This is a genomic window from Aggregatibacter valvarum (genome assembly GCF_980468985.1).
In genome coordinates, this window is sequence record NZ_OZ413141.1 from 1,787,816 (window position 1) to 1,902,040 (window position 114,225).

The following is a 114,225-nucleotide window of genomic DNA, read 5'->3' on the forward strand; positions in this document are numbered from 1 at the left end:
TTACTGGAGTCGTGGTTAATTAAATTTATGATTAATTAGCGTTTGGCCTTACTTAACGGAGAACCATTAAGCTTTAGGACGTTTAACGCCGTATTTAGAGCGACTTTGTTTACGATCTTTCACGCCTGCGCAGTCTAATGCGCCACGTACGGTGTGATAACGCACACCCGGTAAATCTTTAACACGACCGCCACGGATAAGCACAACACTGTGCTCTTGAAGGTTATGACCTTCACCGCCGATGTATGAGGTTACTTCAAAACCATTGGTTAAACGAATACGGCATACTTTACGTAATGCTGAGTTCGGTTTTTTAGGTGTAGTTGTGTATACACGTGTGCATACACCACGTTTCTGCGGGCAAGCCTCTAATGCAGGAACGTTACTTTTTACAACCTTTTTCACACGCGGTTTGCGTACTAGCTGGTTGATTGTTGCCATTAAAAAACTCCAGTTTAATAAAAATTCATTAAAGAATGTTGTTTTACGAATCTGTTCATACAAGAACAGACAGGGAATTCTAGTCTTCAAATCGGAAACTGTCAACAGATTCTACCATTTCAATCCGTCACTACCGTTCTTAATAAAGGAAAGAAATGACCGCACGTTGAGTGGCGCTACGAACCCCAAGTGCGGTCATATTTGAAAATGTTTTTAAGCAGCTGGAATAAATTAAGCTACGCTGGCCAAGTATTCCTGTTCCGTATGATCGTTGAAGATCTCTTGTTTATCCGTTAACACGAAACCGCCAAGTTCATCAGCTAAATTGCGTGCAGCACGAATCATGGTTTTTAGGTTCACGATATCATTGCCCGGAGAAGGCAGTTCCATAAACAACACAATGCCAACAGTAGAAAAGTTTTCCATATCATAAGGATTAAAGGTATTCGGTTGGCGTAAGTTTGCCAAACTGAAGAGTACTGGGCTAGACGGCGTTAAATCTAAATGGCGATGATAAATATGACGATCACCAAAAATAAACCCGAGGCCCTCTAAGGCTTGCGCTAAGCGCGCACCATGAAATTCTCGATTTTCCGGTGCAACCACATACAACATAACAAATGGCGGTTTACTACCCTTCGGTGCGTTATTTTCCACCGTTTCTGCAACATGGTTTTGTGATATTTCCTCATGAGGCCGTTCTGTTTCAACCGACGTGAGCGATACCGTCGGTGTTTGATACTCTTCTTCCATTTGCGTCACAGAGACACGGTTTGTATCTGCATAAGATTGGAATTGCACACTGCTTTGCGCCATTGCATTTAATGTATCAGGCTGTTGCTCTGGCGAGTTAAAAACGGCAGATTGCATTGGCTGGGAAACTTGATATTGAGGCTCAACACTATTATTAGACATACCGCTTGGCAACGTAATTTTGATTTCATCGACCGCCCGTTCAATAGATTGCGTTCCTGTGCTACTTGGTGCGGTTACATCAAAATCTAAGTTTTGCTGTTGTGGTGGATTTTCTTCTACAAAACTGTGCACAGGCTTATTGGCAATTGGCGGTTCTGCAGACGGTCTAGCGGCTTGATTCGGTGCCGTAAACCGATTCGGTTGGTGATTTTGCGAGAACGTATTGGCATTTTGGAAGTATTGCGATTTCTCTCGGCGATTTGACCAAATGCCATGGGCAACTAAGGCCAGTAGGGCAATTACCCCTAAAATAATCAAAATTGTATTTAAATCCATTGCCGATTCTCCAATCATACAAAATTAACGCAATTTACATAAGTCTATCATGTTTTTACGAAATTGATGATAGGGTCTGCTTATTTATTGATTTTTTCTACCGCACTTTGTATTCTGAGCCTCTTTTCTGTGAGGGGAATCTATGTTAAATCAACAGGAAATCAAACTCGGTTTTGAATATTTTGTGACCGGTTGGCATTTGATTCAACAAAAAGGTTTACGTCGTTTTGCCGTTATGCCGGTGTTATTAAATATCCTATTACTGGGCGGCTTGTTTATTGCCTTTGTGTTTCAAATCAAAGATGTTGTCAGCCATCTGATGAATTATATGCCTTCTTGGTTAAGTTGGTTGGGCGGTATTTTGCCGATACTCATTATCGGCATGATTTTAGTACTGTATTATTTCATTTTTGCTACGTTATCAGGTTTTATTGCCGCGCCATTTAACGGTTTATTAGCCGAAAAAGTGGAAAAAATGATGACAGGCGAAGAGATTTCTAATGATTCTTTATGGGCGTTTATCAAAGATACACCGCGTATGTTGGCGCGGGAATGGCAAAAGTTAATTTATAGCCTCCCTAAAATTATCGCCTTGTTTTTATTAAGTTTTGTTCCTTTAATCGGACAAACCGTGATTCCGCTGATCACGTTTTTATTTTCTGCTTGGATGATGGCTATTCAATATTGTGACTATCCTTTCGATAACCATAAAGTTCCTTTTAAATTAATGAAAAATGAGTTAGCAACGAAACGCAACATGACAGTAACATTTGGTGGATTGGTATCTTTATGTATGCTCGTGCCGATTGTGAACCTGGTGGTTATTCCGGTGGCGGCGTGCGGCGCAACCGCCATGTGGGTAAAAGAATATCGTCATCGCTTTAAATCCACGCCAGAATCGTCAAACGGTGCAAGTGCCAATATGTCCTTGGGCAAACCACCGACAAGTGATAGACAACTGGTGCCTAAATAGCTTTTAGTTATCAAATAGAAGAATTGGCTATTTTTGGAGAAGAACATCTTGTGATAAAAATAGCACCACTTCCAGCGTGACACGCTATTCAGTCAGTTCATTAGGAGAACTCAACATGACTATTTATAACGATAATTCTTATTCCATCGGCAATACCCCATTAGTGCGTTTAAACCATTTCGGTAACGGCAACATCGTCGTTAAAATCGAAGGCCGCAACCCAAGTTACAGCGTAAAATGCCGTATTGGCGCCAACATGGTTTGGCAAGCAGAAAAAGATGGCATTTTAACCAAAGATAAAGAAATCGTGGATGCTACCAGTGGCAACACCGGAATCGCCTTGGCGTATGTGGCGGCTGCACGTGGATATAAAATCACCTTAACCATGCCGGAAACCATGAGTACCGAACGTAAACGTTTATTACGCGGTTTAGGTGTCAATTTAGTGCTAACTGAAGGCGCGAAAGGCATGAAAGGTGCCATCGCCAAAGCAGAAGAAATTGTGGCATCCAACCCAAATCATTATGTGATGTTAAAACAATTTGAAAATCCGGCAAACCCTGAAATTCACCGTAAAACCACCGGTGAAGAAATTTGGAAAGATACCGAAGGCAAGGTTGATGTTGTGGTTGCCGGTGTTGGCACAGGCGGGACGATTACTGGTATTTCTCGCGCCATTAAATTAGATCACGGTAAACCAATTATCTCCGTTGCGGTTGAACCAACCGAATCTCCGGTGATCACCCAAACCCTTGCCGGACAAGAACTAAAACCGGGCCCGCATAAAATTCAAGGGATCGGCGCCGGCTTTATTCCAAAAAACCTTGATCTTTCATTAATTGATCGCGTGGAAACGGTGGATAGCGACACCGCCATTGCAACAGCCCGTCGTTTAATGGCAGAAGAAGGTATTTTAGCAGGAATTTCCTCTGGTGCCGCCGTTGCCGCCGCGGATCGTCTAGCCAAATTGCCTGAGTTCAAGGACAAGTTAATTGTCGTCATTCTACCGTCTGCATCAGAACGGTATTTGAGTACTGCGCTCTTTGACGGTATTGAGATTTAATGACGATCCAATAACATAAAAAAAGATCAACGCGTCTGGTAAGCTTATTAAAAAGCAGCTTTGCCAGACGCTTTTATTCTTATGCATTTCCTTGTCACTATTTTCCTCCAAAAGGCAACCACAAAATGACTCTTCTCCTAAAGCCAAGCCCTCTCTATTGACTTTGGGAATAATCTTTAAACAGAGGCATCATTAGCAAGATTAACATTGAAAAACGTGGCTTTTTTTGACCGCACTTTACAACGAATCGCTCAACACGCCATTAAAAAAGCTGCTTTGCCATGGGGCAAAACAGCTTTCTTTTTTATCTTTAGCGCTTCGATTTATTTCGCCGCAATAAACCCAATGGCGTCATACACTTTCGCTAACGTTTCTTGTGCACGTGCTTTGGCTTTTTCCGCACCATCTTTGGCGATTTGAAGAAGCAATGCTTCGTTGTTACGGAAATGGTGGTAACGTTCTTGCAAGGTGGTCAACATGGCAGAAACCTCGTCGGCGACAGCACCTTTTAAGTGACCATACATTTTGCCTTCAAATTCCTGCTCAAGTTCTGCAATAGTTTTGCCGCTCACGCCGGAGAGAATATCGAGAAGATTGGACACGCCCGCTTTATTTTTCACGTCATAACGAATCACCGGCGGCTCATCGGAGTCGGTTACCGCGCGTTTGATTTTCTTCGCAACCGCTTTCGGGTCTTCTAATAAGCCGATAACGTTGTTGCGGTTTTCGTCCGATTTAGACATTTTCTTTTCCGGCTCTAGCAAGGACATCACGCGCGCACCCGCTTTCGGGATGAACACTTCCGGCACAGCAAAGTGCGGTCCGTATAACGCATTAAAACGTTGCGCGATGTCGCGAGTAATTTCCAAATGTTGTTTTTGGTCTTCGCCTACAGGCACTTGGTTGGCTTGGTAAAGCAAAATGTCTGCCGCCATTAAGACCGGATAAGTGAACAAACCGACGTTGATGTTTTCTGCATAACGGGCGGATTTGTCTTTAAATTGGGTCATGCGACCCATTTCGCCGAAATACGTGTAGCAGTTTAACACCCAAGCCAGTTGCGCGTGTTCCGGCACATGAGATTGGATGAAAATGGTAGATTTTGCCGGGTCGATGCCACAGGCCAAATATAACGCTAACACGTCCAAGGTAGCCTTACGTAATGCCGCCGGATCTTGACGCACAGTGATGGCGTGTTGATCCACAATACAGAACAGGCATTCGTAGTCATCCTGCATTTTCACCCACTGACGCAACGCACCGAGGTAGTTACCGATAGTCAATTCACCTGATGGCTGTACGCCACTGAACACGATAGGTTTGGTCATTTTTACATCCTTAATTTTTAAATCTTATTATTGATAGCGCAAGCAGCCACGCTTGTGCTGTAGCCAAAATTAAATAAAGGCACAAACGTGGACGTTTGCGCCATCCATTCAGAAGAATCAATCAAACAAGCGTCAATAATTCCGCGAAATCCTCAAACACCCAATCGGGATGGGATTCAGCAATCGGAATATTGTAGTTATAACCGTAAGTCAACCCCACCACCGGGCAGCCGGCATTATGCGCGGCAATAATATCATTGCGAGAATCGCCGACAAACAGCACTTGTTTCGGGTATAAGCCGAATTTACCGCATAAATAGAATAACGGACCCGGGTGCGGTTTGATGGCCGGTAACGATTGTCCGCCCAACACTTCATCGAATAACTCTTCAATGCCGAAAGCCTTTAACACCGGGCGGCTGTGTTGGGTTGGTTTGTTGGTAACCACAGCCAAACGGTAGCCTTTGGCTTTAAGTTTCTGCAAGGTGTCTTTCACATGAGGGAATAAACGGCTGCGATTGCAGATATTTTCGCCGTAAAAGACATTAAAACGCTCTTTTAATGTGGTAGTTTGGCCTTCTGTCAAGGTTTTGCCCGATTGTGCCGTTGCCCATTCCAATGCGCGTGCAATTAAAATCTGCGCACCGTTACCAATCCAAGTGAGCACCAACGTTTCAGGCGCTTGTGGCAAATCAAATTCTGCTAACGCCGAATTCACGGATAATGCCAAATCCGGCAAGCTGTCCACCAACGTGCCATCTAAATCAAAACCGATTAATTTAAACTGTCCTGTCATGCTTATTTTCCTACTGCGGCTAACTGTTGACGCATTTCATCAATAACTTTTTTGTAATCCGGTTGATCGAAAATCGCCGAACCGGCAACGAACATATCTGCACCGGCGCGGGCAATTTCTGCAATATTGCTCGCTTTCACGCCGCCATCCACTTCCAAACGAATATCCAATCCGCTCTCATCAATGCGTTTTCTTGCCTGTTTCAGTTTTTCTAAGGTTGCCGGAATGAAAGATTGTCCGCCAAAGCCCGGATTCACCGACATCAGTAAAATAATATCCACTTTGTCCATAACATAATCTAAATAACTTAACGGCGTTGCCGGGTTAAATACTAAACCGGATTTACAACCGTTATCTCGGATAAGTTGCAAAGTGCGGTCGATATGTTCAGAGGCTTCCGGGTGGAAGGTGATGTAGCTGGCGCCCGCCTTGGCAAAATCCGGAATAATGCGATCCACCGGTTTCACCATCAAATGCACATCAATCGGCGCAGTAATACCATAATCGCGTAAGGCTTTGCACACGGCAGGCCCGAAAGTTAAATTCGGGACATAATGGTTATCCATCACATCAAAATGAACGACATCACCACCGCACTTTAAGACATTTTCCACATCGTCACCCAAACGCGCTAAGTCAGCAGAAAGAATGGAAGGAGCAATTAAATAGGGTTTCATGGGCACCTCACAGGCTATTAAAAATTGCCTTATCTTACTACGATACACCTCAATTTTTAAGAAATTATTCAGCACAGGGCGGGCAATATCGCATTTTGGTGCAATTCAAGGTAAACTACGCGCAATTTTTTCGATTCGATTTATTATTTTTTTATGCGCTTATTTATTTCTTTACTCATCGCAGTGTTATTGCTGTTCCAATACGATTTTTGGTTCGGCAAAAACGGCTATTGGGATTATCAAGCTACCACCAAAGAAATTGCCGTCCATCAACAGGAAAATGAAACACTTTCCCAACGAAATCAGATCATTGCTGCGGAAATTAAAGACTTAAAAGAAGGGGTAGATGCCATTGAGGAACGCGCGCGTTTGCAACATGAAATGGTGAAACCAAACGAAACTTTCTATCATATCGTCAAAGAACACAAATAATGACCTCAAATCGCAAGATTATCGCCGTTGTACCGGCGGCCGGCATTGGCAGTCGGATGCGGGCGGACAAACCGAAACAATACCTTCCTATTCATGGACAACCTATTTTGCAGCACACCTTAAACGTGCTCCTGTCTTATCCGCACATCAGCCAAATCGTATTGGCAGTGGCTGCCGATGATCCTTACATTGCTCAACTTAACCTGACACAAAACCCGAAAATTACGTTGGTCGAAGGCGGAGAAACCCGTGCGGATTCGGTGTTAAACGGATTAAAAGCAATACAAGATGCCGGCACGAATGTTTGGGTGATGGTACATGATGCAGCACGTCCTTGTTTAACCCACGGCGATTTGGATAAATTGCTTGAAATTCATGATGACAACGGCGCAATTTTGGCCATTCCGGCAACGGATACCATCAAGCGTGCGCTGCCTTCACAACAAATTGCCCACACCGAAGATCGCAGTCAACTTTGGTTGGCGCAAACGCCACAATTTTTCCGCGCAGAGTTATTACGAAATGCGTTAATCCACGCCCAACAGCAACAGCTTGCGGTGACTGATGAAGCCTCTGCCATGGAACTCGCGGGATTTCAACCGCACTTGGTGGCGGGACGTAGCGATAATATTAAAGTCACCCGCCCGGAAGATTTGGCGTTGGCGGAATTTTATTTAATGAGGAAGACAAAATGATACGAATTGGCCATGGTTTTGACGTTCACGCTTTCGGCACCGACAACCCGCTCATTATCGGTGGTGTCACCATTCCCTTTGACAAAGGCTTTATCGCCCATTCCGACGGCGATGTGGCGCTCCATGCGCTAACCGATGCCTTACTTGGCGCAGTGGCCTTGGGTGACATCGGCAAGTTGTTCCCCGACACGGATATGCAATACAAAGACGCAGACAGCCGCGAGTTATTACGGGAAGCGTACCGCCAAGTACAGGAAAAAGGCTATGTCGTCGGTAACGTGGATGTGACCATCATTGCGCAAGCACCGAAAATGCGCCCGCATATTGACGCCATGCGCGCCCTGATCGCACAGGATTTGTCTGTTGACATCGAACAAGTGAATGTCAAAGCTACCACCTCGGAAAAACTGGGTTTTACCGGTCGCGGTGAAGGCATTGCCTGCGAAGCCGTGGCCTTATTGGTACGCAAACCATGATGGACTTAGCCTATCTGCAAAAAACACCGCCAAAACAGACCGCACTTTTAAAAGCGGAATGTGCAGATTTTGTGGTGAAAGAACAGCTCGGCTACGACATGAGCAGTGATGGTGAATTTGTTACCGTGAAAGTGCGCAAAACCGATTGCAACACCTTATTTGTGGGCGAGCAACTGGCGAAATTCGCCGGTATTTCTGCCCGCAATATGAGCTACGCCGGTTTGAAAGATCGTAAAGCCGTTACCGAGCAATGGTTCAGTCTGCAAATGCCCGGACAGCCGACACCGGATTTCAGTCAATTTTCCCTCGAAGGGGTAGAAATTCTCGAAATCACCCGCCACCAACGCAAAATTCGTATCGGCAGCCTACAAGGCAATCATTTTGAGATTTTGCTACGCAACGCTGAAGAAACCGACGAACTCAAAGTGCGGTTAGATTTTCTGGCAAAAAACGGCTTTCCGAATTATTTCACCGAACAACGTTTTGGCCGTGATGGCAATAACTTAACGCAGGCGTTACGCTGGGCAAACGGCGAGATTAACGTCAAAGATCGCAATAAACGCAGCTTCTATCTTTCTGCTGCACGCAGCGAAATATTTAATTTAATCGTATCCAAACGGATGGAATTAAACTTGGCACAGCAGATTTTGGTCGGCGATGTGTTGCAACTGAACGGTTCACACAGCTGGTTTGTGGTGGACGAATCGGAAGATTTGGCGCAGCTGCAACAGCGTTTGGCACAACAAGATGTTTTACTCACTGCGCCACTTATCGGCGAAGAAGAGAAAAGTGCGGTCGATTTTGAAAATGAAATTTTCGCCCAACATCAGGCGTTATTCGCGTTAATGCGCCAAGAACGGATGAAAGCGGCACGCCGCCCAATATTAATGCAACCCAAGCAATTCCAATGGCAATTTGAACCAAACGGCTTGCGCCTTCAATTTGCTTTACCGTCGGGCAGTTATGCCACTGCGCTCATTCGCGAACTGGTCAATATCGAAAATTAAAACACAGGAATTTTCTATGAATATTTTATTGAGTAATGACGACGGCATTCACGCGCCGGGTATTCGCGCCATGGCAGAGGCCCTGCGCAAGATCGCCAATGTCACCATCGTCGCCCCTGACAGCAACCGCAGTGCCGCCTCAAGTTCGTTAACCTTAGTGAAACCATTACAACCATTACATTTGGAAAGTGGCGATTACTGCGTTAACGGCACGCCCGCCGATTGCGTGCACATTGCGCTCAATGGTTTTCTTTCCGGGCGCATCGATTTAGTGGTCTCCGGCATTAACGCCGGCGCAAACTTGGGGGACGATGTATTGTATTCCGGCACGGTCGCCGCCGCCTTTGAAGGGCGTCATTTGGGCTTGCCGTCTATTGCGGTGTCTCTTGACGGCCGTCAACATTTTGAAACGGCAGCCCGTGTGGTATGCGAACTCGTCCCTAAATTACATTCGCAATTATTGGGCAAACACGAAATTCTCAATATTAATGTGCCGGACGTGCCTTATGAAGAGCTCAAAGGCATTAAAGTCTGCCATTTGGGTTACCGTTCTTCTTCCGCCGAAGTCATTAAACAACAAAGCCCGCGAGGCGAAGATATTTATTGGATCGGGCTAAGTGGCTTACCGGAATATGACGGCGAAGGCACAGATTTTCATGCAGTAAAAAACGGTTATGTGTCCATCACGCCGATTCAAGTCGATATGACGGCACACCACTCAATCAATGCTTTACAACGTTGGCTAGAAAGTGAATAATTCGCCCTTTCGAAATAAGGAATGCAAATGAATTTATTTGGTGCAATGTATGATAAAACCATGGCGTGGTCGAAACACCGTTTCGCCCCATTTTGGCTAACTTTTGTCAGTTTTATCGAAGCCATTTTTTTCCCCATTCCACCGGATGTCATGTTAATTCCAATGTCCATGTCAAAGCCACAAAGTGCGGTGAAATTGGCTTTGTTTACGGCGATTGCTTCCGTGTTGGGCGGTATCATCGGCTATGCATTGGGTTATTATGCGTTTGATTTTGTAGAACATTACATTAATCAATGGGGCTATCAGTCGCATTGGCAAACCGCTATTCAATGGTTTGAAAAATGGGGCATTTTAGTGGTGTTTGTGGCCGGGTTCTCACCGATTCCTTACAAAGTTTTCACCATCTGTGCCGGAGTGATGCAAATGGCATTTTTACCTTTTGTCATCACCGCGTTTATTTCCCGGGCGGCACGATTTTTATTAGTCGCCAAATTAGCGGCTTGGGGTGGCGAAAAATTTGCAGCGAAACTGCGCCAATCCATTGAGCTCATTGGTTGGTCGGTGGTGGTTTTAGCCGTTGTCGCTTATTTTATTTTACGTTAAGCAAGGTTATATAATGAATAAACTGATTTTCGTGTTGTCTATGGCACTCACAGCCTGTACGTGGGATGTTGATGAGCCAATTCAAGAAGAAAAAGATAAGGATGCACTTCCGCCGGGCATCATGCAACCGGTAGAAGGCACCGGCGCTATCGCAGGCGGTAGTTGGCTGCCGGAAATTCAACAACAACGTATGCCAATCAATATGCAATAAGGAATATTTTTATGAAAAAGTCTTTTTTACTTTTACCTATTACGGTGGCTATTCTTACAGCCTGTAGTTCAGACGCACCGGCACCGGTAGAAAACGCAGATGGCACCTTATCCCCTGGCATCATGCAACCGGTGGACAATCCCTCTATGGGTGGCAATACCAGCTGGGAGCCTCAAATTCAACAAAGTAGCGTTCCGAATAGCATGAACGGTCCAATACCACAAACGCCGGCTCAACCGGCTCAATCTGCTCCACAGCCGAATTTCCAGCCGACGTATCAACCGCAGCCGGCACCAAAACCACAACCGGCGCCGGCAGTGCAAAATAAACCGCAGCAAACCTCGCAAGATTTTACGATTCCGCGTAATCCGGAAACCAATGCCCCGGATTACAGCCAAATCAATAAAGGTTTCTACAAAGGTGACACTTACACGGTCCGTAAAGGCGATACCATGTTCCTTATCGCCTATATTTCCGGTTTGGATGTGAAAGAATTAGCCGCATTAAACAATTTGTCGGAGCCCTATCAGCTCAACGTGGGTCAAGTGATGAAAATCTCATCCAATCGTCCGCAACAAAATGTGGCACACACCGCGACAGCCACCACATCGTCTGCCGCACCACAGGCTACTATACCGACTGCACCTGAAAGCAAACCGGCGGAACCTGTGGTCACCTATACGCCGGGTGCCAACGGCACACAATATGGTTCAGACGGCACCATTACCGGACCGGTAAAAGCCACCGTGGGCACTGTGCCGCCAAAAAATGTGCCGCTCATTACACAAAACACACCGGTACAGCCATCTCCTTCATCTCAACCGTCTGCAGACACTGCACCGGCCAATTCCGGTGTCGTATGGAATTGGCCGACAAACGGCAGCATTATTCAAGGTTTCTCCAATGCTGACGGAGGCAACAAAGGGATTGATATTAGCGGTTCTAAAGGTCAAGCGGTTAATGCTGCCGCCAGTGGTCAAGTGGTTTACGCCGGTAATGCGTTGCGTGGTTATGGTAATTTGATCATTATTAAACACAGCGATGACTTTCTCAGTGCCTACGCACACAATGACCGTATTTTGGTCAAAGATCAACAAATGGTCAGCGCCGGACAACAAATCGCCAAAATGGGGAACACCGGCACAGATGGCGTGAAACTTCACTTTGAGATCCGTTACAAAGGCAAATCCGTCGATCCAACCCGTTATTTACCACGACGTTAATCGTCCTAATTACAGGTTTATCTAAAACACAAGTGCGGTCAAAAAAATACTTCGTTTTTTGACCGCACTTTTTTTTGCGAACATAAAAAAGGCGGATTCCAACAAACCCGCCCTTGTGTTTATGTGATGATTTGCTTGTGCGTTTATCCTTAGCCAATGACTTGTGGCAAGAAACCGGCTTGGATCAAGAAAGGAATGGCAATGATAAGAAGTCCGATAATTAGCGCAAACACCAACATTCCATTTCCGCCAGCGACACGGTATGGCAAATTTTTATGTTGTTGTCTTACACGCCATGCCAAACCAATAGGCAAAATAAGGCAATAAAAGGCACATAGCAAACCGGCATAACCTAAAGCCGCAATAAATCCGTTCGGGTAGAACAAGGCAAAAGCCAACGGCGGAATGAAGGTTGCCACGGTTAAGCTCAGACGATTTGCCGGAATTTTTGCTCGTTTGAATAAATCATTTAGACCTTCAAATAAACCAAGTGCGACACCTAAAAAAGACGTAATTAATGCAAGCGAATAAAACACAGGCAAAATGCGACTTAACACATCGCTACCAGTAAGCGTCTTAGTGGCATTAATCAAACCGGTCAATGTTGGATTTTCTTTTAAGATGGTCACAAATTCATTTTGATTGAAAATGCCGTGCGTGGCTAATTGCCATAATAAATAAGCACTTAATGGAATGGCCGTGCCAAGAATAATGGCAGTTCTAAAACGCTTCACATCACCGTCTAAGTAACTGTTGATACTGCCCATCACCACATGGAAGCCGTAAGAGGTAAAAAATACCGGGCCGGCAGACAAAATTAAGGCGTAATCTAACGGCATTTCCATTAAATTCATCGGCACGACTTCCGGTAACATCATGGCAAGCACGATAATAAACACGAAAATTTTGCCGGAAAATAACAGACGCGTAATGCCATCAACACCATTCGTACCGATGACAACAAATGTCCCAAGAATAATGGTAAAGAGCAAAATTGAAGTTTTAAGATGAGTCTCCTCTTCGCCAAAAAGATTCGCCGGCAAGGCACTGGCTAACAGTTCTCCACCACCTGTCATATACGCCGCCGACAAGGCATAAAGCAAGACAAATAAAGACACCGTGGAAATAATACGTCCCGGCATACCGAAATAATTTTCTGCTAAGGTGGCGACACCGTCATCTTTGCGTTTCGCGGTTTGATAAACCTCCACAAAGAGCAGTCCGCTGTAGGCAAGAAGCAACCAAAGCCCGATCAATAAGACCGCAGTAAATCCGAAACCGATGCCAGCTGAAGTGAGCGGCATTGCCAACATCCCGGCGCCAATGGCGGTGCCGGCAATAATTAAGGCACTGCCCAGTGTTTTATTTTTTAATAACATAAGATCATCCTAAAAAAATGGAGTCGTATTATCGCATAAAATTCCCCAAGATTAAGGGGATGTATGAAAGTGCGGTGGTATTTTCAGGTGTTTTTGACCGATCACACGCCTCGGTCATCCACCCCAACATAAAGATAGCGACCAGCTTCGTCACACAAACTGCAAAAACCGACATTGATAATTTGATAAGGCTTTTTTGCGTCGGCGTAGTTAAAATTCTCATGGTGGTGGCCATGGTAAATTTGTTGTACGCCCATTTTTTCTGCCAGTTGATTAATCACAGCAAAGCCTGATGGATGCGGTTTCGGTGCTTCATGGCAAATTAAAATATCCGCTTGTTGCGTTTCCAACGCTTCAATATCCGATGGAAAAATTGACGTACGGTGACGTAGCGGCACACCGCCTCGCCAGATTCTTTCCTGAGAACAATATTGGCAATAATGGATAGGATCAAAAAACATGGGTTTATTTGGTGGCATCCAAATTTGTCCGCGAAAAACGCCGCCTAAACCGGCAATCCGTTTCCCTTGAATGTTCTGCACCCGTCCATGCAAGTTACGCTGTTTCCATTCTGTTCCCCACAACGCTTCAAACGCCTCAACGGTCTTGCTGTCATGATTGCCGTGAATAAACCACAAATCCGCCAGTTGCGCCAGCTTTTCTAACGGTTCCGGCGTAGTGAGTTGTAAATCGCCAAGAATGACCAGCGCCACATCCTGTTGGGTTTTTAGGAACGGATAAAGGTGATCAAAACTACCATGGGGATCGCCTGCAAATAAAATCATACGTACTCGAATTTAAAAAAGGGAATGCCCATGCTCACTGTTGAGCTCCGGCAGTTCTTCTTCGTTGAGAATTTTTTCAACAATCACTTTGACTTGATTATAACGCTCCAAATAACTCGGTGATTCAATTTCAATGTAAGGCACATTGTATTTATCAAGCAATTTTTTTAAGAGTTGTTGGAACCGCTGCCGTTGTTTTTGGCTTCCCAAGCTGCGTAAACCGTCGTCCACCCATTGCGTATTGTTGTTGAGCAAAATGGTGACATCGAAAGGATATTCCTTGATCATGGAATCTAAAAACGGATGGGCTTTACCTTCATATTGAATGCAAAAGGCTTGCGTGGTGATGAAATCTGTATCAATAATGGCGACCTTATGAGCGTGACGCACAGCGTAGTCAATGTAACGTTGATGCCCCAGCGCCATTTGCGGGTAATCGGAATATTGCATTGCCTGCTCATTGCCACCCAGTTGCTCAAACACGAATTCACGACCATATTCCCATGCGGATGTGGTATTAAATACGGTGGCTAATTTGTTGACCAGAACGCTTTTCCCGCTGCTTTCGCCACCTAAAATCGCAATGGTTTTGGCAAAAAATGGACGCACTTCTTTCGGGATAAATTTCCAATAATGGAAAGGGTGATTACGAATTTTAGTCGCGGAGACATTAAAGAATTCCCGTTTAGGATCCACTAAAGAGACATCCAGATTTAAATATTTTTCGTAAGGTGCTTTATCTTGCACTTCACTGCTGAAGACCACGCTTGGTGTAAAGCCTTTTTCTTTGAATAATTCTTTTACCCGACTTGCCCATTCCGGCCAACCGTTAGGGTAGCTGGTGATGCCATCTTCTACCAAATGATGAATAAAAATATGATTTTTCTGATATTTAAAAATTTGTTGCATCCAGCGCAAACGATCTTGCACCGTTGGCATCCGTTTCATTTTGCTATCATAAAATAGCTTTAAATCCCGTTCCGTATCGCTACACACAATCACGTGCACTTCATCCACTTTACTGAAGGCTTCGTAAATCATATTAATGTGGCCGGTGTGGACAGGATAAAATTTTCCGAAAATTACTCCGACTTTTTTATTATTCGGCTCATTAATTTGTAGCACACGATGCAACGCAGTTAATTTTGCGGCGCTAGGATTCTTAATTTTTCCACTCACTAATTGATTGAAATAAGCACGAGTGATATTCGCCTGTTGGCATATATCGCTTACTTTCAGGTTAAGCTGTTTACGTTTTTCTTGTAAGTATTGGAAAGTTGACATACTTATTTCCTTATTTAACCTCGTTATTGAGGCAAAAGTGCGGTGATTTTTGGTAACGTTTTATAAAAAGCACAACACACCTTGATGCGCTTTAGTGCTGTCGCATAGCCTGCACTATTTTTGAAAAATATCGCATAAATGCCCTATTTTTATCTATTATCCGCACTATTTTGTGTAATTCAAGCATAAATAAAAACGTTTTTTATTCACAACCTTTGCGCTATACTACATCCGTATTCTCAGGGCAGGGCGAAATTCCCTACCGGTGGTAAATATGTTTACACATAAAGCCCACGAGCGTTTGCTTTTTTTGGCAAAGTCAGCAGATTTGGTGAAACTCCAAAGCCGACAGTAAAAGTCTGGATGAAAGAGAATTTAGGCAACGTCATGCGTTGTTATCTTTACGGCAATGTATGATTTACACCGGCGATATTCCCTCATCAGCCCTGATTCTGGTATCTCAAGTTTTAACGAAGGAATTTACTATGAATCAGTCATTACTCTCCCAATTCGGCACGCCGGAACAACGTGTTATGTCAGCCATTCAGGCTTTTCAACAAGGCAATGGCGTCTTAGTGCTCGACGATGAAGATCGTGAAAATGAAGGCGATCTGATTTTTCCGGCAGAAACCATCACGCCTGAACAAATGGCAAAATTAATTCGCTACGGAAGTGGTATCGTGTGTTTATGTATCACTGATGAATTATGCCAACAATTGGATCTCCCACCGATGGTGGCCAATAATACCAGCGTGAATAAAACCGCCTTTACGATTTCAATCGAAGCAGCAAAAGGCGTTTCTACCGGTGTTTCTGCCGCCGATCGTGTAACAACCATTAAAACGGCGATTGCCGATGGCGCGAAACCATCCGATTTACATCGCCCAGGTCATATTTTCCCCTTGCGTGCAGCCAAAGGCGGTGTATTAGAACGTCGTGGTCATACGGAAGCCGCCATTGAATTAGCCCGTTTTGCCGGTTTTAAACCTGCCGGTGTCATTTGTGAAATCACCAATGACGACGGCACCATGGCTCGCGCACCGGAAATCGTCGCTTTTGCCAAACAACATCACTTCCCTGTTGTGACGATTGAAGATTTAGTCGCTTATAAATTACAAGCTGAATAACAATCCGCATGTAAAACGTGCGGTTTTTAGGCTCCCCTTTAGGGCCCATACTTCACAAGCCCTAAAGGGGCTTGTGAAAACCGGTCACCGTGTTTATTTTCATATCACTATTTTAGTGAATCGTAGCGTGCAACTTGTTGCACGAAATCATGAATGTCCGAAAGCGTTAAATAACGTTCCGTGCGTAATTTGGTCGTGCATCAAGATGCACGCTACGAACTTGCGCAACGAAATTTATTTTCGACGATACATATTCGCACACATCACCTGTCCTAACGTATAAAGAGAAGATTGCGGTTGTTACTTAATCGTATGTTGAGATTAACGCTTTGGTGCCGTGCGAATACCATCCCCCAAAAATCAGAATCGTAGCGTGCAACTTGTTGCACGAAATCATGAATGCCCGAAAGAGTTAAATAACGTTCCGTGCGTAATTTGGTCGTGCATCAAGATGCACGCTACGAACTTGCGCAACGAAATTTATTTTCGACGATACATATTGGCGCAGATGACTTCGCCTAAAATGTACAACGAAGATTGCGGTTGTAACGTCATCGTGTGCTGAGATTGACGTTTTGGCGCAGTACGAATGCCTTCTCCCCAGAAATCAGCATAAAAATCGCTACGCACATGCGTAAAATGATGATTCTCACAATTTAAGATCTTATATTGACGCATAGATTTGGCATATAACTTAGGATGCTCTTCAAAGACATATAATCCTTTATCTAAATTGATCACCGCATCAAAATGAATAAGACGTTTATCTTTGTTATCTACCCAAATGGAATCAGTATCAACATAATAAAAAATGCCCGGCATGAGTTGCAAGAAACCGACCTTTGTTTTCTTTGGTGGCGTGATGGAAACCTCTTCCTGCGCTTTTGCCTCATCTTGCTGCGTGGATACCGATTTGTTCGAATGGGAGAAGGAAGTACAAGCTGCCAATAAAAGTGCGGTTAAAATGACGATCGTTTTTTTCATAGCAAACTCCTTTTTATTTCGAACGGTTCCTATGTGGTTCATTTTGTCATAATTTCCACCTAATAGCTAATTGAAACCTCGCCTTGAGAGAAAAATCCGTTTCACACCTCGCAAACGATTGCGTAAGCGTGTACAATGGCGCCCTCATTCATTTTATTTTCATAAATCAACGGGAAGCCATCGTGAGTACACCATCCTTAAGTTACAAAGATGCCGGCGTGGATATCAATGCCGGTAACGAATTAGTTGAGCGTATTAAACCTGACGTCAAACGCACTACTCGCCCTGAAGTCATCGGCGGCTTGGGTGGATTTGGTGCGTTATGTGCGATTCCGGCGAAATACAAAGAACCGATTTTGGTGTCCGGCACCGATGGCGTTGGCACAAAATTACGTTTAGCCATTGATTTAAATCGTCACGACAGCATTGGTATTGATCTTGTCGCCATGTGCGTAAACGACTTGGTGGTGCAAGGTGCTGAACCGCTATTCTTCTTGGATTATTACGCCACCGGCAAATTAGACGTGGATGTTGCCGCCAGCGTGATTAAAGGCATTGCCAACGGCTGTGAACAATCCGGTTGCGCCTTGGTTGGCGGTGAAACGGCTGAAATGCCGGGGATGTATCACCAAGGTGATTACGACCTCGCCGGTTTCTGCGTGGGCGTGGTGGAAAAATCCGAAATCATTGACGGCAGCCAAGTCAAAGTCGGCGATGCGTTAATCGCCCTAGGGTCCAGCGGTCCACATTCCAACGGTTATTCACTCATTCGTAAAGTCATTGATGTTGCCGGCGTAAATCCTACCGAAGCACAACTTGACGGTCGTTCTTTAGCGGATCACTTGCTGGCGCCAACGAAGATTTATGTAAAATCGATTTTACAACTGATCAAACACGTTGATGTTCACGCTATCGCCCACTTAACCGGTGGCGGTTTCTGGGAAAATATCCCGCGCGTCTTGCCTAACAGCGTAAAAGCAGTGATTGATGAAAACAGCTGGCAATGGCCGGTAGCCTTCGATTGGTTGCAACAGCATGGCAACATCACCGACCACGAAATGTACCGCACCTTTAACTGTGGCGTCGGCATGATTGTAGCATTGCCGAAAGAAGATGTGGAAACAGCCCTAGGACTGCTCCAACAAGCAGGCGAGAAAGCTTGGGTCATCGGTGAAATTCAACACCTTGCTCAAGATGATAAAGAACAAGTTGTTATTCGTTAATGAAGAAGATCGTTGTTCTCATTTCCGGTTATGGCGCGAATTTACAAGCGATCATTGATGCTTGCCAATCGCGCTATATCAATGCCGAAATCGTCGGCGTATTCAGCAATCAATCTGATGCCTTTGGATTGCAACGCGCCCAAAGTGCGGGTATTTTTCACCGCACTTTTTTGCGTCGTGATTACGCCGATAACCTCGACATGGATCGCCATATTGGTGATGAAATCGACAATCTCGGTGCGGATTTAATTGTGCTTGCCGGCTACATGAAAATTCTGAGCGCGGAATTCACCCGACGCTTTGCAGGAAAAATTCTCAACATTCACCCTTCCTTATTGCCGAAATACGCAGGATTGCATACTTACCAACGTGCCATAGACGCCGGTGAAACGGAACACGGCATGACCATTCATTTTGTGAATGAAGAAGTGGACGGTGGCGCCATTGTATTACAAGCCAAAGTGCCGATTTTCCCTGATGATGACATCACGGACATTGAAGAACGGGTAAAAACACAAGAAATTCGGTTTTATCCCTTAGTGATAAAATGGTTTGTGGACGGGCGTTTAACGCAAAAAGGCGATGGTGCTTATTTAGATGGGAGCTTGTTGCCACCGCAAGGTTACGCAGTGGACGAATCCTAAACGTCATCTACACAATTTCTGTGTAGATGACGACATGAGGCTGACTTAAAATTAATGGTGCGCGTCGGCTAATGCTTTTTCAAAGCGTTCGTTCGCAAAATCCCAGTTGATTACATTCCAGAATTCTTTGATGTAGTCCGGACGGCGGTTTTGGAATTTCAAATAGTAAGCGTGTTCCCAAACGTCTAAACCAAAGATTGGTGTGCCTGAGCAGCCGGCAAATTCTTTACCCATAATTGGGTTGTCTTGGTTTGCCGTAGAAACCACCGCAAGTTTGCCGTTTTCTAACACTAACCATGCCCAACCGGAACCGAAACGGGTCGCTGCCGCTTTTTCAAATTCCGCTTTGAAGTTTTCAACAGAACCAAAATCACGTTCGATGGCATCTTTTAATGCGCCTTTTAGCGTAGTACCTTTTTTCAAACTTTTCCAGAATAAGCTGTGGTTTAAATGGCCGCCTGCGTTGTTGCGTAATGCTGGGCGTTTTTCCGGTGCAACGTCATGTAAGTGCGCCAATAATTTACCCGGGCAACCGCCGGCAAGTTCTTGTAATTCCGGGGAGTTTTCTAACACAGCGTTAGCGTTGTTGACATACGCTTGGTGGTGTTTAGTGTGATGGATTTCCATGGTTTGCGCATCGAAATGGGGTTCTAATGCGTCATAGGCATAACCTAATTCAGGTAAAGTATAAGCCATAATTTTTTCCTTTTGTTTGAGTAAATTCATGTTTAAAAAACGGGAAAATCATAGCATAAAAATTGATTAAGATCATTAAATGCTGCAATCAGAAAATAACTTGTTCTTGAGCTAAAAGGGGCATTTTTAGTAGAATTTGCCGACAAATTAAACGTGATATTTTTAGCGCTGAGAGTCATAAAATACACGTGTCTCTTGATTAATCACGAAAAGGAACGAAGATGAAAAACACGCCAAAAACACACCGCACTTTTCAGTTAAGTTTGGTGGCAGCAGCATTAAGTTTAGCCCACTCGGCATGGGCGGTGGACCTCACTTGCAATACGCCAACCGGTTGTATATATACCCACGGACCTAACAACGAATGGAACATCAACAAAGCACCGACGGCATACAAAAATGCGCTAAATATCACCGTTGAAGCAGGAAATTACCAAAATAAAGCAAAAACAGAAAATGGCGCTGATCGCTCCCTAAATCAACCTAGTCAATTAACGGATTTTTTGTTTAGTGTTTATGATTCAACAGCACAAGGGAATGTCATCACCTTAAAATCAGGCGTTAAAGCAATACTCAAAGAGGATTATACGTCTAGCCAATTACTTGGTGCAGATGGCACAACAGCAAATTTAGAAAAAGGTGTCAAACTCATTGTTGACCAAAACTTCTCTCAAATTCACAAGATCCCTGATGCTTACGGTGAATTTGACGGCAATGCTGCAATTCGCTCCTATCATTCAACCATCAATACACAAGCAGACATTGAGCTCAATAATGACGGTTCAAATGCAATTGAATCGAGACAAGCATCGATCATTAATTCTTCAAATCATCAAATCACGATGAATGGAAAAAATAACACCGCATATGCACTTAACGAAAAAGACATTGTGAACATTGAGAACGTGACCGTTAACGGCAATCAGGATTTGCAATCTGTTTTTGATATTGCCACTGATCTCCCTGACACGCAACGTGTTAACGCTAAAAAGTTAAACGCCTCGTTAAACGATAAAAGTACCTTCATGGAAACCTATGAAGGTGGCTCACCAACGGTTAACTTAACTGATTCTCACATTAAAGCCGGTTATGGATTGATTTTGGGGACATTAGGTCAAGAACGCACAATCACTCTGAACTTACATAACACCGAATTAAATACCACTAAAGCACTCGTTTCCGTCAATGATCCGAATTTCCCATTTGAAGAAGACGAGGAAGACCTTGCCAATAAAGCCACGTTCCAGGTACAACTTCTTGCTGATAACAACTCTAAACTGAGTGGCGCAATTATTGAAAACCCACAAAAACCGGCAAACACTGAAGTAAACGTCACATTATCAAACAGCCAGTGGCGTTTTAATCAATCAAGTATTCTTCATCATTTGAATACGCAAAATTCAACGGTCAAATTTGAACCGACATCGGAATATAAAACGTTAACGATTAAAGGTGATCTCACTGGCTCCACCACCTTTGATCTCAATACCAATATCGCTGAAAACAAAACCGATAAAATCGTTGTGAAAGGAAACGCGGAAGGTGATCATCACCTTAATGTGACGGATCACGGTGCGCATGTAGCAAACGGTAAAGTAACCTTAGTTGAAACCAACAGCGGAAATGCAAAATTTCACTTAGCGAATGCCAATGGTTATGTGGCGCTCGGTGCTTATAAATACTTCTTAACCCCTGAAGGGAAAAATTGGGTGCTAGCGCACTCACAAAGCACAGTCACACCACAGCCACAGCCACAGCCACAGCCACAGCCACAGCCACAGCCACAGCCACAAGCTCAACAGCCACAAGCTCAGCAGCCACAGGCTCAGGCTCAGGCTCAGGCTCAGGCTCAGGCTCAGGCTCAGGCTCAGGCTCAGGCTCAGGCTCAGGCTCAGGCTCAGGCTCAGGCTCAGGCAAATATTACACCATCCTTACCGAAGACGGCACAACTACTTGAGAGCGCAAACGCACAAGTATCTCTTCGCCAAGCGGAATTACTGATGGTCGAAAATGAGTTGAACGGCATTCACCGACGTTTAGGTGAAATCAGAACCGGTGAGAAAAGCAATGTGTGGGTGAGAAACGTCAATTCACATCAAAAACTCACCGCACTTTCCACAGGTGAAAGTCAAACTTCCGGCTTTAAGCAAAACGTACATAGCTTACAAGTTGGTGCAGATGCTGCAGCGACGAATAAGGTGCGTTTAGGCGGATTTGTCGGACACAGCCAAGCCAATATTGACTTCAACAATCATTACGGCAACGGAAAAGTGAAAGGACAAGCCATTGGAGTTTACGGGACTTACATGGCTGACAATGGTGTCTATTTAGATAACATCGCGCAATATAGTCGCTTAACCGCTGACTCGAATCATACAGAAAAACAGCGTTACAACGCTTACACGTTAAGCAGTGAAATCGGCAAACAATTCCAATTAGCCGGCGCATGGACCGTGACCCCACAAGCGCAATTGGCTTGGATGCATATTAACGGTAAAGAAAAAGAAGATAGCCTCTCAGCCGTGTCTTCTCGTGTCGGATTACGTCTTGCGAAAACCTTCGAATTAAGCCGCGGATGGAAACTTCAGCCTTATGCCGAAGCGAATGCAATCACAACGCGAAATCATCATAGCGATATCAACTACCATGGTACTCAGCTCAATGTCGAAAGTTATCGCGGTCGTTTCACCGGTGCGGTCGGTTTAAATGCCGGTTTTGGCAATCATCGAATGGGATTAGAAGTAAATCGCGCCGACGGCAAACACATCAAGCAACCCTTTGGCGTACAAGTTGTCTATCGTTTTCAATGGTAGTTTAAACCATTCCTTTTCAGATTCCATCTGAACATTTATAAGAAACCGTAAGCGTTTTTCTTGCCAACAGAAAAACGCTTATTTTTTTCACCGCACTTTGTCGTTCTAAAAGCAAACACATTGCATCAATAAACTGGCTTGCCGTGTAGGCCTATTCATTGTTTTTATGGCTAGAGTTTTGCGCCTCAATCCGCTATATTAGCGCACAACTGTTAGCTGACTTTGGATTTAACCATGGATCTCAATTTTCACTTTATTCATCGCGTGCGTAGCCAAGCAAAAACACTGGCAAATCGTACCGCACTTCGTTACTTCAAAGACAACAATTGGTTGTCTATTTCTTGGTCAGAGTTTCAACAACAAATTGACCAAATTTCATTAGCGTTATTAGCAAATCATATTGATATTCAAAATAAAATTGGTATTTTTTCACACAATATGCCGCGTTGGACGATAACTGACATCGGTACATTGCAAGTGCGTGCCGTCACCGTGCCAATTTATGCCACGAACACCGCCAAACAAGCGCAATTTATTATCAATAATGCGGAGATGAAGATCATTTTCGTGGGTGACCAAGAACAATATGATCAAGTGTTAGAGATCGTCGATGAATGCCCGAAACTGGAAAAAATCGTGGCGATGAAAAGCACGATCCATTTGCATGAACACGCCAAAGCCTGCCATTGGCAAGACTTTATTGAGATGGCAGATGAGCAATATCAGGCAGAATTACAACAGCGATTGGATGGCAAGTGCTTGGCGGATTTGTTTACGCTAATTTACACCTCGGGCACCACCGGTGAGCCGAAAGGCGTGATGTTGGATTACGCGAATTTAGCGCATCAACTCAACGCGCACGATCAGGCGCTGAAAGTAGATGATACCGATGTATCCCTTTCCTTCTTACCCTTATCGCATATTTTTGAACGCGCTTGGGTGGCTTATGTGCTCCATCGCGGTGCGACCAACTGTTACATTGAAGATACCAATCAGGTGCGGTCGGCTTTAGCAGAGATTCGACCAACCTTAATGTGTGCTGTGCCGCGTTTTTACGAAAAAATTTATACGGCTATTTTAGATAAAGTGCACAACGCTCCCAAGCTACGCCAATGGATTTTCCATTGGGCGATGGCCATCGGACGTCAACATTTTGATGCCCTTGCCAAAGGACAAAAAATCGGCTTTTTGTTAAAACAACAATATGCCCTCGCCAACAAGCTGGTACTTGGCAAATTACGTGCGCTACTTGGCGGACGCATTCGCATGATGCCTTGTGGCGGTGCCAAATTAGAACCGACTATCGGTTTATTTTTCCATAGTATCGGTTTAAATATTAAACTGGGTTATGGCATGACAGAAACCACCGCAACCGTCTCCTGTTGGGATGATTTTCACTTTAACGCCAATTCCATCGGTCGCTTAATGCCGGGCGCAGAAGTCAGAATTGGTGAAAATAACGAGATTCTCGTACGCGGTGGCATGGTGATGAAAGGGTATTACAAAAAACCACAAGAAACCGCCGATGCTTTCACTGCAGACGGTTTTTTAAAAACCGGTGATGCCGGCGAATTCGACGCCGAGGGCAATTTATACATCACCGACCGCATTAAAGAATTAATGAAAACCTCCAATGGCAAATACATTGCACCGCAAGTGTTGGAAAGCAAAATCGGCAAAGACAAATTCATTGAACAAATCGCGGTCATTGCTGATGCGAAAAAATACGTATCCGCCCTTATCGTACCTTGCTATGCCGCCCTTGAGGAATACGCCAAACAGGTCAACATCAAATATCAAGATCGTTTGGAATTGCTCAAAAATTCCGAGATTTTGCAAATGTTAGAACAGCGAATCAACGAGTTACAAAAAGAGCTTGCCGGATGGGAACAAATCAAACGTTTCACCCTGTTGCCTCAGGCATTCAGTACGCAGCTGGAAGAAATTACCCCTACCTTAAAACTACGCCGAAAAGTCATTCTGCAACGCTATCAAACACAGATTGAGGCGATGTATAGTTAATAACGCGTGGCGTGAGTAAGAAGATTATTCACTCACGCCAGCCGCAATAAAGAAAAGAAAAAACCTGTTTTGAAAAACATCAAAACAGGTCTTAAAAAGAAGTTACATCATGAAAAATGGTTGCGGGGGCCGGATTTGAACCGACGACCTTCGGGTTATGAGCCCGACGAGCTACCAAGCTGCTCCACCCCGCGATTGAGGTGGGCTATTCTACTCATTTCAAAATAAATTGCAAGTTTAAATTTAAAAATAATCGCGTCTGACTTGAAATTGTACAGAATTCACACATTGTCTCTGTGAATTTATCGTTTTTAATCTCGGTCTAATCTCAGTCTGTTGAGACAGTCTGTTAAGACATAGGCTGCCTCCAGCAAAAGAAAAGGAAATTCAGAAAAAACAATAAGATGAAACATAACAAAACATTTACAAACACGAAGTAACATTTTATAGTAGTGCACGTTAGTCGGGGTGCTTCGTTCGTTTAAATAACGAAGCTGAGAAATACCCGTGAACCTGATACAGTTAGCACTGACGTAGGAAACTAATGCACTTCACTCTGCTTCTATGGCGTCTTTCAGCCGATTTCCCCCGTTGAGTTGTTAGCTGGTTTTATTTTTCAATCTCATCAAGGATTAGATCAATGACCATGCTTGCTAAAAATGATTCCCTTTTAAAAACGACCTTAAAAACCACCGCACTTTGCTTGCTTCCAATGCTGTTTTATACGCAAAACGCCCAAGCGGAAGGCAAACTCACCGTGTATTGCAGCGTGCAAAATGTCACCTGTGAAAAAGTCACAAAACGCTTTGCCGAAAAATATCATGTTGACACCCAATTTGTACGCAACAGCACCGGCACCGTACTGGGTAAAATCAAGGCAGAAAAAGACAATCCACAGGCCGATGTATGGTTTGGCGGCACCTTTGAACCGCACCTACAAGCCGCTGATCAAGGTTTGCTGGCAGTTTATCGCTCCCCATTACAAAAAGATATCATGCCACAGTTCAAAAAATTAATGGATGAACGAGGCGATTACACGTCAATTATCTATTTAATGGAAGTCGCTATCGGTGTGAATACGGAAAAATTAAAACAGCTCAATATTCCGGAACCGAAATGCTTCGCCGATTTACTTAAGCCCGAATTCAAAAATCAAATTCAATATGCCGATCCCCGCGTGTCCGGCACAGGCTATTCTTTTCTAACAACATTAGTACAACTTTGGGGTGAAGAAAAAGCCTTTGATTATTTGAAAAAACTCAATGCAAACGTGGCGCAATATTCCAAGAGCGGTTTAGCCACCGGTAATTTATCCACCGGAGAAGTGAGTGTGGACGTTTCCTTTATGCATAGCTATGTGCGTGAAAAAGACAAAGGCGCACCGGTAAAAGGCATTTTACCTTGTGAAGGCGTGGGTTACACACTGGGTGCGGTCAGCATTATCAAGGGTGCACGTAATCTCGAAAATGCCAAACACTTCGTGGATTTCGTCCTCGATGCGGAAGCACAAGAAATTCCATGGCGCGAATCCGATTCTTATCAAATTCCAACGAACATTCATGCTAAGGCGTCCCCGAAAGCCAGCGATCCAACAAAACTGAAGTTATTGGATATTGACTTCATCCGCTTTGGTGCCGATGCAGAAAGCAAACGCCTCATTGAACGTTGGGTTAAAATCACGCAAGAAGGAAAATAATTTCACCCATTCTTACGTTGGGAGAGCAACGTGCTCATTACGCCATACCATGGTTTTTTCGTTGCTCTCCGCCTCCCCAGTTTTGTGACCAACTTCAAAGATCCGAAAATTTTAGCCAAAATTCCATTTTTTTTTAGGAAGAATGAAAGTATCCTAACCGCCGGCGAACATTTAGGGAGAGAAAGATGTATCCGTTTCAACAATTTACTCAACAAGATATTGAGATTTTAGAGGATGAAACAGTTTATCGCGGTTTTTTTAAACTAAATAAAGTGAAATTTAAACATAAACTTTTTGCCGGTGGCTGGAGTGGTGTGGTTACGCGCGAATTGTTAATCAAAGGCGCGGCTTCTGCCGTTATTGCCTACGATCCGGTATTGGATAATGTCGTTTTGGTAGAACAAGTGCGTATCGGTGCCTACGATCCGACACTAAAACCATCGCCATGGTTACTTGAATTGATTGCCGGCATGGTAGAAGAAGGCGAAACGCCGGAATCCGTCGCATTAAGAGAAAGCGAAGAAGAAGCCGGTGCAAAAATCACTCATCTACAACACTGCTTAAGCGTTTGGGATAGTCCGGGTGGCGTATTAGAACGTATTCATTTATTTGTCGGCAAAGTAGATAGCACCCAAGTTGGCGGTTTGCATGGTTTAGCGGAAGAAAATGAAGATATTCGGGTTCATGTCGTTAGTCGAGAAACCGCCTATCAATGGGTTTGTGAAGGCAAAATTGATAATGGCATTGCCGTTATGGGGCTTCAATGGTTAGCGTTAAATTATCCTCAACTGAAAACGCAATGGCGATAACCCCATGCGTTTAGACAGCTCAGGCCATTTAGGCGCAGTTAATATGAGGAGTTTACTTTGTTAAATACCTATCAATATCACGCCCAACAAGAGGTCTTTCGTATTATACAAATTACGGATCCTCATTTATTCAAGGACATCAACGGGGAATTGTTGGGAATTAATACACAAGCCAGTTTTTCGCAGGTACTCACTGAGATCCAACAAGCCCACTATGCCTATGATCTCGTGCTAGCGACAGGGGATTTGGTACAAGACGGCAGTGATGAAGGTTATTTACGCTTTTGCGACAATGTAAAATCGCTAGAAAAAATGGTGTTTTGGATTCCGGGAAATCATGACTTTCAGCCTAAAATGGTTGAGCATCTCACCCAAGGCAACGTCAATGCCGGAAAGCACCTCTTATTAGGAGAACATTGGCAAATCCTATTATTAGATAGCCAAGTACAAGGCGTGCCGCACGGTCAACTTGAACCGGAAACACTGGCATGGTTAAAAACAAAGTTAGAGGCGCACCCTCAACGCTATGCCCTTGTTGTGTTGCATCACCATTTGCTGTCAACCGGATCGGCTTGGTTGGATCAGCATAATTTGCGCAATCCTCATGAATTAGCCAGCGTGTTAGCGCCATTTCCACGCGTTAAAGCCCTATTATATGGTCATATTCATCAACAGGCAGATAGCACATGGCATGGCTACCGTGTCATGGCCACCCCTTCCACCTGTGTGCAATTTAAACCGGACTGCAACAGCTTTACGCTTGATACCCTTCAGCCGGGCTGGCGTGAAATCGAGCTCTATGCAGACGGGCGTATTGAGACCCGCGTCAAGCGGATTCAGCAGGCTTCATTCTTGCCGAATTTTCAAGAAAGTGGTTACTAGCCTCTCAAAAACCAAGTGCGGTGAAAAAACGTGATATTTTTTCACCGCACTTTTTTATCACCGACTGACATCTATTGCGCGCTATGCCTTTAACTTACCGGTAATTCGACACCACTCTTCGCGCTCTGCCACCGGCTCGAGCACAAAACGCTCGGCGTAGGCATCGCACACGGATTGCGCTTGTGTAGCTAAAATGCCCGACAAGCCTAAATCTCCGTTGGGTTTCACTAACTGGCTAATCACCGGGTAAAGCTCCTTTAACGGCCCCGCCAGAATATTCGCCACCACCACATCGGCTTTCAAGTCTGACGGTTTTGCATCGGATAAAAACAGTTGCAAACGATCCGCCACACCGTTTTGTTCCGCATTGTTGCGGCTGGCTAAAATCGCTTGCGGATCGATATCAATACCGACCGCACTTTTTGCGCCTAGCTTCAATGCCGCAATGGCTAAAATGCCGGAGCCACAACCAAAGTCGATCACCGTTTTATCTTTCAAATCTAAACTATCAAGCCATTCCAAACAAAGTGCGGTAGTCGGGTGTGTCCCCGTGCCAAACGCCAAGCCCGGATCAAGCATCACGTTCACGGCATTCGGATCCGGCACATCACGCCAGCTTGGGCAAATCCACAAACGTTTGCCGAATTGCATTGGGTGGAAATTATCCATCCACTCACGTTCCCAATCTTTGTCTTCAATTTGTTCGATTTTATAGGCGGAATTTTCGTCTAAATGCTTTGCTTGTTTTAGTGCATTCACGACGACATTCATATCGGTTTCCGCATCAAACAAAGCAATTACGTCCGTGTTGCCCCACAAACGAGTTTCCCCCGGCAACGGCTCAAAAATCGGCGTATCTTGGCTGTCCATAAAGGTAACGGACACCGATCCAATTTCTTCTAAAAAATCACTGATTTGCTCTGCCTTTTCATTAGTACTGTTCAGGCGAATTTGAATCCAAGCCATGTGTTTATCCTTTATTCTTTTTCATAACCTTCATAATAGTAGGATTGTTCGATACCTTTAAAAATAATTTCACGGTTATCCACATCATCCGTTAAATTATTTTGCAATAAAAAACGGATTTCTAAATCATTAATCGGACTACGCTCCATTGCCTGCAAATACAAGGTTTTATCGACATTTTGCCAGTTCACTACTTTGCCTAAATTTTTCTTTAAGATTAAATCCAACCAAATTCTTGTTGAACGTCCATTACCTTCCAAAAACGGATGGGCAATATTCATTTCAACATATTTATTAATAATCCCCTCAAATGTCGTTTCGGGCATTTGCTCAATTTTGCCCAAGGCTTCTTTTAAATACAACGAATTGGCAAAACGAAAATTGCCTTTGGAAATATTTTGTTCTCGAATCACGCCGGCAAAATCATACAAATCTTGAAATAAATAGCGGTGAATTTGCTGCAATCCCCGTGTTGTTCCCACTTCAATTTGCTGAATATCATTCGTTTCAAACAAGCGGTAAGCATTTTCTAAGCTTTTTTGATCGATTTTTTTCATGTATTTTACCTGTCATTTTCACCGCACTTTGAATGGCGCTTCTCTCCAATTTTATTCCCCATCAAAAATGCCGCTAAGCCGAAGACTAACGCTGGCACAATCGGGTTGAAGCCAAAAAGTTTAATACCAAATTGGGTAAATAAAATAAACGAAACTAAGCCGACCAACATGGAGCTAACCGCACCGTAAGCATTAGCTTTGTCCCAATACAGTCCTAATACGATAACCCATAAAAATGCGGCTTCCAAACCACCAAAGGCAAAAAGATTCAACCAAATGATCATATCCGGCGGATTGAGAGAAGCGAAAATTAAAAGTGCGGTCAAAATTAATGTAATTACTGAAGAGATTCGACCGATACGTTTTTGGTTTTGCACCGCCTGCGGTTTTGCTGCCAAATACAAGTCCTTCACAAAAATAGAAGACGACTGAATGAGCTGGGCATCCACCGTGGACATAATCGCCGACATTGGTGCTGCAAGGAAAATCCCCGCCACAATCGGTGGCAACACTTGCAACATCAGGCTTGGAATCACTTTATCCGATACTGTTAAATCCGGCACGATGGCGCGCCCCAATGCGCCCGCCAAGTGCATACCAAACATGATAATCGTCAACACAATCGTGCCGATCAACATACCATTGTGCAGGGCTTTGCTGTCTTTAAACGCCATGCAACGCACTGCCGTGTGCGGCAAGCCCACCACACCGAAGCAAACTAAAATCCAGAAAGACGCCATAAATTGGAAATCTAACATCTCATTTGGTCCGTACGGGCTGACGAGGCTTGGGTCAATTTCAGTTAATTTTTTGACCGCACTTTCCACGCCACCTACCTGATAAATCACGCCGACCAATAACACAATCGTGCCTAGAATCATCACGGTACCTTGGATCGTGTCCGTTAACACCACAGCACGGAAACCACCGATGAAGGTATAAATCCCCACGGTTAAAGCGAAAATTAACAAGGCTTGAGTGTAAGGAATGCCAATAGTCGTTTCCAACAAACGGGCACCACCGATAAATTGCACGGTCATCGCCGCAAAGAACGCGATCAACAACGCGACGCAGGCAATCCACACTAAATATTTGTTTTTATAGCGATAAAGCAATAAATCATTGATCGTCAAGGCATTAGTTTCTCGGGAAAGCAAAGCAAATTTTTTCCCCAACGCACCGAGAGCCAACCACACTGCCGGCACTTGGATCATAGCAAGCAGAACCCAGCCCAAACCATACTTATAAGCCGCACCGGGGCCACCGATAAAGGAACTGGCACTGGCATAGGTAGAGGCGGTCGTCATGGCGAGCACGAAGCCAGTCATGGAACGGTTGCCGACATAATATTCGGAAAGAAAATCACCACCTTTTTGACGTTTGACATAAGCATAAATCGCCGCGCCGAACACGAACGCCAAATAGATGATGAGCGGAAAAATAATCCCTAGGTTCATTGATGACGCTCCGTTGTCGAATGTTGTTTTTCCTGTTCCACATCTAGCGGAATATCCTGAAATACAATTTTAATCAGCCAATACGCTACCACAATAAAGAGAATAGGTAGGTAAATACAGGCAAGTTCAAACCACAGCGGAAAGCCGATCGGTCCTTGTGTACCTTTTGGCAAGTAAGCACATAAGCACCAACCAATCACATAAAACAGTGTTAAACCTAATGCCCAGCGGGCTTCTTTCGTTGCTTGTCGATAGCGTTGTTGTAACGTCATGATACAGTTGCCTCAATCCATGATTAAAACGTTTTACTCATTTCTAAATAAATCCGATTTTTATCATAGCGATAAAACGGATGATTGCTGTCATTTTTTTGGTATGACCAGGTGATTTTCGGCGTAATACCCCAGAAATACACGTTACGATGCCATAAAGTGACATTGGTTTGATATTCCTTGTTTTTTTGACGAATACCAAGTAAATCTTCCCCTTTATACGCTCGTCTTGCATAGGCAACAGAAAGACGACTGGAAATACCCAAAGGCCATTCTTGCACCCAACCTAAACGCACGTTTTTACGCTGATAGGCGTTATCACGATCACGTGTATTTTCTCGATTATAATCCGCACCGATATACCAATATTGTCCGCTGTAAGGTAAAAATAAGAGCGTATTCGACCACAAATAATTATTGCCATTTAAATGTTTACGCGTGGCATAACGCTGCTCGCCATATTCAAGTGCGGTCGAAATTTGCCATGATTTATTGAGCCAGTGGGTCACATCAACACGTACACCGGAATTTTTAGAATATTGTTTCATGGCATCACTGCCGGATGATCCACCGGAATACCAACGTCGTTCTGTGAAAGGCACTAAGGCAAGTTCAGTATTTGCCGTTTGATAACCCAAACCGGCACCGATTCGAGCATTAAATTCGTTATATTTTTTGTTATCCCAATAATATTTGCCTTGCCCATCTAACACCAGTTTTGCAAAAAACTGATGAGGCAACGACCATTTCTTTTCAGCTCCCACATAATAAGACAGCCCATGCGCCTGTTCTCGCTCCCAAGCTTTCCACGCACCAATACGGGTGCCGGCTTTTGGCGCATTATTAATATTGGATTCATTTAAAAAACTGATGCCACCGTTGATTTTCCACTGATCTCGTTGGTTAATTGCGGTTAAATACTGATCGATCATTTGCTGCGATGAGGCATCATTCACTTCCGCACGAAGTTTTTGGAATTGATCTTTCGCCGCTTCATTATCGTTATTCAAAAATAACGCATGGGCTAATTGATAACGCAATGGTAAAACTTCAGGATGTTTTGCAAATAATTCACGATATTGCTGCACCGCTGAGGCATAATTCCCTTGATGCGTTGCCATCATAGCCTCGCCCCAAGCCACCAAAAAAGGATCTTGTTGTGGCAAATTTTTGTATAAGGGCAACAACAATGCCACTGCCTCCGCATGGCTTTGCAGCAATGCCGGAATCAGGCCGCGGATAATCAAATCCGGTCGTTTAGCAAGTTCTTCTTTTGTAATAGACAGAGTATGTTCTTTTGAAGTGGAGGTCTCCACAACGTCATGTTGAGGCAATTGAGGGCTCGCGAGCTTTAAATGCTCTTCAGGCGATGCATTCTTTGGTGCAGCAATTTCTGCCGCTGCTGAAGCAGACACGAATACGCCAATCGCAATTCCAAAAGATAAGGGTAATTTCATCATATCGTTTTAACCATATATTCAAATAAATAAAGCAAGCACATGGCTTGCTTTATTGTTCACTCGGGGAGATTACTGTTTCTTACCGACAAAACCGGCGCCCCATGAATTATCATTTGCTTTTGCCAAGCCGCCTAATTCTAGCGCATTATTGCCATAAAACTTACCTTCAACTGCGCCATCAGTCAATTTTGTCGATTTAGCCGTACCCTCAAAGCTATTACCGGAAATATTCGCACTAATATTAATGGTTGGCGCATTGTTGGCTGTAATAGAACCGCTTAGCGTCTTCGCACCAAAATTAACATCAAAAGAAGATTGACCGACTACCTCATCAGAATCATCGCCAATATCATCTGACAAAATAATGCTATCGCCTTTATACGACGCCAAACCGGTTACAGGCATATTTTGGGTTGGAATGCCATTATAGAACAGAATATCTTTTTCAGTCGGACCATTGCTTAAAGATACGCCCATACGGACATTGGCATACTTACCACAACATACGGCTGTATTATTTATACGTTGCCAGCTACCTGCGTAAATGCCAGGGTAAGTAAGTGTAATCTTTTAGCCATCAACCTCTAATTGATTTATATTTGCGTCGTTGAATTTAACATTTTTGACTTGAACCTTGTCATCTTGTCCAGAGATAACAACAGCTGAACCTGTAACAGTTTGATTTGCCTTAGTTGAATTTTGTGTTGGCAAATTGGTTTTAGATGGTGTTGCCTGTGTTTTTTGTTCATTGCTTGGTGCAGCGGTATTATCACTGCTACCACCACTGCTCCCACAAGCAGCTAATGTGAATGCGGCTAATGCCGTTAAACTAAACTTAACAATTGAATTTTTCATTGTGGAATCCTTAATACATGAGAAAAAATACGATGATACACTTACTGCAGGCCTATGCAGGCCTATGCAGGCCTATGCAGGCCTATGCAGGCCTATGCAGGCCAGAAATATAGCATATCAATTTCAAAAATGAAGTCTCTTTATGTAAATAAAATGTAAAGAAAACATCCTTAAAGAAGACTACTGCACCAACATCAATCCCATACAGCCTTTGTCTGTCAACATTAAATCGGAAGCGCCGAAGGTGAACGGATGATTACTAGAAGACGTGTTTTCAAATTTCACTAAAAGAGACAGGTTTCCGTTGATGAGTACGCTATCTTTCCAGCCGATTTCATTTTGCGCTAACGGTTTGTCATTCACAGATTCGACAATAAATTTTGCGCCGACCACATTAAAACCTACCGGAGAGGAGGCGCTGAGGTGCCAGCGTTCTACGCTACCAAGGGTTGCAGAAACATCCAAGCGACGCGGATCAAAGCGTTTTTGGTTTATCGTGGCATTGTTGGTATCCAGATAAAACGTGCGTTCTTGTTGCACGTTAGCCGACAGCAAACTCGGTGCATCCGTGTTAAATTGCCAAGTCTGTTCTTTTTTCTCAAAGGCACCGGCAAGACCTTCCGGACGCAGTTCTAAAATTCGATTATCAATTAACTCACCGTCAGAATCAAAGAAATGACTGATGTTATCCAAAATACCGCGTTTTTTACCGGTAATGAGACTCACGTTTTCACCGTCATTTAAGTCCACCAAAATTTCCACACGCTCACTTGGCGCGAGTGTAATGACATTGCGTTTTTGACCTTGCGGCAAGAAACCGAGATCTTGTGCAATGAGCGTAAATTCGCGCTCGTCATCAAAACGTAATTCATAGGTGCGGGAAAGCGAGGCGTTAAGGAGACGTAGGCGCACTAAGCCGCGTGGTACCGTGAGATAAGGTGCTTCTTGACCGTTGACAAACAAACGCTCACCGACAAAACTGCCTTGATTTTGTTGGAAGAGTTGCGCACCTTCACTGTTCAGTTGCATATCTTGGAGAATCAACGGAATGTCGTCCACGCCATATTTTTGTGGCAAACCCAATTTCAAACTTTCTTTATCTTCGATAATCCATAATCCAACTAACCCACGATACGTTTGATACGCTGAGCTGGCAAGGGTGCAGGCATGATACCAGCAGGTGGACGGTGCTTGCGTAATAGGAATGATCGGTGACCAGGTTTCGCCTTTTTGTAAGTTTTTCGCAATGCCGCCGAGCAACTCGCTCGAGGCTTGCAAACCTTGAATATTCATTGCGACAAATTGCGGCAAATTATTTTTCCAATTCAGTTTGGCAAAATCGTCTTTCTTAATTTTAATGGTTGGCCCTAAATAACTGCCGTTAAAGCCCCACACTTCGGTACGTTTTCCGGGCAATAACGGTGCTTGGGTATTTTGCATATTCAGAAAAATTGGCTTGCCTCGCCGTGCCTCAAACAGCGGCGGAATTGTCAATGTAGGCCGTGTTGCCGCCAACAAAGGTATCGGCACACTGAAAAGTGCGGTGGAAAATAAGGTTGTTTTTAACAGCTGACGACGGGAGCAATGTTTCATTTAGGCCTGCTTATTCTCGTTTTTCTGTTCAACTTCTTTTTGCGCCACTTCGCGGTCCAATTCCGCAATGCGATTTTGCATCACATCATGGCAATATTCCGCTAATTCGCGCACATTTTCACGGCTGTAGCCGGATACATCAATAGGTTCCAGCATTTCACAAATCACTGTGCCATTATCCCAACGGTTTAAATCGATTTTATTGTGGGTTGTCGAGCAAACGACCGGCACAATGGGTACACCGGCGACAATGGCGGCGTGAAATGCCCCGGTTTTGAACGGCAATAACCCGCGTCCGCGACTACGCGTTCCCTCTGGGAACATCCAAATGGACAGATTATCTTCATTAATACGACGAGCCAATTCCGACATGGTGTTATGCGCTTTAGAGCGGTTATCACGATCGAGAAAAATATTGCCTGTTGCCCAATATAAAATACCGAAAAACGGTACCCAAATCAGACTCTTCTTGCCGACGCTCACTGTACGAGGCATGACCATGTAAGAAATAGTCACCATATCGTAGTTATTTTGATGGTTGCCAATATAAATACAGCGACCCACTTTATCGGCATTCGCCGGGAAACGATGTTCCACTTTCAAACCAAAGAGCGGATGTAACCGTCCAAACCAACGGGCAAAAATACCCACATTACTCGGATTACGGAAACGAATGAAAGAATAAAGCGTACCGAGGATACAAATAAGAATACAACAAATAACAATGATGAAAATTCTGGCGATTTTTAGCATGATAAAGCCCCTTAAAATTTGCGTAAGTATAACGAAATTAGCCCGTTAAGTGTATTCATAACGATGAAATGTGCTAATCTAATCAAAAATTTTTTAATTGAATTGCTATGCAAAAAACCTATTTTATTGCGGATTTACATCTCTCCGAAAATCGACCGCACTTATTAGCCCTGTTTCGTCAATTTATGCAAGAACAAGCGCCAGAAGCAGAAAAACTCTATATTTTGGGCGATTTATTTGATTTTTGGATTGGCGATGATGAACAATCCGATCTCATCAGCGAAGTGCAACAGCTCATCAGACATCTGACAAAACAAGGCGTGCCATGCTATTTCCAGCACGGTAACCGGGATTTTTTGATTGGCAAAAAATTTGCTAATGCGTGCGGGCTGACGTTACTGCCAACTTATCAAGTCATTGATTTATACGGCACGCCCACCCTTTTATGTCACGGCGACACCCTTTGCGTGGACGATGTGAAATATCAACACTATCGCCAAAAAGTTCATCAAAAATGGCGCCAGTGGCTGTTCTTACATTTACCGTTAAAAGTGCGGTTAAACATCGCAGAGAAAATTCGCGCGAAAAGCCGTCAGGATAAACAAGTAAAATCGACGGAAATCATGGATGTGAATGCCGATTTTGTGCAGCAAATGTTTGCGAAATTTCATGTGACACAAATGATTCACGGACATACACACCGTCAAAAACACCATGAAATTCCACCGCACTTTCATCGTATCGTGCTGGGTGATTGGGGAGAAACCGCTTCCCTTTTAGAAGTCACGCCCCATTCAATCGAATTTATTAATGATACATTAAGGAGAAAACATGGCTGATCCGCATATTAAATCGCCTATGGATCGTTGGGATTACACAACAGTCATCATTTATCGCTTGGGCTTTGTCTTTGCCGTTCCAATGTTGTTTATGCTGCCTTGGTATCCTGCAACAGCACACGTTGGTTTGCTTATCGCAGCGACCTTATGTGCCGCTTGCGTGCATTTATATATGAAAAACTTCCGCTATATTTTTCAATTTGCCATGTGGGTGGGCTTGCTCTGCCAAGTGTTAGGTTTTCCGCAACTGGCGCTGGGAGCGGCATTTTTGGTCCTCGGCGGATTAAGTTATAAAGAATATTTTTGCTTCCGTGTCTTTGCCTTAAATCTACAACCGATATTTTTTGCGGTGTTATGGTTCGCCTTATTATTCAATATCACTTGGTTAAGCACTTTATTATGCTTTGTGACCGGTATTCTCATTTTGCTATTAAGCATTCAAAAATGGCGCATGCCGTTGCATTTTGACATTGGCGATAAAAGCAAATATCAGGTGTAATTTCTATTATCAATGCACAAATAACAATCCGCATGTAAAACGTGTGGTTTTTAGGCTCCCCTATAAGGGCCTATACTTCACAAGCCCCTCAAGGGGATTGTGAAAACCGGTCACCGTGTTTATTTTCATATCACTATTTTAGTGAATCGTAGCGTGCAATTTGTTGCACGAAATCATGAATGCCCGAAAGCGTTAAATAACGTTCCGTGCGTAATTTGGTCGTGCATCAAGATGCACGCTACACATGAAATCGTGAATTACGCATCGAGGTTAATTATTCGTGCAACAAGTTGCACGCTACACATGAAATCGTGAATTACGCATCGAGGTTAATTATTCGTGCAACAAGTTGCACGCTACGAGGAAGGACTCCATACGCATAGCGTATGTTTTTTATAACCAGACTTTGGTTGGCTATAATAAAAAAACAGGCTAATCAAGTTGATTAGCCTGCTTGCCATCCTAGGCGTTACTTCTTCCAATTCTTCAGCGCATCCGCAAAGGCATTGCCCATTGCATTATTTGCTCGCGAATTGCTACGGTCTTGGCGGGCATTATCAGAACGCGGTTTTGCGGATAAAGTGCGGTCAGATTTTCCGTCATTTTTCACCGCACTTTCATCTAAACGCATGGTTAATGCAATACGACGACGCGCCACATCCACTTCCAATACTTTCACTTTCACGACATCACCGGTTTTCACCACTTGATGCGGATCTTCCACGAATTTATCGCTGAGAGAAGAAATATGAACCAAACCGTCTTGGTGTACGCCAATATCCACAAAGGCACCGAAATTAGTCACGTTGGTTACCGTACCTTCTAAAATCATGCCGGCTTTTAAATCCGTAATTTCTTCCACGCCCTCAGCGAAGGTGGCAGTTTTAAATTCACCGCGCGGGTCGCGTCCCGGTTTTTCCAATTCTTTGAAAATATCCTGTACTGTCGGCAAACCGAATTGCTCATCGGTAAACTGTTTTGCATCAAGCTGGCGCACTAAGCCTGCATTGCCCATTAAATCCTGAATCGATTGTTCCGTTGCTTGCAGAATTTTTTCTACCACCGGATAGGCTTCCGGGTGTACACCGGAGGCATCCAACGGATTATCGCCTGCAGCGATACGCATAAACCCGGCGCATTGCTCGAAGGCTTTAGGGCCTAAACGCGGAACTTTTTTCAGTTGCTCACGGCTGTCAAAACGCCCGTTTTCATCACGATATGCCACGATATTTTGAGCAATCGTTTTAGTCATACCCGCCACTCTCGCCAATAACGGCACAGAGGCAGTGTTTAAGTCTACACCAACAGCGTTTACACAGTCTTCCACCACCGCATCCAATTTACGCGCTAATTGGCTTTGATTTACATCATGTTGATATTGCCCCACGCCAATGGCTTTCGGTTCGATTTTCACCAATTCTGCCAATGGATCCTGCAAGCGACGAGCGATTGACACGGCTCCACGCAAGGACACATCCAAATCCGGAAATTCCTGCGCAGCCAATTCGGAAGCGGAATAGACGGAAGCACCCGCTTCGCTCACCACCACTGTTTGTGGTTTATTTTCTTTAATTTCCTTGATCACATCTTTGGCGAAACGTTCAGTCTCACGAGAGGCTGTCCCATTTCCGATAGCAATCAATTCCACGTTGTGTTGTTTAATTAATTGGAAAATAGACAACATCGCACGCTCCATCTGCCCAGTGTGGGGATAAATGGTATCGGTTGCCAATAACTTACCGGTGTTATCTACCACGGCCACTTTCACACCGGTACGCAGACCCGGGTCTAACCCCATCGTGTTCTTGGCGCCTGCCGGAGCAGCCATTAAAAGTGCGGTCAGATTTCGTGCAAACACATCAATAGCTTCATCTTCCGCTTTCTCACGCAAGGTTGCCATAAGTTCCGTTTCTAAGTGCAAGGCCACTTTAATTTTCCATGTCCAAGCAATCACTTGCTCACGCCATTTATCGGCAGGTTGACCATTAAAACGAACACCTAAATAATCACGAATAATCTCTTCACAATAGCTTTGGCGACTGTCCTCTTCCGCTTCCGGGTCCGCATTCAAACTTAATTGTAAAATGCCTTCATTGCGACCACGGAACATCGCCAAAGCGCGGTGAGACGGCACATTTTTAAGCAGCTCTTGGTGATCAAAATAATCTTGGAATTTCGCACCTTCCGCCTCTTTGCCCTCAATCACCTTAGAAACGATAAGTGCATTTTTGCTTAAATAATCACGTACTTTTGCCAACAATCCTGCGTCTTCGGCAAAACGCTCCATCAAAATATAACGGGCACCGTCTAATGCAGCCTTAACATCTGCCACGCCTTTCTCCGCATTCACATAATCAAGTGCGGTGGTTTCCGGCGCTGTTTTTGGCTCGTTCCAAAGTAAATCCGCCAATGGTTCAAGACCTGCTTCAATGGCAATTTGGCCTTTGGTACGACGTTTTGGTTTAAACGGCAAATACAAATCTTCCAACTCGGTTTTGCTTTGTGTAGCTTGGATTTTGTCATGTAATTCATCCGTTAATTTGCCTTGTTCTTCAATGGATTTCAGAATGGTTTGGCGGCGGTCTTCCAATTCGCGTAAATAAATTAATCGGGTTTCAAAATGACGTAGTTGTGTATCATCTAAGCCGCCGGTGGCTTCTTTACGATAACGGGCAATAAAAGGAATCGTGTTGCCATCGTCTAATAATTGAATGGCGGCAAGAATTTGACTATCGCGTACATTTAACTCTTGCGCGATAAGTTGGCTAATCTGCTGGTTTAACATGATATGTACTTCTTAATAATGAAAAAACGGGCATAGCATACTGTTTTTGCGCAAGAGGCTCAAATGTTTGTTCCTTTTTCGGTATAATTTTACGGCAATTGAGGACAGAATGATGGCAAAGTCAAATTACATTACCCGACAAGGCTGGAATGTGTTGGATCGGGAATTAAAATTTTTATGGAAAGAAGAACGCCCAAAAGTCACACAGGCGGTATCTGATGCTGCCGCATTGGGCGATCGCAGTGAAAACGCGGAATATATTTACGGTAAACGCCGCTTGCGGGAAATTGATCGCCGTGTACGCTTTCTTACTAAACGGCTGGAAGTGCTACAAATCGTGGATTATTCCCCGAAGCAAGAAGGAAAAGTGTTTTTCGGTGCATGGGTGGAGCTAGAAAACGAAGATGGCGAAGTGAAACAATATCGTATTGTGGGCTGTGATGAATTTGATCCGGCGAAAAACTGGATTTCCATTGATTCACCGGTGGCGCGTGCCTTAATTGGTAAAGAAGAAGACGACGAAATTACCGTAGAAACCCCTTCCGGTAAGATTCAGCTCTATGTGAATCGTATTTGGTATGAAAAGGCTTAGTCAAATAAAGTGCGGTCAATTTTCTTCGCATTTTACGCATTGAGATAAAATTGAGATAAAAACATTGAGATAAAAAATCGGCACCTTTAAAAGGAGAGTTATGAAAGAAACAATCGTCGCTCAAGCCACTGCGCCAGGGCGTGGCGGTATTGGCATTTTACGTGTATCAGGCCCGAAGGCCACTGATGTGGCACAAGCGGTATTAGGAAAATGCCCCAAACCACGTATGGCAGATTATTTGCCCTTTAAAGATGCGGATGGCACGGTATTAGATCAAGGGATTGCACTGTATTTTAAAGGGCCAAATTCTTTTACCGGCGAAGACGTGCTTGAACTTCAGGGCCACGGCGGACAGGTCGTATTAGATTTATTACTAAAGCGTATTTTACTTATTGATGGCATTCGACTCGCGCGTCCGGGCGAGTTTTCTGAGCAGGCATTTTTGAACGATAAATTGGATTTAGCCCAAGCGGAAGCGATTGCCGATTTAATTGATGCAAGCTCCGAACAGGCAGCACGTTCAGCACTGAAATCGTTGCAAGGCGAGTTTTCCAATAAAGTGAATCAGCTTGTGGATTCCGTCATTTATTTGCGTACTTATGTGGAGGCGGCGATTGATTTTCCGGATGAAGAAATTGATTTTCTTGCCGATGGCAAAATTGAAGGACATTTGAATGGCATTATTGCGCAGTTGGATCAGGTGCGTGCCGAAGCAAAACAAGGTTCTATTTTGCGTGAAGGCATGAAAGTGGTCATTGCCGGCCGCCCTAACGCTGGGAAATCCAGTTTATTGAATGCCCTTGCCGGGCGTGAAGCGGCGATTGTCACAGACATTGCCGGTACTACGCGGGATGTGTTGCGCGAGCATATCCACTTAGATGGCATGCCATTACATATTATTGATACCGCAGGCTTACGTGATGCGACAGATGAGGTGGAGCGCATTGGTATTTCACGTGCATGGAATGAAATTGAACAGGCGGATCGTATTTTATTGATGCTGGATAGCAGCGATGCCGAGCAAGATTTAGCCAAAGTGCGGTCGGAATTTTTAGCAAAATTACCGAATACTATTCCGGTTACCCTTATTCGAAACAAAGCGGATTTAACCGGTGAAACGGAACGCTTATATGAGCAAGACGGTTATACGGTCGTCAATTTGTCCGCAAAAACTCAGCAAGGCGTGGATTTATTGCGTGAGCATTTAAAACAAGCGATGGGGTATCAAACGGGGATCGAAGGGGGATTCTTAGCTCGCCGTCGCCACTTGGAAGCCTTAGAACAGGCGGCACAACACTTACAGACAGGACACATTCAATTAACCCAATTCCATGCCGGTGAATTGTTGGCGGAAGAGTTGCGTATGGTGCAAGATGCCTTAAGTGAAATTACCGGCCAGTTTACCTCTGATGATTTGCTCACGAATATTTTTAGTTCGTTTTGTATCGGGAAATAGAGGCAAAGTGCGGTCGTTTTGGGTGGCGTTTTAGGTATTAAAACGGCTCATTGGGAACGATAAAAGAAGTGGATTACAACAAACTTCACATACTGAAGAAAGTGATTTTCCTAGTTAGAAAATCTAAAGCCCCTACTCCTACTAGAAATTTGTTGATAATATTATAAACCAATATATAATAAGTGCACTTATAAAAATAGGAGAGTCATCATGGAATTCAGCTTTAGTTTAAAAATTAAAACCACAAAAGAAGATGTGTGGAATTACTATGCAAATATTGAAAAATGGTATCACTGGGAAACCGATTTAAAAAATATAACACTGAACGGAAAATTCGAGACGGGTTCATATGGAACGATGGAACTTGAAGGGATGCCTCCCATGGAATATCAACTTACTCTTGTAAAACCTTTTGAAGAATTTTGGGATAAGACAGAGACACCTTTTGGAGATATCCTTTTCGGTCATCAAATAATTGATAATCATGACGGAAGTGTAAATATAAAACATACTGTAATTTTAGAAAATGAAGATGAGCAACATTTAGACTTTTTAAAACACGTTTTTTCAGACGTTCCACAGTCCATATTTATCCTAAAAAATCTCTTAGAAAAATAAGGTAATTGCTATTTGTTTATCTCGAAATATAAAGACGACTCAGAAAAATCAACCGGCTTGTTATTTATGAGGGTGTACAATAAATGGCACCTCATGATAAAAAAGGAGCTAAAGAAAATAAATCTGACACATCCTCAATTTGTTGTTCTGGCTTCTCTTGCTTATCTATCACAAAACGAGAACGAAGTTACACAAGTTATGATTTCAAAACTCTCTGAGATAGATGTCATGACGGTATCTCAGATATTGAGTTTATTAGAAAAACATCATTTTGTAGAAAGAAAAGAACACTCAAGAGATACCAGAGCAAAAGTTGTTATGTTGAAAAAAAAGGGAGAAGAAATATTAAAAACAGCTGTTCCGTTAATTGAGAAAATTGATGAGTTATTTTTTGGAAAACTAAATAGTCATGAAGAACAATTTAAACATTTTCTCGTTAAATTAAACAAAGAATAAGAAATATTTTTTGTAACCTATGGGAATATAAATTCTGATATTGCCATATTATATATTTAGTCATTTAAGTCAATTAAGATCAAACGCTGTTTCAAATGTTCTTGAATTTGCCACAGGAGCAGAAAAAAGTGGTGCGTGAAGTGATTATGGCGATGGATAAGGCGTATCGTTCAAATAAATAAATGTAGAAGATCCTCACAGATCTTCTACATAAGTAAGCCGATAAAATTACACTAACAAGCCTGCCGCTTTCACTACCACATGAATGGCGGTTTCTTCCGTGGATTGAATCGTCGCCTCATTCGGGATTTCTTGTTGGGTGCGGTTGACGATAGCGCCTGCGATCATGCCGGCACGTAAACCAAGGGCAGAGCACATGGTGAACAAGGTAGCCGATTCCATTTCGTAGTTCATCACGTTTAATTCTTGCCATTGTTTTAATGAACCTTGGAAATGACGGTAAATTTTGCCGGTGTAGGTGTCGTAACGTTCTTGTCCCGGATAGAAGGTGTCGGAAGAAGCTGTGATACCCACATGGACGGCATCGCCGACTTCTTCTTTGGCGACTTTGTAAAGGGCTTCGGTACACTCAAAGTTTGCTACCGCCGGATATTCCAATGGCGCGAAATGGCGGCTGGCACCATCGAGACGTACAGCACCGGTTGTCACTAATAAATCACCGACGTTAATGTGCGGTTGGATGGCGCCGGTTGTGCCAATACGTAAGAAAGTACGCACACCGAGTTGGGCTAATTCTTCTACCGCGATGGAAACCGATGGTCCGCCAATACCGGTGGAACATACGACTACGGCATGTTCCTCAATATAGCCGAGCCAAGAGGTAAATTCGCGGGTGGAGGCGAGGAATTTGGGGCGATCTAATAAGCGTGCAATGCGTTCCACACGCTCCGGTGCGCCCGGGACGATGGCTAATTTAGCCCCATCTAACATGGCTTTCGTTAAGCCAAGGTGAAAGACTTCTGACATAACATCCTCCTTTCTTGTTCTTTGTTTTTTACGGTTTAATATCACGCAAAATCGGGTTCTGCATGGAAATTAAGGTTTCTGTGGATTGAATCTCATCAATTAATTGAATTTTTGCCGACAAGACTAAATGCAGTTCGGCAATCGTGTGTGTCATGACTTTAATGAAGATGGAGTAATTGCCAGTGGTGTAATAGGCTTCTACTACTTCATCAATGGCTTCCAGTTTTTTGATCACTTTGTCATAATCTTTTGCCGATTTCAAAATAATGCCAATGAAACCGCAAACATCATAACCCAGTTTGCGTTCATTGATTTTCACTTTTGTCCCTTCAATAATGCCTGATTGGCGCATTTTTTCCACCCGAACATGAATTGTGCCGGGGCTAACACCAAAATTTTTCGCCATTTCTGCATAAGGGGTTCGGGCATCTTTGGTTAATACACGCAATATTTGTTGATCTAAATTGTCGATATTGTGCATAACACACTCCTTTGTTTTAAAAACTCTAAATAATTATATTATTTTTTAGATGTTATTTAAATAATAATGAAGTTTCTTTAATTCTGGCTAAATTTTGTTGCATTAATCCTAAAGAATGGGGAGAATCTACCGCATTCATGTAGAAACGTTAAATAATATAGGGTAAAAACAATGAAAAAGACATTTATTTTGCAACAACAAGAGATTAGTTTTGTAAAAAATACATTTACTCAAAACCTCATCGAGCAATTAGGCATCATCGAAGTTCAAGGCCCGATTCTTAGCCAAGTCGGTAATGGTATGCAAGATAACCTTTCCGGTATTGAAAAAGCGGTTCAAGTGCATGTAAAACAAATTCCAAATGCGGTGTTTGAAGTGGTTCACTCTTTGGCAAAATGGAAACGTCATACATTGGCTCGTTTTCATTTTAGAGAAGGCGAAGGCTTGTTTGTACACATGAAAGCGTTGCGTCCGGACGAAGATTCGTTAGATGCGACCCACTCCGTTTATGTTGACCAATGGGACTGGGAGAAAGTGATTCCGGAAGGTCGTCGTAATTTCGCCTATTTAAAAGAAACCGTGAATTCGATTTATCGTGCGATTCGCTTAACAGAATTGGCGGTGGAAGCCCGTTTTGATATTCCGTCCGTACTACCAAAACACATTACTTTCGTACACAGTGAAGACCTCGTGAAACGTTATCCAAACATGAGCGGCAAAGAACGTGAAAATGCGATTTGTAAAGAATACGGCGCCGTTTTCTTAGTCGGTATCGGCGGCAAATTGTCTGACGGCAAGCCACACGATGGACGTGCACCGGATTATGATGACTGGACAACAGAGTCAGAAAATGGCTACAAAGGCTTGAACGGAGATATCTTGGTTTGGAACGACCAGCTTGGTAAAGCCTTTGAGTTGTCTTCAATGGGCATTCGTGTAGATGAAGCAGCGTTACGTTTACAAGTGAGCTTAACCGGTGATGAAGACCGTCTCAACATGGATTGGCACCAAGAATTATTGCAAGGCAAATTGCCGTTAAGTATTGGTGGCGGTATCGGTCAATCTCGTTTGGCGATGTTGTTATTACGTAAAAAACATATCGGCGAAGTGCAATCCAGCGTTTGGCCGAAAGAAATGTTAGAAGAATATCAACATATTCTGTAATAGATGAAAAAGTGCGGTAGGTTTGAAAAACGTTTTTTAAATCCACCGCACTTTTGTTTTTCCTGCCTCTACTTTCGCCTCTAAATCTTAAATCGCTGAATAAGCCCAGCCGCTAAATAGCCGTCAGAAATGTTCGATGCGGTCTGTTTTTTTGACGCTAATCGATGAATGATTTGGTTCGCCGAGCCACGCCAAACTAAACTTGGGTCCGCCTGTTCTTGAATAAACTTGCCATCAATGAGCACATCAATGTAGGGCAACATTTGCCGTTGATATGCGTCCAACTCCTCTAATTTGTAACCTGTCCAAACCCAAATATCTTTGTCGGGACATTCCCGTTTTACCCGTTGAACCAAAGGCAACAGAGCTTCTATGTTTCTCGGATGCAAAGGGTCTCCCCCGGAAAGGGTTAGTCCTTGTCGCTTAATTCGCGTGTCTTTGAGATCCTTGAGAATTTGTTCTTCCATTTCACTACCAAAGGGCACCCCGGCGCTAAACGACCAGCTTTTTTGGTTATAGCACCCTTTGCAGCCATGGGTACAACCGCTGACAAACAGCGTACAACGCGTGCCTTCGCCGTTGACGATGTCAACAGGATAGTATTGGAGGTAGTTCATTTTTGTTTTATTTAAATCAAATGTTATTTTGTAGAAATATCGGATTTCGCCGATGGCGACTCACTTTCTTTTGCTTGCACAAAAGAAAGTAAGCAAAGAAAAGTGCACCCGGATAAGCCGCTGTTCTTCGCTTGATTGCCATTTTCTTCACGGAAATTTTCGAACTCGCTACGCTCAAACAGACGAAAATTGCCTAAAAATGGCAAGCCGCTCAGGCGTCTTATACGAGAATCCCATTTTATTTGAGCGTTGCAAAAGTGCGGTCAGGTTTTTCGTGTTTTTAACGGTATTATGTACCAAATGCACAACACGCTTGCTGAGTTTGTCGAAGCATTCGTTTTGTGTATCGGAGAAGCTGAAATGACTTACACTTCGACAAGCTCAGTGAGCGTTATTTCAGCTTTGTGTAACTACGACATAACTTCGGTTTTTAATCGAAAATCTCTCCCCAAAATGACCGCACTTTATCGTGATAATGCGCCTAAAATCCCCCTCTTTAGCAAAGAGGGGTTAGGGGAGATTTGGCAACGCCTTAAGATTACATGTGCTTAACCCGACGTTTCACCTCTTCCTGTTTCCCCGCATTAAACGGACGGGCATCCGGGCTGCCGAGGTAGCCGCAGACGCGGCGAGTAACAGAAACTTTTTCACTGTCATGGTTGCCACATTTCGGGCAGGTGAAACCTTTGCTGGTGCATTCAAATTCACCGGTGAAACCACATTCATAACATTCGTCTATTGGTGTGTTGGTGCCGTAGTAAGGCACTCGGTCGTAGCTGTAATTCCACACGTCTTCCAAGGCTTTCAAGTTATGTTGAATGTTCGGGTATTCGCCGTAGCAAATAAAACCACCGTTAGCCAATGGCGGATACACCATTTCAAAATCTAACTTATCATACGGGTTCACTTTTTTCTCAACATCCAAGTGATAGCTGTTGGTATAGTAGCCTTTGTCGGTCACGCCGTCGATAACGCCGAATTGTTTAGTGTCAAGGCGGCAGAAACGGTCGCACAGGTTTTCACTCGGCGTGGAGTATAAGCTGAAGGCATAGCCTGTTTCGGCACGCCATTGTTTAACCGCGTTGCTTAAGTGTTCTACGATAGTACGGCCTTTTTCTCGCAGCATTTCGTCATCGTAAATATGTCCTTGGTGATACAACGCATTGATGGTTTCATGAATGCCGATGTAGCCAAGGGAAATGGAGGCACGCCCATTTTTGAAGATTTGCGCCACATTATCATCTGCTTTCAAACGCACGCCACAGGCGCCTTCCATGTAGAGAATCGGCGCTACGCGGGCTTTGGTCTGTTCTAAGCGGGCAATACGAGTCATTAAGGCTTTTTTCGCCAAAGCCAAGCGTTGATCCAAAATTTCATAGAAACGTTTTTCATCGCCTTTGGCTTCAATGGCAATACGTGGCAAATTGAGGCTCACTACGCCGAGGTTGTTACGTCCGTCATGGATTTGTTCGCCATTTTCTTCGTATGCGCCCAAGAAACTGCGGCAGCCCATTGGTGCTTTAAAGGAGCCGGTGACTTTGACGACTTGATCGTAATTCAGAATATCCGGATACATCCGTTTACTGGCACATTCCAACGCAAGCTGTTTGATGTCGTAATTCGGATCGTTTGACTCTAAATTCACCCCTTTACGTTGAGTAAAGACCAGTTTCGGGAATACCGGTGTTTTGTGGTTTTTGCCTAAACCGCGAATCCGATTTTGTAAAATGGATTTTTGAATTAAACGAGCTTGCCACGTTGTGCCTAAGCCAAAACCAAAGGTAACAAACGGTGTTTGTCCATTGGCAGTATGCAGCGTGTTTACTTCATATTCCAAAGACTGGAAGGCATCGAAACATTCTTTTTCAATCAAGGCTTGCGCATATCCTTGCGCATCTGGAATATGCCATTGTTCCGCGTTTTTCAGGTGTTTTTCATAGCTTAACTGCACATAAGGCGAAAGGACTTCATCAATACGGTTAATGGTGGTGCCGCCGTAAATATGGCTGGCCACTTGAGCAATGATTTGGGCAGTGACAGCGGTTGCGGTACAGATCGATTTTGGCGGTTCGATTTCTGCATTTCCCATTTTAAAACCATGGGTCAACATGCCTTTTAAATCGACTAACATACAGTTAAACATCGGGAAGAAAGGTGAATAATCCAAATCATGATAGTGAATTTCACCTTTTTCATGCGCTTCGACGACATCGCGCGGCAAAATGTAACGTTTAGCATAATGTTTCGCCACGATACCGGCCAATAAATCCCGTTGTGTTGGGATCACTTTGGCGTCTTTATTGGCATTTTCATTGAGTAACTCCACATTACTTTGTTCAATCAGGCCCTCAATTTCTTTGGTTAATTGACTGCGTTTTTCACGTGCCATATCACGTTCGTGGCGGTATTCAATATAAGCGCGCGCAATTTGCGGGTATTGGCTGGCCATCAGGTGATTTTCGACAATCTTTTGAATGTGGCTAATGTCAATTTCTTGTTGATGATGCGCAAAAATGTCATTGCTGACTTTTTGTGCAATATCATGACAAAAACGTTCATCTTGAATACCCACCGCTTGGGCTGCCTTTTTAATGGCATTAATAATGCGTTGAATTTCAAACCCGATGCGTGAACCATCACGCTTAATGACGAAAAATGTACCCATGTATGCCACCTATAGTGTGTGATTAAAGTTGGCAATACTATATATAGCTATTTCTAACTATTCAACACACAATATGTAGTGTTTTTATAAGAGAATGAGGAAGGTTTGTATAACAGAATAAGGTTAGTCTTTGGATTTATTGAGAAATTTTGTGATGGCGGTGTGATGTTGTGATTTTCTTTTGATAAAAAAAAATTTAGGCGGTTATTAAACCGCCTAAATTGAGAATCAGAAATTATTGATTGTTTTGAACGTAATCAATTGCTGATTGAACAGTTGTGATTTTTTCAGCTTCTTCATCTGGAATTTCGATATCGAATTCTTCTTCTAAAGCCATCACCAATTCAACAGTATCTAAAGAATCCGCACCTAAATCTTCAACGAAAGACGCTTCAGGTTTTACATCTTCTTCTTTCACGCCTAATTGTTCAACGATGATTTTTTTTACGCGTTCTTCAATGCTCATTTGTTTCTTCCTATGTTTAAGTTTACGCTCATTGCGATAAGTTAAGTAGTGTATGTATTTACAAAACATTTCGCAAGATTTCTTGTTAGAGGTCAAACCTCAAAAAAGAGTTCCGAATTTTTGCAACCACATACAGTTTAAAATAGTTATGTCTTTCACAGACATTGAATGACGTAACCAAGTGACAGTTGCGGGGTGGATTCTAACATTAAGCAAATTAATTTGCACGCATTTATCCAATTTATCCGCAACCTCCACTTGCTACCCATTAGCTCATGTACATGCCACCGTTAACGTGCAACGTTGTACCGTTAATATAAGACGCATCCTCAGAAGCCAAAAATGCCACGGCTTTAGCGATATCTTTCGGCTCACCTAAACGGCCTGCCGGGATTTGAGTTAATAAGTTATTTTTTAACTCTTCACTTAATACGTCTGTCATATCGGTAGCAATAAAGCCTGGTGCCACAACGTTTACCGTAATACCACGAGATGCCACTTCTTTTGCCAAGGCTTTACTGAAACCAATGAGACCGGCTTTTGCCGCACAATAATTTGTCTGACCGGCATTCCCCATGGAGCCCACGACAGAACCAATGTTGATAATACGCCCGAAACGTTTTTTCATCATGGTGCGAAGCATCGCTTTAGAAAGATGATAAACAGAACTTAAGTTGGTTTGCAAAATATCGAACCATTCTTCATCTTTCATGCGCATTAACAAATTATCACGGGTAATACCGGCGTTATTCACCAAAATATCAATGTCGCCAAATTCTTGTTTGATCTGTTCCAATACCGCATCAATGGAAGCTTGATCCGCAACATTTAATACCAATCCTTTGCCTTTCTCACCTAAATAGGCAGAAATACTTTCAGCGCCTTTCTCTGACGTCGCCGTACCAATAACAAAAGCGCCTTTTGATACTAATTCTTCGGCTACCGCACGCCCAATACCACGGGTTGCACCTGTGACTAATGCAATTTTACCTTGCATAACTTTCTCTCCTTTTCACTACTATGCTAATACTTCTTCGACGGAATCGAGGGATTTCACATTATTTACAGAAACCGCTTGTAAGGAATCCACGATTCGTTTCGCTAACCCGTTTAACACTTTACCCGGACCCACTTCCACTAACACTTCGACGCCGTTTTGTGCCATTTTCTCTACGGTTTCTGTCCAACGTACCGGGCTATAAAGTTGGCGAACCAAAGCATTACGAATCGCAACGGCATCGGTTTCAGCTTTGACATCCACATTATTTAACACCGCAACTACCGGCGCTTTCAACGTAATACTTTCTAATGAAACAGATAATTGATCCGCAGCCGGTTTCATTAAAGCACAGTGTGAAGGCACACTCACTGCTAACGGTAATGCACGTTTAGCACCGGCTTCTTTACATAATGCAGCCGCGCGCTCTACTGCGGCTTTCGCACCAGCAATCACCACTTGTCCTGGTGAATTGAAGTTCACGGCCGAAACCACTTCGCCTTGCTCTGCTTGTTTGCAGGCATTAATAATGGCGTCATTGTCTAAACCAATGATCGCGTACATCGCCCCAGTACCTTCCGGTACAGCTTGTTGCATAAGCTTACCGCGCAATTCCACTAATTTAACCGCATCTTGGAAATCTAACACACCGGCACACACCAACGCGGAATATTCGCCCAAGCTATGACCAGCCATCACTTCCGGTTTTAATGCCGGATATTTTTGTTGCCATACACGATAAACGGCCACAGACGCCGTTAACAACGCTGGCTGCGTTTGCCATGTTTTGTTTAATTCTTCCGACGGGCCTTCCTGCACTAATTGCCACAAATCATATCCCAATACTTCTGAAGCTTGTTTAAAAGTTTCTTGTACAATTGGGTAGTCGCCGGCTAATTCCGCTAACATTCCCACCGTTTGCGAACCTTGTCCTGGGAAAACCATTGCAAATTTTTTCATGTGTCTTACCTATACTAAAAAATAAATCAATTTATTCCAATATGCGTTACAGTCGAAAAGTGCGGTCAAAAATAACCGCACTTTTTTTCACGAATGATAACAGATTATCTAAAATCTCACTAAAGCCGAACCCCAAGTCCAACCACCACCAAACGCTTCCAAAAGAAGCAATTGACCGCGTTGAATACGTCCGTCACGCACTGCTTCATCCAATGCAACCGGCACGGTTGCCGCGCTATTATTGGCATAACGATCCAACGTTACCACCACTTGCGACATATCCATGTCTAATTTTTTAGCCGTAGCGGCAATAATACGTAAATTCGCTTGGTGAGGCACCAACCAATCAATGTCTTTTTTATCTAAATTATTGGCGACAAGGGTTTCTTCCACCACATTCGACAGTTCACGCACAGCCAATTTAAAGGTTTCATTGCCTTGCATTTCGATATAGCCGGATTTTGCCACGCCACGCTCAGGCTGAGGAAGTAACAATGCGGCATTTTTATCTGCTGAGGCGTGTAAATGGGTAGAAATGATCCCTTCTTGTTCCGATGCTTCCAAAATAACCGCACCTGCACCATCACCAAATAACACGACAGTGCTGCGGTCTGTTTCATCTAACTTACGGGAATTTAAATCAGAACCGATCACGAGCGCCTTTTTCACTTTACCGGTACGAATAAATTGGTCGGCGACACCTAACGCATACACAAAGCCGGTACAAGCTGCCGCTAAATCAAACGCAATAGCATCGTCAATCTCTAACATCCCTTGAATTTGGCAAGCTGCACTTGGATAAGCGTGAGAGTTGCTGGTTGTCGCCACTAAAATAAGATCAATTTCCTGTGGATTGATGTTTGCCGCTTCAATGGCTTTTTGGGCCGCTTCAAATCCCATGGTAGAGACGGTTTCATCCGGTGCTGCAATGCGACGTTCACGAATACCGGAACGGGTAACAATCCACTCATCTGAAGTATCTACCATTTTTTCTAAATCGGCATTGGTGCGAATATGCTGCGGTAAATAGCTACCTGTCGATAAAATTTTGCTAAACATAGTCATCTCGTTAAAAATAATAGCGAGGGAACTCACTACTTCATTGATATTTCATTTTTATTTAGGCCCGCCAAAATTTTTTGCGGAATTTGACGTTGGGCTTGTAATGCCGCATCGGCAATCGCATAAGCAAATGCCTCTATATTTGCACTTCCGTGACTTTTCACCACAACAGAGGTCAAACCGATAAGCGATGCGCCATTATATTGATCAGGGTTGATTTGCTTTAATCGTTGGTATTTATCTTTGAAAAGATATTTAATTAAATACTCAAAAACGTGACTTAATATACTCTTTTTCTTATCACTTTTCAGTAGAGAAATCACGTTCTTTGCCGCGCCTTCCAAGGTTTTCAGCGCAACATTGCCGGCAAAGCCATCTGTCACAATCACATCCGCCTTGCCATTGAGTAAAAAATTGCCTTCAAGGAATCCAATGTAATTAAGTGCGGTGTCTTTTTTCAGTAAATCTGCCGCATCCCGGATAGATTTGTATCCTTTCACCGCTTCAATACCAATATTCAATAACGCAATGCGTGGATAAACTAAATTCAAGGTATTTTCTGCAAAAATGGCACCCATCAAGGCAAATTGATGCAAGTTTTCGGCATCGCACTCAACATTCGCCCCAAGATCCAACATGATCGAACGCTCACCTGTCACCGTTGGAATCGTAGAAATCAGTGCCGGACGGTGGATACCTTCTAGAGGTTGCAACAAGATTTTCGATAAGCCCATTAAAGCTGCTGTATCACCCGCACTCACACAGCCCTGCGCATCCCCTTTTTGTACTGCTTCAATTGCCAACCGCATAGAGGTCTCTTTGCTATGACGCAAGGCGTAGGAAATACCCTGACGACTATCAATCACTCGAGTACAATGAACAATGTCACAACGTTGACGAATACTGTTGGGAGCAGAAGATAAAAGCGGAAGAATTTGTTGGCGATCGCCAAACAATAAGAGAAAAAGCGTTGGATCTCGCTCCAAGGCTAAAATGGATGCAGGGATAGTAATACGGGGACCAATGTCCCCGCCCATCGCATCTAACGCAAGGGTTAGACGACTCAAGTGATTACCTTAATGTAATTGAGATAATTACTTGTTAATCACTTTACGACCACGATAGTAACCGTCAGCGGTCACATGGTGACGCAAATGAGTTTCACCACTTGCTTTATCAACGGATACTGCAGCAGTTGTTAACGCATCGTGAGAACGACGCATATCACGACGTGAACGGGATTTTTTATTTTGTTGAACAGCCATTGGCTATACTCCTAAATTATTTTTGCTTTAAATTAGCTAATACAGCGAACGGGTTCGGTTTTTTTGCCAATTCTTCCGGCAATTCGCCAAAAACCTGTTCAGCCACGGACACTTCACAGTGTTCAGATGAATGCATTGGCACAATCGGCAGACTTAAAATTAATTCATCTTCAATTGTTCCAAGTAAATCTATTTCACCGAATTCATTGAATTCAATTGGCTCATAGATTTCCGGCAATACATCAATTTGATCCAAATTAGCCACCGGACTGTAACAAAACTCACAATCAACGGTTTGAACAAAAGGTTCACCACAACGCTGACAATGTAACTCAACATCAACGTTAGCATGACCTTTCATGACAACCAATTTTTGCGGATCAACAAAGAACGATAATGTAACCTGTGCATCGCTGAGCACTTTACTGACCGATTCGGCAAGGCGACTTAATTGATTGGCAGAGTAATAACCCTGATAATCCAATCTTCGTTGCGCATCCTTTACCGGATCGACAGTGAGGGGTAGTTTTACCTTTTGCATAGGGCGTGAATATTACCCTCAGAAAATGAAATAGTCAAAGGAAATCTTGCATTCCACGTACACCACTCGCCTTACGTTATCCATGATTTTACGCAATCACGTTCTTCGTAATTTTATCGTAGAAGTGCGGTGGATTTTTTAATTGTTTTTGATTCTCCAAAACATCGTCAAAAACGACCGCACTTCAAGCAAACAAAAAGGCGAATCCTCCGATTCGCCTTTGCGTTCTTGGAATATTATTTCAACTCCGGAAAGAGCATTTTCAGTACGTTTTGCGTCACCCGACGGGATTGTCCTGCGTACGGGAAGATGTGCATCATCATCATTGGATTAAAGTTAGCTTCAATGACACCCCAAGATTGCAGGCTTGGCTCGGCCGGTTTGGTTAAATCGGGAATGATTAAATCCACGCCACACACGGCGGCGCCCATGGCTTTGGTGATACCGACCGCCAAAGCTTTGTAGCTTGGGTGCATTTGTTCGGTCATGTCAATGGAATCGCCACCGGTACTGATGTTGGAATTGGCGCGCAACTGCACCAGCTGATCTTTCGCCGGCACGCTGTCCACGGTTAAGCCTTGCTCTTTTAACTGTAACTGTTCAATATCGCCCAAGGCAATTTTCTTCAATGGCGTGCGGCTACCATCACCACGCAACGGATGATCGTTTTTCTGCGCCACCAATTCAGCCACCGTATGCACACCGTCGCCAATCACATTCGCTGGCACGCGCAACAACACGGCAAGGGTTTCATCACCTAGCACGAAGAAACGGTATTCCGTGCCGGTGAGGTAATCTTCTACCATCACTTCTTTGTCTTCGCGGAAAGCAATTTCAATAGCTTTGGCAAAATCCTCGCGATCATGCACGCCCTGTTGAAAAATGCTGATACCCAAACCGTAATTGGTGGATTTCGGTTTAATCACCACAGCACGCCCTACGAATAAAGCATAATTGGCCACGGCTTGTTCTACGCTGGTAAATTCTACGCTTTGCGGTACATTAAAACCGGCTTTCGCCAACACTTTTTTGGTCACCACTTTATTTTCCATGATGAGCGGTGAAATATAACTGTCATGGGAAGTCATGTTGCCGTTTTTGACATATTCCAAGTGGTCGCCAAATTGCAGACTTAAAAACTGATCCCGCTCATCCAAAATCTCGAGTTTCAGCCCTTTTTGGATGGCATCAAACATCAGGGCTTGGGTGGAAAGCTCCATGTTGTCGAAAGCTGACAACGCATAAAAACGTTCAAAGGCTTGTTTTTTGTAACGAATCGCCAGTTCCGCGCCCAGTTTTTGATAACCGTCATGGGCTTCGATGGCATTGACTAAGCGCGCACCAAGCGTTTGGTTTGGATCAGCAAACTGCACCAGTTTCTCTTTGACGATCTCGGTCATCTCTGCGTCGGCGTGAATTTCCGCCAACATCGCCAATAATTGCTGTAAAACACGTTCGCCTTCTGCTTGGAAAGCCGTTGCCGACAGCGGATTTTCCCACGCCACTTGGGCTAATTTTTCTTTGCCTAATTCTACCGCACTTGCTAAGGATTCTTCATCCAGCCACGCCATTAGCAAAATAAAATAATGCACGAATTTAGCATCATTTAAGGCGATACCATAAGCCACAAACGGGTTTAGGTCGAACAGACGGAATTCCAAATATTGAATGCCGTTTTGTAGCAATTCGCGCGCCTGTTTCGCACCACGTAAACGTACGTTGGAATAAAATTCTTTTTCGGCAATAAGCTGTCCACTACTCACCGCGTGTTCTAAGGTTTTCACATAATCGTTCAGGCTGTCATAAGACACTTTGACACTGGGGTCATTCACATAACCATATTGGCCAGAACGTAAACTACGGACATATTGCCCCGCTTTTAACGGCGTACCGTGGCGAAAATAATTGGCGTCAACTGTCGGGGTCGCCGCTAATAAATAGACTAGGATCCATTGATAACGCAAGAAATTACGGGCAATTTTCAAATATAAATCGTTCTGAAAATCCACCGCACTTTGGTAGTCATTTTGTCGCGCAAATAGCTGTTGAATAAACGCCGGCTCAAGCTGGAAGTTGTAGTGAATACCACTCACCATTTGCTTGCTTTTACCGTAGGATTTCACTAAATGCTCGCGGTACGCCACATCGACCGGATTGTCCAGTTGTGCCACTTTAATTTGATCTTCCGGTGGCAACCCGGCGGGCATACTCAACGGAAAGACATATTCGTCTTCCGGCAAAGAACGTAACACCACTTCGTGAATGGCAGATAACCAACGCAACGTATCTTCAATTTTTTTATTTGGCGGGGTAATTAATTCCAGTTGGCTTTCGGCAAAATCGGTTTGAATGTAAGGATGATAAGAACGATTACCGAAGCATTTTGGATGCTCCGTCACCACAATCGCTCCGTCTGCGTGTACACGTTGGCTTTCTTTTTCAATGCCAAATGACCCTTGTTGGAACAACAGCTCCAAGCGATTTTCTTTTATAACCTGTTGAATATTCATAAAATTTCCTTTTAGCTAAACGAGGAATCATACTGTTTAGGCATGCCTACTTGCATAAACTTCTTAAAAAATCACCACATTATTAAAATTAATAGGCGTAAATGCAAATAAAAAAACTATCTTCCTCATAAGCGATAGTTATAACCCAATGTATTACAATGAAAACTTCATTTTTAAGCACAAAGGGACTAAAATTTAGCCCTAATAAACACATAATCGGTAAACCAGATGTCTCAAACACAAAAATCCCACATTTTCTATCAGCCTTTTACTTTTGCTTTATTGTTATGCATTTTTGCCTTTCTTTCTCATGTTGCATTGGGCATTTTAGATCATTATCTCACGCATACATTCAGCATTTTGGCATTAGGATTATTGCTTTTCACTTTAAAAAAACACAGCAATACATTATTTCTTATTACGCTGACATTCATTTTTATTATTGCTTTAGGTTACACCCCATCCGGCCTATTATATGGCCCGGCATCCATTGGGATTATTGCCTCCGTCTATGAAACCAACTTTAGCGAAACATTAGGCTTCTTTCGCGCAATGCCATTATCCATTTATTTTTTTACTTTCTTTTATCTTCTTTTATTTATTGTTTTATTATTTATCAACCGCCATATCACACCAAGTAAAAATCATAAATCGGCATATTATCTTATTTATTTTATTCTTCTTGCATTTGCTTTATATCAACCTATTTCAAAAGAAATCACCAATACGGACAAAGAAAAAGAATTTAGCATAGCGGACTTTTTTAAAGCCTCGGATTTTTACCCTGTTAGTTTTCTTGCAAATACACTTAAAGTAAATAATACCTATTTAACCCAACGGAATCTTTTAAATGAGGCATTAACCAAAACACCGGAATGGCACATTCTTTCCGTTGAGCCAAAATATCAAAACTATGTCTTAGTGATTGGCGAAAGCATGCGTCGGGATTACACCTCTTTATATGGCTACCCACAAAAAACCACGCCGTTTTTGGAACAAGTGAACGGTTTGATTTTCAATTTATATGTGGCTGCCGGCCCAAATACGCAACCGTCTTTGCAACGCACGCTGTATCGTTCCATTAACAACAATGAAGAGACGGTTTACACCGATAACATTATCTCGCTCGCCAAACTTGCCCATTACAAAACTTATTGGCTGTCTAACCAAGGCAAAGTCGGCGAATGGGACACCATGGCATCGCGTATCGGTATTCAAGCAGATGAATATTTCTTTACCAAAAAAGGCGGGTATGATTCGGACAATATTGCCGATACGGCGTTATTAGCGCCGTTGAAACAACTTTTGGCGAAAGATAAAGATCAAACCAAATTAATCGTTTTACATTTAATTGGTTCGCACCCGACCTTTTGCGCCCATTTAAATGGTGAAGAACCCAAATTCCATTTAATTAGCCGAGAAATGTCGTGTTATTTAGATACCTTAAAACAAACGGACAGCTTATTGTCTGAGGTGAATCAAATTCTCAAAGATCAAGGCCAAAGCTATTCGGTCATTTATTTCTCGGATCACGGGTTGGCGCATTTAGGCGCAGGCAAAAATCTGTCTATGCTAAATAACAAAGAATACAAACAAAGTTATGCGGTGCCTTTTGTTCGTTTTTCCAGTGACGACACCAAAAGAACCCTCGTTAAAAACCCGCAAAGCGCTTTTAATTTTATTCACGGCTTTGCCCAATGGTTAGGCATTAAAGAAAGTCATTTAAGCCAGGAAGATTTTTTCAATCCGAAACCGCAGCCGATCAAAGTCTTTAACTGGCGAGCCTTGGTGGACTATCAGTCGTTAAAAGAGGATCCGGCAAAACAAGAACCGTAATAACAGGTTCCAACGCCTAAAAGTGCGGTCATTTTTTCAAACGAATGACCGCATTTTTATTTTTGCCGGAATAGTCATTCAGCAAACCCAATTTTTCAGGTAAAATAGCCCCCGTTTTTTATGAAATAAATTTGTTTTTGCGGCGCCATTGGCTCGTCCAATATCAAAAAACTCCGTTTTTTCTGACCGCACTTTTCACCCTATCCTGACTAAATTGAGGAACATATGAGTGTAATTCCTATGGTCGTTGACCAAACTTCCCGCGGCGAACGTGCCTATGACATTTATTCCCGCTTACTGAAAGATCGCGTGATTTTCCTAAGCGGTGAAGTGGAAGACAACATGGCCAATCTGATTGTGGCACAATTGCTTTTCTTAGAATCAGAAGATCCCGATAAAGACATCAATTTATACATCAACTCACCGGGAGGTTCCGTCACTGCCGGTATGGCAATTTACGACACCATGCAATTCATCAAACCGGATGTACGCACCTTGTGCGTTGGACAAGCCTGTTCCATGGGTGCCTTTTTACTCGCTGGCGGCGCAGCGGGCAAACGTGGTGCCTTGCCACATGCTCGTGTGATGATTCACCAACCGTTAGGCGGTTTCCGCGGACAAGCATCGGATATTCAAATTCATGCCCAAGAGATTTTAAAAATTAAAGGCACGTTAAACGAACGCCTGGCATTCCACACCGGACAACCCATTGAAACCATCGAGAAAGACACTGATCGCGACAACTTTATGTCTGCAGAAGAAGCCAAAAACTACGGCTTAATCGATGAAGTGTTTACCAAACGTTAAGAGATAAACATGGCAAAAGATAAAGAATTACATTGTTCTTTCTGTGGCAAAGAACAAGACGAAGTCAATAAACTCATCGCCGGCACCTCCGGTTACATTTGTAATGAATGTATCGAATTGTGTCACGATATGTTGCTCAACGAAGAGCATGGCGAAGAAGCCGAAAGCGAAGACGCAGAAGCGCAAAAAGAGCAGGAATTACCCACACCGCACAAAATCCGCGCCCATTTAGACGATTATGTTATCGGCCAAGATTACGCGAAAAAAGTGTTGGCGGTGGCGGTGTATAACCACTACAAACGTCTGCGCACTAAACATCAAACCAATGATGTGGAATTGGGTAAAAGTAATATTTTACTTATCGGCCCGACCGGTAGCGGTAAAACCCTGTTGGCAGAGACCATGGCGCGTATGTTAAACGTACCTTTCGCCATGGCAGATGCCACCACCTTGACAGAAGCTGGTTATGTGGGCGAAGACGTGGAAAACGTGTTACAAAAATTACTGCAAAATTGTGATTACGACATCGAACGTGCGGAACAAGGCATTATTTATATCGATGAAATCGACAAAATCACCCGCAAATCGGAGAATCCATCCATCACCCGTGATGTTTCCGGTGAAGGCGTACAACAAGCCTTGTTAAAACTCATTGAGGGCACGGTTGCGTCTATTCCACCGCAAGGCGGACGCAAACACCCACAACAGGAAATGTTGCGCATCGACACCTCCAAAATTCTGTTTATTTGTGGTGGTGCCTTTGCCGGCTTGGATAAAGTCATTGAAAAACGTACCAGCGTCGCCACAGCGATTGGTTTCGGCGCCGAAATTAAGAGCGAAAAAGATAAAGCCACGTTGACGGATTTATTCAAACAGGTAGAACCGGATGATTTAATGAAATACGGCTTGATCCCTGAATTTATCGGACGTTTACCGGTGGTTGCGCCGTTAAGCGAATTAGATGAAGAAGCCCTTGTGCGTATTCTGACCGAACCGAAAAATGCCTTGTGTAAACAATATCAAGCGTTATTTGGGTTGGAAGATGTGAAACTGGAATTCACCCAAGAGGCCTTAGTCGCCATGGCGAAAAAAGCCCTCGCCCGCAAAACCGGCGCTCGCGGCTTACGCTCTATTATTGAAAGCGTTTTACTCGACACCATGTACGACTTACCTTCGTTAGACGGCTTGAAAAAAGTGGTGGTTAACGAGCAAACCATTAATGACGGCAAGGCGCCTGAACTTATCTACGCCTAATTTCCTTTCTCAAAACATTACGGACACTTTTGTTTCAGCATCAGTGTCCGTTTTATATGACAGATTCGTGCATACCGTGACTCTTTTTTCTCATAGAGAACGGTTATCAAGCCAAACATTTTGTTCTAAGAACAGCCTGTGGTTTAAGTTGAATTTTGCCGGATTATCGTGTTAAATCGCCATAAGTTTTATGGTTATTAAGAAATTAGGTCAAGTATGTGTCAACTATTAGGAATGAATTGCAACACACCGACAGATATTGTGTTTTCCTTTGAAGGTTTCCGCCATCGTGCCGGTTTAACCGATTCTCACTCAGACGGTTTCGGGATTGCTTTTTTTGAAGGCAAAGGCGTGCGCGTATTTCGTGACAATAAACCGGGGCACAGCTCCCCCATTGCCGACTGTGTAAAACAATATAACATTAAGTCACTTAACGTGATTGCCCACATTCGAAAAGCGACGCAAGGTGATGTCAACATCGAAAATACCCACCCTTTTATGCGTGAAATTTGGGGTGAAAATTGGGTATTCGCGCACAATGGCAATTTGGTGAATTTGCCCGTAACCGAAACAATTTTTTACCAACCGATTGGCACCACCGATTCTGAAACAGCGTTCTGTTATATGTTAGAACAGCTCAAAACACGCTTTAAACACAAACCCAGTGAAGAAGAAATTTTTGAGGCAATTCAACGGATCAGCAATGATCTTGCACGCTACGGCACATTAAATTTTATGCTGTCGAACGGCGAATGGATGATTGTGCGTTGCTCAACAAACTTACATTACATCACCCGTCAAGCCCCTTTCGGTAAGGCACAACGGGTCGATGATGGCGGTGTCATCGACTTCAACGACTACACCAAAGAAGGAGATAAAGTCACGATTATCACGACCGTTCCACTGACAAAAGATGAAGTTTGGACAAAAATGGACAACGGTGGATTTGTGTTTTTCAAAAATGGCGATAAAGTCTGGGAAGTTCTCGGCACGCCAAACGCCGCTCCGATTGATGACGGCACCTTAGGCAAAGCCGGTATCGCTTAATCCCTCGCCATCCCCAAAGTGCGGTCAATATTCACCGCACTTTATTCCGCCATGCGTTCTTTGTAATGTAATCGACACACCGACAAATAGCTGTCGTTACCGCCAATTTGGATTTGATCCCCTTGTTTGACAACGTCGCCTTGTTCATTGAGACGCAAGACAAAATTGGCTTTACGTCCGCAATAGCAAATAGTCTTAAGTTCTTCCAACTGATCCGCCCATGCCAGCAAATAGCGACTGCCTTCAAAAAGCTCCGCTTGGAAGTCCGTGCGCAAGCCATAGCACAACACCGGAATGTTCAATTTATCCACCACATCGCTTAGTTGATACACCTGCGCTTTCGTTAAAAACTGCGCTTCATCCACTAAAATACAATGCAACGGTGCTTTCGCTAAATGTTGTTGAATTTCTGCGAATAAATCCGTGTCCGGTGCGAAGGTGTTCGCTTGCTCGCTGATCCCGATGCGGGAAGTCACGCGACCTATGCCGAAACGATCATCAATCGCCGCCGTATAAACCAGCGTGTTCATGTTGCGTTCACGGTAGTTATAGGAAGATTGCAGCAAAGTTGTCGATTTTCCTGCATTCATAGTGGAATAATAAAAATACAGCTTAGCCATGATTATTTAAGCACCCATTTCCAAAAATAATAGCAAATAAAACCGGTGAACGGCGGTAACGAGGCAAGCATGAAAACGCCGATCGTGGTTCGTCCGCCAGCCATCTGCCCAACCTCCGTTAAGAAATCAATAAGCGCATTTGTCGGTGTGGTGAATACGAAAAAGCCGATAATCGCTAACATAACAACACAACCGATACCGGCGGCACGCATTGCTCTAAATTTAATCTCGTCCATAGTCTTCCCTTATAGATAAAAGAAATAAACACTCATTTTTAATGCTTCACGCAAATTTACTGAGGCTATTTTGCCAAATTGTCTCGGCAATCATCTCCGGCGCTTCGCGTCTTAATTCACACAACACCTTAAAAACCTGTTGCACTCTTTCCGGGCGATTCGGTTGACCTTGAAAACCGAATACCGGCATATCAGGCGAATCCGTTTCCAACAGCAAGGCATCAAGTGGCAATTTCGCAATGGTTTGACGGGTTTTATTAGCACGCTCATAGGTAATCGTGCCGCCGACACCAATAGAATAGCCCAAATCCACAAAACGTTTTGCCTGATCGTAGCTGCCTGCAAAACCATGTACAACACCACGTTTCGGCACCTCAATGCGTTTGAGAAAAGAGAACAGCTGATCGTGCGACTTGCGGGAATGCATGTTTACCGGCAAATCGTGCTTTTTCGCCAAATGCAGTTGCGCTTCAAAAAAATCGCATTGCTTGCGCCATAGTTCATCGGTTAATAATTCCGGTACGGCACGTTCCAAACCGATTTCCGCCACGGCAGTGCAATTTGGCGAACGCGTTGCTAACGCCTGTTCCAATAAATCCAAATCCTGCGCTTGGTGTTCTTTGATATACAAGGGATGTAGCCCCAAGCCGTAATACAAGCGTTCAGGATAAAGTGCGGTCATTTTTTCAATCGTTTTAAAATCCCGCTGTAACACGGCGACGATCAAGATCTTTTGCACGCCAGCTGCACGCGCATTTTGCATAAGCTGAACCAACGGCTCACCGGTGAACTGCTGTAAATAATCGAGATGAGTATGGGTGTCGAAAAAGGAATACATATTAATCTAAAAAAAATCAGGCAACTCAATGAGTTGCCCATAGTCTTATTCGTCAACGGTGACAGAGGTAATCACCACATCTTCGTTTGGGACGTCTTGGTGGAAACCTTTGTTGCCGGTTTTCACACCTTTGATTTTGTCCACCACATCCATGCCTTCAACGACTTCACCGAATACCGCATAGCCCCACTCTTGTACCACTTCTTTGCCAAACATTTCTTTTGAACGGTAATCCAAGAAGGTGTTATCCGCCACGTTAATGAAGAATTGCGCCGTTGCCGAATGCGGATCAGAAGTACGCGCCATGGCGATGGTGCCGCGCTTGTTGCTTAAACGGTTGTTGGCTTCGTTTTTAATCGGTGCGTTAGTCGCTTTCTCGCGCATACCGCTTTCCATGCCGCCGCCTTGAATCATAAAACCGTCAATCACGCGGTGGAAAATTGTGTTATCATAAAACCCGTTTTTACAATAAGTTAAGAAGTTTTCTGCCGTTACCGGTGCTTTCTCATGATTTAAGGCAATTTTAATGTCGCCGAAATTAGTGTGTAGTGTAATCATTGTGCTTTTCCTATACGAATTAAAGAGCGTCATTATTCCATAATCCGCCCCAAATCGCCATAAAGTGCGGTGCGTTTTCAAAAAGATTTGGATCCCAATATGTTAAAACTTTTCAATACTCTTACTCGCGAAAAAGAAATTTTTAAACCGATTCATGCAGGCAAAATCGGCATGTATGTTTGCGGCGTGACCGTTTACGATCTCTGCCATATCGGACATGGACGTACGTTTGTGTGTTTTGATGTTGTCGCACGTTACTTACGCTATTTAGGCTACGAGTTGACCTATGTGCGCAACATCACTGACGTGGACGATAAAATCATTAAACGCGCCTTAGAAAACAAAGAAACCTGCGATCAACTCGTCGATCGCATGGTCGTGGAAATGTATAAAGATTTTGACGCTTTGAACATTTTGCGTCCGGATTTTGAGCCCCGCGCGACACACCACATTCCTGAAATTATTGCCCTTGTTGAAAAACTGATTCAACGCGGACATGCTTATGTGGCAGATAACGGCGATGTGATGTTTGATGTGGAAAGCTTCAAAGAATACGGTAAATTATCCCGCCAAGATTTAGAACAATTACAAGCAGGCGCGCGTATTGAAATCAATGAAATCAAGAAAAATCCAATGGATTTCGTGTTGTGGAAAATGTCCAAACCAAACGAACCAAGTTGGGATTCCCCTTGGGGCAAAGGCCGTCCGGGCTGGCACATTGAATGTTCCGCCATGAACAGCAAACAACTTGGCGAACATTTTGACATTCACGGTGGCGGTTCTGATCTGATGTTCCCACACCACGAAAACGAAATCGCTCAATCTTGTTGCGCCCACGGTAACCAGTATGTGAACTACTGGCTACATTCCGGCATGATCATGGTAGATAAAGAAAAAATGTCGAAATCCCTCGGCAACTTCTTCACGATTCGCGATGTATTAAGCCACTACGATGCGGAAAGCGTACGTTACTTCCTACTCAGTGCCCACTACCGCAGCCAATTAAATTACAGCGAAGAAAACCTCAATCTCGCCCATGGCGCATTAGAACGCCTCTACACCGCATTGCGCGGCACCGATAAAAGTGCGGTGGCTTTTGGCGGTGAAAATTTTGTGGACGCCTTCCGTGAGGCAATGGACGATGATTTCAATACGCCAAATGCCCTTTCTGTACTATTTGAAATGGCACGCGAATTGAACAAACTGAAAACCGAAGACATGGCCAAAGCCAACGGACTTGCAGCTCGTTTACGCGAACTTGCCGGCATTCTCGGTTTGCTTCAGCTTGATCCGGAACAATTTCTACAAGCCGGTTCCGATGACGACGAAGTCGCCAAAATCGAAGGACTTATCAAACAACGCAACGAAGCCCGCGCTGCCAAAGACTGGCCGGCTGCTGATGCGGCACGCAACGCCTTAACCCAAATGGGCATTGTGTTAGAAGACGGCCCGAACGGCACCACTTGGCGAAAACAATAAGTCGATAAGTAAAAAACAAAAAGGAAAGTGAATCACTCACTTTCCTTTTTTTGTTTATCCATTTCAAATATACTCCACTTGCACAATTTCCAGATTCAACTCATCTTTTGACGCAATCAAAAACCGAATGCACATAGCCAACCTCAAAAGCAGATAAAGTGCGGTCAAAAAACGTTGTGTTTTCTTATGTTGTCTATTTTATATATGAGAATATTAATAAGAATTATTTGCATATAATAAGTGAATACGTTAAATTTCTTCGCAATAAATTTTATCTTTTATTAACCTACAAGGAGCATTTATGCGCAAACATTTTTCATTGCTTCCTCTTGCAATGTTAGTTACCACCACGGTTTATGCGGATAACTTAGACGTGATTAACGTGGTATCTGAAAACACCGGTGCCAAAAGTAAAACCAATGTGATTACAACAGAATCCATTAATCGCAGCACGGAAACCGAATTAAAAGGTTTGTTAAAAGACGAACCGGCGATTAACTTCGGTGGCGGTCGCGGCACATCACAATGGTTTACCATTCGTGGGATGGGGCAAGATCAAGTGGATGTAAAAGTGGATGATGCTTATACTGATGCTCAACTTTTCCACCATCAAGGTCGTTTCATCTTTGATCCGGCACTATTGAAGAAAGTCAGCGTACAAAAAGGGACTGGGTCAGCCAGTGCCGGCATTGGTGCAACCAGCGGAGCTATCGTGGCAGAAACCGTGAGCGCAAAAGATCTTCTGAAAGACGGTCAAGACATTGGTTTTAAGGTAAATGCAGGTGTGAGCTCAAACAAAGGTTGGAGCAAAGGTGCAACCGTTTATTCACGCGCCCAAGCGATGGATGCGTTAATTTCCGGCAATTGGGTAAATGAAAGCGACTATAAAGGCGGTCATCATTTCCGTAATTTAGAGGGCGGTACAAAAGTTCAAAACAGTGCATTACATCAACGCGGGTTGCTTGCCAAAGTTGGAGTTGATATTACTGAAGATCAACGCGTTGAATTAAGCCACCGTCAAGAGCGTCATTACGGCGTTCGCGCACTTCGTGAAGAATTTGACTTTTCACAGGATTGGCTAACGGCAAATGGGCGAAATGGCACTCCACCGGCACTCACAAAAGAACAGCGTGCAAACGGCTATACGTTAAACCAAGAAGGGAATATTTGGTATGTTTTAGATCGCAATGGCAACAAAATTCCGAATACGGAAAATAACGCCCCTCGCTATCGCATCACCACGAACGATACCAGCAAAATTGAATGGACCGGCAAAAACATGGGCTTGATTAGCAATGCTAAGGCTAATGTATGGCGCAGTGTAATTAGCCGTGAAGAGCCGAGTGAACGTTCCAGAATCCGTTTAATTGCCAATGGCGCTAACGTAAACTTGGATTCACCTATCGGTGAATCTCACTTAATCAAATACGGTGTCAATTACCGCGACCAAGAAGGTAAACCGAATTCTCTTACCGTACAAAACGGCATCCAAATGAAGACTCAAAAGAAACGTGAAGTCGGTGTTTACACAGAGGGCATTTGGGGCTTAGGCGCATTCACCTTAACCACCGGTTTGCGTTACGATCACTTCAATTTCCGTGCCATGGACGGTTCAAAATCCAAGAAAGGCAGTGTGAATCCAAGCGTTGGTTTGATTTATGAAGTCACCAATGATCTTAGTTTAAATACCAGCTTAAACTATGCTACCCGTAGCCCGCGTTTCCACGAAATCATGCTTTCTTCAGGCGCTAGCCGGGGAGGCACGGCCGTGTATTCCATCGCCAACAACATCAAACCGGAAAAATCTCGCAATGCGGAAGTGGGTTTCAACTATAAATTCTCAGATAGCCTTTCCTTAAATGGTAGCTATTTCTGGCAAACCGTTCAGGACACGCACGCCTTTACGCAAATCAGACAGGGTTATTATGAAATCCAAAATGCCGGCAAATTAAGAAATCACGGTTACGAGTTAGGCACCGCCTATAAATATGAAGGCTTAACCTTGCGTGCCGGCGTGGCTTACAGCAAACCGGAATTGGACGGCAGAACCGTGGACAACACTGTCACGGCGATTCCAATCGGTCGCACTTGGACCACTGGCGCCTCTTACCGTTTCGAACAACCTGACGTAGAAATCGGCTGGAAAGGTCGCTTTGTACAACATACCAGCTACGATTCCACCACCAACAACCGTGGCGGCGGAGCAACCACCACCAAACGTCCGGGCTATGGCGTGAACGATTTCTATGTGACTTGGAAACCGGTTAAAAACGTAAACATTAACTTGGCGTTAAACAATGCGTTCAACAAATACTATAGCAGCCACAGCCAACGCGCGGGCGTATCCACCTTGCCTGAGCCGGGTCGCGATGTTCGTTTAAGTGTAAACTACACGTTCTAGACCTGAAAAGTGCGGTGAGATTTTACCGTGTTTTTTCCATTCATCATGAAGGATTAAGTTCAGTAGGGCTTAATCCTTTTCATTATAGCCAACCAACATCTGGCTATAAAAACCTATGCGATGCGTAATTCACGATTTCGTGCGTAGCGTGCCACGAATGATTTTCCTCACGAGCGTTTTTATTCGTGCAACAAGTTGCACGCTACGAGGAGCGTGATTTCATATTGTAGCGTGCATCTTGATGCACGAACCGAACCATACATAGAACGTTATTTAACCCTTTCGAGCATTCACGATTTCGTGCGTAGCGTGCTACGAATGATTTTCCTCACGAGCGTTTTTATTCGTGCAACAAGTTGCACGCTACGGGGAGCGTGATTTCATATTGTAGCGTGCATCTTGATGCACGAACCGAACCATACATAGAACGTTATTTAACCCTTTCGAGCATTCATGATTTCGTGCGTAGCGTGCCACGAATGATTTTCCTCACGAGCATTTTTATTCGTGCAACAAGTTGCACGCTACGGGGGCGTGATTTCATATTGTAGCGTGCATCTTGATGCACGAATGATTTTCCTCACGAGTGTTTTTATTCGTGTAACACGTTGTCGCTACGATTCTAAAAAGTGCGGTGAGATTTTACCGTGTTTTTTCAATTAAATAGGTTACATATGCGTTTTATTGCATATTGGCGAAAATCCTAAAATACACTGAGGAAAATTCCCGTATGTTTTCTTCAAAACGTAAAAAACCTCAAGAATATCGACCGCACTTCACATTTTTTTGAAAAAACACTTGCAGTAAAATTTTTTTTGAAGTAGCTTAAAAAGCAATTCACATAGGAGATTCCCAAATGCGCTTTATTCGTCGTCACCATCATCACCACGTAACTGAATGATCTTTCAGGTATTTGGTGTGCTTGGAAGATAACTTCCGAGCAGGCACGAATAAAACGTTATCCTTTAAAACCCCTCGGAAGTTGACTTTTGAGGGGTTTGTTTTTTTACAGCAAAAATAAATACCTAAGAAATTAGCCAATGATTTTATTAGACAAATTTTATTTCTCTAGTAAATTATCAATCACTTAACTCATAAGGACAAAAAAATGCTAACCAATCCAGTTGTTATTTCCATCGCGGTCTTGCTGATTCTCAGCTTGTTGCGAATTAACGTGGTCGTTGCCTTGGTTATTTCTGCCCTCACTGCAGGTTTAATCGGCGATTTAGGCCTAACAAAAACCATTGAAGCCTTTACCGGCGGACTCGGCGGCGGTGCTGAAGTGGCAATGAACTATGCCATGCTCGGTGCCTTTGCCATTGCCATTTCCAAATCAGGCATCACCGATTTGCTCGCCTATAAAGTCATTACCCGCATGAACAAAACCCCATCCGCCAATGGGATTGCCATGTTCAAATATGCCTTATTGGGAATTTTGGTCTTGTTCTCGATTTCCTCACAAAACTTGTTACCGGTGCACATTGCGTTTATTCCAATTGTTGTTCCACCGCTACTTGCTGTGTTCAACAAACTAAAAATTGACCGTCGCGCCGTTGCTTGCGTCCTCACTTTCGGTTTAACCGCCACCTATATGTTATTGCCGGTGGGTTTCGGTAAAATCTTTATCGAAAGCGTTTTGGTGAAAAATATTAATCATGTCGGTGCCTCATTAGGGTTACAAACAACGGTAGGTGAAGTCTCTCTCGCTATGATGATTCCGGTAACCGGGATGATTTTAGGCTTATTGACTGCCGTGTTTATCACTTATCGCAAACCGCGTGAATATGCCGTCACCACAGCAGAACCAACAACACAAGACATTGAGCAACACATTGCTAACATTACACCAAAACAAATCACCGCAAGCCTTGTTGCGATTGTGGCTACCTTCACCACACAATTAGTCACAAGCTCTACTATCATCGGTGGTTTAGTCGGTTTAGTCATTTTTGCCGTGTTCGGTATCTTTAAGCTCAAAGAAAGCAACGACATTTTCCAACAAGGCTTACGCTTAATGGCAATGATCGGCTTTGTGATGATCGCTGCCTCCGGTTTCGCCAATGTGATTAACACAACTACCGGTGTAACTGACTTAGTGCAAACCTTAGGGCAAGGCTTACAAAGTAAAGGACTTGCAGCGTTCTTAATGTTATTCGTCGGCTTGTTGATCACCATGGGGATCGGCTCTTCCTTCTCTACGGTGCCAATCATCACCTCGATTTATGTACCGCTTTGTTTGTCTTTCGGCTTCTCCCCACTTGCCACAGTGTCTATCGTGGGCGTTGCGGCGGCATTAGGTGATGCGGGCTCACCGGCGTCTGACTCAACCTTAGGGCCGACATCCGGTTTGAATATGGACGGTAAACACGACCACATTTGGGATTCTGTTGTACCTACCTTCATTCACTATAACATTCCGTTGTTAGCCTTTGGCTGGCTTGCAGCAATGACTCTCTAACCCTAAAAGTGCGGCCGGAAAAATACATCAATTTTCCACCGCACTTTTTCTTTTTTATGTCTATGAACAACATTTCCACTCAACGCCTAAAACAAAGCCTTCAGCATTTCTTTTCACGTTATGCCTCGCAAAAAGAAGAGATTGTTTATGCCAAATTTTCACCCAATCTGTTTACGGAAAATTGGCAAAAAACGGCATTTTATTTTGAGCAGATCGAACACTCTCTTATGCAGCTTGAACAGGTTGAAAGCGATAACATTGAAGTCTGGCAGTTTTACACGCAAAAACTATCCGCACAATGCACCGCACTTTCGGATGCCTTAACGCGTCAACAGCAAAATGCGCAGCTCTTTCCGGTTAAAGATAAAGAAGAAAATAAACCGCAAAATAAACGTCAACATCCTGTACACAGCCTGCCACCGCGCGAACGTCTGGCAAAATATTATGAATATTTAGCGTCTTTTAATGAAAAAATTCAGCATGAGCAAGATAGTTTAAGTGAAGCGCAGAGAGAGGGACTTCCATTTAACCGATTAAAACTCGAACAACTAGAACAACGTCGCGCCCGTTGTTTGGAAGCCATTGAAATGTTGGAGGAATATTTAATTTTCCTCGAAAAGCAGAAATAGTCGTAATAAAAAACCTCGCAAACATCGCGAGGTTTTTTCATTCAGCTCAGATAAATTAGCCGGTGTAACGGCCTACACCCAGTTCATCTTCTTTACGGGTGCGGTTAATTACCATTTGTGGCGATTGCAACACACGCAAGCCCATTTGATCTTCAGTGCGTACCACTTCACCACGTAAGGAGTTTGTGAATACATCGGTGATTTTAATATCGACAAATTTCCCAATCATTTCCGGCGTACCTTGGAAATTCACAATACGGTTGGTTTCCGTACGACCGGTTAATTCCATAATATCTTTCTTGGACGGACCTTCCACTAATACACGTTGCTCCGTGCCTAACATCGCACGGCTGAATTGTGCCGCTTGGTTATTGATACGTTGTTGCAACAAATATAAACGTTGTTTTTTCTCGTCTTCGGTGACATCGTCAGGATAATCTGCCGCCGGTGTACCTGGTCGGGCAGAATAAATGAAGCTAAAACTCATGTCGAAGTTCACTTGGGCGATCAAATTCATGGTCTGCTCGAAATCTTCATTGGTTTCCCCCGGGAAGCCCACAATGAAGTCAGAACTGATTTGAATATTCGGACGTACTGCTTTTAGTTTGCGAATAATGGATTTGTATTCAAGCGCGGTATGCCCGCGTTTCATCATGGTTAACACACGGTCTGAACCGGATTGCACCGGCAAATGAAGGAAACTCACCAGTTCCGGTGTATCACGATAAACCTCGATAATATCATCGGTAAATTCGATTGGATGGCTTGTGGTAAAACGTAAGCGGTCAATACCATCAATGGCGGCGACCAAACGTAATAATTCTGCAAAAGTACAAATTTCACCGTCAAATGTCGGCCCACGATAAGCATTCACGTTTTGACCTAGCAAGTTCACTTCACGCACGCCCTGTGCGGCTAACTGCGCAATTTCAAATAAAATATCATCCACCGGGCGGCTGACTTCCTCGCCACGGGTATAAGGCACTACACAATAAGTACAATATTTATTACAGCCTTCCATAATAGAAACAAACGCTGTTGGGCCTTCAGCGCGAGGCTCCGGCAAACAGTCAAATTTCTCGATTTCCGGGAAACTTATATCCACAACGGAGCTTTTCCCGCCACGAATTTGGTTAATCATTTCCGGCAAACGATGCAACGTTTGCGGCCCAAAAACAATATCCACATAAGGCGCACGAGTGCGAATATGTTCGCCTTCCTGCGATGCCACACAACCGCCTACGCCAATCAATAAATTCGGGTTATTTTTCTTTAATTCTTTCCAACGACCTAATTGATGGAAGACTTTTTCCTGTGCTTTTTCACGAATGGAACAGGTATTTAACAATAAAACATCCGCTTCTTCCGGCACCTCGGTAAGTTCCAAACCGTGTGTGCTGTGTAATAAATCCGCCATTTTCGATGAATCGTATTCATTCATCTGGCAGCCCCAAGTTTTAATATGTAGTTTTTGCGTCATACTGGCTAAAATTTACTCTAATGGTTCATAAAAATTGACTGGCTATTCTACCGAGTTGCGCTTTTTCCCGCCAGTAAAAAAGCAGATTTTCCGAAGATTTTTACCTGTTGGAGGTAGAAGAAATAGCAATTGAAGAGAAGAAAGAAAAGGCAGATAAACACCCTAGAAAAGCAAACTTCGCCTGAAATTTATCTGTCATGAATCAATACATGGAATGACTTACTGATTCGGTGAGTAATAAAGTTTACCGATTTCAATTTTTTGACGGCCCGTTTGTTCGCGCCATTTATTGCTGTCACGCAACGAATAAACACAACCGCAATATTCTTGCTGATAAAAACGCTCACGTTTACTGATTTCAATCATCCGTTGTGAGCCGCCTTCTTTGCGCCAGTTATAATCCCAATAAATCACATCGTCATATTTTTCTGCCGCGCGATGACCGCAACCGTTAATTTGCTCCATGTCTTTCCAGCGGGAAATACCAAGGCAACTGGTGAATACAGGGAAACCGTGTTCATGAGCATATTCAGCGGCTTTTTCAAAACGCATATCAAAACACATAGTACAACGAATACCGCGCTCCGGCTCCCATTCCATGCCTTTAGCACGATCAAACCATTCTTGACGATCATAGTCGGCATCAATAAATGGAATGCCAAATTTTTGCGCAAAACGAATATTTTCTTCTTTGCGAATCAAATATTCTTTTAACGGGTGAATATTCGGGTTGTAGAAATAAATCGTAAATTCAATACCGGACGCCAAAATGGCTTCCATCACCTCACCCGAGCAAGGAGCACAGCAGGAATGCAAAAGCAGTTTATTGTGCCCTTCTGGCAATTCCAATTTTTCACGAATAAAAGGTGCATTCGAATCTTTACGTATTTTTTGTTTGCGTGTTTTATGTTGAAAACCGACCGCACTTTGAGATTGTTGTTCTGTCATTTTAATAACTTCTATCTACAGATAAATAAGCCAAAGAAATCAACGCTTGTTTATATTCGCTCTCTGGCAAAATTTGAATGGCATCAACGGCTTTCTGCGCTTCTTGTTTGGCGCGATTCATGGCGTAATCCAAAGAATTGTGTTCCGCCATAATGGCTAGCACGTCATCAATGGCATCACGTTTTCCGCCTTGCTCAATGGCCTCACGAATTAACGCAGCTTGTTGTGCATTGCCATGATGCATTGCGTGTAATAAAGGAAGGGTCGGTTTGCCTTCGGCTAAATCATCGCCCACATTTTTCCCTAAGGCCTTGGCATTCGCGCTGTAATCTAGCACATCATCCACCAATTGGAATGCCGTGCCGAGATAACGACCGTAATTCTGTAATGCTTTTTCCTGCTCGTCATCCGCATCGGCAATGATTGCGGCAGCTTGCGCCGCCACCTCAAATAAACGGGCGGTTTTACTGTAAATTACCCGCATATAATTTTCTTCGCTGGTTTGCGGATCGTTCACGTTCATTAATTGTTGTACTTCGCCTTCTGCCAACACATTGGTGGCGTCCGCCATAATGCGCAAAATTTTTAACGATTCCAGCTGAGCAACCAATTGGAAAGCGCGGGTATAAATGAAATCGCCCACCAACACGCTTGCAGCATTACCAAACTCCGCATTTGCCGTAGCACGCCCACGACGCATATCCGATTCATCGACGACATCATCATGCAACAAAGACGCCGTGTGAATAAATTCGACAAAGGTGGCACAGGTAATGGCTTTTTGCCCTTCAAAACCTAAGGCTCTTGCCGCCAACACAGCGATTAACGGACGAATACGCTTACCACCGCCTTGTACGATATAGAATCCCAATTGATTAATCAGCACCACATCTGAGTTCAGCTGGGCTAAAATCGATTCGTTCACTTTTTGCATATCCGCTTGGCTTAACGCCTGGATTGCCATCATATCCATTAAGTTTGTTGTCTTCATTTTGGTCAATTTGGGCTACATAAGGCCGGTTACGTTAAAACTGAGGCATAAAGTGCGGTCGATTTTACCTGATTTTTTAGGCTTTCTGAAATCGTTCCGGGGAATTTGTGGGATTTTTTATTTTCTTTTAAAGAAGTCCTTGCCATAAGGTAAATTTTTACGTAGAATTTGCGCCCTATTTATATGAATTTTATGTGCGAAATGAAATAACATTAGAGCACAATGATAGCGGAGTATTTATGTACGCAGTTTTCCAAAGTGGCGGTAAACAACACCGAGTAAGCGAAGGTCAAGTGGTTCGTTTAGAAAAACTTGAACTTGCAACTGGCGCAACAGTTGAATTCGATTCAGTGTTGATGGTCGTTAATGGTGAAGATGTTAAAATCGGTGCCCCAGTCGTTGCTGGTGCAAAAGTAGTGGCTGAAGTAGTTGCGCAAGGTCGTGGCGATAAAGTAAAAATCGTTAAGTTCCGTCGTCGTAAACACAGCCGTAAACAACAAGGTCATCGTCAGTGGTTCACAGAAGTGAAAATCACTGGGATTCAAGCATAATTTCAGAGGAGAGCAAGTAGATGGCAACTAAAAAAGCTGGTGGTTCAACTCGTAACGGTCGTGATTCTGAAGCTAAACGCCTTGGTGTTAAACGTTTCGGCGGCGAATCTGTATTAGCAGGTAGCATCATCGTTCGTCAACGTGGTACTAAATTCCACGCAGGCAACAACGTTGGAATGGGACGTGACCACACCTTATTTGCGACAGCCGATGGTAAAGTAAAATTTGAAGTAAAAGGCGAGAAAAGCCGTAAATACGTAAGTATCGTTACCGAATAATTTTACACAGAGAACAAAATAAATACCCTGCAAAAGCAGGGTATTTTTTTAGGTTATTTCAATCATCAAATCCTCATCCAATTTACGTTTCAATCAGTTTTTACGCTGCAAGCAGTTAATTCATCATGCCCTTCAAAGTGCGGTCGAAAATAATTGCATTTTTTCTAATCTAAAATAGCCAATACACTTTCCGGCGGGCGCCCTATTTTGGCTTTATTGCCGTTAATAAGAATGGGACGTTCTAAAAGTGAGGAATGCTGACTAATCGCTTGCAAAAGCGCCTCCTGACTCAAATTCGGGTTATCCAGACCCAGTTCACCATATAACGCGTCTTTTGTTCGCATCATTTGTCGGATATCGATAATACCTAATTTATCTGCAAGATGCTGTAATTCAGCCGGGGTATAGGTGTTTTGCAAATAAAGCTCAATTTTAGGATGAATATGGCGCTGTTCTAATAAAGCTAATGTTTCACGGCTTTTTGAACAACGAGGATTATGAAAAAGAATAAGTGACATGGAAATTCCTTCTGTATATGTGATTCGCTCAAATTTTAACTTATAATCGTACCCGTTTTACAGAGGTATTTATTATGATTGAAATGTTAAAAACGTGGTACGTTCGTCGTTTCAGCGATCCGCAAGCGATGGGATTATTTGCCATTTTGTTGTTTGGCTTTATCTTAATCTATTTTTTGAGTGATTTGATTGCACCCTTGCTCGTTGCCATTGTGCTTGCTTATCTTTTAGAATGGCCCGTTCGTTGGTTAAATACGCGCTTAAAATGTCCAAGACTACTCGCTAGCACCATTATTTTAGGTGGATTTATCGGCTTGGTTTTCTTAATTGTTGTCGTTTTAATCCCTAATCTATGGGGGCAAATGGCGGGATTATTAGGCGATTTACCACATATGTTCAATAAATTTAATGAATGGCTGCTCTCCTTGCCGGAACACTACCCGGAATTAATTGACTATCAAATGGTTGATTCTATTTTCAGTTCCGTGCGTACTAAAATTCTCGGTTTAGGCGAATCTGCCTTAAAACTCTCTCTTTCCTCGATCATGAACTTGGTGACATTGGGGATTTATTCTTTTCTTGTGCCACTCATGATTTTTTTCTTGCTGAAAGATAAAGAACAATTAATTGCCGGCGTCAGCTGTTTTCTACCGCGTAACCGAACATTAGCCTCTGTGGTTTGGTTAGAAATGCAACAACAAATCGCCAATTATATTCGTGGAAAATTAATGGAAATTTTGGTGGTCACCATCATCACCTACGCCACCTTTCTCATTTTCGGCTTAAATTACCCATTATTATTAGCCGTAGCGGTCGGACTTTCCGTATTAGTGCCTTATATCGGTGCGGTGTTAGTGACCATTCCTGTCGTGCTGGTTGCGATTTTTCAGTTCGGTGATACCCATACGTTTTGGTACATCGTGATCACATTTATCATCACACAGCTCTTAGACGGTAACCTACTTGTGCCTTTTCTTTTTTCGGAAGCCGTGAATTTACATCCGCTGATTATCATTATTGCGGTGCTTATTTTTGGCGGCTTGTGGGGATTCTGGGGGGTATTTTTCGCCATTCCATTGGCGACGTTAGTGAAAGCCGTCGTCAATGCTTGGCCTTCCAATGAAACATAAGGAAGGCTCAAAACCATCCTCTAGAGACGAAATAATGCGAGAAAATAGAGCGTCATCTACGTTAAAGTACGCGTAATAACACCGGTTGGTAAGCCGATTTACGGTTCAGTTTTTGGGCATACCAGCGCACGCCAAGGAAGGAAAGTGCGGTGGAAATAAAAATAAAAAATACGCTGACAAGCTCGTGACTCAACAACGAATCAAACAACAGTGTGCTGAATAATAAGGTGAACAACGGAACGCAATACATCAGTAACGCCGATTTGATCAAGGAATGTTCAGACAAACCAATCTCCACCCTCTGCCCAACTTTTAGCGGGGTAATGGTTTCAATGGTGAAAATATACTCACCACGCGCACCGCTACCGGTTAATTCCGATAATGCGGAATTTCCACAAGCGGATTTCGCCGCACAACTGCCACAGGCACTTTGTGATTGGCATTTGACTTTCGCCTTGCCGGATTCGTATTCAATCACAACCGCACTTTCTGTCAACATAATAAGCCTATTTAGTTTTTGTTAAATTGAATGTCTTGCACAATACGTTTTGCCGTAGAAATCGGTAATTGCCCAATAATTGTTACCTCTTTATTGCCCACGGTTTCGTTATAAATCGTGTATGCGCCTTGTCGCCAAGTATTATCCGGCTGTGTATTTTCAGTCATTTTGTCAGATACATATAGCGTAAAAGAAAAAAGTCCATCGCTATAAAGTTGTGATTCAATTTTATCATTGCTATCACGTTCAATACTACGATTTACTGCTTTAAAACCTTGTGGCAACCAACCCGGCGCCCAAGTAAAGTTTGGCGTTTGATTGGCATTTTTATCCATGAGTAATGGAGGGAAAGCCACTTGATTGAAATAATCCACTAAGCCTGAAATTCCATTTCCCACATACACATTAACGACACGGAATTGATCCAATAAATTGCCATCGCGATCCAACATATCGCTGCGCAACAGCAAGTTATTCTCTTCATCAATAAAAGCAACATATTGATAACGAAAATCGTCTTTCGGCAAAATTCGAATGGTTTGTACCACATGATCCGCTACGCGATTACGCCCGATATTCACAAAATCATAGTATTGTTCCAAGGTATCAAAATTCGCACGAATAAGTGGCGGCAAATTATCGGTAATGCCTTCGCTGTTAATACTAAAAGGTTGATAGTTTGGCTGGAAATAGCTAATTAATTTATCGCGTTGAATAATTTCTTGTTGAGCGCCATCAAGCGTCACTAATTGTGCAAATGTTTTGCCGTTCACTTTAAAATGACGATAACGCAACGAATCCATATTGGACGGCGTAGTTTGCACAAAAGAAAACTCATAATTGAGCTGATCGGCGGCTTTCTTCATTTCCTGCAACAACTGTTTCGCCGAAAGCGTTTCGGCACCGACAGAAGAAAATGAAGTACTGAGTAAGAAAAAAAGTGCGGTGGTTTTTAGAAATGTTTTTAACATGATCAAATTCCTAATAAACAAATTCACCACCAAAAATGGTGGTGAATTCTTACAAAATGGTCATCCCAAAACGCAGGATTATTTATTGTTGCGGTTTTGCCCCAAATTGATGGAATCAGCATAAACCCGGCGTTGTAGTTCATAACTTTGCAACATCGCACCAATACGCTTATTTTTTTGCTCAAGCTGCTCAGCTGTCATCACATCTTTGCTTGGCGCATTGTAACTCACTTCTTGCACACCATTGTTAAAAGGCAAGGTCTGTAATACTGGCGCATCCACCGCACTTTGAACGGTAGATTTCGCATTAAAAGACTGCACGCCTAATACGGCTACCAAACACACGCTTGCTGCAACGGCAACCTGTGTTATCGGCATAAACCACGCTTTCAATTTTTGCATGAACGGCGTATTTTCCACTTCCTGTGGCAACGGTTGAGACGTCATTGCGTTAGGCACTTGAATCTCTTCTGTTGCAATTAAGCTTTCCATTTTGGCGGTGAAATCAGCGCCTAATACAACATTCGATTCTTGACGCATAATAGAACGAATGGTGTGAAAATCTTCCCAACTTTCCTGCAATTCCGCATCTTGGCATAATTGTTCGGTGAACGTAGGATTCACTTGCTCACCGTCCATATATGCTGAAAGTAATTCTTTTTGCATTTTTTACTCCGACTCACCGTAGTGGTATTCTTAATTTTCAATTAACGTTGTAAAAGCGGTTTGACCTTGCTTTCAATAATTTCACGTGCTCTAAAAATTCGTGATCTGACCGTCCCCACCGGACATTCCATAATTTCCGCAATTTCTTCGTAACTCAATCCTTCAATTTCGCGCAAAGTAATTGCTGTGCGTAAATCTTCTTGTAAGCCTTTAATGGTATCAAACACAATTTTCTTTAATTCGTTAGATAACATTTCGTTTTCAGGTGTTGCCACATCCCGTAAATTCGATCCGACATCGTAAGACTCTGCCTCTTCAGCCAAAATATCTTCATTTGGAGGACGGCGACCCTGTGCCGTTAAATAATTTTTTGCAGTATTTACTGCGATTCTATATAGCCAAGTATAAAAAGCACTATCACCACGAAAAGCACCGATAGAACGGTAGGCTTTTATAAATGATTCTTGTACAACATCGGGAATATCATTCGGTGAAACGTACCGCGTTAACAATCCGGCGACTCTATTTTGATAACGCGATACCAACAAATTGAAAGCTTTCTTATCTCCCTGCTGCACCCTTTCTACCAAAGCTTGATCTGTTAGCTGTTCAGCCATATCACCTCAAATATTACGTCTCACAAACTTTAATTTCAAAGCCAGCAAGCTTACAGCAAATTAGACGAAATGAATAAAAAAAAGTTCAGTTCTTTTATAAAAATGAATAAAATAATGCAAATCAATGTGTTAGATTAAGCTTTTGCTGAATTTCCTGTACCATGTCAGCCAATTGCGGATCCGCAATTTCGCCATGATTAAAGAACCAAGAAAACAACTGCAAATCACTGCAAGCCAACAAGCGAACAAAAATGGCTTTTTTATGCTCGCTTAACTGCTCAAAATGCCGTTTATAAAACGGCATGATGACCTTATCCAACTCCAGCATCCCACGCCGACAATCCCATTCAATACGTAACGGATCGTAATGTTTCATGCTATTCTCCAATCAAATACATTCGCCTTTTCCGAAGTGGATAGAAAATGACTATCCTCTGAAATCAAATCCGACGCATTTCCATACCACATTTTAATACTATGCCTTTAGTTTAACTTGAATGCATACATAATTATAGTGATGAATAGATCGAGATTTGAAGTCGCTCAAAAAATATAAAAAAATCACCGCACTTTATTCCTCAAATACCATAAATAAAAAAGAGCAATACAGCCTAACTGCGTTGCTCTTTGAATTGTTCAATTTATTCGAGCTATTTTTTCTTCGGTCTTTCCCAACCTTGCACGTGTTTTTGTGGCACACGGGTAGTGACCAGTTCGTCGCGTTTAACATCGTAACGGATAGTGGAACCGGCGCCAATCGTCGCACCGCTTTCAATCGTCACTGGCGCGATAAGTTGGCTATCGGAGCCGACAAAAACGTTATCGCCGATAGTGGTTTTAAATTTATTGGCACCATCGTAGTTACAGGTAATCACGCCTGCGCCGATATTACAATTTTGACCAATTTCCGCATCGCCCACATAGGTTAAGTGGTTCACTTTGGAGCCTTTGCCGATGTGCGCTTTTTTAATTTCCACGAAATTGCCCACATGGGTGTTTTCTGCCAGTTCTGCGCCCGGACGCAAGCGGGAGAATGGGCCGATAGCCGCATTGGCACCTATGGTGGCATCTTCCAGTACGGAATACGGTTTAATTTCCACGTCATCACCGATATCACAGTTTGTCAGCACACAACCGGCACCGATTTTCACCCGATTTCCCAACCGCACTTTGCCGTTTAAAATCACGTTAACATCTATTTCAACATCCTTACCGTGAGTCAAGTTACCACGCAAATCAAAACGCTCAGGATCTAACAACATCACGCCTGCCAACATCAGTTTATCCGCTTGTTTACGCTGAAAATAACGTTCCATACGCGCTAATTGTTGACGGTTATTAATACCTTCAACTTCCATAAAATCCTCAGCTTGTACTGCAACAACAGCGCATCCATCACGATTTGCTAGCCCAATGACATCTGTAATGTAATACTCGCCTTGCGCATTATTATTGTCTAACTGAGCAAGCCATTTTTTAAAACTCGCGCCGTCAGCAACCAAAACCCCCGTATTGATCTCACGAATCTCCCGTTGTTCCGGTGAGGCATCTTTTTGCTCCACAATACCAACGACTTTACCGTTTTCACGTAAAATTCGGCCATATCCTGTTGGGTTATCCAATACCACCGTTAAAACAGCAACGCCATTTTCAGGCTTGGCATCAATTAACTTTTGCAAGGTTTCAGGCGTGATCATCGGTCCATCACCGTACACCATCAAAATATTTTCATCATCAGCAAAAAACGGAGCGGCCTGTTGCATCGCATGCCCTGTGCCGAGCTGTTCTGTTTGTAAAACCCAATTCACCGGTTCCGCCGCCAAACGCTGTTGCATTAAATCGCCACCGTGTCCGTAAACCAAATGAATATTGCGCGCGCCAAGTTGTTTCGCTGTGTCAATCACGTGTTTTACCATCGGTTTGCCTGCAATCGGATGTAAGACTTTAGGTAAATCGGAATACATACGAGTACCTTTGCCGGCCGCCAAAATGACGACGCTGAGTGCTTGAGTTGTCATAAAAATGTCTCTTTTGTTCGCTAAAAATTAAAAATTGCGCGCTAGTATATCACTCTTGGCATTTTGTAAAAGAATAAAAAACACCGCACGTCTTCCTGTTATTTTTCCCCATTTTACGCTATTCTATGGCGCATTTTCTCAGTCAAAACCCGCTAAAGTGCGGTCTATTTTTTAAGGTGATTTTTTATGCAAGAACAATATCGTCCTGATTTACTTGAACCGGAAGTGCAGAAATTCTGGCAGGACAATAAAACTTTTAAAGCTGTCCAAGATAACAATAAAGAAAAATACTATTGTCTTTCCATGTTCCCTTATCCATCAGGCCGTTTGCATATGGGGCATGTGCGTAATTACACCATCGGTGATGTGGTTTCCCGTTATCAACGCATGAAAGGAAAAAATGTGTTACAACCGTTCGGTTGGGATGCTTTCGGGTTGCCGGCGGAAGGCGCGGCAGTGAAAAACAACACCGCACCGGCCAAGTGGACATACGAAAACATTGCTTACATGAAGAAACAACTTCAACTTTTAGGCTTTGGTTTCGACTGGGATCGTGAAATTGCGACCTGTAAACCGGATTATTACAAATGGGAACAATGGTTTTTCACGGAGCTTTATAAAAAAGGCTTGGTGTATAAAAAAACCTCTACGGTGAACTGGTGTCCGAACGATAAAACCGTCTTGGCGAATGAACAAGTGCATGAAGGGTGTTGCTGGCGCTGTGATACACCGGTAGAACAAAAAGAAATTCCGCAATGGTTTATTAAAATCACAGACTATGCAGAACAATTATTAGGCGGGTTAGATCAGCTTCCGCAGTGGCCGGATCAAGTGAAAACCATGCAACGTAACTGGATTGGCCGTTCTGAAGGGGTGGAGATCACTTTTGATATTAAAGACACCAATGAGAAATTAGCGGTTTACACGACTCGTCCGGATACGTTCTACGGCGTGAGTTATGTGGCGGTGGCTGCCGCCCATCCATTGGCGACACTGGCGGCAAAAAATCATCCTGAATTGGCACAGTTCATTCAAGAAGCGAAAAACACGAAAGTCGCGGAAGCAGACATTGCCACTATGGAGAAAAAAGGTATGGCGACCGGTTTGCATGCAGTACATCCGTTAACCGGCGAACAAGTGCCTGTGTGGGTGGCAAACTTTGTGTTAATGCACTATGGTACCGGTGCAGTCATGGCCGTGCCGGCGCATGATCAACGCGATTTTGAATTTGCCCAAAAATACCATTTACCGATTAAACAAGTCATCGAACCGATGAACGGTGAAGAAATTGATTTAACCAAACAAGCCTTTACCGAACACGGCAAACTGATTCATTCTGGTGAGTTTGATGGTTTAACCTTTGAGGCGGCGTTCAACGGCATTGCCGATAAATTAGAACAATTAGGCGTAGGCAAACGCCAAGTAAATTACCGTTTACGCGACTGGGGTGTTTCTCGTCAACGTTATTGGGGCGCGCCAATTCCGATGTTAACCTTGGAAAATGGCGATGTGGTGCCGGCACCGATGGAAGATTTGCCCATCATTCTGCCGGAAGATGTGGTTATGGATGGCGTAAACAGCCCGATTAAAGCAGATCCTGAATGGGCGAAAACCACCTATCAAGGCAAACCGGCATTAAAAGAAACCGATACTTTCGATACGTTTATGGAATCCTCGTGGTATTACGCCCGCTACACTTGTCCACAATATCAACAAGGCATGTTGAACAGCGAAGAGGCAAATTATTGGTTACCGGTGGATCAATATATCGGCGGTATTGAGCATGCCACCATGCACTTATTATATTTCCGCTTCTTCCATAAATTATTACGCGATGCAGGATTTGTCACCAGCGATGAACCGGCCGATAAATTATTGTGTCAAGGCATGGTATTGGCAGATGCGTTCTATTACACCAGCCCGACTAATGAACGTATTTGGGTTTCGCCAACTAAAGTGACTTTAGAGCGTGACGACAAAGGGCGTATCGTGAAAGCGGTGGATGATGAAGGCCATGAATTGGTACATGCCGGCATGACCAAAATGTCGAAATCCAAAAACAACGGTATTGACCCACAAGAAATGGTGGAAAAATACGGCGCGGACACTGTGCGCTTGTTCATGATGTTTGCCTCTCCTGCCGAAATGACTTTGGAATGGCAAGAATCCGGTGTGGAAGGCGCGAAACGTTTCTTAGCACGCGTATGGAATTTAGTGTTTGAATACAACAAAAATCCGGCAAAAACAGCTGTCAATCCGACCGCACTTTCTAGCGCTCAAAAAGCGTTACGTCGTGATGTCCACAAAGCCATTGCGAAAGTCAGTGATGACATTGGTCGTCGTCAAACGTTCAATACGGCGATTGCGGCAATCATGGAATTAATGAATAAACTCACCCGTGCGCCATTAGATGACGAGCAAGATCGTGCCATCATGGCGGAAGCCTTGAGCGCTGTCGTACGTATGCTTTATCCAATTACGCCACACATTTGTTTCCGCTTGTGGCAGGAATTAGGCAACCAAGACGCCATTGATTTTGCGCCATGGGTGGAAGCCGACCCTGACGCAATGATTGAAGATGAAAAATTGATTGTGGTTCAAGTAAACGGCAAAGTGCGTGGTAAAGTCACTGTGGCTGCAGAGGCAGATGAAGAAAGTGTAAAAGCGATCGCTTTTGCTGATGAAAACGTCAAACGTTTTACCGATGGAATGCAAATTGTTAAGGTAATTTATGTTGCCGGCAAATTGCTAAATGTTGTGGTGAAACCGCAGTAATTTAATCACAAACCGCACATAAAACGTGCGGTTTTTTACCTATACTTCACAAGCTCCTCAAAGAGCTTGTGAAAACTGATAACCGAAACTTAACATATAGTCGGATTATTTATCTCCTCGTAGCGTGCAACTTGTTGCACGAAATCGTAAATGTCCGAAAGGGGTAAATAACGTTCCGTGTGTGATTTGGTCGTGCATCAAGATGCACGCTACATATGAAATCGTGAATTACACATCGAGGTTAATCATTCGTGCAACAAGTTGCACGCTACGTACGAAATCGCGAATTACGTATCGAGGTGAATCATTCGTGTATCAAGCTGCACGCTACGCATGAAATAATGAATTACACATCAAGGTTAATCATTCGTGCAACAAGTTGCACGTGACGAGGAGATAAATAATCCGACTATATGTTAAGTTTCGGTTGTCAGCCTTGTTCATTATATAGCAAGGATTTTTTCTATTCATCGCTTAAGCTATTTAGCTCCATACGCTATGCATATGGTTTTTATGGTCAGACTTTGTCTAGCTATAAAAAATGACCGCACTTAATGCAAAGTGATCTGCCCCCAAAAGTTGGACAGGTTAGTTAACTTAAATATTGAGCTCGGTATTGCACCGGGCTCAATCCTTTGAAAGCAAGTTTAATTCGTTTTTGGTTGTAATACACTAAATATTCTTCAATTTCAGCCTGTAATTCAGCAATTGAATGATAAGTTCGAGAGTAAAAGCACTCTGATTTTAATATTGCAAAAAAGCTTTCAATCACCGCATTATCGTAGCAATTTCCTCGGCGGCTCATACTTTGCACCGCTTTACCCTCCAACATCTTTACCCATTCCGCCGAGCCATATAATACGCCTTGGTCGCTATGAATAATCGGGCATTCTGTCGGTTTAAGCCTACTAAGCCCTTGTTCTAACATCTTTTTTACCAATGAAAACTTCTGGCGTGTTGCAAAGTTATAGGCAATAATTTCTCGGTTAGCCAAGTCCATCAACGGTGAAAAATAAAGCGTTTCTTGCCCAACCTGAAATTCCGTTACATCCGTTACCCATTTTTGATTGAGTGCCGTTGCTGTAAAGTCACGATTCAGCAAATTCGGGGCAATATGCGATGTTTTTCCTCGTTTTCCATGTCTTTTCTTACGTAAAATGGAATGAATACCTAACTCGTTCATCAGTTTTAACACCGTTTTATGATTCAAATGAAAACCCATTTGGCGTAATTTAAACGTCATGGGGCGATAACCATCTCGTTTTCTGTTCTTTTTGTACAGCGATAAGATAGTCTCTTTTACCTCGTGATAATTTCGCTTAATCTCTTTATAGTAAAAGCTTGAGCGAGGCATTTTAGCCACATGAAGTAAATCATTTAACGCGTGGTCCGGCTTCAATCTTTCAATGATTTTTCTTTTTTCTGTCGTTGTTTTTGACGGTCGAGCTTCTCCAACTCCTTTAGGTAAGCAATCTCCGCACGAGCCAAGGCGAGTTCTCGTTGTAACTTTTTAAACGCTTTAGGTGAAAAGTCTGTGGTTTCCGGGATTTCAATGTCTTTCTTTTTCATTTTTGACTTCACTATTTTCGGTGTTTGAAGGTTTGTATAAGGCGATTTTACGCCATCAATCCCTCTTTCCCGAAATGCTTTTAGCCAATAGATGACGGCAGAATGGGGAATGTTATGAAGTTTAGCCACCTCACGGATACCATAATCCTGTTCGGTGACGAGTTTGATAATTTCTAAACGAAATTGATAAGAGTAAGACATAATCTGCACCTCAAAATAGGTGTCCAGGTTTTGGGGTGCAGATCAAAGTGCGGTCATTTTTTTTGTTATTTTTCGAGATCAAAACTCGTCTTCGCGTTCACCACTGCCCACATAATCCGCAAAATCCTCTTGATTAAAACCATGTGACAGCATGTATTGCCAAATTTTTTGACGCATTTTCGGCGGTTGCTTTTCTTTATAATCGGGAAACTTTTTGCGTAACACCTTTAACGCCAATGCTGACCAATCCAGCTCACATTCACTCACCACCGCTTCAATGGTGGCACTTTCAATGCCTTTTAATTGACGCAATTCTTGTTTAATTCTATTCACACCATAGCCTCGTTGAGAACGGCTATTCAAATAACTTTCAGTAAAACGTTGATCACTTTGCCAATTTTTTTGCTGGCAATGCGCAATGACCTGATCAATGTCTTCCTCAGAAAAGGCTTTTTCCTGCATTTTACAACGCAGTTCAAATTCACTGTATTCACGGCGAGAAAGTAAATTCATCACATAATTGAGGGCAAGGGAGGACATATTGTGTCACTTGTGATTATGGTTAAAAAACAGATAGAAAAAGTGCGGTCTTTTTTCACCGCACTTTACCTATTACTTATTTTATTCGAAATCAGATTCAGCTACTTCGTCTTCAACATCGGCGGTAATGGCTGTTTCCGGATGCGCTAACAATTCATCACGCAAGGTGCTTTCAATTAATTTCGCTTGTTCCGGATTCTCTTTTAACCATTTCATCGCATTGGTTTTACCTTGACCAATTTTCTCGTTTTCATAGGCATACCATGCACCGGCTTTGCTGATGAGCTTGTGTTTTACGCCAAGATCAATCAATTCGCTTTCTTTAGAAATGCCTTCACCATACAGAATTTGGAAATCCACTTGACGGAATGGCGGTGCCACTTTGTTTTTCACCACTTTCACGCGGGTTTCGTTACCAATCACTTCATCGCCTTCTTTGATTGACCCGACACGACGAATATCTAAACGCACAGAGGCATAGAATTTAAGCGCATTACCACCGGTAGTGGTTTCCGGGTTACCAAACATCACACCGATCTTCATACGGATTTGGTTTATGAAAATCACTAAACAGTTGGCATTTTTAATTTGTCCGGTTAATTTACGCAACGCTTGAGACATGAGACGCGCTTGCAAGCCTACATGAGAATCGCCCATGTCGCCTTCAATTTCCGCTTTCGGCGTTAAGGCTGCAACGGAGTCAACAATAATCACATCCACCGCGCCAGAACGTACTAAGGCATCACAGATTTCTAACGCTTGCTCACCGTTGTCCGGTTGAGAAACCAACAACTCTTTCACATCCACGCCCAGTTTAGAGGCATAAATTGGGTCTAAGGCATGTTCTGCATCGATAAAGGCACAGGTTTTACCCGCTTTTTGCGCTTCGGCGATAACAGAAAGCGTCAAGGTGGTTTTACCGGAAGATTCCGGGCCAAAAATTTCAACGATACGTCCCATTGGCAAACCGCCGATCCCTAACGCTAAGTCAAGACCGAAGGAACCGGTGGAAATCGCTTCAATATCCAATTTTTGGCTGTCGCCTAATTTCATGATGGCGCCTTTACCAAATTGTTTTTCGATTTGACCTAACGCGGCTTCGAGCGCTTTTTGTTTTTCTTCTTGAGTTGCCATTTTTTACCTCGGGAAAATCATTATCAAAATTCGCGCTTATAATAACTGTATCAATATACAGTATCAAGTGAAATTTTGATCTTTTTAAAAATAATGTGACACCGCTTCCAAAACCGCATTATTTTGCGATTTATTCTGCTTGAGACATGATGTCCTCTATGCTTTCTTGCAGTGCCAACCAGTCAACTTCTACCTCTTCCAGCTGTTTTTTCACCTGCACCTGCTCGGCTAAAAGTGCGGTCAATTTTGCTTTCATTTCTGCGTCGTACAAACTCGGATCCGCCAAATCTGTTTCAATCTGCTGTAATTTCGCCCCCAGTTTTTCCATTTGAGTTTCTCGCTCCGTTGCCTGTTTGCGTAATGGCGCAAGTTGTTGGCGAAGTTCCGCTTCCTTGCGTTTTTGTTCCTTGCGGTTGGCAGCAGAATTTTCATTTTCGCTGGGCTCATTTTGTGCTTTTATCTCTGCTGGTTGTGCATTCTGCTCGTTCAGCCACTTCTGATAATCCGCCAAATCACCTTTAAATTCTTCCACTTGCTTGTCATACACCAAATAGAATTCATCCACGGTATTCCGCAACAAATGGCGATCGTGCGACACCAACACCAAAGAGCCTTGATAATCCACCAACGCTTCGGTCAGCGCCTGACGCATATCCAAATCCAAGTGGTTGGTCGGTTCATCCAGCAACAGTAAGTTCGGACGTTGCCACACAATAAGCGCCAACACCAAACGCGCTTTTTCACCACCGGAAAAAGATGCCACCGGCTGATTCACTTTGTCGCCGTGAAAAGCAAAGCCACCTAAATAATCGCGAAGTTGTTGTTCTGTTTGTTGAGGCGCAATTTTTTGCAAATGCCACAAGGCGCTTTCATCCGCACGTAGCGTATCTAATTGATGTTGTGCGAAATAGCCTAACTGCACACCTTTCGCCAATTGAATCGTGCCGCCGGTCGGGGGGATTTCGCCTGCCAATAATTTAATTAAGGTGGATTTCCCTGCACCATTTTTACCGAGCAACCCGATACGTGAACCGGGCACCAAATTCAGTTTAATTTTACTTAAAATTTCCACCGCACTTTCACCCGAACCATAACCGGCAGAAGCGTTTTCCATCATTAATAGAGGACTTGGCAGGGAGAGCGGTTCACGAAATTCAAAATGAAACGGATTATCCACATACGCCGGCGCAATTTTTTCCATGCGTTCCAATGCCTTAATACGGCTTTGCGCCTGTTTGGCTTTGGTGGCTTTGGCTTTGAAACGGTCGATATAACGCTGCAAGTGATCGATTTTCAGTTGTTGTTGACGATACATGGCATTTTGTTGCGCCAATTTCGTTGCCCGTTGCAATTCAAAGGAAGAATAATCGCCCGTGTATTCATTGAGTTTTTGTTGTTCAATATGCAGAATTTTGCCGACAATCGGGTCTAAAAAATCGCGATCGTGCGAGATCAGAATCAATGTGCCCGGATATTGTTTTAACCAACGCTCCAGCCAAATCACGGCGTCCAAATCTAAGTGGTTGGTGGGTTCATCGAGCAATAATAAATCAGAGCGACAAATCAAGGCTTGAGCCAAATTCAACCGCATCCGCCAACCACCGGAAAATGCCTTCACCGGCTGTTCCAATTCCGCCTGAGAAAATCCCAAACCATGCAATAATTCGCCGGCGCGTGCTTCAATCGTCCAAGCATTAATGGCATCAAGTTGGCTGTGTAAAGAAGCAATCGCATTGCCGTCATTGTCCGCGTTCGCTTGTTGCAATGCCTGTTGCAGACGGCTGTATTCACGGTCGCCCTGAATCACATAATCAATGGCGCGACAATCCAGTGCGGGCGTTTCTTGATTCACCCACGCCAACGCCCACGTTGACGGGAAAGACACCTCGCCACCTTCGGCGCTCATTTCATTTTTAAGCAACGCAAATAAGGAGGATTTGCCACAACCGTTTTTGCCGACTAGACCAACTTTTTGACCTGGATTAATGGTGGCATTGGCGTTTTCAAGGAGCGTAGTCAAGCCCCGTTTTAGGGTTAAATTTGTGAAAAAAAGCATTGGTTTATAACGAATTTAATATAAGATATCAGTTCATAAAATACGTAGGTTATTTTCCACTTTTTTATTGGAGTTGCCAATGTTTGATTCTCTCGTCGTTCAATTTGTCGTGCTATGGGCGGTTATTGACCCGATTGGCTCCATTCCTGTCTATTTAACCAAAACCGTTGGATTATCCGTAGAAGATCGCCGAAAAATCGCACGTAAAGCCGTGATGATTTCCGCCGGTATTTTGATTTTCTTCCTCATCGCCGGACAAGCCTTGTTAGAAGCCATGCAAATTCCCCTCACCGCCTTCCAAATTGCCGGCGGTTTGGTGTTATTGCTGTTCGCCTTGACCATGATTTTCGGTGAAGGCAAACCGGAACAAGAAATTAAACTTTCATCCAATCTCAACGAACTGGCTGTTTATCCGTTAGCCGTGCCGTCTATTGCCTCACCCGGCGCCATGATGGCGATTGTGTTGCTCACCGACAACCATCGTTTCAGCCTGTTCGATCAAACCATGACAACCTTAATCATGCTTTCTGTGTTGTTGATTACCTATCTTTTATTCCTTGCCGCCAACCGCATTCAACGCTGGATTGGTAACACCGGCGCAGCGGTGATTAGTCGCGTCATGGGATTAATCTTAGCCGCCGTTGCCATTAACAATATGTTGGTGGGCATTCGCGATTTCTTTACACAAATGAGTTAAACATGAACCTAATTAATGCCAGTGCTTGTGAGCTGTTTAATCTTCCTTTTTTCCAATTTGCTCAAATGAAAAAATTTTGCCCGGAAGAGATTCCGCGCATTAAAGCTGACTATAAAGCCCATTGGGAAAACTGGAAAGCGACCATTTTGCAAGCGTCCACAGAACTCGGTGCGCCTTTTGCTAAACCGCATATTGAAAGTTGGACGAATGGGTGGCAGGTACGCGGACATTTTTTTGCTTATTTTAAGTATGAAGATCATCTTAATTCCGCGGCGATTTTATCGGTATTATTAAACTCTCGCCGTTTGTCCGTCAGTTTAGATTGGCACTGCTATCGCGCCGATCGTTCACAAATTAATGTGCAACAATATAACCAATGGCTCGAAAATGTGGACTTTACCACCTTTGCAGAGTTTGATATTTGGCGCGGTGATGAAAGCGAATACGATGATTTTCGTCAAGTCAAGACGCTTTCGCCGGCTGATTTAACGCTACGTTCTGATGAGGATTTTTGGTGCATCGGGCGAAATGCAGAAAAAGCCGAACTGGATTCACTGGATGCGACCCAATTTATCGTCAATAGCATTCGCGAACTCTTACCGCTTTATGAAGCCTGTCATCGCAAGTCAGCATAGAAAACACAGTCACCACCTCGTGAGGTAAATTTAGTCTCGACGTTCTCCTTGTACAGAAAACGTTCGCATTAACTGATGCATTTTATGACAATTTTTATGAAACGCTCGGCAATAAGGACACATCGCCAAATGCAGATAAACTTGTCCTTGTTCTAATAGAGACAAGGGGTTTTCTTGATGCTTAGAAATTAATTGAGTCACTTGACGACATTTCATTATTTCTCTCCGGCGTTATCCGTATGATCAAACCAATGGTGGGACAAACACGCTTGTAATTGTAAGCGGGCGCGGTATAGCAACACGTGCAAATTAGAGGTGGATAACTCACATTCTTGGCAAATTTGTTCACTTTGCATATCAAAATATTCTCGCATCATAAAAACACGGGCTTGCTGTGCCGGCAGATGATCCAAGCAGGCTTCAAAAATAATCCAAAACTCTTTTTTATATACCTGTTCTTGGGGTTCTTCCCACGTAGAGGGTAAAAATCGACTACGATCCCAGTGTCCTTCTTGATCAAAAAACACATTGGGATCATCGTCATCGCTCACCTCTGAAACCGTCACCACACGCTGCCGATACTTCAATAAATCAATAATCTGATTTTTCAAAATGGCAAAAAACCACGTTTTTAACGCAGCTGCACCTTTAAATGACGCCGCATGCTGATACGCCTTTGCCAGCGCTTCCTGCACCACATCTTCCGCCAAATCCTTATCGCGCAACTGCAGCAGTGCAAATTTTAACATTTGATCCCGAATCGCTTGTATTTGCTGAGATGAAATCGATTGAAACGCCAACGGCATCGTTGAAGACATAAGAAAATCCGTTTTATCTGTACTCATGAGTATTCATCATAATCCCATCTCTTTCACAAAGAAAGCCCATACCAAAGAATTCATGGATATGAATGATGTACTTTGTGAAAAGGCTTGTTTATCACAAGCCTTTTCATTCAAAAAGAAGATGAACCTTATTTAAAATAAGTTACATTTTCGGTTTCATAGGTTCATTCTCTTTCATGCCCTGTTCCATGTTATTTTCCATCATTTTTTTATCTGATTTCATCTTTTTCTTCATATCATGCTTCATTGATTTTCCTTCTTTCATCTTATCCATTTTATTATCCATCATCGGCTTGGCATCCTTCATGCTGTCCATTTTATGTTCCATTTGCTGTTCCATTGGTTGCATATTTTTCATTTCAGCAGAAACTTGAAAAGCCATTGCCATGCCAAGCACACCGGCTAATGTGACGAATGATGTCATTTTTTTCATAAGAAACTCCTTTAATCCTATTAAGATGTGTTGAATTTTTTTCATTAAGAAAAACCGTAAGAAAACGAATGCTTTCCTACATGCTTATTAGACGGAACTCGCCGATAATTTCTTACAAAAATTTTTATGAAAAAAGAGGTAATGGGAAGAGGATGAGCTGCGATGACAGAAAACAAAAAAGTGCGGTTAAAATCCACCGTGAATTTCTATCGGTAATTTTTACCGCACTTTTCCTCTTAAAATCAGCGCTTGCTTTCCGCCTGTTTAATTTCCGGTGTGGTGTATAAACGATGTTTATACAAATAGCTACCTAACAGCGCGTGAGCCAAGGCTTCTTTGACCATACTTTGTGGTACGTCTGCTTCCGTCAAGGTTTCGGTAGCTTTGTCGTAACGGTAAGTTTTCGCACCCACTTTCGGGAATTGAATCACCACGTCATTGCCACGCATCAGTGCCTGCACTTGGTCGTATTGCATAATGGCGCGGTTTGGATCATTTGGTTTAGTGAGGTCATAACCGATCATCGGGTAATCGCCACTAATGCCTGCCAGAGAAAGCAAGGTAGTCGGCATATCGAATTGGCTAACCAAACGATTATCGCGACGCGGTTCGATGCCTTCGCCCAAAATCAATGCCGGAATATGGAAATGCTTAATTGGCATCAAGCTGGCGCCAGCCACCCGAGAGTCGTGGTCGGCAATCACTAAGAAAATCGTGTCTTGCCAATAATTAGAGGCTTTTGCGAGTTTGAAGAAATGCCCGATCGCATAGTCTGCATATTTTGCCGCATTGTTGCGCGTGGCTTTCGGTTGTTCGTAAAGCTCGATTTTGCCATCTGGGAATTCAAACGGATCGTGGTTGCTGGAGCTGAACACGAGGCTAAAGAACGGCTTGCCTTCTTTGTGTAATTGGGTAAACGTCTCATTGGCTTTAGTAAACAAGTCTTCGTCGCTCACGCCCCAAGTCCCGGTGAAGCTTGGGTTTTGATAATCCATTTGGTCGATAATGCGCTTAAAGCCGTTTCCGTAGAAAAAGCCCGCCATGTTATCAAAGTGCTTTTCCCCGCCATAAATAAAGGACGTATCATACCCCTGTTGGCTTAATAGTTGTGCCAAGGTGAAGAAACCGCGTTGGCTGTTGTTAAGTTTAACCACAGCACGTGCCGGCGTTGGTGTGAAACCAGCGGTAACCGCTTCAATACCGCGTACGGAACGGGTACCGGTGGCATATAAATTATCAAACAACCAGCCTTGCTGTGCCAACTTGTCAAATTCCGGCGACAATGGTAAACCGCCTAGCGTACCGATAAATTGCGCGCCAAAGCTTTCTTCCAAAATAATCACGATATTTCTCGGTTTGCCTTGGTAAGTGGCTTGGTTACGGGTCAAGGTTGGAATTTCCTTGGAAAGATAAGCCTCTGGCGGACGGCTTCCGCTGTTTTTCACAATGGAGAGCATTTCTTCTACCTCCATTTTGCCGTAGGCTTCGGAAGAGGTACCTTCGTCTTTAAATTGCTGCGCCGCATAAATTACAGAATAACCTGAATTCAGCACCAAAGAGTTCACCATGGCATCAGAAGAAAACGCCACCATGGCCGGGTTAATCCCGCGGTGTTGAAAACTGGAACGCGCACCGAGAAAACTCAAGGCAATCACCAACAACGCGACCATAGGCCGCCACGTCCAACGCATTGGTGTGATATTGCGCACCGCCCAACCGGCCAGTTTCCAATACACCACCACGGCAATCAACGTAAAAACGAGGCTAAAAATGACCGCACTTAAATGCCCTTCCATCAGCATGGAAAACACTTCTTTCGGGTAAATCAAATATTCGATGAACAGACGATTCGGGCGGTAATCATAGGTCTCAATAAACGCCGGTGTCGCCAGTTCCATAAACACGATAAACACACTGCCGGCCGTCAACCAAAAACGCAAAATATGCTGCCAAATGCGCCCTAACGCGTTTTGATGATATAGCAACACGGTCAATAATGCCGGCACGCCGAATAAATAACACAAAGACACCACGTCCATGCGTAAGCCTTGCAAGAATAACTGCCCCCAGCCATCCACCGCATTGACCCGATCTAGTTGCCATAAAGACAAACCGAGACGGGACAGGGTGAAGACAATGAGATTCACCAAAGAAAAGAAAAAAATCGGGAACAGCAGAGAACGCGGTTTGCCTGCCGTAAATAAATGTCGTGACATTTCAGTCTCCAAAACGTAAAAAATCTGCTCTTTTAAGCCATGACAACAAAGAGCGGATTTGAGAAAAAATTATTCGATCCAATGTACAATCTCATTGAGTGGCTTGCGGGATTTCGGGCGAATGTCTTTGGCACGATAACCAAACGTCACCGCAACGGACACCGCATATTTTTCTGCGTCATACGCACCGGTTTGCGCCAAAATACGGTTGACTTCGGCATAGTTAAACCCTTCGATCGGGCAACTGTCGATACCGATTAAGGCCGCACCCGTCATCATGTTGGCAAGGGCGATATAGGTTTGTTTGCTCGCCCAGTCAAATAAAGTGCGGTCGTTTTCCAACACGTTTATGTGTTCTGTTTGAAAGCGTTGATAGGTTGCCATATTGGCTTGCATTTGTTCTTCCGTTAAGCCGCGACGTGCAAGGTTTGCACGAAAATCCTCAGAATCGTAACGCATATGTTTATTCGCCAAAATCACCACCACATGGCTGGCATCATCTAACTGCGTTGCCATGCCCCAACTCACCGATTTTAAGGCTTGGCGTAATTCGGGATTTTGCACCACTAAAAATTGCCATGGCTCGGATCCTACGGAACTTGGCGACAGGCGTCCAAGTTCTAAAATATAGTCAAAATCTTCTCGGCTGATTTTGCGCTCAGGATCGTAATAACGTGTTGCGCAGCGAAAATGGAAGGCATCTAATACTTGTTGTTTAGTAGCAAACATTGAATTCTCCTTTGTCATCATAAATATCAGGCGGTAGTTTACGTTTGTTTAGACGGAATCACAATATAACGCCCAAAATATGACAACAAAGTAGAATCACATGATTTCGGTGGAAAGAAAAAGTGCGGTGATTTTTTATTTAATTGGTTGCATAAGGTGTAAATACATTATTCTCACCTCTCAGCAACTCCATTAGTTTCGGATGAATAAATAATTTATCCCTGCCCACAGATTGCTCACTTAAAACCCCTGCATCGCACAAATCTTTTAAATATTTAGACGCGGTTTGTCTTTTAGCAATGCCTGCTCGTTCTAAATTTGCGATGCGAGTATAAGGTTGCTCAAACAGTAATTCGACTAATTCTAAACTGTAAAGATGAGGCAAAGATTGTTGAATGTAACGTTTTGTTTCAATAGACAAGGCTTTGATTGCCTCAATTTTACTCAACGTCCAAATTGCCGTCTCTTCAATCCCTTTTAAGAAATATAACAACCAATCTTGCCAATTTTGATTGACAGTGACATCCAACAACAAGCGGTAATAATCTGCTTTATGCTCAATAATATAACGACTTAAATATAAAATCGGCAAATGAAGAAGTCCTTTTTCAATCAGCAATAAACTATTTAACACTCGCCCTGTTCGCCCATTACCATCTAAAAAAGGATGAATAGCCTCAAATTGATAATGCGCAACCGCCAAAATAATCAACGGATCCAACGCTTCATTGTTATGAATAAACGTTTCCCAATTTGCTAGTTTATCCCGAATCAGCCGCTCTCCTTCCGGTGGCGTGTAAATAACCTCACCATTCACACCATTGCGTAATGCCGTTCCGGTTACCTTCCGAATATCCATTGCGCGTCCTTTTATCTCACTACATACCAATACGGCTGTTTGTGTACAAAGTGGACGCTCCTTTAAATTCTCAAATCCAGAAAATAAGGCTGTTCGATATTGCAATGCTTCTTTGGTCGCCGCATCATTTTCTTCACTATCAAGCTGTAATGACCGGAAAAGTTTATCTGTTGTGGTTACAATATTTTCAATTTCACTACTTGCACGCGCTTCCATAATCGGCAACGTATTGATTAACATCGACTGATTAGGGATAAGCTCAGCCGCTTGTTTTAACTCCGCTAATGCCGCTCTCGCTTTGATCGTTTGCTTTAAAACGTCTTTCGTTTCCAACTCTTCCGTCGGTGGAAGATCAGGAAGCTGATTAAACGCAAACGTCGGGCTCCATTGTCTCATCTTTAAAAATCTCATTTTTTTAAACAAATCCGAAGTATATGTTTATCAAATCAACATATCAACACAATAGGTTTAAAAATTCTCCATTTTTAAACATATGCGAAAAAAGCGGCTTGCTCTTCGTGTAAGTAGGATGGAATATCGAAATCCACCGCACTTTTCATCCTTATGATTCGTGGTTTGATTTTGTCACTTGTTGGTTAAGATTTTGAGTCAAACCATTGATGTCGGCACCGTTTAAGCCTAGCTCTTTTAGCAGATTATCCACCAGCGGTGCTTGTCCGCGATAGCGTAATGCGCTGTTTACAAGCTGATCAGATAAACTGGCCTGTGAAGCGACTTCACCCTGCTCGGCAGATGTCGCGGTACCAAACCCTCCAAGGCCGTTGACTTGCAAAATTTTAATATCGTCAATATTTTCCATTGGACGTACACTTTCACGAATAATGTCCGGTAAATGTTTCAATAGCGCAAGGCGAACTTGCATTTCTACTTGCTCAACGGACAAGACATTCGCCGCTTCATTGACGGCGCGGGTCCCTTCGGCATCCACTTTATATTGTTGTTCCAAGGCTTTGGCTAACAAAATTTTTGCATCCGCTTCCCCTTTGGCTTGTAAACGTTGTTTCTCCGCCTCGGCTTCCGCCACAATACGTAACGCTTCTGCACGATCGAATGCGGCTTGCTTTTCCGCCTCCGCCGCAACCGTGATCGCAATGGCATCTTTTTGCGCGATTTCTTGAGCAGCAATCAATTCAACGGCTTTGGCACGTTCCGCTTTTTCTGTTTCACGCACTGTGATAACACTTTCCTCTTCTCGCACAGCAGAGGCACGAGCTTTATCTGCCAGCGCTTTGGCTTCCGATTCGGCGCGTGATTTTTCTGCAACGGCAATGGCGCGATCTTGCTCGGCTAATTCAATCGCTTTTTTACGCTCTACTTCTGCGCGTTCAATTTGTTGATCTTTTTGAATTTTTTCATTTTCAATATCACGTTCCGCAAGAATGCGTTTTAAGTCCACTTCTCGAGACGCTGCGATTTTGACTTCTTCCGCTTCGCGTTTTTTCTGCGCTTCCTGTCCGGCAATTTCGGCATTTTGTTCCGCCCGACGTATCGCAATCTCACGCTCTTGTTCTAATTTGGCATATTCTTCTTCACGCAAAATTTGTAAACGAGTACGTTCGGCTTCCAAATTTTTGGTTTTTATCGCCAAATCCGTATCCTGTTCAATATCGTTACGTTTTTTACGGCGCACTTCGATGGTTTCCGTTAAGCGGGTTAAACCTTCCGCGTCAAAGGCATTTTGCGGATTGAAATATTCAAAACTGGTTTGATCCAAGCCGGTCAGCGAGACGGTTTCCAGTTCCAAGCCGTTTTTAAACAAATCTTCCGAAACCACTTGTTGCACTTTTTGCACAAAATCTACCCGTTTTTCATGCAATTCTTCCATGGCCATTTCCGCTGCAACCGCCCGTAAACTGTCAACAAATTTCCCTTCCACCAATTCTTTTAATTGCTCTGGTGACATGGTTTTCATCCCCAAGGTTTGCGCCGCCGTGGCAATGCTTTCCGCTGTCGGTTTCACTCGCACATAAAACTCTGCCGTTACATCTACTCGCATACGATCTCGAGTAATCAACGCCTGCTCTGCTGCGCGACGCACTTCCAAACGCAAGGTATTCATATTGACGGGAATCAATTCATGCAACACGGGCAAGACAATCGCACCGCCATTCATGATCACTTTTTCACCGCCAAAACCGGTGCGTACAAACGAGACCTCTTTGCTGGCGCGACGATATAATCGGGTAAGAATGAGGCCGAGAATTAATAATGCAATGAGTACAATGCCGGCAATAACGCTTATCAGTTCCATAATTTGTCCTTGTGTTTGAGAAAAATACGTCGTCGTTAATCAACCAAATTTCCATTCGGATTTTTGATTGCTTTAAAAAGATTATCTTGTAAAGAAATCAGTAACACCGTTTCGCCTTGCATGAGTGCGTTATCATCGTCAGGTTCGACCATGACATAATGTTGCTGACCGTAACCATCCTTTACGCGCGCTTGGGCGGGACTGCCTCGCTTTGCTGTGCCAAGTATCACCACCCCGACACAACCGACCAAACTTTCTTGGGTAACGGCGGTCGTTTCATCTTTGGGAAAGATGTGATAAACCCCGGCAGCCGCCATGCGCACCAACGGTAGGCTGGCAAACCAAACAATCACGGCAGCAACACAACCCTGCAAATAAAAACCGGAGAACTGATGTAATGCATATTGCAAGCTATAACCTAGTAAGCCAAACGTGGCGAGAAAAATCACCACTAACATTAATAGAGGCAACTTACCGACATATAACCAACTTAAAAATCGGATCACCACGCCACTGTCGGCGTAATTCAGCCCAATTTCTGCCTGTGTGTCCGTTAAGCTATCCGGTAAAAAACCATCGACCCACTCATTAATGCCACCCAGCATAAATGATGCCAGTTCAAGAATGCCAAGCAATAACATCAGCATAATGGCAATGCCGAAAATGCTATTTTGCGGTGCAGTAATCAGTTCCCACATAATATATCCTTATTTCAAGATGCTATTTGGCGGTTTTCAGTTGTGCTAAACGTTCTTTAATCCGATTCGTTCTGCTCACCTCTTCCAAATCCTTTAATTTAGCTAACTGTGACGGATCACGTCCTGCCATATGCAAGCCGGTTTGTCGCCCCATCAACCGATCAAACGCATTGGCGGTCCTTTCGGTATTACGCAAAATTTGATTTAATGTGGAACCGTCGCGCCCCTTGCCATGCGTTGCCGCTTGCGTTTGGCTTTGCTTCCAATCTTGAACGGCCTGTTGCATTTCACGTCGTTTCGCTTGCAATGCCACAATAAACCCTTCAAGCTCTTTTTCCTGCGCTGCACAGTCCGCCACCGTATTTTCCAACACTGGTAAGCGCGCCTCAATATCCATTTGTTCGGCAATCCCGATTTCCGCCAAGTCATCACGATTGGCTTTCAGTGCTTCTTGGATATCCGCCTGCAACGTTTCATGGCGATTGCTTTCATCCGCCATTTTTTTCGTGGCTAAATGCTTCTGCACTAAAACCTTGCCTAATTCCGACCGCACTTCATCTATTGCGCGCTCAATCTCGCGAATATTTTCATTCATCACCGCTTCCGGTGCTAAATTTTCTGCGGCATCTAAAATGGCATGAAATCCGCCACTGACCAAACGTCCGACACGACGAGCTAATGTTTCGCTCATATTCTACCTCCTTCTTTTTTTATTTTTCATCACGTTGACGAATAATGTGAGCCAAATTCAATGTGTTTTCCAGTTGGGCTAACACACTGTCATCGAATGCGGCCCCTTTCGCCGTCACCGCCAGTTGCAAAATGCTGTCAGTTAAACGCACAATACGCCACATGACTTCGCGCTCATATTTTTTTAACGCCTCTAACTCGCTTTCTGTCGGCACATCTGCGACTAATGTTGCGGTTAAATCCGGTAACAATTCAAATAAGCGCGCCAGAATGTGCGAATGAACCCCCAGCTCTTTTTCCGCATGTAACACATCGCGCTTGGCATTTTGTAAAAACTGTTCCGCTTGCGCTAAAGCGGTGCCGTAATCCTGCGGCTGTGTATAACTTTGCCGGGCTTGTTTTAATAATTCACGAATTTTTTCCGAAGGCGTATTTGCCCCTTCAACCTGTAAATTTGCAATAAAATCCGCATCTTCCTGAGAAATTCTCACGCTTATCGGAATTCGATTTGCTACGCTCATATTCAAACCTCATCATTTGTATTCATTTGAATACAATATACAGAGATCGTTTTCAAAAAACAACTGATTATTTAAATATTTTGCTATTTAGCGGATTTGCCGATAGAACACAGAAAAATACGCATAAAAAAAGTGCGGTGAGTTTTCTCAGCGTTTTAAAACACCGCAAAAACCCACCGCACTTTGACGTTCAATAAGCCTTAACTATGACATTCGTCCGTTAGCGATTGGAATAACTTGATCACAAATTGCCATGGTAGAGGCACGATGGCTCACTAAGATGATCAATTTTTCTGCTTTCACGTTTAGCAAGGATTGCAAAATCATGGCTTCGTTTAAGCTGTCCAGATTGCTGGTCGGTTCGTCCAACAAAATAATCGGTGCATTGTGCAAGAAGGCGCGGGCAATGCCGATACGTTGTTTTTCACCGTCGGAAAGATTGTTCCCCATTTCAGTGATTTTGGTATCGTAGCCTTCCGGCAAACTCATGATAAATTCATGAATAGAGGCTTTTTTCGCTGCTTCAATCACTTGCTCTTTTGTTGCCTTGCGGTTTGCCAACACAATATTTTCATACACCGTTTCATTGAAAATATAGGTTTGTTGGGTGATGTAAGCGATATTGTCGCGCAAATTCACCGTATTAATGTTTTTTAAGTCCGTATCGTTAATGCAAATACGGCCTTGTTGCGGATCGTAAAAACGCATCATTAATTTCAAAAGCGTACTTTTTCCGCTACCGCTGCGGCCGTGAATACCCAGAATTTGGCCTTTATTGAGCTGCAAATTCACGTCAGACAAAATTTGTTCATCCGCATAAGCAAAGCTGACGTTTTCTACGTTAATTTGCTGCACGTCAGTGATATTCACGCCGTTTTCTACGTCTTTTAATTCCGGCTGTTCTGCCAATAACGCCAACACACGTTCGCCGCTAGCGAGGGTTTGCAATAAGTTGTTGGACAAGTTACTTAAGGCAATTACCGGGCCGTAACTGGACATCAATAAAATCACACCAATGAGCAAGCCGGCAAAATCAATGTAATCGTAAGCAAAGAGCGTTAAGCCCACCAATAAAATCACGATATTGAAGAAAGACACCGCGATTTCGGTGAACGAACGCACGTTGCCTTCTTGTTGTTTAATTTTTAAAAAGGCTTGGTCGATTTTTTCACTGCGTTGGTGGATTTCCTGTAAGCGTTTTTCCTCGTTGCCGAAAAGTTGAATTTCTTTCATGCCACGAATGCTATCGAGGAAGAAATCGTTCATTTCGCCAACTAAGTCACGGTATTTGCGGCCATCTTCACGCGCCATTTGGGTGGTGACGATAGGCAAAATAATACCGACCGTGACATACGCTAAAAATGCCACCAACACGAACCACCAAGAAATATGCGCGAACACTACCAACAAGATACCGGAGGTTAAAAAGGCAATGGCGATCGGCGCGATGGTGTGTGCATAAAACACTTCTAGCAATTCAATGTCGTTGGTGACCAAGGAAAGCAATTGACCAGATTGTTTGTCCTGCAATTTTACAAACGCCAAACGACGTAATGCACTGAACACTTTGTCGCGTAACAACGCCAATAATTTGAAAGCGATGTAATGGCCGGACATTTGTTCCAAATAACGCAAAATGCCACGCGCTACTGCCAGCACAATAAGTGCGGTCAAAATTTGCGATAAATTTAAATGGGAGTGGAAATTAAGCAATTCCGACAAGCCCATCGCACCCAGCACCATAATGAAAATAGCGCTGAGGAAACCGAGGGTGCCCATAATGATGGTGAAACTCATAATATGCGCCAACGGCGTCACCAATTTCATAAGCTGCCACATAACGACAAATCCGTTCTTACGCATGATTTGCCCCCGTTCTGATATTTTCTAAGTTCTTTTGTTGATTAAACATTTCTGCATAAATTCCGTTTTCAGCCATTAAAGAAGCATGATCGCCCGATTCTGCCAAGTGACCGCTTTGTAACACATAAATTTGGTCGGCATTCACCGCATTCGCCAGACGGTGAGAAATCATGACGATAGTTTTTTCGTGTTTAAGCTGTTGAATAAATTGCAGAATGATTTCTTCACTTTCTACGTCGATGTTACTGGTGGCTTCATCGAAAACGTATAAGTCGGCATTGTGCAACAAGGCTCGTGCCAACGCTAAACGTTGAATTTGACCGCCGGACAAGTTGGTTCCGCGACTTAATAACATCATGTCCAACCCGCCGTTTTCACGGACGAAATTCGCCAAATTCACTTGTTCCAAGCATTGATAAATAGCGTCATCAGAAGCATCGGACAATGCCATCAACATATTTTCTCTGAGGCTGCCTTTGAAAATGTAACTGCTGTGGCTCACCAACGAAACATGGCGATATAAGGAATGACGGTTAATTTGTTTAATATCGACGCCGTTAAACAAAATTTCCCCTTGCTGCGCTTGATAAAAACCCATAAGCAAGGAAACCAATGTAGATTTACCGCAACCGCTTTTACCCACAAAAACTGTTAATTGCTTCGGTTGAATATCAAGGTTTAATCCGTTAATAGCCGGTTTTTCTGCAGAATAGGCAAAATGTAAATCCTTAATTTGCACGCTGACTTCATTTTTAGCCGGAAAATCCACCGCACTTTTATTTTCTTCTACCGGCGTATCTAACAGCGTAAAGATTTTTTCTGAAGCCGCCTTGCCATTCATCGCCACGTGGAAGAAAGAACCGAGTAAGCGTAACGGAATGAAAAATTCAGAAGAAAGTAAAATAAATAAAATGACACCGAAAATGCTTAAATTACCATCTTGGTATTGTAAAAGCGCCGTCAAAATTCCCAACGCCGCACCGCCGTAAGCCAATAAATCCATTAAAGAAACGGAGTTCAGCTGCATGGTCAGCACTTTCATGGTGATGGTACGGAAATTCTCCGCTTCGATGTCCATTTGTTTGGCTTTGTAATCGTCATCTTGATAAATTTTTAAGGTAATCAAGCCTTGTAGGTTATCCAAAAAACTACTGCCTAACCCGACATAAATAGACCAATATTTCGCCAATAAACGTTTAGCGATTTTATTTACCGCAATGATGGACATTGGAATTAACGGCACACAAACCAAAAGAATTAATGAGGTCGGTGCGTTAAAAAAGACCAGAAAAACAAACAACGTGAGTGGCGCAAGCAGGCTATAAAACAACTGCGGAAGATAACGACCGAAATAAATTTCCAGTTGTTCCACCCCTTCAGATGCCACTTGGATCACGGAAGAGGTAGATTGTTGGTTAACCTGATTCAGCGGCATGGAAGACAATTTTTGATAAATCAGCGTACGCAATTTATGCTTCACTTGCGTACTCGCTTTATAGGAGGCCTTCACCGCCATTTTCCCCGCCCAAGCACGCAACGCCAAACAAGCAACTAAAATGACGGTAAAAATGACCGCACTTTGTAGTGTAAGTGAGCGTTCAAACGCCCATTGCAAACAAATGGCAAATACTACCGCACTTATAATCCCGCCAATCAAAGCGACCCAGTTCCATAAGACATTAATAGCAATCCATTTTTTGCTATCTGCGACTGTGTTTATCAGTCGTTTATCTATCATCATGATAGAAACTCCTAAAAATAAAAAAGAAGTACGCCGGTAGCGTACTTTTGTTTAACGAATTCTGTCTTCCTCTCGACAACAGGCTCATTTCCTTGCAAAAAATTACTTTTCGCAAGTGACACCTGGTGACGATAAGCCGGGGGTTATTATAAAAAATAAAATAAAAGGAATATAGACGTGTATGAGAATTATTTTTATTTTTGTAATGAAGTGGAAGAGCGTTTATTTTTATCAAAGATAGCTTAAAACAGGCATATAATTGACCACACTTTTTCGTGTGTTTGTTCAAATATTGACTTCTCCCCCTTGCGTAGTAATATGCACCCACTTTTCATTACAGGCGTTTATTTATGCTAGCGTTTTCACATCAAGAACATATTGAATCCTATTATTCCGTCACCCGTAACCAACATTTTGAGTTACCGCCCTTAAATCAAAAAGAATCTGCTGACGTGTGCGTTGTTGGTGCAGGCTTTTTCGGTTTATCCACGGCATTAGAACTTGCCGAACAGGGCAAAAGCGTGATCGTACTGGAAGGCGCACGGGTAGGCTTTGGCGCATCAGGGCGTAGTGGCGGTCAGGCCATTAACGGTTTTGAAGACGGCATCGATGAATATATCGAACAAGTAGGCTTGGAAACTGCCCGTAAGCTATGGCAAATGTCCTTAGAAGCCATTGATATTATTGATGAACGCATTGCTAAATACGGTATTCAGTGTGATTGGAAGAAAGGCTATGCCACGTTGGCGCTCAACGAGCGTCGCATGGAAGATTTAATCGCCGTTGAAAAAGCCAGCCACGAGATTTTCGGCTATCAAAATATGCAGCTATGGGACAAGGCAAAACTGGAACAACATCTCGGTAGCAAAATTTATTGTGGTGCGTTGTATGACAGCAATTCCGGCCATTTGCATCCGCTTAATTATTGCTTAGGTTTAGCAAAAGCGTGCTTGGATTTAGGCGTGCGTATTTATGAACAATCGCCTGTGGTGGATTTACGTGAAAAGGCGACAGAAATTGAAGTCATAACGGATAAAAGCCTCGTTATCGCCAAAGATGTGGTGTTGGCGACTAACGCCTACATTGATGTGCTACCAAAAAGTATTCACCGTGGCATTGCCCGCAAAATTTTGCCGGTAGAAAGTTTTATCATCGCTACCGAACCGCTTGATCAAGCCATGGCCGATTCCGTGATCAATAACGGCATGTCTGTGTGTGACAGCAATTATTTGCTGGATTATTACCGTTTAAGCGCCGATAACCGTTTATTATTCGGTAGCGATTCCAGTTCCGAGAAAAACATGATTGAGGTCATGCGACACAATATGTTGCACGTTTTCCCACAGCTGGAAAACGTTAAAATTGATTATGGTTGGGGCGGCCCTATCGACATGACCATCAATTCCAATCCACATTTCGGACGCATTTCACCACATATTTATTTTGCCCACGGCTATTCCGGGCACGGCGTAGCACTCACCGGTTTAGCCGGTCGTATTGTCGCAGAAGCCATTTTAGGCAACGACGAACGCTTGGCTATCTTCACTAAATTAAAAGTGCCTTCAATATTCGGCGGCAAATTAGTGAAGAACCTGGCATTAAAAATCGGCGTGAACTATTACCGTTTCTTGGATAAATACCGCTGATGAATAAATCGGCGGATTTTATTTCTTTCAGTTATAACCTAGAGAAAACAATTATTTTGCTTTCTAAAAACTTACTGTAATAATCCACCGCACTTCCCCTTATCAAAAAAGGAACACTTTATGAAAAAATCATTTATTGCAAAAACATTCTTATTATCCGGTTTAGTTTTCGGCATGGCGACCCAAGCCCTCGCCGGAGAAATTTCTGATCGCGTAGAAAAAACCAAAACCTTATTAGTAGGCACCGAAGGCACTTACGCGCCATTCACCTTCCATGATGACAGCGGTAAATTAACCGGCTTTGACGTAGAAGTGATTGAAGCCGTAGCACAACGTTTAGGCTTAAAAATTCAATTTAACGAAACCCAATGGGATTCCATGTACGCAGGTTTAAACGCCAAACGTTTCGACTTAATCGCCAACCAGACTAACCCAAGCCCGGAGCGTTTGAAAAAATACCTTTACACCGCACCCTATAACTATTCCACTGCGGTTATCGTGACCAAAGAAGGCGACAATAGCATCAAAACTTTTGAAGATTTGAAAGGTAAAAAAGCAGCACAATCCTTAACCAGCAACTACGGCAAAATCGCCAAAGCGAATGGTGCAGAGCTCATCGTCGTCGAAGGTTTGGCACAAGCCTTAAAATTAATTACCCAAGATCGTGCTGAAACTACCGTGAACGACCACTTGGCAGTCTTGGATTACTTCAAGAAACAACCGAATTCCGGTTTGAAAATTGCCGTAAAACGGGATGACAAAGTGCCTTCCGGCTTCGCGGTATTAAAAGGTGAGGAACCGCTGGTCGAAAAAATTAACCAAGCATTGGAAGAGTTAAGAAAAGACGGCACCTTGAAACAAATTTCAATCAAATGGTTCGGCGATGACATTACTCAATAATTTTCTCGCCTCACTTCCCTTTATGAATGCAGAAAGAGCTGATGAAGTCATCAGCTCTTTTTGGCCTATGTTGGAAGCGGCTATTGATAAAACCATTCCGCTAGCCGTGATTTCCTTTTTTGCCGGCGTAGCTATTGCGTTACTGGTGGCACTGATTCGCATTGTGGAAAAACCAAATTTCGGAATGCGTTTATTACAAATTCTTTGCCGCATTTATGTTTCCACCATTCGCGGTACGCCAATGTTGGTGCAGATTTTCATTATTTTCTATGGCTTGCCGGAAGTAGGGATTAAGCTCGATCCGTTCCCCACCGCGATTATCGCCTTTTCCATTAACATTGGCGCTTATGCCTCAGAAACCATTCGCGCGGCGATTTTATCCATTCCGAAAGGACAGTGGGAAGCCTCCTATTCCATCGGCATGAATTATTATCAAACCTTCACACGTACCATCATGCCACAGGCTCTGCGCGTATCGGTGCCACCATTGGCAAATACCTTTATTAGTAACGTAAAAGACACCTCTTTGGCGTCGTTGGTATTGGTGACGGAAATGTTTCGCGTGGCACAAAACATCACCGCAGAAAACTATGAATTTATTATGATTTATAGCGAAGCCGCGCTGATTTACTGGTGCATTTGTTTGATTTTATCCTTTGCACAAGATCGCTTGGAACAACGCCTATCCCGTCATCTCAAGGCCTAAGGAAATCACATGTTAGAAGTGAACAATATTCATAAAACATTTAATGGCAATTCGGTGTTAAAAGGGATCGATTTTCACATTGAAAAAGGCGAAGTCGTGGCGATTCTCGGTCCGTCCGGCTCGGGCAAAACCACCTTTTTACGCTGCCTAAACTTATTGGAACGACCTGAACTTGGCACACTGCGTTTTTGTGATGGAAGTTTAACATTGGATTTTTCTCACAAAATCAGCAAAGCCGATGAATTGAAATTACGTCGTCGCTCTTCCATGGTATTTCAGCAATACAATTTGTTCCCCCATCGCACTGCACTTGAAAATGTGATGGAAGGCATGGTTGTAGTGCAAAAGAAAAGCAAAGCGGAAGCGGAACAACGTGCCGTGGAATTGCTCACCAAGGTGGGCTTAAAAGATAAAATGCAGTTGTATCCGTCGCAACTTTCCGGTGGCCAGCAGCAACGAGTAGGCATTGCCCGAGCATTAGCAGTTCAACCGGATATTATTTTGCTAGATGAACCGACCTCGGCGTTGGATCCAGAATTAGTGGGCGAAGTGCTACAAACCTTAAAACTGCTGGCACAAGAAGGCTGGACAATGATTATCGTCACCCATGAAATGCAATTTGCCCGTGATGTGGCCGATCGCGTCATTTTAATGGCTGACGGGAATGTAGTGGAACAAAACAGCGCACGCGAATTTTTTGAAAATCCACAACATGAACGCACTAAGCAATTCTTGTTGCAGGCAAAAATTCCCGTTTGCGTGGAATATGAAATTTAACCCATTTTTTATAGCGCAATTTGCGGAAAATATTGTTCGCTGAGCGCAACAAAATCCGCTAACGAAATGGACCGCACTTTTGCATCATTTGGCAGAAGTGCGGTTAAATTTCTCGCCAAAATATCGTTCTCTAAGGCAAAACAGGAAGCATGACAACGCACCAACACATCCGCTTGTTTTAACGCCAATAACACGCCATCTTGCCATAACACCACCGCATCCTGCGCCGTAGCATTCAGCAAATAATGTTCCAGTTCTGTTTGTGAATAATGGGCTTGAGAAAAAGTATAAAGCATAATCAAAAAGTCAGAATTTTTTCACATTGTTGCAGGATTTGTAACACCTGTTGGCGCGGTATTACATCACAATCCAAGACGAAATCCGACGATGTCAGCTGAAATTGTTGCAGTGAATCGGCACACACATAACGCTGTTCAATGTCGTATAAATCCAATAATTTCAACGCACTTGCCGTGTCTTTTTGCAAGACGGCTTCCGCTTGTTGCTGTTTTTGCAAGCTCAACACGCCGTCATCTAGGAAAAACACCGTAATGTCTTCTTCCGCACAAAATGCCGTCGCAGCAAGCAGCGCATCTAATCCTTCCCGCGTATTGGTCGTGCCGTAAGGCGCATGACGAAAAATAAAGGCAAGTTTACTCATAGGGTAATCACCCGATCAGCTTGAAGCAAGGCTTGGCTAAACTCACCTAAGCCGGCAAGTTGAAAAACGTCCGCCAAACTGACCGCACTTTTATCCGCCGCCGAATCGCTGTCCACCACACCGCGGCGTTGCGCTGCGGCAACACATAAATGCAACGGTACATTAAACTGACGAGAAAACGCTTGCCATGCTTTGACTAAATTGAATTCATCATTGGCGGGATACACCAGGGCGTTGCCATTGCTGACACCGTCTTGATAGAAAAAGATTTGGCGGATGTGATGTTTGTGAACCAGTTCTTGCGCTAACTGATACGCAAGAAAAGCGCCTTGGCTCCCATAAACCGGCTGTTTAACCACCAATACATAATCCATGATTACTCGTCCTGATCCTGTTTAATTTGGCGAATGTATAAATACACGGTATGGCGGGAAATATTAAGGCGTTCCGCCACCAAATTGATGGCATCTTTAATGTCGAAAATGCCTTTTTCATACAACGAAACGACGATTTGGCGGTTTTTATTATTATTTGCCACCATACGGTTGGAAGTCACTTCCTCAATGGTTTTTTCCACGGTTTGAACCACCAGTTCTTCCACCGAACTGGCAAAGTTCACCGCAGAGGTTTCACTGTAATCCGATGCCGGAATAAAGTTTTGTAGGAATTGCGACATGGGCACATCTAAATTAATATTGATGCAAAGCAGGCCAATAATGCGTTTTGTGCTGTTACGAATCGCGATAGTCACTGACTTCATCAAGCCACTGCTTTTCTTAGCGCGGGTAAAATACGGTTTGCTGACGCTTTCCGATTTCATATTGTGCAAGGAACGCAATGCGAGATCCGTCATAGGCGAGCCCACTTGGCGGTTGGTGTTATGTCCGTTAGCAATGTAAATGGCAGAGTGTTCTAAATCCTCAAAAGAATGGAGAACGATTTCACAATGTTGCCCGATGAGCGCACTGACACCGTCAACCACGGCAATATAGGAATTTAAAATTGTGCGATCTTCGTCGGTAAAAGGGCGTTTATCCGTTAACATGAATGTGCATATGCATTTTATTCAAATAAGAAACCGCACTTTTAAATGCAAGGCTCTAAAAGTGCGGTCATTTTTTCAAAGGTTTGAATTATTTTTTCTCTGGAATCACATCTAAGACTTCGACATCAAAATAGAGTGTCGCATTCGGTGGGATGCTCGCACCCGCACCTTCTTTGCCATACGCTAAATCAGCCGGTAATACTAATTCAATCTTACCGCCTTTTTTCACTAATTGCAGGCCTTCAGTCCAACCTTTAATCACTTGATTTAACGGGAATTCTGCCGGTACGTTACGTTCACGTGAACTGTCAAATACGGTGCCGTCCGCTAATTTACCGGTGTAATGTACTTTAACGACATCTGTTTCTTTGATCGGATTGCCTTTACCTGCATCAACAACGCGGTATAACAAGCCGGATGGTGTTTTCTTCACGCCGTCTTTTTTCGCAAATTCTTCTGCGAATTTTTTACCTTCTTCTTCCGCTTTCTTCGCTGCTGCTGCGAATCTTTCTTCGCTTGCGGCTTTTAATTTGCCATCAATTTCTTGTAAGACAGAGGTAATTTCTTTATTATTTTCTAACTTAACTTTGCCGCCTAGCACGTCTGCAATACCGGCAACGACTTTATCACTGTTGTAATCGATCACGCCTTTTTGTGCATCAATTAAACCTTGTAAATCTGAACCAAACAAAACACCAACCGCGTAAGAAGCTTCGTCATTAAATGAACCGGCTTTTTTGACCTCTGCCGCTTTCATTTCAGTCGCTTCTGCTTTTGCGGCCTCCGGTTTTACCTCAGTTTGCGTATCGGCAAATGCATTGGCAGAAAGAACGCTTGCGAGCATAAGTGCAACAGTTGATAATTTTTGAAATTTTAACATGATGTTAGATCCTTTATAATACATGAAACACGAAGTCATAGAGTAAAACGGATTCAATAAATTCACAACATTTATTTAGGAATTATTATGTCGATATCGAAAAATTTAGAACCACGAATTGCCGAATTAGAAATGAAATTGACTTTCCAAGAAACTATCATTGAAGAATTGAATCAAGCGCTTATCGAACAACAATTTCTAATTGATAAAATGCAGGTACAACTTCGTTATTTAGTGAATAAACTGAAAGATGTACAACCCTCCAACATTGCCACTCAGGCAGAAGAAACCCCACCGCCGCATTATTAATGTAAAAAAGGGCGCTATATTTAGCGCCCAAAAGAAGGGTTTTCTTATTGTTGTTGGAATTATTTTGCGAAGTACGCTTCTAAATCATCGCTACCGCCAATATGTTTACCACCGATAAATACTTGCGGCACAGTTGCACGGCCGGAAACTGCACGTACACTTACGATAGTAGCATCATGACCTAACACGATTTCTTCAAAGTTCAAGCCTTTTTCATGTAACATTTGTTTTGCTTTCGCACAGAACGGGCAGCCCGGTTTAGTGAAGATTGCAACAGATTCTTGAATTTGGTGTTGTGGTGCGATGTATTTCAACATAGTATCTGCATCAGATACTTTGAACGGATCGCCCGGCTCGTTTGGCTCAACAAACATTTTTTCTACTACGCCGTTTTTCACGAGCATAGAATAACGCCATGAACGTTTACCGAAACCTAAATCTTCTTTACCTACCAACATACCCATGCCTTCGGTAAATTCACCGTTACCATCCGGAACAAAAGTAATGTTTTCTGCTTTTTCATCCTCTTTCCATGCATTCATAACGAAAGTATCGTTCACGGAAACCACAAGAATGTCGTCAACGCCGTATTTTTTGAATACTGGTGCTAATTCATTGTAGCGTGGTAAGTGAGAAGAAGAGCAAGTTGGGGTAAATGCGCCCGGTAAAGAGAAAACGATAACGGTTTTGTTATCAAATAATTCAGACGAAGTTACATCAACCCATTTGTCACCTTGACGAGTACGGAATGTAACCTGAGGAACTTTTTTTCCTTCCATAGTAGACATAAGTTTTTCTCCTATTCTATAAGTGTTGCTATGAATTAGAAAGCCAACCTAAATTACAGGCAGTTTCTAAAGATGGTGTGAATTATAGATAAAATTGTGATATAGTCACAATCAATTAATTCTATTCTTTTAATTGCTACTTTCTATAATGAGGACATATGAATATCCGTGATTTAGAATACCTTGTTGCCCTTGCAGAACACAAGCATTTTCGTCGTGCAGCAGACGCCTGTCATGTGAGCCAACCGACGCTAAGCGGTCAAATTCGCAAATTAGAAGACGAACTTGGCATCATTTTATTGGAACGTACCAGTCGTAAAGTACTCTTTACACAATCGGGTTTATTGTTGGTAGATCAGGCTAAAACCGTGTTGCGTGAAGTGAAACTCTTGAAAGAAATGGCAAGTAACCAAGGCAAAGAAATGACCGGTCCGTTACACGTTGGCGTGATCCCGACAATAGGTCCTTATTTAATGCCTCACATTGTCCCGGCATTACAAAATGCGTTCCCGGATTTGGAACTCTTTCTCTACGAAGCGCAGACCCATCAATTATTGGAGCAGCTTGAAACCGGCCGCTTAGATTGCGCCATTGTGGCATCCGTACGTGAAACCGAACCGTTTATTGAAGTATCATTATTTAAAGAAAGAATGTTATTGGCCGTTGCTGAAAATCATCCTTGGGCAAAAGAACAAACCATTCCAATGTCCATGTTAAAAGATCGTGAAATGTTAATGCTCGATGATGGTCACTGCCTGCGCAACCAAGCCCTTGGCTATTGTTTTACTGCCGGTGCAAAAGAAAATTCTCATTTCCAAGCGACCAGTTTGGAAACCTTGCGTAATATGGTCGCAGCCAATGCCGGCATGACCTTAATGCCGGAGTTAGCCGTGCTAAGCGAAGGTGAACGCGGCGGCGTAAAATATTTGCCATGCCAACCCGAACCTTCTCGAGATGTTATTTTGGTTTATCGCCCCGGCTCACCGCTCCGCGCTCGTTATGAACGCATTGCCGAGGCTATTGCGAATTCGGTTAAATCGATTTTATCTTAACGGAGCATTTCATGGTCGGTATTCGCGCGCAGCAAAAAGAAAAAACCCGTCGCGCACTCATTGATGCGGCATTTAACCAACTGACGGCGGAAAAAAGCTTTTCCAACCTGAGTTTAAGGGAAGTTTCCCGTGAAGCCGGCATCGCGCCGACCTCGTTTTATCGCCACTTCCGTGACATGGACGAATTAGGCTTAACGATGGTGGATGAAGCAGGTTTAACCCTTCGCCAACTCATGCGTCAAGCCCGTAAACGCATTGCCAGCGGCGGGAGTGTGATTGTCATTTCAGTGGAAACGTTCTTTGAATTTATCCACAACAGCCCAAACGTCTTCCGCTTATTGTTACGAGAAAGTTCCGGCACCTCACAAGCTTTTCGTACGGCGGCGGCTCGAGAGATTAAGCATTTCATTGATGAACTCTCGGAATACATCGCACGCAAAAATAATTATTCGCAATATATCGCTTATGTACAGGCAGAAGGCATGGTGACCATCGTATTCACCGCTGGTGCCAATGCGTTAGATATGAGCAAAGCGGAACGGGAACAGCTAAAAGAGCGGTTGATTTTACAGCTTAGAATGTTAGCCAAAGGAACAAAGCACGAAGCAAGAGATCGCCGTGAAAGCCATTAACTACAAAAAATTTCTCAAAAACATCCTTTCGCTATTTCTCACCTTGCTGGTGATGAGTAACCTCATGGATTTTATTCGTAAACCGACTGTGCCGGAAGATATTAACGCAACGGCATTATACGATTTGCAAGGGAATCCGTTTTTTCTACCACAACTGGCGCAGGACAAACCCACTATTGTCTATTTTTGGGGAACCTGGTGTGGTTATTGCCGTTACACCTCGCCGACAATTAACACGCTGGCAAAAGAAGGCTATCCTATTGTTTCCATTGCCTTACGTTCTGGTTCTACGCAGGATGTCACTGATTATCTCAAAGAACATCAATACGAATTTACGACTGTCAATGATCCCCATGGTGCACTGGCAAATCAATG

The 114,225-nt window shown here is 43.4% G+C and carries 117 protein-coding genes, 1 tRNA gene, 2 riboswitches and 1 other annotated feature (1 of these 121 running past the window's edge); of the genes, 48 read left to right on the forward strand and 70 right to left on the reverse strand.

The features are described 5' to 3' along the window. Positions 1 to 66 precede the first annotated feature (66 nt). Positions 67 to 441, reverse strand: a complete 375-nt coding sequence (gene rpsL, locus AC30SF_RS08460; protein ID WP_033002815.1) for a 30S ribosomal protein S12 — start codon at positions 439 to 441, stop codon at positions 67 to 69. Between the two features lie 231 nt (positions 442 to 672). Further along, positions 673 to 1,692 (reverse strand): cell division protein ZipA, encoded by a 1,020-nt coding sequence (gene zipA / locus AC30SF_RS08465; RefSeq protein ID WP_489608157.1) that lies wholly within the window; start codon positions 1,690 to 1,692, stop codon positions 673 to 675. Between the two features lie 142 nt (positions 1,693 to 1,834). Between zipA and cysZ the strand changes: the two genes are divergently transcribed. Both cysZ and cysK read left to right on the forward strand, forming a co-directional pair. After that, the gene (gene cysZ / locus AC30SF_RS08470; RefSeq protein WP_489608158.1) at positions 1,835 to 2,665 is read left to right on the forward strand and encodes a sulfate transporter CysZ; all 831 of its coding nucleotides are present in this window, start codon (positions 1,835 to 1,837) and stop codon (positions 2,663 to 2,665) included. A 115-nt stretch (positions 2,666 to 2,780) separates the two neighbouring features. After that, a complete protein-coding gene (cysK, locus tag AC30SF_RS08475) occupies positions 2,781 to 3,728 on the forward strand; it encodes a cysteine synthase A (protein ID WP_209364260.1) in 948 nt (315 codons plus the stop codon). Between the two features lie 323 nt (positions 3,729 to 4,051). Here the strand turns inward: cysK and trpS are convergent, their stop codons facing one another. The 3 genes from trpS to rpe all read right to left on the reverse strand — a co-directional run bounded on the left by trpS (position 4,052) and on the right by rpe (position 6,529). Next, entirely contained in the window at positions 4,052 to 5,056 is a 1,005-nt protein-coding gene (trpS, locus tag AC30SF_RS08480) for a tryptophan--tRNA ligase (RefSeq protein ID WP_489608159.1), read from the reverse strand. A gap of 121 nt (positions 5,057 to 5,177) precedes the next feature. Then, positions 5,178 to 5,852, reverse strand: a complete 675-nt coding sequence (locus AC30SF_RS08485; protein WP_489608160.1) for a phosphoglycolate phosphatase — start codon at positions 5,850 to 5,852, stop codon at positions 5,178 to 5,180. A gap of 2 nt (positions 5,853 to 5,854) precedes the next feature. Then, positions 5,855 to 6,529 (reverse strand): ribulose-phosphate 3-epimerase, encoded by a 675-nt coding sequence (rpe, locus tag AC30SF_RS08490; protein ID WP_489608161.1) that lies wholly within the window; start codon positions 6,527 to 6,529, stop codon positions 5,855 to 5,857. A 153-nt stretch (positions 6,530 to 6,682) separates the two neighbouring features. Here rpe and ftsB point away from each other — a divergent pair, with 153 nt between their 5' ends. Genes ftsB through nlpD form a run of 8 tightly spaced genes read left to right on the forward strand, consistent with a single transcriptional unit; the run spans position 6,683 to position 11,933 of the window. After that, the gene (ftsB, locus tag AC30SF_RS08495; protein WP_489608162.1) at positions 6,683 to 6,961 is read left to right on the forward strand and encodes a cell division protein FtsB; all 279 of its coding nucleotides are present in this window, start codon (positions 6,683 to 6,685) and stop codon (positions 6,959 to 6,961) included. Continuing rightward, a complete protein-coding gene (ispD, locus tag AC30SF_RS08500) occupies positions 6,961 to 7,656 on the forward strand; it encodes a 2-C-methyl-D-erythritol 4-phosphate cytidylyltransferase (RefSeq protein WP_489608163.1) in 696 nt (231 codons plus the stop codon). The genes ftsB and ispD overlap by 1 nt, the downstream gene beginning before the upstream one ends. Beyond that, a complete protein-coding gene (gene ispF / locus AC30SF_RS08505; protein WP_489608164.1) occupies positions 7,653 to 8,132 on the forward strand; it encodes a 2-C-methyl-D-erythritol 2,4-cyclodiphosphate synthase in 480 nt (159 codons plus the stop codon). The genes ispD and ispF overlap by 4 nt, the downstream gene beginning before the upstream one ends. Continuing rightward, complete coding sequence (truD, locus tag AC30SF_RS08510; RefSeq protein WP_489608165.1) at positions 8,129 to 9,139, forward strand: tRNA pseudouridine(13) synthase TruD; 1,011 nt, start codon at positions 8,129 to 8,131, stop codon at positions 9,137 to 9,139. The genes ispF and truD overlap by 4 nt, the downstream gene beginning before the upstream one ends. Positions 9,140 to 9,155: 16 nt before the next feature. After that, positions 9,156 to 9,896, forward strand: coding sequence for a 5'/3'-nucleotidase SurE (gene surE / locus AC30SF_RS08515; protein WP_209364250.1), 741 nt, complete (start codon positions 9,156 to 9,158; stop codon positions 9,894 to 9,896). Between the two features lie 27 nt (positions 9,897 to 9,923). Then, complete coding sequence (locus AC30SF_RS08520) at positions 9,924 to 10,499, forward strand: YqaA family protein (RefSeq protein WP_489608166.1); 576 nt, start codon at positions 9,924 to 9,926, stop codon at positions 10,497 to 10,499. 13 nt (positions 10,500 to 10,512) lie between these two features. Continuing rightward, positions 10,513 to 10,710 carry a hypothetical protein gene (locus AC30SF_RS08525; RefSeq protein WP_209364246.1) on the forward strand — a complete coding sequence of 66 codons (198 nt, stop codon included), beginning with the start codon at positions 10,513 to 10,515 and terminating at the stop codon, positions 10,708 to 10,710. An 11-nt stretch (positions 10,711 to 10,721) separates the two neighbouring features. Then, positions 10,722 to 11,933 carry a murein hydrolase activator NlpD gene (gene nlpD, locus AC30SF_RS08530; RefSeq protein ID WP_290521220.1) on the forward strand — a complete coding sequence of 404 codons (1,212 nt, stop codon included), beginning with the start codon at positions 10,722 to 10,724 and terminating at the stop codon, positions 11,931 to 11,933. 149 nt (positions 11,934 to 12,082) lie between these two features. Here nlpD and AC30SF_RS08535 read toward each other — a convergent pair whose 3' ends face one another. The 3 genes from AC30SF_RS08535 to nadR form a co-directional block, all read right to left on the reverse strand. Then, entirely contained in the window at positions 12,083 to 13,312 is a 1,230-nt protein-coding gene (locus AC30SF_RS08535; RefSeq protein WP_489608167.1) for an aromatic amino acid transporter, read from the reverse strand. A 101-nt stretch (positions 13,313 to 13,413) separates the two neighbouring features. Further along, a complete protein-coding gene (locus AC30SF_RS08540) occupies positions 13,414 to 14,097 on the reverse strand; it encodes a metallophosphoesterase family protein (protein WP_489608168.1) in 684 nt (227 codons plus the stop codon). A 12-nt stretch (positions 14,098 to 14,109) separates the two neighbouring features. Then, a complete protein-coding gene (gene nadR, locus AC30SF_RS08545) occupies positions 14,110 to 15,381 on the reverse strand; it encodes a multifunctional transcriptional regulator/nicotinamide-nucleotide adenylyltransferase/ribosylnicotinamide kinase NadR (RefSeq protein ID WP_296027645.1) in 1,272 nt (423 codons plus the stop codon). 231 nt (positions 15,382 to 15,612) lie between these two features. Beyond that, a riboswitch (FMN riboswitch) is annotated at positions 15,613 to 15,760 on the forward strand. A gap of 106 nt (positions 15,761 to 15,866) precedes the next feature. Between nadR and ribB the strand changes: the two genes are divergently transcribed. Then, positions 15,867 to 16,508 (forward strand): 3,4-dihydroxy-2-butanone-4-phosphate synthase, encoded by a 642-nt coding sequence (gene ribB, locus AC30SF_RS08550; RefSeq protein ID WP_489608169.1) that lies wholly within the window; start codon positions 15,867 to 15,869, stop codon positions 16,506 to 16,508. A 480-nt stretch (positions 16,509 to 16,988) separates the two neighbouring features. Here the strand turns inward: ribB and AC30SF_RS08555 are convergent, their stop codons facing one another. Then, complete coding sequence (locus AC30SF_RS08555; RefSeq protein WP_489608170.1) at positions 16,989 to 17,492, reverse strand: surface-adhesin E family protein; 504 nt, start codon at positions 17,490 to 17,492, stop codon at positions 16,989 to 16,991. A 182-nt stretch (positions 17,493 to 17,674) separates the two neighbouring features. Here AC30SF_RS08555 and purM point away from each other — a divergent pair, with 182 nt between their 5' ends. Both purM and purN read left to right on the forward strand, forming a co-directional pair. Beyond that, positions 17,675 to 18,715, forward strand: a complete 1,041-nt coding sequence (gene purM, locus AC30SF_RS08560; protein WP_489608171.1) for a phosphoribosylformylglycinamidine cyclo-ligase — start codon at positions 17,675 to 17,677, stop codon at positions 18,713 to 18,715. After that, positions 18,715 to 19,359 (forward strand): phosphoribosylglycinamide formyltransferase, encoded by a 645-nt coding sequence (gene purN / locus AC30SF_RS08565; RefSeq protein WP_489608172.1) that lies wholly within the window; start codon positions 18,715 to 18,717, stop codon positions 19,357 to 19,359. Before purM ends, purN begins: the two co-directional genes overlap by 1 nt. Before the next feature lie 51 nt (positions 19,360 to 19,410). On the opposite strand, the gene sodA is transcribed toward purN, so the two are convergent. Beyond that, entirely contained in the window at positions 19,411 to 20,055 is a 645-nt protein-coding gene (gene sodA / locus AC30SF_RS08570) for a superoxide dismutase [Mn] (protein WP_314115923.1), read from the reverse strand. 221 nt (positions 20,056 to 20,276) lie between these two features. On the opposite strand from sodA, the gene AC30SF_RS08575 reads away from it, so the two are divergent. Together AC30SF_RS08575 and AC30SF_RS08580 are read left to right on the forward strand one after the other, a co-directional pair. Then, positions 20,277 to 22,868, forward strand: a complete 2,592-nt coding sequence (locus tag AC30SF_RS08575; protein ID WP_489608173.1) for an autotransporter outer membrane beta-barrel domain-containing protein — start codon at positions 20,277 to 20,279, stop codon at positions 22,866 to 22,868. 234 nt (positions 22,869 to 23,102) lie between these two features. Beyond that, on the forward strand, positions 23,103 to 24,890 hold the full coding sequence (locus AC30SF_RS08580) for an AMP-dependent synthetase/ligase (protein WP_489608174.1): 1,788 nt from the start codon (positions 23,103 to 23,105) through the stop codon (positions 24,888 to 24,890). A gap of 117 nt (positions 24,891 to 25,007) precedes the next feature. Here the strand turns inward: AC30SF_RS08580 and AC30SF_RS08585 are convergent. Continuing rightward, positions 25,008 to 25,084 (reverse strand) — tRNA-Met (locus AC30SF_RS08585). Positions 25,085 to 25,344: 260 nt separating this feature from the next. After that, a riboswitch (TPP riboswitch) is annotated at positions 25,345 to 25,447 on the forward strand. Positions 25,448 to 25,530: 83 nt separating this feature from the next. Here AC30SF_RS08585 and AC30SF_RS08590 point away from each other — a divergent pair. The 3 genes from AC30SF_RS08590 to cpdA all read left to right on the forward strand — a co-directional run bounded on the left by AC30SF_RS08590 (position 25,531) and on the right by cpdA (position 28,277). After that, positions 25,531 to 26,586: an ABC transporter substrate-binding protein gene (locus AC30SF_RS08590; RefSeq protein ID WP_489608175.1), complete on the forward strand. Its 1,056-nt coding sequence runs from the start codon at positions 25,531 to 25,533 to the stop codon at positions 26,584 to 26,586. Positions 26,587 to 26,771: 185 nt separating this feature from the next. Continuing rightward, entirely contained in the window at positions 26,772 to 27,395 is a 624-nt protein-coding gene (nudF, locus tag AC30SF_RS08595; RefSeq protein WP_489608176.1) for an ADP-ribose diphosphatase, read from the forward strand. A 57-nt stretch (positions 27,396 to 27,452) separates the two neighbouring features. Next, positions 27,453 to 28,277 carry a 3',5'-cyclic-AMP phosphodiesterase gene (cpdA, locus tag AC30SF_RS08600; protein WP_489608177.1) on the forward strand — a complete coding sequence of 275 codons (825 nt, stop codon included), beginning with the start codon at positions 27,453 to 27,455 and terminating at the stop codon, positions 28,275 to 28,277. Positions 28,278 to 28,358: 81 nt separating this feature from the next. Here the strand turns inward: cpdA and prmA are convergent, their stop codons facing one another. The 9 genes from prmA to AC30SF_RS08645 form a co-directional block, all read right to left on the reverse strand. Then, on the reverse strand, positions 28,359 to 29,243 hold the full coding sequence (gene prmA, locus AC30SF_RS08605; RefSeq protein WP_376922389.1) for a 50S ribosomal protein L11 methyltransferase: 885 nt from the start codon (positions 29,241 to 29,243) through the stop codon (positions 28,359 to 28,361). 11 nt (positions 29,244 to 29,254) lie between these two features. Next, positions 29,255 to 29,800, reverse strand: a complete 546-nt coding sequence (gene fic, locus AC30SF_RS08610) for a protein adenylyltransferase Fic (RefSeq protein ID WP_489608178.1) — start codon at positions 29,798 to 29,800, stop codon at positions 29,255 to 29,257. Positions 29,801 to 29,805: 5 nt separating this feature from the next. Continuing rightward, positions 29,806 to 31,257 carry a sodium/pantothenate symporter gene (gene panF, locus AC30SF_RS08615; RefSeq protein ID WP_489608179.1) on the reverse strand — a complete coding sequence of 484 codons (1,452 nt, stop codon included), beginning with the start codon at positions 31,255 to 31,257 and terminating at the stop codon, positions 29,806 to 29,808. After that, positions 31,254 to 31,529: a YhdT family protein gene (locus AC30SF_RS08620; RefSeq protein ID WP_489608180.1), complete on the reverse strand. Its 276-nt coding sequence runs from the start codon at positions 31,527 to 31,529 to the stop codon at positions 31,254 to 31,256. The genes panF and AC30SF_RS08620 overlap by 4 nt, the downstream gene beginning before the upstream one ends. Before the next feature lie 23 nt (positions 31,530 to 31,552). After that, on the reverse strand, positions 31,553 to 32,986 hold the full coding sequence (locus AC30SF_RS08625) for a surface lipoprotein assembly modifier (protein ID WP_209364752.1): 1,434 nt from the start codon (positions 32,984 to 32,986) through the stop codon (positions 31,553 to 31,555). Positions 32,987 to 33,058: 72 nt separating this feature from the next. Further along, positions 33,059 to 33,556, reverse strand: a complete 498-nt coding sequence (locus AC30SF_RS08630) for a Slam-dependent surface lipoprotein (protein ID WP_489608322.1) — start codon at positions 33,554 to 33,556, stop codon at positions 33,059 to 33,061. A gap of 3 nt (positions 33,557 to 33,559) precedes the next feature. After that, positions 33,560 to 33,844, reverse strand: coding sequence for a hypothetical protein (locus tag AC30SF_RS08635; RefSeq protein ID WP_489608181.1), 285 nt, complete (start codon positions 33,842 to 33,844; stop codon positions 33,560 to 33,562). Positions 33,845 to 34,024: 180 nt separating this feature from the next. Next, a complete protein-coding gene (locus AC30SF_RS08640; protein WP_489608182.1) occupies positions 34,025 to 35,437 on the reverse strand; it encodes a multicopper oxidase domain-containing protein in 1,413 nt (470 codons plus the stop codon). Continuing rightward, complete coding sequence (locus AC30SF_RS08645; protein WP_489608183.1) at positions 35,438 to 36,190, reverse strand: 1-acylglycerol-3-phosphate O-acyltransferase; 753 nt, start codon at positions 36,188 to 36,190, stop codon at positions 35,438 to 35,440. It lies immediately after the preceding gene. A gap of 107 nt (positions 36,191 to 36,297) precedes the next feature. On the opposite strand from AC30SF_RS08645, the gene lpxH reads away from it, so the two are divergent. Then, the gene (lpxH, locus tag AC30SF_RS08650) at positions 36,298 to 37,029 is read left to right on the forward strand and encodes a UDP-2,3-diacylglucosamine diphosphatase (protein ID WP_489608184.1); all 732 of its coding nucleotides are present in this window, start codon (positions 36,298 to 36,300) and stop codon (positions 37,027 to 37,029) included. Next, positions 37,022 to 37,528 (forward strand): DUF2301 domain-containing membrane protein, encoded by a 507-nt coding sequence (locus AC30SF_RS08655; protein WP_489608185.1) that lies wholly within the window; start codon positions 37,022 to 37,024, stop codon positions 37,526 to 37,528. Before lpxH ends, AC30SF_RS08655 begins: the two co-directional genes overlap by 8 nt. Positions 37,529 to 37,997: 469 nt before the next feature. Here the strand turns inward: AC30SF_RS08655 and AC30SF_RS08660 are convergent, their stop codons facing one another. Then, positions 37,998 to 40,313: a Tex family protein gene (locus tag AC30SF_RS08660; RefSeq protein ID WP_489608186.1), complete on the reverse strand. Its 2,316-nt coding sequence runs from the start codon at positions 40,311 to 40,313 to the stop codon at positions 37,998 to 38,000. A gap of 112 nt (positions 40,314 to 40,425) precedes the next feature. On the opposite strand from AC30SF_RS08660, the gene greB reads away from it, so the two are divergent. The 4 genes from greB (at position 40,426) to AC30SF_RS08680 (ending at position 43,435) form a co-directional block, all read left to right on the forward strand. Then, complete coding sequence (greB, locus tag AC30SF_RS08665) at positions 40,426 to 40,905, forward strand: transcription elongation factor GreB (protein ID WP_489608187.1); 480 nt, start codon at positions 40,426 to 40,428, stop codon at positions 40,903 to 40,905. 100 nt (positions 40,906 to 41,005) lie between these two features. Next, positions 41,006 to 42,361 carry a tRNA uridine-5-carboxymethylaminomethyl(34) synthesis GTPase MnmE gene (mnmE, locus tag AC30SF_RS08670; RefSeq protein ID WP_489608188.1) on the forward strand — a complete coding sequence of 452 codons (1,356 nt, stop codon included), beginning with the start codon at positions 41,006 to 41,008 and terminating at the stop codon, positions 42,359 to 42,361. A gap of 210 nt (positions 42,362 to 42,571) precedes the next feature. Beyond that, positions 42,572 to 42,979, forward strand: coding sequence for an SRPBCC family protein (locus tag AC30SF_RS08675; RefSeq protein ID WP_209364170.1), 408 nt, complete (start codon positions 42,572 to 42,574; stop codon positions 42,977 to 42,979). A 93-nt stretch (positions 42,980 to 43,072) separates the two neighbouring features. Continuing rightward, positions 43,073 to 43,435, forward strand: a complete 363-nt coding sequence (locus AC30SF_RS08680) for a MarR family winged helix-turn-helix transcriptional regulator (RefSeq protein ID WP_448757183.1) — start codon at positions 43,073 to 43,075, stop codon at positions 43,433 to 43,435. 228 nt (positions 43,436 to 43,663) lie between these two features. Here the strand turns inward: AC30SF_RS08680 and udp are convergent, their stop codons facing one another. Further along, the gene (gene udp / locus AC30SF_RS08685) at positions 43,664 to 44,422 is read right to left on the reverse strand and encodes a uridine phosphorylase (protein WP_209364168.1); all 759 of its coding nucleotides are present in this window, start codon (positions 44,420 to 44,422) and stop codon (positions 43,664 to 43,666) included. A 28-nt stretch (positions 44,423 to 44,450) separates the two neighbouring features. Continuing rightward, a complete protein-coding gene (asnC, locus tag AC30SF_RS08690; RefSeq protein WP_005715729.1) occupies positions 44,451 to 44,903 on the reverse strand; it encodes a transcriptional regulator AsnC in 453 nt (150 codons plus the stop codon). 171 nt (positions 44,904 to 45,074) lie between these two features. Here asnC and asnA point away from each other — a divergent pair, with 171 nt between their 5' ends. Then, positions 45,075 to 46,067 (forward strand): aspartate--ammonia ligase, encoded by a 993-nt coding sequence (asnA, locus tag AC30SF_RS08695; protein WP_005715731.1) that lies wholly within the window; start codon positions 45,075 to 45,077, stop codon positions 46,065 to 46,067. Between the two features lie 80 nt (positions 46,068 to 46,147). On the opposite strand, the gene nrdG is transcribed toward asnA, so the two are convergent. Beyond that, positions 46,148 to 46,684, reverse strand: coding sequence for an anaerobic ribonucleoside-triphosphate reductase-activating protein (gene nrdG / locus AC30SF_RS08700; RefSeq protein WP_479745279.1), 537 nt, complete (start codon positions 46,682 to 46,684; stop codon positions 46,148 to 46,150). A gap of 291 nt (positions 46,685 to 46,975) precedes the next feature. Between nrdG and AC30SF_RS08705 the strand changes: the two genes are divergently transcribed. Next, entirely contained in the window at positions 46,976 to 47,236 is a 261-nt protein-coding gene (locus tag AC30SF_RS08705) for a hypothetical protein (RefSeq protein WP_489608189.1), read from the forward strand. Here AC30SF_RS08705 and nrdD read toward each other — a convergent pair. The 9 genes from nrdD to gshAB all read right to left on the reverse strand — a co-directional run bounded on the left by nrdD (position 47,223) and on the right by gshAB (position 57,150). Next, positions 47,223 to 49,349, reverse strand: coding sequence for an anaerobic ribonucleoside-triphosphate reductase (gene nrdD / locus AC30SF_RS08710; RefSeq protein WP_489608190.1), 2,127 nt, complete (start codon positions 49,347 to 49,349; stop codon positions 47,223 to 47,225). The two genes, AC30SF_RS08705 and nrdD, sit on opposite strands and share 14 nt — an antisense overlap. Before the next feature lie 235 nt (positions 49,350 to 49,584). Beyond that, positions 49,585 to 49,815 (reverse strand): acyl carrier protein, encoded by a 231-nt coding sequence (gene acpP / locus AC30SF_RS08715; RefSeq protein WP_005544465.1) that lies wholly within the window; start codon positions 49,813 to 49,815, stop codon positions 49,585 to 49,587. 268 nt (positions 49,816 to 50,083) lie between these two features. After that, entirely contained in the window at positions 50,084 to 50,812 is a 729-nt protein-coding gene (gene fabG / locus AC30SF_RS08720) for a 3-oxoacyl-ACP reductase FabG (RefSeq protein ID WP_111295745.1), read from the reverse strand. A gap of 21 nt (positions 50,813 to 50,833) precedes the next feature. Beyond that, on the reverse strand, positions 50,834 to 51,772 hold the full coding sequence (gene fabD, locus AC30SF_RS08725; protein WP_489608191.1) for an ACP S-malonyltransferase: 939 nt from the start codon (positions 51,770 to 51,772) through the stop codon (positions 50,834 to 50,836). Positions 51,773 to 51,880: 108 nt separating this feature from the next. Continuing rightward, on the reverse strand, positions 51,881 to 52,831 hold the full coding sequence (locus tag AC30SF_RS08730; protein WP_489608192.1) for a beta-ketoacyl-ACP synthase III: 951 nt from the start codon (positions 52,829 to 52,831) through the stop codon (positions 51,881 to 51,883). 35 nt (positions 52,832 to 52,866) lie between these two features. Beyond that, on the reverse strand, positions 52,867 to 53,901 hold the full coding sequence (gene plsX, locus AC30SF_RS08735) for a phosphate acyltransferase PlsX (protein WP_489608193.1): 1,035 nt from the start codon (positions 53,899 to 53,901) through the stop codon (positions 52,867 to 52,869). Positions 53,902 to 53,928: 27 nt separating this feature from the next. After that, positions 53,929 to 54,099, reverse strand: coding sequence for a 50S ribosomal protein L32 (gene rpmF / locus AC30SF_RS08740; protein WP_005544470.1), 171 nt, complete (start codon positions 54,097 to 54,099; stop codon positions 53,929 to 53,931). Positions 54,100 to 54,115: 16 nt separating this feature from the next. Next, complete coding sequence (yceD, locus tag AC30SF_RS08745; protein WP_489608194.1) at positions 54,116 to 54,640, reverse strand: 23S rRNA accumulation protein YceD; 525 nt, start codon at positions 54,638 to 54,640, stop codon at positions 54,116 to 54,118. A gap of 236 nt (positions 54,641 to 54,876) precedes the next feature. Continuing rightward, positions 54,877 to 57,150, reverse strand: a complete 2,274-nt coding sequence (gene gshAB, locus AC30SF_RS08750) for a bifunctional glutamate--cysteine ligase GshA/glutathione synthetase GshB (RefSeq protein WP_489608195.1) — start codon at positions 57,148 to 57,150, stop codon at positions 54,877 to 54,879. Between the two features lie 228 nt (positions 57,151 to 57,378). Between gshAB and AC30SF_RS08755 the strand changes: the two genes are divergently transcribed. The 4 genes from AC30SF_RS08755 to AC30SF_RS08770 all read left to right on the forward strand — a co-directional run bounded on the left by AC30SF_RS08755 (position 57,379) and on the right by AC30SF_RS08770 (position 62,094). Continuing rightward, positions 57,379 to 58,986 carry a phosphoethanolamine transferase gene (locus tag AC30SF_RS08755; RefSeq protein WP_489608196.1) on the forward strand — a complete coding sequence of 536 codons (1,608 nt, stop codon included), beginning with the start codon at positions 57,379 to 57,381 and terminating at the stop codon, positions 58,984 to 58,986. A gap of 225 nt (positions 58,987 to 59,211) precedes the next feature. Continuing rightward, positions 59,212 to 59,793: an ATP-dependent Clp endopeptidase proteolytic subunit ClpP gene (gene clpP / locus AC30SF_RS08760; protein ID WP_315089891.1), complete on the forward strand. Its 582-nt coding sequence runs from the start codon at positions 59,212 to 59,214 to the stop codon at positions 59,791 to 59,793. Positions 59,794 to 59,802: 9 nt separating this feature from the next. Further along, on the forward strand, positions 59,803 to 61,047 hold the full coding sequence (gene clpX, locus AC30SF_RS08765) for an ATP-dependent protease ATP-binding subunit ClpX (RefSeq protein WP_489608197.1): 1,245 nt from the start codon (positions 59,803 to 59,805) through the stop codon (positions 61,045 to 61,047). A 216-nt stretch (positions 61,048 to 61,263) separates the two neighbouring features. Next, on the forward strand, positions 61,264 to 62,094 hold the full coding sequence (locus AC30SF_RS08770) for a class II glutamine amidotransferase (protein ID WP_479745294.1): 831 nt from the start codon (positions 61,264 to 61,266) through the stop codon (positions 62,092 to 62,094). 41 nt (positions 62,095 to 62,135) lie between these two features. On the opposite strand, the gene AC30SF_RS08775 is transcribed toward AC30SF_RS08770, so the two are convergent. The 4 genes from AC30SF_RS08775 to AC30SF_RS08790 are packed head-to-tail and all read right to left on the reverse strand — an operon-like array spanning position 62,136 to position 64,346. Then, on the reverse strand, positions 62,136 to 62,714 hold the full coding sequence (locus AC30SF_RS08775) for a thymidine kinase (protein ID WP_489608198.1): 579 nt from the start codon (positions 62,712 to 62,714) through the stop codon (positions 62,136 to 62,138). A gap of 2 nt (positions 62,715 to 62,716) precedes the next feature. Beyond that, the gene (locus AC30SF_RS08780; protein ID WP_489608199.1) at positions 62,717 to 62,950 is read right to left on the reverse strand and encodes a hypothetical protein; all 234 of its coding nucleotides are present in this window, start codon (positions 62,948 to 62,950) and stop codon (positions 62,717 to 62,719) included. 46 nt (positions 62,951 to 62,996) lie between these two features. Continuing rightward, positions 62,997 to 63,788, reverse strand: a complete 792-nt coding sequence (locus AC30SF_RS08785) for a TatD family hydrolase (RefSeq protein WP_489608200.1) — start codon at positions 63,786 to 63,788, stop codon at positions 62,997 to 62,999. A gap of 45 nt (positions 63,789 to 63,833) precedes the next feature. Next, complete coding sequence (locus AC30SF_RS08790; RefSeq protein WP_109103932.1) at positions 63,834 to 64,346, reverse strand: peptidylprolyl isomerase; 513 nt, start codon at positions 64,344 to 64,346, stop codon at positions 63,834 to 63,836. 99 nt (positions 64,347 to 64,445) lie between these two features. Between AC30SF_RS08790 and cysS the strand changes: the two genes are divergently transcribed. From cysS to priC, 4 genes are all read left to right on the forward strand, one after another. After that, complete coding sequence (gene cysS, locus AC30SF_RS08795) at positions 64,446 to 65,825, forward strand: cysteine--tRNA ligase (protein WP_489608201.1); 1,380 nt, start codon at positions 64,446 to 64,448, stop codon at positions 65,823 to 65,825. A 301-nt stretch (positions 65,826 to 66,126) separates the two neighbouring features. Next, positions 66,127 to 68,226 (forward strand): TonB-dependent receptor domain-containing protein, encoded by a 2,100-nt coding sequence (locus AC30SF_RS08800; protein ID WP_489608202.1) that lies wholly within the window; start codon positions 66,127 to 66,129, stop codon positions 68,224 to 68,226. A gap of 876 nt (positions 68,227 to 69,102) precedes the next feature. Then, positions 69,103 to 69,231, forward strand: a sequence feature (His leader region). Positions 69,232 to 69,334: 103 nt separating this feature from the next. Further along, positions 69,335 to 70,684, forward strand: a complete 1,350-nt coding sequence (locus AC30SF_RS08805) for a Na+/H+ antiporter family protein (protein WP_489608203.1) — start codon at positions 69,335 to 69,337, stop codon at positions 70,682 to 70,684. Between the two features lie 62 nt (positions 70,685 to 70,746). Then, positions 70,747 to 71,313 carry a primosomal replication protein PriC gene (priC, locus tag AC30SF_RS08810; protein WP_489608204.1) on the forward strand — a complete coding sequence of 189 codons (567 nt, stop codon included), beginning with the start codon at positions 70,747 to 70,749 and terminating at the stop codon, positions 71,311 to 71,313. A gap of 55 nt (positions 71,314 to 71,368) precedes the next feature. Here priC and miaB read toward each other — a convergent pair whose 3' ends face one another. The 3 genes from miaB to ispB form a co-directional block, all read right to left on the reverse strand. Further along, positions 71,369 to 72,793 carry a tRNA (N6-isopentenyl adenosine(37)-C2)-methylthiotransferase MiaB gene (gene miaB, locus AC30SF_RS08815; RefSeq protein WP_489608205.1) on the reverse strand — a complete coding sequence of 475 codons (1,425 nt, stop codon included), beginning with the start codon at positions 72,791 to 72,793 and terminating at the stop codon, positions 71,369 to 71,371. Positions 72,794 to 73,012: 219 nt separating this feature from the next. Further along, on the reverse strand, positions 73,013 to 73,741 hold the full coding sequence (locus AC30SF_RS08820; protein ID WP_489608206.1) for an epoxyqueuosine reductase QueH: 729 nt from the start codon (positions 73,739 to 73,741) through the stop codon (positions 73,013 to 73,015). Position 73,742: 1 nt separating this feature from the next. Next, the gene (gene ispB / locus AC30SF_RS08825) at positions 73,743 to 74,714 is read right to left on the reverse strand and encodes an octaprenyl diphosphate synthase (protein WP_489608323.1); all 972 of its coding nucleotides are present in this window, start codon (positions 74,712 to 74,714) and stop codon (positions 73,743 to 73,745) included. Positions 74,715 to 74,971: 257 nt separating this feature from the next. On the opposite strand from ispB, the gene rplU reads away from it, so the two are divergent. After that, positions 74,972 to 75,283 (forward strand): 50S ribosomal protein L21, encoded by a 312-nt coding sequence (gene rplU, locus AC30SF_RS08830; protein ID WP_005695431.1) that lies wholly within the window; start codon positions 74,972 to 74,974, stop codon positions 75,281 to 75,283. Between the two features lie 20 nt (positions 75,284 to 75,303). Then, positions 75,304 to 75,561, forward strand: a complete 258-nt coding sequence (rpmA, locus tag AC30SF_RS08835) for a 50S ribosomal protein L27 (RefSeq protein WP_005539872.1) — start codon at positions 75,304 to 75,306, stop codon at positions 75,559 to 75,561. Between the two features lie 164 nt (positions 75,562 to 75,725). On the opposite strand, the gene arsC is transcribed toward rpmA, so the two are convergent. After that, positions 75,726 to 76,079 carry an arsenate reductase (glutaredoxin) gene (gene arsC, locus AC30SF_RS08840; protein WP_314115865.1) on the reverse strand — a complete coding sequence of 118 codons (354 nt, stop codon included), beginning with the start codon at positions 76,077 to 76,079 and terminating at the stop codon, positions 75,726 to 75,728. Between the two features lie 74 nt (positions 76,080 to 76,153). Between arsC and AC30SF_RS08845 the strand changes: the two genes are divergently transcribed. Further along, entirely contained in the window at positions 76,154 to 77,209 is a 1,056-nt protein-coding gene (locus AC30SF_RS08845) for an AI-2E family transporter (RefSeq protein ID WP_489608207.1), read from the forward strand. 61 nt (positions 77,210 to 77,270) lie between these two features. Here the strand turns inward: AC30SF_RS08845 and AC30SF_RS08850 are convergent, their stop codons facing one another. From AC30SF_RS08850 to glmU, 6 genes are all read right to left on the reverse strand, one after another. Further along, positions 77,271 to 77,708, reverse strand: a complete 438-nt coding sequence (locus tag AC30SF_RS08850) for a SoxR reducing system RseC family protein (protein WP_314115863.1) — start codon at positions 77,706 to 77,708, stop codon at positions 77,271 to 77,273. Between the two features lie 11 nt (positions 77,709 to 77,719). After that, positions 77,720 to 78,679 (reverse strand): sigma-E factor regulatory protein RseB, encoded by a 960-nt coding sequence (rseB, locus tag AC30SF_RS08855; protein WP_021615489.1) that lies wholly within the window; start codon positions 78,677 to 78,679, stop codon positions 77,720 to 77,722. 78 nt (positions 78,680 to 78,757) lie between these two features. Beyond that, positions 78,758 to 79,345: a sigma-E factor negative regulatory protein gene (locus AC30SF_RS08860; RefSeq protein ID WP_021615490.1), complete on the reverse strand. Its 588-nt coding sequence runs from the start codon at positions 79,343 to 79,345 to the stop codon at positions 78,758 to 78,760. Positions 79,346 to 79,386: 41 nt separating this feature from the next. Further along, positions 79,387 to 79,962 carry an RNA polymerase sigma factor RpoE gene (gene rpoE, locus AC30SF_RS08865; protein WP_021615491.1) on the reverse strand — a complete coding sequence of 192 codons (576 nt, stop codon included), beginning with the start codon at positions 79,960 to 79,962 and terminating at the stop codon, positions 79,387 to 79,389. 121 nt (positions 79,963 to 80,083) lie between these two features. Continuing rightward, positions 80,084 to 80,338, reverse strand: a complete 255-nt coding sequence (locus AC30SF_RS08870; protein ID WP_489608208.1) for an FAD assembly factor SdhE — start codon at positions 80,336 to 80,338, stop codon at positions 80,084 to 80,086. A 274-nt stretch (positions 80,339 to 80,612) separates the two neighbouring features. Next, positions 80,613 to 81,980, reverse strand: coding sequence for a bifunctional UDP-N-acetylglucosamine diphosphorylase/glucosamine-1-phosphate N-acetyltransferase GlmU (gene glmU, locus AC30SF_RS08875; protein WP_489608209.1), 1,368 nt, complete (start codon positions 81,978 to 81,980; stop codon positions 80,613 to 80,615). A gap of 186 nt (positions 81,981 to 82,166) precedes the next feature. Here glmU and leuS point away from each other — a divergent pair, with 186 nt between their 5' ends. Further along, a complete protein-coding gene (gene leuS / locus AC30SF_RS08880) occupies positions 82,167 to 84,755 on the forward strand; it encodes a leucine--tRNA ligase (protein ID WP_489608210.1) in 2,589 nt (862 codons plus the stop codon). A 592-nt stretch (positions 84,756 to 85,347) separates the two neighbouring features. Here the strand turns inward: leuS and AC30SF_RS08885 are convergent. The 5 genes from AC30SF_RS08885 to AC30SF_RS08905 form a co-directional block, all read right to left on the reverse strand. Continuing rightward, the gene (locus tag AC30SF_RS08885) at positions 85,348 to 86,154 is read right to left on the reverse strand and encodes an IS3 family transposase (protein WP_489607421.1); all 807 of its coding nucleotides are present in this window, start codon (positions 86,152 to 86,154) and stop codon (positions 85,348 to 85,350) included. Then, positions 86,151 to 86,525 (reverse strand): transposase, encoded by a 375-nt coding sequence (locus tag AC30SF_RS08890; protein WP_489607422.1) that lies wholly within the window; start codon positions 86,523 to 86,525, stop codon positions 86,151 to 86,153. Before AC30SF_RS08890 ends, AC30SF_RS08885 begins: the two co-directional genes overlap by 4 nt. Before the next feature lie 78 nt (positions 86,526 to 86,603). Continuing rightward, positions 86,604 to 87,065: a recombination regulator RecX gene (gene recX, locus AC30SF_RS08895; RefSeq protein WP_485860492.1), complete on the reverse strand. Its 462-nt coding sequence runs from the start codon at positions 87,063 to 87,065 to the stop codon at positions 86,604 to 86,606. 81 nt (positions 87,066 to 87,146) lie between these two features. Continuing rightward, positions 87,147 to 88,199, reverse strand: a complete 1,053-nt coding sequence (gene recA / locus AC30SF_RS08900; protein WP_295973084.1) for a recombinase RecA — start codon at positions 88,197 to 88,199, stop codon at positions 87,147 to 87,149. A 130-nt stretch (positions 88,200 to 88,329) separates the two neighbouring features. After that, positions 88,330 to 90,255 carry an ABC transporter ATP-binding protein gene (locus AC30SF_RS08905; RefSeq protein WP_489608211.1) on the reverse strand — a complete coding sequence of 642 codons (1,926 nt, stop codon included), beginning with the start codon at positions 90,253 to 90,255 and terminating at the stop codon, positions 88,330 to 88,332. A gap of 79 nt (positions 90,256 to 90,334) precedes the next feature. Between AC30SF_RS08905 and AC30SF_RS08910 the strand changes: the two genes are divergently transcribed. Both AC30SF_RS08910 and AC30SF_RS08915 read left to right on the forward strand, forming a co-directional pair. Next, entirely contained in the window at positions 90,335 to 90,952 is a 618-nt protein-coding gene (locus AC30SF_RS08910; protein WP_021615505.1) for a MarC family protein, read from the forward strand. 2 nt (positions 90,953 to 90,954) lie between these two features. Then, positions 90,955 to 91,587 carry an HI_0552 family protein gene (locus AC30SF_RS08915; RefSeq protein WP_489608212.1) on the forward strand — a complete coding sequence of 211 codons (633 nt, stop codon included), beginning with the start codon at positions 90,955 to 90,957 and terminating at the stop codon, positions 91,585 to 91,587. Between the two features lie 30 nt (positions 91,588 to 91,617). Here AC30SF_RS08915 and AC30SF_RS08920 read toward each other — a convergent pair whose 3' ends face one another. From AC30SF_RS08920 to AC30SF_RS08975, 12 genes are all read right to left on the reverse strand, one after another. Beyond that, entirely contained in the window at positions 91,618 to 91,803 is a 186-nt protein-coding gene (locus AC30SF_RS08920; protein ID WP_489608213.1) for an anti-sigma factor family protein, read from the reverse strand. Beyond that, on the reverse strand, positions 91,803 to 92,393 hold the full coding sequence (locus AC30SF_RS08925) for a sigma-70 family RNA polymerase sigma factor (RefSeq protein ID WP_489608324.1): 591 nt from the start codon (positions 92,391 to 92,393) through the stop codon (positions 91,803 to 91,805). The genes AC30SF_RS08920 and AC30SF_RS08925 overlap by 1 nt, the downstream gene beginning before the upstream one ends. Before the next feature lie 181 nt (positions 92,394 to 92,574). Beyond that, the gene (locus AC30SF_RS08930; RefSeq protein WP_489608214.1) at positions 92,575 to 92,865 is read right to left on the reverse strand and encodes a hypothetical protein; all 291 of its coding nucleotides are present in this window, start codon (positions 92,863 to 92,865) and stop codon (positions 92,575 to 92,577) included. Positions 92,866 to 93,107: 242 nt separating this feature from the next. After that, complete coding sequence (locus tag AC30SF_RS08935) at positions 93,108 to 95,081, reverse strand: LTA synthase family protein (RefSeq protein ID WP_489608215.1); 1,974 nt, start codon at positions 95,079 to 95,081, stop codon at positions 93,108 to 93,110. Between the two features lie 69 nt (positions 95,082 to 95,150). Then, positions 95,151 to 95,810: an NAD(P)H-dependent oxidoreductase gene (locus AC30SF_RS08940; protein WP_489608216.1), complete on the reverse strand. Its 660-nt coding sequence runs from the start codon at positions 95,808 to 95,810 to the stop codon at positions 95,151 to 95,153. A gap of 139 nt (positions 95,811 to 95,949) precedes the next feature. Next, positions 95,950 to 97,065, reverse strand: a complete 1,116-nt coding sequence (gene fic / locus AC30SF_RS08945; protein WP_489608217.1) for a protein adenylyltransferase Fic — start codon at positions 97,063 to 97,065, stop codon at positions 95,950 to 95,952. Positions 97,066 to 97,231: 166 nt separating this feature from the next. Next, positions 97,232 to 98,941, reverse strand: coding sequence for a flotillin family protein (locus AC30SF_RS08950; protein WP_489608218.1), 1,710 nt, complete (start codon positions 98,939 to 98,941; stop codon positions 97,232 to 97,234). A 35-nt stretch (positions 98,942 to 98,976) separates the two neighbouring features. Then, positions 98,977 to 99,639, reverse strand: a complete 663-nt coding sequence (locus tag AC30SF_RS08955; protein ID WP_489608219.1) for a YqiJ family protein — start codon at positions 99,637 to 99,639, stop codon at positions 98,977 to 98,979. A 22-nt stretch (positions 99,640 to 99,661) separates the two neighbouring features. Continuing rightward, positions 99,662 to 100,330: a PspA/IM30 family protein gene (locus tag AC30SF_RS08960; protein WP_489608220.1), complete on the reverse strand. Its 669-nt coding sequence runs from the start codon at positions 100,328 to 100,330 to the stop codon at positions 99,662 to 99,664. 19 nt (positions 100,331 to 100,349) lie between these two features. After that, the gene (locus AC30SF_RS08965) at positions 100,350 to 100,850 is read right to left on the reverse strand and encodes a hypothetical protein (RefSeq protein ID WP_209364074.1); all 501 of its coding nucleotides are present in this window, start codon (positions 100,848 to 100,850) and stop codon (positions 100,350 to 100,352) included. A gap of 204 nt (positions 100,851 to 101,054) precedes the next feature. Then, entirely contained in the window at positions 101,055 to 102,713 is a 1,659-nt protein-coding gene (gene cydC, locus AC30SF_RS08970; RefSeq protein ID WP_489608221.1) for a thiol reductant ABC exporter subunit CydC, read from the reverse strand. Then, the gene (locus AC30SF_RS08975) at positions 102,706 to 104,454 is read right to left on the reverse strand and encodes an ABC transporter ATP-binding protein/permease (protein ID WP_489608222.1); all 1,749 of its coding nucleotides are present in this window, start codon (positions 104,452 to 104,454) and stop codon (positions 102,706 to 102,708) included. The genes cydC and AC30SF_RS08975 overlap by 8 nt, the downstream gene beginning before the upstream one ends. Positions 104,455 to 104,804: 350 nt before the next feature. On the opposite strand from AC30SF_RS08975, the gene AC30SF_RS08980 reads away from it, so the two are divergent. The 4 genes from AC30SF_RS08980 (at position 104,805) to AC30SF_RS08995 (ending at position 108,483) form a co-directional block, all read left to right on the forward strand. Continuing rightward, the gene (locus AC30SF_RS08980; RefSeq protein WP_489608223.1) at positions 104,805 to 106,100 is read left to right on the forward strand and encodes an NAD(P)/FAD-dependent oxidoreductase; all 1,296 of its coding nucleotides are present in this window, start codon (positions 104,805 to 104,807) and stop codon (positions 106,098 to 106,100) included. Between the two features lie 120 nt (positions 106,101 to 106,220). After that, positions 106,221 to 107,000: an amino acid ABC transporter substrate-binding protein gene (locus AC30SF_RS08985; RefSeq protein ID WP_209364066.1), complete on the forward strand. Its 780-nt coding sequence runs from the start codon at positions 106,221 to 106,223 to the stop codon at positions 106,998 to 107,000. Further along, on the forward strand, positions 106,984 to 107,706 hold the full coding sequence (locus AC30SF_RS08990) for an amino acid ABC transporter permease (protein ID WP_021615522.1): 723 nt from the start codon (positions 106,984 to 106,986) through the stop codon (positions 107,704 to 107,706). The genes AC30SF_RS08985 and AC30SF_RS08990 overlap by 17 nt, the downstream gene beginning before the upstream one ends. Positions 107,707 to 107,715: 9 nt before the next feature. Continuing rightward, positions 107,716 to 108,483 carry an amino acid ABC transporter ATP-binding protein gene (locus AC30SF_RS08995; RefSeq protein WP_489608224.1) on the forward strand — a complete coding sequence of 256 codons (768 nt, stop codon included), beginning with the start codon at positions 107,716 to 107,718 and terminating at the stop codon, positions 108,481 to 108,483. An 8-nt stretch (positions 108,484 to 108,491) separates the two neighbouring features. On the opposite strand, the gene AC30SF_RS09000 is transcribed toward AC30SF_RS08995, so the two are convergent. From AC30SF_RS09000 to AC30SF_RS09020, 5 genes are all read right to left on the reverse strand, one after another. Then, complete coding sequence (locus AC30SF_RS09000; RefSeq protein WP_489608225.1) at positions 108,492 to 108,779, reverse strand: DsrH/TusB family sulfur relay protein; 288 nt, start codon at positions 108,777 to 108,779, stop codon at positions 108,492 to 108,494. Between the two features lie 2 nt (positions 108,780 to 108,781). Further along, a complete protein-coding gene (gene tusC / locus AC30SF_RS09005) occupies positions 108,782 to 109,144 on the reverse strand; it encodes a sulfurtransferase complex subunit TusC (protein ID WP_489608226.1) in 363 nt (120 codons plus the stop codon). Further along, the gene (gene tusD, locus AC30SF_RS09010; RefSeq protein WP_489608227.1) at positions 109,141 to 109,518 is read right to left on the reverse strand and encodes a sulfurtransferase complex subunit TusD; all 378 of its coding nucleotides are present in this window, start codon (positions 109,516 to 109,518) and stop codon (positions 109,141 to 109,143) included. The genes tusC and tusD overlap by 4 nt, the downstream gene beginning before the upstream one ends. Before the next feature lie 2 nt (positions 109,519 to 109,520). Next, the gene (locus AC30SF_RS09015) at positions 109,521 to 110,189 is read right to left on the reverse strand and encodes a helix-turn-helix transcriptional regulator (protein WP_489608228.1); all 669 of its coding nucleotides are present in this window, start codon (positions 110,187 to 110,189) and stop codon (positions 109,521 to 109,523) included. An 88-nt stretch (positions 110,190 to 110,277) separates the two neighbouring features. Then, positions 110,278 to 111,069, reverse strand: a complete 792-nt coding sequence (locus tag AC30SF_RS09020) for an FKBP-type peptidyl-prolyl cis-trans isomerase (RefSeq protein ID WP_296025916.1) — start codon at positions 111,067 to 111,069, stop codon at positions 110,278 to 110,280. Between the two features lie 87 nt (positions 111,070 to 111,156). On the opposite strand from AC30SF_RS09020, the gene AC30SF_RS09025 reads away from it, so the two are divergent. After that, positions 111,157 to 111,378, forward strand: coding sequence for a SlyX family protein (locus tag AC30SF_RS09025; protein WP_021615529.1), 222 nt, complete (start codon positions 111,157 to 111,159; stop codon positions 111,376 to 111,378). A 59-nt stretch (positions 111,379 to 111,437) separates the two neighbouring features. Here the strand turns inward: AC30SF_RS09025 and pgdx are convergent, their stop codons facing one another. After that, positions 111,438 to 112,166 (reverse strand): hybrid peroxiredoxin PGdx, encoded by a 729-nt coding sequence (gene pgdx, locus AC30SF_RS09030; RefSeq protein ID WP_033002419.1) that lies wholly within the window; start codon positions 112,164 to 112,166, stop codon positions 111,438 to 111,440. A gap of 158 nt (positions 112,167 to 112,324) precedes the next feature. Here pgdx and oxyR point away from each other — a divergent pair, with 158 nt between their 5' ends. The 3 genes in view from oxyR to AC30SF_RS09045 are tightly spaced (at most 11 nt apart) and all read left to right on the forward strand, a layout consistent with a single transcriptional unit that may run on beyond the window. Next, complete coding sequence (oxyR, locus tag AC30SF_RS09035; RefSeq protein WP_311462710.1) at positions 112,325 to 113,218, forward strand: DNA-binding transcriptional regulator OxyR; 894 nt, start codon at positions 112,325 to 112,327, stop codon at positions 113,216 to 113,218. An 11-nt stretch (positions 113,219 to 113,229) separates the two neighbouring features. Continuing rightward, complete coding sequence (gene fabR, locus AC30SF_RS09040) at positions 113,230 to 113,850, forward strand: HTH-type transcriptional repressor FabR (protein WP_021615532.1); 621 nt, start codon at positions 113,230 to 113,232, stop codon at positions 113,848 to 113,850. Further along, on the forward strand, positions 113,846 to 114,225 hold the 5' portion of the coding sequence (locus AC30SF_RS09045) for a protein disulfide oxidoreductase (RefSeq protein ID WP_489608325.1). The gene runs 121 nt beyond the window's last position; only the first 380 of its 501 coding nucleotides appear in the window; the start codon lies at positions 113,846 to 113,848; the stop codon falls past the right edge of the window. Before fabR ends, AC30SF_RS09045 begins: the two co-directional genes overlap by 5 nt.

What these genes read in the sequence shown, in the direction of transcription:
- AC30SF_RS08780 (WP_489608199.1), bottom strand. Translation starts at nt 62,950, where the DNA reads ATGGACGAGATTAAATTTAGAGCAATGCGTGCCGCCGGTATCGGTTGT.
- rpoE (WP_021615491.1), bottom strand. Translation starts at nt 79,962, where the DNA reads ATGGCTGAACAGCTAACAGATCAAGCTTTGGTAGAAAGGGTGCAGCAG.
- arsC (WP_314115865.1), bottom strand. Translation starts at nt 76,079, where the DNA reads ATGTCACTTATTCTTTTTCATAATCCTCGTTGTTCAAAAAGCCGTGAA.
- AC30SF_RS08975 (WP_489608222.1), bottom strand. Translation starts at nt 104,454, where the DNA reads ATGATGATAGATAAACGACTGATAAACACAGTCGCAGATAGCAAAAAA.
- acpP (WP_005544465.1), bottom strand. Translation starts at nt 49,815, where the DNA reads ATGAGCATTGAAGAACGCGTAAAAAAAATCATCGTTGAACAATTAGGC.
- tusC (WP_489608226.1), bottom strand. Translation starts at nt 109,144, where the DNA reads ATGAGTAAACTTGCCTTTATTTTTCGTCATGCGCCTTACGGCACGACC.
- AC30SF_RS08555 (WP_489608170.1), bottom strand. Translation starts at nt 17,492, where the DNA reads ATGAAAAAAACGATCGTCATTTTAACCGCACTTTTATTGGCAGCTTGT.
- cysK (WP_209364260.1), top strand. Translation starts at nt 2,781, where the DNA reads ATGACTATTTATAACGATAATTCTTATTCCATCGGCAATACCCCATTA.
- AC30SF_RS08930 (WP_489608214.1), bottom strand. Translation starts at nt 92,865, where the DNA reads ATGAAAAAAATGACATCATTCGTCACATTAGCCGGTGTGCTTGGCATG.
- AC30SF_RS08950 (WP_489608218.1), bottom strand. Translation starts at nt 98,941, where the DNA reads ATGGAACTGATAAGCGTTATTGCCGGCATTGTACTCATTGCATTATTA.
- rpmA (WP_005539872.1), top strand. Translation starts at nt 75,304, where the DNA reads ATGGCAACTAAAAAAGCTGGTGGTTCAACTCGTAACGGTCGTGATTCT.
- purN (WP_489608172.1), top strand. Translation starts at nt 18,715, where the DNA reads ATGAAGAAGATCGTTGTTCTCATTTCCGGTTATGGCGCGAATTTACAA.
- AC30SF_RS08680 (WP_448757183.1), top strand. Translation starts at nt 43,073, where the DNA reads ATGATAAAAAAGGAGCTAAAGAAAATAAATCTGACACATCCTCAATTT.
- fic (WP_489608217.1), bottom strand. Translation starts at nt 97,065, where the DNA reads ATGAGACAATGGAGCCCGACGTTTGCGTTTAATCAGCTTCCTGATCTT.
- tusD (WP_489608227.1), bottom strand. Translation starts at nt 109,518, where the DNA reads ATGGATTATGTATTGGTGGTTAAACAGCCGGTTTATGGGAGCCAAGGC.
- AC30SF_RS08770 (WP_479745294.1), top strand. Translation starts at nt 61,264, where the DNA reads ATGTGTCAACTATTAGGAATGAATTGCAACACACCGACAGATATTGTG.
- AC30SF_RS08890 (WP_489607422.1), bottom strand. Translation starts at nt 86,525, where the DNA reads ATGTCTTACTCTTATCAATTTCGTTTAGAAATTATCAAACTCGTCACC.
- AC30SF_RS08985 (WP_209364066.1), top strand. Translation starts at nt 106,221, where the DNA reads ATGAAAAAATCATTTATTGCAAAAACATTCTTATTATCCGGTTTAGTT.
- rpsL (WP_033002815.1), bottom strand. Translation starts at nt 441, where the DNA reads ATGGCAACAATCAACCAGCTAGTACGCAAACCGCGTGTGAAAAAGGTT.
- AC30SF_RS08485 (WP_489608160.1), bottom strand. Translation starts at nt 5,852, where the DNA reads ATGACAGGACAGTTTAAATTAATCGGTTTTGATTTAGATGGCACGTTG.
- AC30SF_RS08540 (WP_489608168.1), bottom strand. Translation starts at nt 14,097, where the DNA reads ATGATTTTATTTGCAGGCGATCCCCATGGTAGTTTTGATCACCTTTAT.
- AC30SF_RS08960 (WP_489608220.1), bottom strand. Translation starts at nt 100,330, where the DNA reads ATGAGCGAAACATTAGCTCGTCGTGTCGGACGTTTGGTCAGTGGCGGA.
- rseB (WP_021615489.1), bottom strand. Translation starts at nt 78,679, where the DNA reads ATGTTAAAAACATTTCTAAAAACCACCGCACTTTTTTTCTTACTCAGT.
- ftsB (WP_489608162.1), top strand. Translation starts at nt 6,683, where the DNA reads ATGCGCTTATTTATTTCTTTACTCATCGCAGTGTTATTGCTGTTCCAA.
- miaB (WP_489608205.1), bottom strand. Translation starts at nt 72,793, where the DNA reads ATGACGCAAAAACTACATATTAAAACTTGGGGCTGCCAGATGAATGAA.
- glmU (WP_489608209.1), bottom strand. Translation starts at nt 81,980, where the DNA reads ATGACAACTCAAGCACTCAGCGTCGTCATTTTGGCGGCCGGCAAAGGT.
- fabD (WP_489608191.1), bottom strand. Translation starts at nt 51,772, where the DNA reads ATGAAAAAATTTGCAATGGTTTTCCCAGGACAAGGTTCGCAAACGGTG.
- AC30SF_RS08580 (WP_489608174.1), top strand. Translation starts at nt 23,103, where the DNA reads ATGGATCTCAATTTTCACTTTATTCATCGCGTGCGTAGCCAAGCAAAA.
- greB (WP_489608187.1), top strand. Translation starts at nt 40,426, where the DNA reads ATGGCAAAGTCAAATTACATTACCCGACAAGGCTGGAATGTGTTGGAT.
- prmA (WP_376922389.1), bottom strand. Translation starts at nt 29,243, where the DNA reads ATGGCTTGGATTCAAATTCGCCTGAACAGTACTAATGAAAAGGCAGAG.
- AC30SF_RS09020 (WP_296025916.1), bottom strand. Translation starts at nt 111,069, where the DNA reads ATGTTAAAATTTCAAAAATTATCAACTGTTGCACTTATGCTCGCAAGC.
- oxyR (WP_311462710.1), top strand. Translation starts at nt 112,325, where the DNA reads ATGAATATCCGTGATTTAGAATACCTTGTTGCCCTTGCAGAACACAAG.
- AC30SF_RS08705 (WP_489608189.1), top strand. Translation starts at nt 46,976, where the DNA reads ATGTACCAAATGCACAACACGCTTGCTGAGTTTGTCGAAGCATTCGTT.
- AC30SF_RS08800 (WP_489608202.1), top strand. Translation starts at nt 66,127, where the DNA reads ATGCGCAAACATTTTTCATTGCTTCCTCTTGCAATGTTAGTTACCACC.
- AC30SF_RS08775 (WP_489608198.1), bottom strand. Translation starts at nt 62,714, where the DNA reads ATGGCTAAGCTGTATTTTTATTATTCCACTATGAATGCAGGAAAATCG.
- AC30SF_RS09000 (WP_489608225.1), bottom strand. Translation starts at nt 108,779, where the DNA reads ATGCTTTATACTTTTTCTCAAGCCCATTATTCACAAACAGAACTGGAA.
- AC30SF_RS08535 (WP_489608167.1), bottom strand. Translation starts at nt 13,312, where the DNA reads ATGTTATTAAAAAATAAAACACTGGGCAGTGCCTTAATTATTGCCGGC.
- AC30SF_RS08620 (WP_489608180.1), bottom strand. Translation starts at nt 31,529, where the DNA reads ATGACGTTACAACAACGCTATCGACAAGCAACGAAAGAAGCCCGCTGG.
- AC30SF_RS08870 (WP_489608208.1), bottom strand. Translation starts at nt 80,338, where the DNA reads ATGAAACATTACGATCCGTTACGTATTGAATGGGATTGTCGGCGTGGG.
- cysZ (WP_489608158.1), top strand. Translation starts at nt 1,835, where the DNA reads ATGTTAAATCAACAGGAAATCAAACTCGGTTTTGAATATTTTGTGACC.
- mnmE (WP_489608188.1), top strand. Translation starts at nt 41,006, where the DNA reads ATGAAAGAAACAATCGTCGCTCAAGCCACTGCGCCAGGGCGTGGCGGT.
- AC30SF_RS08790 (WP_109103932.1), bottom strand. Translation starts at nt 64,346, where the DNA reads ATGATTACACTACACACTAATTTCGGCGACATTAAAATTGCCTTAAAT.
- AC30SF_RS08850 (WP_314115863.1), bottom strand. Translation starts at nt 77,708, where the DNA reads ATGTTGACAGAAAGTGCGGTTGTGATTGAATACGAATCCGGCAAGGCG.
- nlpD (WP_290521220.1), top strand. Translation starts at nt 10,722, where the DNA reads ATGAAAAAGTCTTTTTTACTTTTACCTATTACGGTGGCTATTCTTACA.
- AC30SF_RS08910 (WP_021615505.1), top strand. Translation starts at nt 90,335, where the DNA reads ATGTTTGATTCTCTCGTCGTTCAATTTGTCGTGCTATGGGCGGTTATT.
- nrdD (WP_489608190.1), bottom strand. Translation starts at nt 49,349, where the DNA reads ATGGGTACATTTTTCGTCATTAAGCGTGATGGTTCACGCATCGGGTTT.
- AC30SF_RS08640 (WP_489608182.1), bottom strand. Translation starts at nt 35,437, where the DNA reads ATGAAACATTGCTCCCGTCGTCAGCTGTTAAAAACAACCTTATTTTCC.
- AC30SF_RS08940 (WP_489608216.1), bottom strand. Translation starts at nt 95,810, where the DNA reads ATGTTTGCTACTAAACAACAAGTATTAGATGCCTTCCATTTTCGCTGC.
- AC30SF_RS08730 (WP_489608192.1), bottom strand. Translation starts at nt 52,831, where the DNA reads ATGTTTAGCAAAATTTTATCGACAGGTAGCTATTTACCGCAGCATATT.
- AC30SF_RS09025 (WP_021615529.1), top strand. Translation starts at nt 111,157, where the DNA reads ATGTCGATATCGAAAAATTTAGAACCACGAATTGCCGAATTAGAAATG.
- rpmF (WP_005544470.1), bottom strand. Translation starts at nt 54,099, where the DNA reads ATGGCTGTTCAACAAAATAAAAAATCCCGTTCACGTCGTGATATGCGT.
- fabG (WP_111295745.1), bottom strand. Translation starts at nt 50,812, where the DNA reads ATGCAAGGTAAAATTGCATTAGTCACAGGTGCAACCCGTGGTATTGGG.
- AC30SF_RS08990 (WP_021615522.1), top strand. Translation starts at nt 106,984, where the DNA reads ATGACATTACTCAATAATTTTCTCGCCTCACTTCCCTTTATGAATGCA.
- AC30SF_RS08845 (WP_489608207.1), top strand. Translation starts at nt 76,154, where the DNA reads ATGATTGAAATGTTAAAAACGTGGTACGTTCGTCGTTTCAGCGATCCG.
- AC30SF_RS08755 (WP_489608196.1), top strand. Translation starts at nt 57,379, where the DNA reads ATGTCTCAAACACAAAAATCCCACATTTTCTATCAGCCTTTTACTTTT.
- recX (WP_485860492.1), bottom strand. Translation starts at nt 87,065, where the DNA reads ATGTCCTCCCTTGCCCTCAATTATGTGATGAATTTACTTTCTCGCCGT.
- truD (WP_489608165.1), top strand. Translation starts at nt 8,129, where the DNA reads ATGATGGACTTAGCCTATCTGCAAAAAACACCGCCAAAACAGACCGCA.
- AC30SF_RS08785 (WP_489608200.1), bottom strand. Translation starts at nt 63,788, where the DNA reads ATGTATTCCTTTTTCGACACCCATACTCATCTCGATTATTTACAGCAG.
- AC30SF_RS08935 (WP_489608215.1), bottom strand. Translation starts at nt 95,081, where the DNA reads ATGTCACGACATTTATTTACGGCAGGCAAACCGCGTTCTCTGCTGTTC.
- pgdx (WP_033002419.1), bottom strand. Translation starts at nt 112,166, where the DNA reads ATGTCTACTATGGAAGGAAAAAAAGTTCCTCAGGTTACATTCCGTACT.
- AC30SF_RS08905 (WP_489608211.1), bottom strand. Translation starts at nt 90,255, where the DNA reads ATGCTTTTTTTCACAAATTTAACCCTAAAACGGGGCTTGACTACGCTC.
- nadR (WP_296027645.1), bottom strand. Translation starts at nt 15,381, where the DNA reads ATGTCAACTTTCCAATACTTACAAGAAAAACGTAAACAGCTTAACCTG.
- AC30SF_RS08590 (WP_489608175.1), top strand. Translation starts at nt 25,531, where the DNA reads ATGACCATGCTTGCTAAAAATGATTCCCTTTTAAAAACGACCTTAAAA.
- AC30SF_RS09015 (WP_489608228.1), bottom strand. Translation starts at nt 110,189, where the DNA reads ATGTTAACGGATAAACGCCCTTTTACCGACGAAGATCGCACAATTTTA.
- gshAB (WP_489608195.1), bottom strand. Translation starts at nt 57,150, where the DNA reads ATGAATATTCAACAGGTTATAAAAGAAAATCGCTTGGAGCTGTTGTTC.
- AC30SF_RS08645 (WP_489608183.1), bottom strand. Translation starts at nt 36,190, where the DNA reads ATGCTAAAAATCGCCAGAATTTTCATCATTGTTATTTGTTGTATTCTT.
- AC30SF_RS08805 (WP_489608203.1), top strand. Translation starts at nt 69,335, where the DNA reads ATGCTAACCAATCCAGTTGTTATTTCCATCGCGGTCTTGCTGATTCTC.
- asnA (WP_005715731.1), top strand. Translation starts at nt 45,075, where the DNA reads ATGAAAAAGACATTTATTTTGCAACAACAAGAGATTAGTTTTGTAAAA.
- clpP (WP_315089891.1), top strand. Translation starts at nt 59,212, where the DNA reads ATGAGTGTAATTCCTATGGTCGTTGACCAAACTTCCCGCGGCGAACGT.
- AC30SF_RS08920 (WP_489608213.1), bottom strand. Translation starts at nt 91,803, where the DNA reads ATGAAATGTCGTCAAGTGACTCAATTAATTTCTAAGCATCAAGAAAAC.
- AC30SF_RS08980 (WP_489608223.1), top strand. Translation starts at nt 104,805, where the DNA reads ATGCTAGCGTTTTCACATCAAGAACATATTGAATCCTATTATTCCGTC.
- AC30SF_RS08635 (WP_489608181.1), bottom strand. Translation starts at nt 33,844, where the DNA reads ATGAAAAATTCAATTGTTAAGTTTAGTTTAACGGCATTAGCCGCATTC.
- priC (WP_489608204.1), top strand. Translation starts at nt 70,747, where the DNA reads ATGAACAACATTTCCACTCAACGCCTAAAACAAAGCCTTCAGCATTTC.
- AC30SF_RS08520 (WP_489608166.1), top strand. Translation starts at nt 9,924, where the DNA reads ATGAATTTATTTGGTGCAATGTATGATAAAACCATGGCGTGGTCGAAA.
- cysS (WP_489608201.1), top strand. Translation starts at nt 64,446, where the DNA reads ATGTTAAAACTTTTCAATACTCTTACTCGCGAAAAAGAAATTTTTAAA.
- nrdG (WP_479745279.1), bottom strand. Translation starts at nt 46,684, where the DNA reads ATGAACTACCTCCAATACTATCCTGTTGACATCGTCAACGGCGAAGGC.
- ribB (WP_489608169.1), top strand. Translation starts at nt 15,867, where the DNA reads ATGAATCAGTCATTACTCTCCCAATTCGGCACGCCGGAACAACGTGTT.
- AC30SF_RS08995 (WP_489608224.1), top strand. Translation starts at nt 107,716, where the DNA reads ATGTTAGAAGTGAACAATATTCATAAAACATTTAATGGCAATTCGGTG.
- AC30SF_RS08675 (WP_209364170.1), top strand. Translation starts at nt 42,572, where the DNA reads ATGGAATTCAGCTTTAGTTTAAAAATTAAAACCACAAAAGAAGATGTG.
- AC30SF_RS08925 (WP_489608324.1), bottom strand. Translation starts at nt 92,393, where the DNA reads ATGCCGTTGGCGTTTCAATCGATTTCATCTCAGCAAATACAAGCGATT.
- rpe (WP_489608161.1), bottom strand. Translation starts at nt 6,529, where the DNA reads ATGAAACCCTATTTAATTGCTCCTTCCATTCTTTCTGCTGACTTAGCG.
- rplU (WP_005695431.1), top strand. Translation starts at nt 74,972, where the DNA reads ATGTACGCAGTTTTCCAAAGTGGCGGTAAACAACACCGAGTAAGCGAA.
- ispB (WP_489608323.1), bottom strand. Translation starts at nt 74,714, where the DNA reads ATGGATATGATGGCAATCCAGGCGTTAAGCCAAGCGGATATGCAAAAA.
- fic (WP_489608178.1), bottom strand. Translation starts at nt 29,800, where the DNA reads ATGAAAAAAATCGATCAAAAAAGCTTAGAAAATGCTTACCGCTTGTTT.
- AC30SF_RS08575 (WP_489608173.1), top strand. Translation starts at nt 20,277, where the DNA reads ATGAAAAACACGCCAAAAACACACCGCACTTTTCAGTTAAGTTTGGTG.
- AC30SF_RS08525 (WP_209364246.1), top strand. Translation starts at nt 10,513, where the DNA reads ATGAATAAACTGATTTTCGTGTTGTCTATGGCACTCACAGCCTGTACG.
- lpxH (WP_489608184.1), top strand. Translation starts at nt 36,298, where the DNA reads ATGCAAAAAACCTATTTTATTGCGGATTTACATCTCTCCGAAAATCGA.
- clpX (WP_489608197.1), top strand. Translation starts at nt 59,803, where the DNA reads ATGGCAAAAGATAAAGAATTACATTGTTCTTTCTGTGGCAAAGAACAA.
- nudF (WP_489608176.1), top strand. Translation starts at nt 26,772, where the DNA reads ATGTATCCGTTTCAACAATTTACTCAACAAGATATTGAGATTTTAGAG.
- AC30SF_RS08625 (WP_209364752.1), bottom strand. Translation starts at nt 32,986, where the DNA reads ATGAAATTACCCTTATCTTTTGGAATTGCGATTGGCGTATTCGTGTCT.
- surE (WP_209364250.1), top strand. Translation starts at nt 9,156, where the DNA reads ATGAATATTTTATTGAGTAATGACGACGGCATTCACGCGCCGGGTATT.
- sodA (WP_314115923.1), bottom strand. Translation starts at nt 20,055, where the DNA reads ATGGCTTATACTTTACCTGAATTAGGTTATGCCTATGACGCATTAGAA.
- panF (WP_489608179.1), bottom strand. Translation starts at nt 31,257, where the DNA reads ATGAACCTAGGGATTATTTTTCCGCTCATCATCTATTTGGCGTTCGTG.
- cydC (WP_489608221.1), bottom strand. Translation starts at nt 102,713, where the DNA reads ATGCGTAAGAACGGATTTGTCGTTATGTGGCAGCTTATGAAATTGGTG.
- ispD (WP_489608163.1), top strand. Translation starts at nt 6,961, where the DNA reads ATGACCTCAAATCGCAAGATTATCGCCGTTGTACCGGCGGCCGGCATT.
- trpS (WP_489608159.1), bottom strand. Translation starts at nt 5,056, where the DNA reads ATGACCAAACCTATCGTGTTCAGTGGCGTACAGCCATCAGGTGAATTG.
- AC30SF_RS08860 (WP_021615490.1), bottom strand. Translation starts at nt 79,345, where the DNA reads ATGCAAAAAGAATTACTTTCAGCATATATGGACGGTGAGCAAGTGAAT.
- AC30SF_RS08915 (WP_489608212.1), top strand. Translation starts at nt 90,955, where the DNA reads ATGAACCTAATTAATGCCAGTGCTTGTGAGCTGTTTAATCTTCCTTTT.
- fabR (WP_021615532.1), top strand. Translation starts at nt 113,230, where the DNA reads ATGGTCGGTATTCGCGCGCAGCAAAAAGAAAAAACCCGTCGCGCACTC.
- AC30SF_RS08965 (WP_209364074.1), bottom strand. Translation starts at nt 100,850, where the DNA reads ATGAGCGTAGCAAATCGAATTCCGATAAGCGTGAGAATTTCTCAGGAA.
- ispF (WP_489608164.1), top strand. Translation starts at nt 7,653, where the DNA reads ATGATACGAATTGGCCATGGTTTTGACGTTCACGCTTTCGGCACCGAC.
- AC30SF_RS08955 (WP_489608219.1), bottom strand. Translation starts at nt 99,639, where the DNA reads ATGTGGGAACTGATTACTGCACCGCAAAATAGCATTTTCGGCATTGCC.
- AC30SF_RS08655 (WP_489608185.1), top strand. Translation starts at nt 37,022, where the DNA reads ATGGCTGATCCGCATATTAAATCGCCTATGGATCGTTGGGATTACACA.
- asnC (WP_005715729.1), bottom strand. Translation starts at nt 44,903, where the DNA reads ATGCACAATATCGACAATTTAGATCAACAAATATTGCGTGTATTAACC.
- recA (WP_295973084.1), bottom strand. Translation starts at nt 88,199, where the DNA reads ATGGCAACTCAAGAAGAAAAACAAAAAGCGCTCGAAGCCGCGTTAGGT.
- udp (WP_209364168.1), bottom strand. Translation starts at nt 44,422, where the DNA reads ATGTCAGAAGTCTTTCACCTTGGCTTAACGAAAGCCATGTTAGATGGG.
- zipA (WP_489608157.1), bottom strand. Translation starts at nt 1,692, where the DNA reads ATGGATTTAAATACAATTTTGATTATTTTAGGGGTAATTGCCCTACTG.
- AC30SF_RS08820 (WP_489608206.1), bottom strand. Translation starts at nt 73,741, where the DNA reads ATGACAGAACAACAATCTCAAAGTGCGGTCGGTTTTCAACATAAAACA.
- leuS (WP_489608210.1), top strand. Translation starts at nt 82,167, where the DNA reads ATGCAAGAACAATATCGTCCTGATTTACTTGAACCGGAAGTGCAGAAA.
- AC30SF_RS08660 (WP_489608186.1), bottom strand. Translation starts at nt 40,313, where the DNA reads ATGTTAAACCAGCAGATTAGCCAACTTATCGCGCAAGAGTTAAATGTA.
- yceD (WP_489608194.1), bottom strand. Translation starts at nt 54,640, where the DNA reads ATGCAAAAGGTAAAACTACCCCTCACTGTCGATCCGGTAAAGGATGCG.